At 65.2% G+C, this 114,202-nt stretch carries 96 protein-coding genes and 3 pseudogenes (2 of these 99 only partly in view); 57 read left to right on the plus strand and 42 right to left on the minus strand.

The genetic code is table 11. The features are described 5' to 3' along the window. The 5 genes in view from QA642_RS17790 to QA642_RS17810 are tightly spaced (at most 20 nt apart) and all read left to right on the plus strand, a layout consistent with a single transcriptional unit that may run on beyond the window. A protein-coding gene (locus tag QA642_RS17790; protein ID WP_027564908.1) for a branched-chain amino acid ABC transporter permease crosses the window boundary here: on the plus strand, positions 1 to 637 show its 3' portion. Its footprint begins 233 nt before the window's first position; 637 of the gene's 870 nt are visible here — the last part of the coding sequence; the start codon falls outside the window, past its left edge; it ends in the stop codon at positions 635 to 637. An 8-nt stretch (positions 638 to 645) separates the two neighbouring features. Beyond that, complete coding sequence (locus QA642_RS17795; protein ID WP_283085785.1) at positions 646 to 1,674, plus strand: branched-chain amino acid ABC transporter permease; 1,029 nt, start codon at positions 646 to 648, stop codon at positions 1,672 to 1,674. Beyond that, entirely contained in the window at positions 1,671 to 2,426 is a 756-nt protein-coding gene (locus QA642_RS17800) for an ABC transporter ATP-binding protein (RefSeq protein ID WP_283085786.1), read from the plus strand. Before QA642_RS17795 ends, QA642_RS17800 begins: the two co-directional genes overlap by 4 nt. Further along, positions 2,419 to 3,135: an ABC transporter ATP-binding protein gene (locus tag QA642_RS17805; RefSeq protein WP_283085787.1), complete on the plus strand. Its 717-nt coding sequence runs from the start codon at positions 2,419 to 2,421 to the stop codon at positions 3,133 to 3,135. Before QA642_RS17800 ends, QA642_RS17805 begins: the two co-directional genes overlap by 8 nt. A gap of 20 nt (positions 3,136 to 3,155) precedes the next feature. Continuing rightward, positions 3,156 to 4,274, plus strand: coding sequence for a cobalamin-independent methionine synthase II family protein (locus QA642_RS17810; protein WP_283085788.1), 1,119 nt, complete (start codon positions 3,156 to 3,158; stop codon positions 4,272 to 4,274). A 183-nt stretch (positions 4,275 to 4,457) separates the two neighbouring features. Here the strand turns inward: QA642_RS17810 and QA642_RS17815 are convergent, their stop codons facing one another. Both QA642_RS17815 and QA642_RS17820 read right to left on the minus strand, forming a co-directional pair. Then, positions 4,458 to 5,408 carry a transposase gene (locus QA642_RS17815; protein ID WP_283085789.1) on the minus strand — a complete coding sequence of 317 codons (951 nt, stop codon included), beginning with the start codon at positions 5,406 to 5,408 and terminating at the stop codon, positions 4,458 to 4,460. A gap of 322 nt (positions 5,409 to 5,730) precedes the next feature. Next, positions 5,731 to 7,449, minus strand: coding sequence for a caspase family protein (locus QA642_RS17820; protein ID WP_283085790.1), 1,719 nt, complete (start codon positions 7,447 to 7,449; stop codon positions 5,731 to 5,733). A gap of 166 nt (positions 7,450 to 7,615) precedes the next feature. Here QA642_RS17820 and QA642_RS17825 point away from each other — a divergent pair, with 166 nt between their 5' ends. From QA642_RS17825 to QA642_RS17840, 4 genes are all read left to right on the plus strand, one after another. Next, a complete protein-coding gene (locus QA642_RS17825) occupies positions 7,616 to 8,971 on the plus strand; it encodes a hypothetical protein (protein ID WP_283085791.1) in 1,356 nt (451 codons plus the stop codon). Positions 8,972 to 9,036: 65 nt separating this feature from the next. Beyond that, on the plus strand, positions 9,037 to 10,233 hold the full coding sequence (gene metK, locus QA642_RS17830; RefSeq protein WP_283085792.1) for a methionine adenosyltransferase: 1,197 nt from the start codon (positions 9,037 to 9,039) through the stop codon (positions 10,231 to 10,233). 124 nt (positions 10,234 to 10,357) lie between these two features. Next, positions 10,358 to 11,779: an adenosylhomocysteinase gene (ahcY, locus tag QA642_RS17835; protein WP_283085793.1), complete on the plus strand. Its 1,422-nt coding sequence runs from the start codon at positions 10,358 to 10,360 to the stop codon at positions 11,777 to 11,779. Between the two features lie 160 nt (positions 11,780 to 11,939). Next, a complete protein-coding gene (locus tag QA642_RS17840) occupies positions 11,940 to 13,400 on the plus strand; it encodes an NAD(P)/FAD-dependent oxidoreductase (protein ID WP_283085794.1) in 1,461 nt (486 codons plus the stop codon). Between the two features lie 18 nt (positions 13,401 to 13,418). On the opposite strand, the gene QA642_RS17845 is transcribed toward QA642_RS17840, so the two are convergent. From QA642_RS17845 to QA642_RS17855, 3 genes are read right to left on the minus strand one after another with little or no spacing between them, the layout of a single operon-like run. Next, on the minus strand, positions 13,419 to 14,642 hold the full coding sequence (locus QA642_RS17845) for an MFS transporter (protein WP_283085795.1): 1,224 nt from the start codon (positions 14,640 to 14,642) through the stop codon (positions 13,419 to 13,421). A 30-nt stretch (positions 14,643 to 14,672) separates the two neighbouring features. Further along, entirely contained in the window at positions 14,673 to 14,909 is a 237-nt protein-coding gene (locus QA642_RS17850) for a 4-oxalocrotonate tautomerase family protein (protein ID WP_283085796.1), read from the minus strand. A gap of 16 nt (positions 14,910 to 14,925) precedes the next feature. Then, positions 14,926 to 15,636: an SDR family NAD(P)-dependent oxidoreductase gene (locus tag QA642_RS17855; protein ID WP_283085797.1), complete on the minus strand. Its 711-nt coding sequence runs from the start codon at positions 15,634 to 15,636 to the stop codon at positions 14,926 to 14,928. A 207-nt stretch (positions 15,637 to 15,843) separates the two neighbouring features. Between QA642_RS17855 and QA642_RS17860 the strand changes: the two genes are divergently transcribed. The 3 genes from QA642_RS17860 to QA642_RS17870 all read left to right on the plus strand — a co-directional run bounded on the left by QA642_RS17860 (position 15,844) and on the right by QA642_RS17870 (position 18,142). After that, positions 15,844 to 16,767: a LysR family transcriptional regulator gene (locus QA642_RS17860; RefSeq protein ID WP_283085798.1), complete on the plus strand. Its 924-nt coding sequence runs from the start codon at positions 15,844 to 15,846 to the stop codon at positions 16,765 to 16,767. A gap of 146 nt (positions 16,768 to 16,913) precedes the next feature. Further along, positions 16,914 to 17,069 (plus strand): hypothetical protein, encoded by a 156-nt coding sequence (locus tag QA642_RS17865; RefSeq protein ID WP_014493894.1) that lies wholly within the window; start codon positions 16,914 to 16,916, stop codon positions 17,067 to 17,069. 143 nt (positions 17,070 to 17,212) lie between these two features. Continuing rightward, positions 17,213 to 18,142, plus strand: coding sequence for an aspartyl/asparaginyl beta-hydroxylase domain-containing protein (locus QA642_RS17870; protein ID WP_283085799.1), 930 nt, complete (start codon positions 17,213 to 17,215; stop codon positions 18,140 to 18,142). Between the two features lie 170 nt (positions 18,143 to 18,312). Here QA642_RS17870 and QA642_RS17875 read toward each other — a convergent pair whose 3' ends face one another. Both QA642_RS17875 and QA642_RS17880 read right to left on the minus strand, forming a co-directional pair. Further along, on the minus strand, positions 18,313 to 19,140 hold the full coding sequence (locus QA642_RS17875) for a molybdenum storage protein subunit alpha (protein WP_283085800.1): 828 nt from the start codon (positions 19,138 to 19,140) through the stop codon (positions 18,313 to 18,315). Positions 19,141 to 19,153: 13 nt separating this feature from the next. Beyond that, the gene (locus tag QA642_RS17880; RefSeq protein ID WP_283085801.1) at positions 19,154 to 19,966 is read right to left on the minus strand and encodes a uridine kinase; all 813 of its coding nucleotides are present in this window, start codon (positions 19,964 to 19,966) and stop codon (positions 19,154 to 19,156) included. Positions 19,967 to 20,101: 135 nt separating this feature from the next. Here QA642_RS17880 and QA642_RS17885 point away from each other — a divergent pair, with 135 nt between their 5' ends. Together QA642_RS17885 and QA642_RS17890 are read left to right on the plus strand one after the other, a co-directional pair. Then, complete coding sequence (locus tag QA642_RS17885) at positions 20,102 to 20,560, plus strand: nuclear transport factor 2 family protein (protein ID WP_283085802.1); 459 nt, start codon at positions 20,102 to 20,104, stop codon at positions 20,558 to 20,560. Between the two features lie 150 nt (positions 20,561 to 20,710). After that, on the plus strand, positions 20,711 to 22,051 hold the full coding sequence (locus QA642_RS17890; RefSeq protein ID WP_283085803.1) for an MFS transporter: 1,341 nt from the start codon (positions 20,711 to 20,713) through the stop codon (positions 22,049 to 22,051). Between the two features lie 72 nt (positions 22,052 to 22,123). Here the strand turns inward: QA642_RS17890 and QA642_RS17895 are convergent, their stop codons facing one another. From QA642_RS17895 to galE, 3 genes are all read right to left on the minus strand, one after another. Beyond that, entirely contained in the window at positions 22,124 to 22,825 is a 702-nt protein-coding gene (locus QA642_RS17895) for a fumarylacetoacetate hydrolase family protein (protein ID WP_071912070.1), read from the minus strand. Positions 22,826 to 22,862: 37 nt separating this feature from the next. Continuing rightward, positions 22,863 to 24,665: an ABC transporter ATP-binding protein gene (locus QA642_RS17900; RefSeq protein WP_283085804.1), complete on the minus strand. Its 1,803-nt coding sequence runs from the start codon at positions 24,663 to 24,665 to the stop codon at positions 22,863 to 22,865. A 118-nt stretch (positions 24,666 to 24,783) separates the two neighbouring features. Continuing rightward, positions 24,784 to 25,797 carry a UDP-glucose 4-epimerase GalE gene (galE, locus tag QA642_RS17905; protein WP_283085805.1) on the minus strand — a complete coding sequence of 338 codons (1,014 nt, stop codon included), beginning with the start codon at positions 25,795 to 25,797 and terminating at the stop codon, positions 24,784 to 24,786. Positions 25,798 to 25,923: 126 nt separating this feature from the next. On the opposite strand from galE, the gene QA642_RS17910 reads away from it, so the two are divergent. Next, on the plus strand, positions 25,924 to 26,961 hold the full coding sequence (locus QA642_RS17910; protein WP_283085806.1) for a glycosyltransferase family 4 protein: 1,038 nt from the start codon (positions 25,924 to 25,926) through the stop codon (positions 26,959 to 26,961). 189 nt (positions 26,962 to 27,150) lie between these two features. Here QA642_RS17910 and QA642_RS17915 read toward each other — a convergent pair whose 3' ends face one another. Beyond that, on the minus strand, positions 27,151 to 27,549 hold the full coding sequence (locus QA642_RS17915; RefSeq protein ID WP_283085807.1) for a hypothetical protein: 399 nt from the start codon (positions 27,547 to 27,549) through the stop codon (positions 27,151 to 27,153). 273 nt (positions 27,550 to 27,822) lie between these two features. On the opposite strand from QA642_RS17915, the pseudogene QA642_RS17920 reads away from it, so the two are divergent. Then, a pseudogene (locus QA642_RS17920) lies at positions 27,823 to 28,017 on the plus strand (arylsulfatase); the annotation flags it as partial. A gap of 154 nt (positions 28,018 to 28,171) precedes the next feature. Here QA642_RS17920 and waaF read toward each other — a convergent pair. Further along, entirely contained in the window at positions 28,172 to 29,239 is a 1,068-nt protein-coding gene (gene waaF, locus QA642_RS17925) for a lipopolysaccharide heptosyltransferase II (RefSeq protein ID WP_283085808.1), read from the minus strand. Positions 29,240 to 29,394: 155 nt separating this feature from the next. On the opposite strand from waaF, the gene rfaD reads away from it, so the two are divergent. From rfaD to QA642_RS17955, 6 genes are all read left to right on the plus strand, one after another. Continuing rightward, entirely contained in the window at positions 29,395 to 30,375 is a 981-nt protein-coding gene (gene rfaD / locus QA642_RS17930; RefSeq protein ID WP_283085809.1) for an ADP-glyceromanno-heptose 6-epimerase, read from the plus strand. Positions 30,376 to 30,388: 13 nt separating this feature from the next. Next, positions 30,389 to 31,873, plus strand: coding sequence for a D-glycero-beta-D-manno-heptose-7-phosphate kinase (rfaE1, locus tag QA642_RS17935; RefSeq protein WP_283085810.1), 1,485 nt, complete (start codon positions 30,389 to 30,391; stop codon positions 31,871 to 31,873). 8 nt (positions 31,874 to 31,881) lie between these two features. Further along, the gene (locus tag QA642_RS17940; protein ID WP_283086920.1) at positions 31,882 to 33,180 is read left to right on the plus strand and encodes an O-antigen ligase family protein; all 1,299 of its coding nucleotides are present in this window, start codon (positions 31,882 to 31,884) and stop codon (positions 33,178 to 33,180) included. 84 nt (positions 33,181 to 33,264) lie between these two features. Then, positions 33,265 to 35,178 (plus strand): SDR family NAD(P)-dependent oxidoreductase, encoded by a 1,914-nt coding sequence (locus QA642_RS17945; RefSeq protein ID WP_283085811.1) that lies wholly within the window; start codon positions 33,265 to 33,267, stop codon positions 35,176 to 35,178. A gap of 2 nt (positions 35,179 to 35,180) precedes the next feature. After that, entirely contained in the window at positions 35,181 to 36,401 is a 1,221-nt protein-coding gene (locus QA642_RS17950; RefSeq protein WP_283085812.1) for a glycosyltransferase family 4 protein, read from the plus strand. After that, complete coding sequence (locus QA642_RS17955) at positions 36,398 to 37,345, plus strand: NAD-dependent epimerase/dehydratase family protein (RefSeq protein WP_283085813.1); 948 nt, start codon at positions 36,398 to 36,400, stop codon at positions 37,343 to 37,345. Before QA642_RS17950 ends, QA642_RS17955 begins: the two co-directional genes overlap by 4 nt. Here QA642_RS17955 and QA642_RS17960 read toward each other — a convergent pair. Next, positions 37,333 to 38,352 (minus strand): glycosyltransferase family 4 protein, encoded by a 1,020-nt coding sequence (locus tag QA642_RS17960; RefSeq protein ID WP_283085814.1) that lies wholly within the window; start codon positions 38,350 to 38,352, stop codon positions 37,333 to 37,335. The two genes, QA642_RS17955 and QA642_RS17960, sit on opposite strands and share 13 nt — an antisense overlap. Beyond that, the gene (locus QA642_RS17965) at positions 38,349 to 39,308 is read right to left on the minus strand and encodes a lysylphosphatidylglycerol synthase transmembrane domain-containing protein (protein ID WP_283085815.1); all 960 of its coding nucleotides are present in this window, start codon (positions 39,306 to 39,308) and stop codon (positions 38,349 to 38,351) included. Before QA642_RS17965 ends, QA642_RS17960 begins: the two co-directional genes overlap by 4 nt. Before the next feature lie 190 nt (positions 39,309 to 39,498). On the opposite strand from QA642_RS17965, the gene QA642_RS17970 reads away from it, so the two are divergent. The 5 genes from QA642_RS17970 to murJ all read left to right on the plus strand — a co-directional run bounded on the left by QA642_RS17970 (position 39,499) and on the right by murJ (position 46,093). Continuing rightward, positions 39,499 to 40,488 carry an SDR family NAD(P)-dependent oxidoreductase gene (locus QA642_RS17970; protein ID WP_283085816.1) on the plus strand — a complete coding sequence of 330 codons (990 nt, stop codon included), beginning with the start codon at positions 39,499 to 39,501 and terminating at the stop codon, positions 40,486 to 40,488. Positions 40,489 to 40,495: 7 nt separating this feature from the next. Beyond that, positions 40,496 to 41,908, plus strand: coding sequence for a mannose-1-phosphate guanylyltransferase/mannose-6-phosphate isomerase (locus QA642_RS17975; protein ID WP_283085817.1), 1,413 nt, complete (start codon positions 40,496 to 40,498; stop codon positions 41,906 to 41,908). Between the two features lie 182 nt (positions 41,909 to 42,090). Beyond that, positions 42,091 to 43,095 (plus strand): Gfo/Idh/MocA family oxidoreductase, encoded by a 1,005-nt coding sequence (locus QA642_RS17980; protein ID WP_283085818.1) that lies wholly within the window; start codon positions 42,091 to 42,093, stop codon positions 43,093 to 43,095. A 10-nt stretch (positions 43,096 to 43,105) separates the two neighbouring features. Beyond that, positions 43,106 to 44,293, plus strand: a complete 1,188-nt coding sequence (locus QA642_RS17985) for a DegT/DnrJ/EryC1/StrS family aminotransferase (protein WP_283085819.1) — start codon at positions 43,106 to 43,108, stop codon at positions 44,291 to 44,293. A 273-nt stretch (positions 44,294 to 44,566) separates the two neighbouring features. Continuing rightward, complete coding sequence (murJ, locus tag QA642_RS17990; RefSeq protein ID WP_283085820.1) at positions 44,567 to 46,093, plus strand: murein biosynthesis integral membrane protein MurJ; 1,527 nt, start codon at positions 44,567 to 44,569, stop codon at positions 46,091 to 46,093. Between the two features lie 13 nt (positions 46,094 to 46,106). Here murJ and QA642_RS17995 read toward each other — a convergent pair whose 3' ends face one another. Further along, positions 46,107 to 46,574 carry a hypothetical protein gene (locus tag QA642_RS17995; RefSeq protein WP_283085821.1) on the minus strand — a complete coding sequence of 156 codons (468 nt, stop codon included), beginning with the start codon at positions 46,572 to 46,574 and terminating at the stop codon, positions 46,107 to 46,109. A 594-nt stretch (positions 46,575 to 47,168) separates the two neighbouring features. On the opposite strand from QA642_RS17995, the gene QA642_RS18000 reads away from it, so the two are divergent. Beyond that, positions 47,169 to 47,444, plus strand: coding sequence for a DUF1127 domain-containing protein (locus QA642_RS18000; protein WP_283085822.1), 276 nt, complete (start codon positions 47,169 to 47,171; stop codon positions 47,442 to 47,444). A 222-nt stretch (positions 47,445 to 47,666) separates the two neighbouring features. On the opposite strand, the gene QA642_RS18005 is transcribed toward QA642_RS18000, so the two are convergent. Continuing rightward, positions 47,667 to 48,362, minus strand: coding sequence for a class I SAM-dependent methyltransferase (locus QA642_RS18005; RefSeq protein ID WP_283085823.1), 696 nt, complete (start codon positions 48,360 to 48,362; stop codon positions 47,667 to 47,669). A 197-nt stretch (positions 48,363 to 48,559) separates the two neighbouring features. Between QA642_RS18005 and QA642_RS18010 the strand changes: the two genes are divergently transcribed. From QA642_RS18010 to QA642_RS18030, 5 genes are all read left to right on the plus strand, one after another. Beyond that, on the plus strand, positions 48,560 to 49,600 hold the full coding sequence (locus QA642_RS18010) for a glycosyltransferase family 2 protein (protein ID WP_283085824.1): 1,041 nt from the start codon (positions 48,560 to 48,562) through the stop codon (positions 49,598 to 49,600). 373 nt (positions 49,601 to 49,973) lie between these two features. Beyond that, on the plus strand, positions 49,974 to 52,283 hold the full coding sequence (locus QA642_RS18015; RefSeq protein ID WP_283085825.1) for a xanthine dehydrogenase family protein molybdopterin-binding subunit: 2,310 nt from the start codon (positions 49,974 to 49,976) through the stop codon (positions 52,281 to 52,283). Positions 52,284 to 52,415: 132 nt separating this feature from the next. Then, positions 52,416 to 52,862 (plus strand): cytochrome c, encoded by a 447-nt coding sequence (locus tag QA642_RS18020; protein WP_283085826.1) that lies wholly within the window; start codon positions 52,416 to 52,418, stop codon positions 52,860 to 52,862. A gap of 130 nt (positions 52,863 to 52,992) precedes the next feature. Next, positions 52,993 to 53,781 (plus strand): substrate-binding domain-containing protein, encoded by a 789-nt coding sequence (locus QA642_RS18025; RefSeq protein WP_283085827.1) that lies wholly within the window; start codon positions 52,993 to 52,995, stop codon positions 53,779 to 53,781. 187 nt (positions 53,782 to 53,968) lie between these two features. Further along, the gene (locus tag QA642_RS18030; RefSeq protein ID WP_283085828.1) at positions 53,969 to 55,252 is read left to right on the plus strand and encodes a cystathionine gamma-synthase family protein; all 1,284 of its coding nucleotides are present in this window, start codon (positions 53,969 to 53,971) and stop codon (positions 55,250 to 55,252) included. Between the two features lie 184 nt (positions 55,253 to 55,436). Here the strand turns inward: QA642_RS18030 and QA642_RS18035 are convergent, their stop codons facing one another. After that, positions 55,437 to 55,853, minus strand: coding sequence for a CHRD domain-containing protein (locus tag QA642_RS18035; protein ID WP_283085829.1), 417 nt, complete (start codon positions 55,851 to 55,853; stop codon positions 55,437 to 55,439). A gap of 154 nt (positions 55,854 to 56,007) precedes the next feature. On the opposite strand from QA642_RS18035, the gene QA642_RS18040 reads away from it, so the two are divergent. Next, a complete protein-coding gene (locus QA642_RS18040; RefSeq protein WP_283085830.1) occupies positions 56,008 to 56,934 on the plus strand; it encodes a cytochrome c in 927 nt (308 codons plus the stop codon). 11 nt (positions 56,935 to 56,945) lie between these two features. Here QA642_RS18040 and QA642_RS18045 read toward each other — a convergent pair whose 3' ends face one another. Then, entirely contained in the window at positions 56,946 to 57,191 is a 246-nt protein-coding gene (locus QA642_RS18045) for an Lrp/AsnC family transcriptional regulator (RefSeq protein WP_283085831.1), read from the minus strand. 188 nt (positions 57,192 to 57,379) lie between these two features. Next, positions 57,380 to 59,359, minus strand: a complete 1,980-nt coding sequence (locus QA642_RS18050) for a PAS domain-containing sensor histidine kinase (protein ID WP_283085832.1) — start codon at positions 59,357 to 59,359, stop codon at positions 57,380 to 57,382. A gap of 320 nt (positions 59,360 to 59,679) precedes the next feature. Between QA642_RS18050 and thiD the strand changes: the two genes are divergently transcribed. The 4 genes and pseudogenes from thiD (at position 59,680) to QA642_RS18070 (ending at position 63,612) form a co-directional block, all read left to right on the plus strand. After that, positions 59,680 to 60,480 carry a bifunctional hydroxymethylpyrimidine kinase/phosphomethylpyrimidine kinase gene (gene thiD / locus QA642_RS18055; protein ID WP_283085833.1) on the plus strand — a complete coding sequence of 267 codons (801 nt, stop codon included), beginning with the start codon at positions 59,680 to 59,682 and terminating at the stop codon, positions 60,478 to 60,480. Between the two features lie 216 nt (positions 60,481 to 60,696). Continuing rightward, the gene (locus QA642_RS18060; RefSeq protein ID WP_235545052.1) at positions 60,697 to 61,509 is read left to right on the plus strand and encodes a UDP-2,3-diacylglucosamine diphosphatase; all 813 of its coding nucleotides are present in this window, start codon (positions 60,697 to 60,699) and stop codon (positions 61,507 to 61,509) included. 13 nt (positions 61,510 to 61,522) lie between these two features. Then, positions 61,523 to 62,564 (plus strand): annotated as a pseudogene (locus QA642_RS18065) (glycosyltransferase family 1 protein). A 64-nt stretch (positions 62,565 to 62,628) separates the two neighbouring features. After that, positions 62,629 to 63,612, plus strand: coding sequence for a threonine/serine dehydratase (locus tag QA642_RS18070; RefSeq protein ID WP_283085834.1), 984 nt, complete (start codon positions 62,629 to 62,631; stop codon positions 63,610 to 63,612). Positions 63,613 to 63,895: 283 nt separating this feature from the next. On the opposite strand, the gene QA642_RS18075 is transcribed toward QA642_RS18070, so the two are convergent. Continuing rightward, positions 63,896 to 65,704, minus strand: a complete 1,809-nt coding sequence (locus QA642_RS18075) for a caspase family protein (protein ID WP_283085835.1) — start codon at positions 65,702 to 65,704, stop codon at positions 63,896 to 63,898. A 176-nt stretch (positions 65,705 to 65,880) separates the two neighbouring features. On the opposite strand from QA642_RS18075, the gene QA642_RS18080 reads away from it, so the two are divergent. Then, entirely contained in the window at positions 65,881 to 66,321 is a 441-nt protein-coding gene (locus tag QA642_RS18080) for an RbsD/FucU domain-containing protein (protein WP_283085836.1), read from the plus strand. Here the strand turns inward: QA642_RS18080 and QA642_RS18085 are convergent. Continuing rightward, complete coding sequence (locus QA642_RS18085) at positions 66,318 to 68,006, minus strand: Na/Pi symporter (protein ID WP_283085837.1); 1,689 nt, start codon at positions 68,004 to 68,006, stop codon at positions 66,318 to 66,320. The genes QA642_RS18080 and QA642_RS18085 overlap by 4 nt on opposite strands. Positions 68,007 to 68,274: 268 nt before the next feature. Here QA642_RS18085 and QA642_RS18090 point away from each other — a divergent pair, with 268 nt between their 5' ends. Both QA642_RS18090 and QA642_RS18095 read left to right on the plus strand, forming a co-directional pair. Continuing rightward, a complete protein-coding gene (locus QA642_RS18090) occupies positions 68,275 to 68,634 on the plus strand; it encodes a hypothetical protein (RefSeq protein ID WP_283085838.1) in 360 nt (119 codons plus the stop codon). A 166-nt stretch (positions 68,635 to 68,800) separates the two neighbouring features. After that, positions 68,801 to 69,571 (plus strand): SDR family oxidoreductase, encoded by a 771-nt coding sequence (locus QA642_RS18095; RefSeq protein WP_283086921.1) that lies wholly within the window; start codon positions 68,801 to 68,803, stop codon positions 69,569 to 69,571. A 291-nt stretch (positions 69,572 to 69,862) separates the two neighbouring features. On the opposite strand, the gene QA642_RS18100 is transcribed toward QA642_RS18095, so the two are convergent. From QA642_RS18100 to QA642_RS18115, 4 genes are all read right to left on the minus strand, one after another. Continuing rightward, complete coding sequence (locus tag QA642_RS18100) at positions 69,863 to 70,672, minus strand: Hint domain-containing protein (protein WP_283085839.1); 810 nt, start codon at positions 70,670 to 70,672, stop codon at positions 69,863 to 69,865. 170 nt (positions 70,673 to 70,842) lie between these two features. Beyond that, complete coding sequence (locus QA642_RS18105) at positions 70,843 to 71,598, minus strand: outer membrane beta-barrel protein (protein ID WP_283085840.1); 756 nt, start codon at positions 71,596 to 71,598, stop codon at positions 70,843 to 70,845. Between the two features lie 217 nt (positions 71,599 to 71,815). Then, positions 71,816 to 72,169, minus strand: a complete 354-nt coding sequence (locus QA642_RS18110; RefSeq protein WP_283085841.1) for an ADP-ribosylation/crystallin J1 — start codon at positions 72,167 to 72,169, stop codon at positions 71,816 to 71,818. Between the two features lie 113 nt (positions 72,170 to 72,282). Further along, positions 72,283 to 73,695 carry a hypothetical protein gene (locus QA642_RS18115; protein ID WP_283085842.1) on the minus strand — a complete coding sequence of 471 codons (1,413 nt, stop codon included), beginning with the start codon at positions 73,693 to 73,695 and terminating at the stop codon, positions 72,283 to 72,285. Between the two features lie 75 nt (positions 73,696 to 73,770). On the opposite strand from QA642_RS18115, the gene QA642_RS18120 reads away from it, so the two are divergent. Next, complete coding sequence (locus QA642_RS18120; RefSeq protein WP_283085843.1) at positions 73,771 to 74,967, plus strand: MFS transporter; 1,197 nt, start codon at positions 73,771 to 73,773, stop codon at positions 74,965 to 74,967. Here QA642_RS18120 and dgcA read toward each other — a convergent pair. After that, positions 74,937 to 75,932, minus strand: a complete 996-nt coding sequence (dgcA, locus tag QA642_RS18125; protein ID WP_283085844.1) for an N-acetyl-D-Glu racemase DgcA — start codon at positions 75,930 to 75,932, stop codon at positions 74,937 to 74,939. The genes QA642_RS18120 and dgcA overlap by 31 nt on opposite strands. 134 nt (positions 75,933 to 76,066) lie before the next feature. Here dgcA and QA642_RS18130 point away from each other — a divergent pair, with 134 nt between their 5' ends. The 3 genes from QA642_RS18130 to QA642_RS18140 are packed head-to-tail and all read left to right on the plus strand — an operon-like array spanning position 76,067 to position 78,884. Next, positions 76,067 to 77,200 (plus strand): ABC transporter permease, encoded by a 1,134-nt coding sequence (locus tag QA642_RS18130; RefSeq protein WP_283085845.1) that lies wholly within the window; start codon positions 76,067 to 76,069, stop codon positions 77,198 to 77,200. 2 nt (positions 77,201 to 77,202) lie between these two features. Then, positions 77,203 to 77,985: an ABC transporter ATP-binding protein gene (locus QA642_RS18135; protein ID WP_283085846.1), complete on the plus strand. Its 783-nt coding sequence runs from the start codon at positions 77,203 to 77,205 to the stop codon at positions 77,983 to 77,985. 29 nt (positions 77,986 to 78,014) lie between these two features. Beyond that, complete coding sequence (locus QA642_RS18140; protein ID WP_283085847.1) at positions 78,015 to 78,884, plus strand: MlaD family protein; 870 nt, start codon at positions 78,015 to 78,017, stop codon at positions 78,882 to 78,884. Positions 78,885 to 79,188: 304 nt separating this feature from the next. On the opposite strand, the gene QA642_RS18145 is transcribed toward QA642_RS18140, so the two are convergent. Beyond that, the gene (locus tag QA642_RS18145; protein WP_283085848.1) at positions 79,189 to 84,969 is read right to left on the minus strand and encodes a negative regulator of septation ring formation; all 5,781 of its coding nucleotides are present in this window, start codon (positions 84,967 to 84,969) and stop codon (positions 79,189 to 79,191) included. A 397-nt stretch (positions 84,970 to 85,366) separates the two neighbouring features. Here QA642_RS18145 and QA642_RS18150 point away from each other — a divergent pair, with 397 nt between their 5' ends. Beyond that, a complete protein-coding gene (locus tag QA642_RS18150; protein WP_283085849.1) occupies positions 85,367 to 85,741 on the plus strand; it encodes an Hpt domain-containing protein in 375 nt (124 codons plus the stop codon). A 177-nt stretch (positions 85,742 to 85,918) separates the two neighbouring features. Next, entirely contained in the window at positions 85,919 to 86,239 is a 321-nt protein-coding gene (locus QA642_RS18155; RefSeq protein ID WP_008143731.1) for a 2Fe-2S iron-sulfur cluster-binding protein, read from the plus strand. A gap of 25 nt (positions 86,240 to 86,264) precedes the next feature. Here QA642_RS18155 and QA642_RS18160 read toward each other — a convergent pair. Continuing rightward, positions 86,265 to 86,720, minus strand: a pseudogene (locus QA642_RS18160) (thioesterase family protein); the annotation flags it as partial. 182 nt (positions 86,721 to 86,902) lie between these two features. Between QA642_RS18160 and QA642_RS18165 the strand changes: the two are divergent. From QA642_RS18165 to QA642_RS18175, 3 genes are all read left to right on the plus strand, one after another. Continuing rightward, positions 86,903 to 87,931, plus strand: coding sequence for an NAD(P)/FAD-dependent oxidoreductase (locus QA642_RS18165; protein WP_283085850.1), 1,029 nt, complete (start codon positions 86,903 to 86,905; stop codon positions 87,929 to 87,931). A gap of 107 nt (positions 87,932 to 88,038) precedes the next feature. Beyond that, positions 88,039 to 88,638 (plus strand): DUF2147 domain-containing protein, encoded by a 600-nt coding sequence (locus tag QA642_RS18170; protein ID WP_283085851.1) that lies wholly within the window; start codon positions 88,039 to 88,041, stop codon positions 88,636 to 88,638. Positions 88,639 to 88,885: 247 nt separating this feature from the next. Then, on the plus strand, positions 88,886 to 89,233 hold the full coding sequence (locus QA642_RS18175) for a hypothetical protein (protein ID WP_283085852.1): 348 nt from the start codon (positions 88,886 to 88,888) through the stop codon (positions 89,231 to 89,233). A 61-nt stretch (positions 89,234 to 89,294) separates the two neighbouring features. Here QA642_RS18175 and QA642_RS18180 read toward each other — a convergent pair whose 3' ends face one another. The 3 genes from QA642_RS18180 to QA642_RS18190 form a co-directional block, all read right to left on the minus strand. Further along, positions 89,295 to 89,564 carry a hypothetical protein gene (locus QA642_RS18180; RefSeq protein WP_283085853.1) on the minus strand — a complete coding sequence of 90 codons (270 nt, stop codon included), beginning with the start codon at positions 89,562 to 89,564 and terminating at the stop codon, positions 89,295 to 89,297. Between the two features lie 184 nt (positions 89,565 to 89,748). Further along, complete coding sequence (locus QA642_RS18185) at positions 89,749 to 91,113, minus strand: HAMP domain-containing sensor histidine kinase (RefSeq protein ID WP_283085854.1); 1,365 nt, start codon at positions 91,111 to 91,113, stop codon at positions 89,749 to 89,751. Continuing rightward, complete coding sequence (locus tag QA642_RS18190) at positions 91,110 to 91,790, minus strand: response regulator transcription factor (protein ID WP_283085855.1); 681 nt, start codon at positions 91,788 to 91,790, stop codon at positions 91,110 to 91,112. Before QA642_RS18190 ends, QA642_RS18185 begins: the two co-directional genes overlap by 4 nt. 337 nt (positions 91,791 to 92,127) lie before the next feature. Between QA642_RS18190 and QA642_RS18195 the strand changes: the two genes are divergently transcribed. Both QA642_RS18195 and QA642_RS18200 read left to right on the plus strand, forming a co-directional pair. Beyond that, positions 92,128 to 93,015: a MipA/OmpV family protein gene (locus tag QA642_RS18195; protein WP_283085856.1), complete on the plus strand. Its 888-nt coding sequence runs from the start codon at positions 92,128 to 92,130 to the stop codon at positions 93,013 to 93,015. Between the two features lie 54 nt (positions 93,016 to 93,069). After that, positions 93,070 to 93,762 carry a hypothetical protein gene (locus tag QA642_RS18200; protein ID WP_283085857.1) on the plus strand — a complete coding sequence of 231 codons (693 nt, stop codon included), beginning with the start codon at positions 93,070 to 93,072 and terminating at the stop codon, positions 93,760 to 93,762. Positions 93,763 to 93,765: 3 nt separating this feature from the next. Here QA642_RS18200 and garD read toward each other — a convergent pair whose 3' ends face one another. The 8 genes from garD to QA642_RS18240 all read right to left on the minus strand — a co-directional run bounded on the left by garD (position 93,766) and on the right by QA642_RS18240 (position 105,121). Further along, positions 93,766 to 95,307, minus strand: coding sequence for a galactarate dehydratase (gene garD, locus QA642_RS18205; RefSeq protein WP_283085858.1), 1,542 nt, complete (start codon positions 95,305 to 95,307; stop codon positions 93,766 to 93,768). A 114-nt stretch (positions 95,308 to 95,421) separates the two neighbouring features. Further along, complete coding sequence (locus QA642_RS18210; protein ID WP_283085859.1) at positions 95,422 to 96,870, minus strand: aldehyde dehydrogenase family protein; 1,449 nt, start codon at positions 96,868 to 96,870, stop codon at positions 95,422 to 95,424. Positions 96,871 to 96,890: 20 nt separating this feature from the next. After that, positions 96,891 to 98,234 (minus strand): glucarate dehydratase, encoded by a 1,344-nt coding sequence (gene gudD, locus QA642_RS18215; protein WP_283085860.1) that lies wholly within the window; start codon positions 98,232 to 98,234, stop codon positions 96,891 to 96,893. A gap of 26 nt (positions 98,235 to 98,260) precedes the next feature. Beyond that, entirely contained in the window at positions 98,261 to 99,205 is a 945-nt protein-coding gene (kdgD, locus tag QA642_RS18220) for a 5-dehydro-4-deoxyglucarate dehydratase (RefSeq protein WP_283085861.1), read from the minus strand. A gap of 129 nt (positions 99,206 to 99,334) precedes the next feature. Continuing rightward, the gene (locus QA642_RS18225) at positions 99,335 to 100,240 is read right to left on the minus strand and encodes a LysR substrate-binding domain-containing protein (protein ID WP_283085862.1); all 906 of its coding nucleotides are present in this window, start codon (positions 100,238 to 100,240) and stop codon (positions 99,335 to 99,337) included. Positions 100,241 to 100,365: 125 nt separating this feature from the next. Beyond that, the gene (locus QA642_RS18230) at positions 100,366 to 101,718 is read right to left on the minus strand and encodes an MFS transporter (protein ID WP_283085863.1); all 1,353 of its coding nucleotides are present in this window, start codon (positions 101,716 to 101,718) and stop codon (positions 100,366 to 100,368) included. A 271-nt stretch (positions 101,719 to 101,989) separates the two neighbouring features. Next, entirely contained in the window at positions 101,990 to 103,942 is a 1,953-nt protein-coding gene (locus QA642_RS18235) for a hypothetical protein (RefSeq protein WP_283085864.1), read from the minus strand. A gap of 96 nt (positions 103,943 to 104,038) precedes the next feature. Then, positions 104,039 to 105,121 carry a YbhN family protein gene (locus QA642_RS18240; RefSeq protein WP_283085865.1) on the minus strand — a complete coding sequence of 361 codons (1,083 nt, stop codon included), beginning with the start codon at positions 105,119 to 105,121 and terminating at the stop codon, positions 104,039 to 104,041. Between the two features lie 428 nt (positions 105,122 to 105,549). Between QA642_RS18240 and QA642_RS18245 the strand changes: the two genes are divergently transcribed. Continuing rightward, the gene (locus QA642_RS18245; protein ID WP_283085866.1) at positions 105,550 to 106,056 is read left to right on the plus strand and encodes a ferritin-like domain-containing protein; all 507 of its coding nucleotides are present in this window, start codon (positions 105,550 to 105,552) and stop codon (positions 106,054 to 106,056) included. A gap of 51 nt (positions 106,057 to 106,107) precedes the next feature. Here QA642_RS18245 and QA642_RS18250 read toward each other — a convergent pair whose 3' ends face one another. Next, positions 106,108 to 107,352: an MFS transporter gene (locus QA642_RS18250; protein WP_283085867.1), complete on the minus strand. Its 1,245-nt coding sequence runs from the start codon at positions 107,350 to 107,352 to the stop codon at positions 106,108 to 106,110. Between the two features lie 222 nt (positions 107,353 to 107,574). Here QA642_RS18250 and QA642_RS18255 point away from each other — a divergent pair, with 222 nt between their 5' ends. After that, positions 107,575 to 108,984 (plus strand): MFS transporter, encoded by a 1,410-nt coding sequence (locus tag QA642_RS18255; protein WP_283085868.1) that lies wholly within the window; start codon positions 107,575 to 107,577, stop codon positions 108,982 to 108,984. A 112-nt stretch (positions 108,985 to 109,096) separates the two neighbouring features. Then, the gene (locus tag QA642_RS18260; protein WP_283085869.1) at positions 109,097 to 111,496 is read left to right on the plus strand and encodes an EAL domain-containing protein; all 2,400 of its coding nucleotides are present in this window, start codon (positions 109,097 to 109,099) and stop codon (positions 111,494 to 111,496) included. A 4-nt stretch (positions 111,497 to 111,500) separates the two neighbouring features. Here QA642_RS18260 and QA642_RS18265 read toward each other — a convergent pair whose 3' ends face one another. After that, on the minus strand, positions 111,501 to 111,935 hold the full coding sequence (locus tag QA642_RS18265; RefSeq protein WP_027560358.1) for a hypothetical protein: 435 nt from the start codon (positions 111,933 to 111,935) through the stop codon (positions 111,501 to 111,503). Positions 111,936 to 111,999: 64 nt separating this feature from the next. On the opposite strand from QA642_RS18265, the gene QA642_RS18270 reads away from it, so the two are divergent. Then, the gene (locus QA642_RS18270; protein WP_283085870.1) at positions 112,000 to 112,587 is read left to right on the plus strand and encodes a hypothetical protein; all 588 of its coding nucleotides are present in this window, start codon (positions 112,000 to 112,002) and stop codon (positions 112,585 to 112,587) included. A 12-nt stretch (positions 112,588 to 112,599) separates the two neighbouring features. Here the strand turns inward: QA642_RS18270 and QA642_RS18275 are convergent, their stop codons facing one another. Continuing rightward, the gene (locus tag QA642_RS18275; protein ID WP_283085871.1) at positions 112,600 to 113,943 is read right to left on the minus strand and encodes a PLP-dependent aminotransferase family protein; all 1,344 of its coding nucleotides are present in this window, start codon (positions 113,941 to 113,943) and stop codon (positions 112,600 to 112,602) included. Positions 113,944 to 114,129: 186 nt separating this feature from the next. Here QA642_RS18275 and QA642_RS18280 point away from each other — a divergent pair, with 186 nt between their 5' ends. Further along, positions 114,130 to 114,202 carry the start of a DUF1127 domain-containing protein gene (locus QA642_RS18280; protein WP_283085872.1) on the plus strand. 164 nt of this gene lie beyond the right edge of the window, so 73 of the gene's 237 nt are visible here — the first part of the coding sequence; its start codon is at positions 114,130 to 114,132; its stop codon lies off the right edge, out of view.

Here is a 114,202-nt window from a genome sequence, read left to right on the forward strand (position 1 = left end):
GCTCGAGCGCACGCTCTACCGTCATCTCTATACGCGCAGCCATCTCGACCAGGTACTGTTCACCATCGGCCTGACCTTCATGTCGGTGGCAGCGGTCGACTACATCCAGGGCTCCTCGCGCGTCTTCATCAACCTGCCGGCCGCGCTGCAGGGCCAGTTCGACGTGTTCGGCGTCGGCATCGGCCGCTACCGGCTGATGATCATCGTGATCTGTGGGCTGCTCACCATCGGCCTGCAGATGGTGCTGGCCAAGACGCGTTTCGGCAGTCGCCTGCGCGCCGCGGTCGACGATCCCCGCGCCGCGAGCGGCCTCGGCATCAACGTGCCGCAGGTGTTCGCCTTCACCTTCGCATTTGGATGCGGCCTCGCCGGCCTCGGCGGCGCGCTCAGCGCCGAGATCCTTGGCCTCGATCCGTATTTCCCGCTGAAGTTCATGATCTACTTCCTGATCGTGGTCACCGTCGGCGGCTCGTCCTCGATCACCGGCCCGTTCCTGGCCTCGCTCCTGCTCGGCATCGGCGACGTCGCCGGCAAATATTACGTGCCGAAGATGGGCCCCTTCGTGATCTACACCATGATGATCGTGATCCTGATCTGGCGCCCGAACGGCCTGTTCGGCCGCACGGCCGCGCGTTGAGTTTGCCGATGAGCGCTTCTTCCGACGTCGGTTATCACGCCCAGCGCCAGGCGCGCTGGCACTATGGCGAAGTCGCCTTCTGGCTGATCGTGCTGGCCTGCGGCTTTCTGTTCCCCACGCGCTACCTGATCATGACCGACATCCTGCGCCTGGCGCTGTTCACGATGTCGCTCGATCTGATCCTCGGCTATGCCGGCATCGTCTCGCTCGGCCATGCCGCCTTCTTCGGCGTCGGCGCCTATGCCGCGGGACTGCTTGCGCTGCACGGCATCGTCAAGGAGCCTGTGCTGGCCCTGATCGTTGCCGGGCTGGCTGCGATGGTGCTCGGCTTTGCCACCAGCTTCCTGGTGATCCGCGGCGTCGACCTCACCCGGTTGATGGTCACGCTCGGCATCGCGCTGCTGCTGGAGGCGCTCGCCGAGCGCTTCTCCAACATCACCGGCGGCACCGACGGCCTGCAGGGGATCGAGATGCAGCCGATCTTGGGCGAAATCCCGTTCGACATGTTCGGCAAGGCCGGCTTCTTCTATTCATTGGCCGTGCTGTTCCTGCTGTTTCTGTTCGCCCGCCGCGTCGTGCATTCCCCGTTCGGCCTGTCGCTGCGCGCGATCAAGAACAATCCGCTGCGGGCCGCCGCGATCGGCATCCCCGTCAACCGCCGCCTGATCGCGATCTACACGTTAGCTGCGTTCTATGCCGGCATCGCCGGTGCGCTGTTCACCCAGACCACCGCGATCGCCTCGCTCGACGTGTTCGCCTTCGAGCGCTCCGCCGACCTGATGCTGGTGCTGGTCATCGGCGGCACCGGCTATCTCTATGGCGGACTGATCGGCGCGGTGATCTTCCGCATGCTCCAAGAGGTGTTCTCCACCATCACCCCGCAATACTGGCAGTTCTGGATCGGCCTCGTGCTGGTCGTGATCGTGCTGGTCGGCCGCCAGCGCCTGCATCGCTGGGTGCTGTATGTGCCGAATCTCGTCATCAAGCAGGTGGCCGGGCGCAAGGCCGTCGTCGCCGTGCCGGAGAGCGACGCATGACCATCGCGCTCGAGACCCAGAACCTCGAAAAGACTTTTGGCGGCCTGCGCGTGACGCGCGACCTGTCGCTCAAGGTCAAGCAGGGTGCCCGTCACGCGTTGATCGGCCCGAACGGCGCCGGCAAGACCACGGTCATCAACCAGCTCACCGGCGTGCTGAAGCCGAACTCCGGCCGCATCCTGCTCGAAGGCCAGGACATCACCGACCTGCCGGTGCACAAGCGCGTGCTGCGCGGCCTGTCGCGCACCTTCCAGATCAACCAGCTCTATCCCGACCTGACGCCACTGGAGACCATCGGCCTTGCCGTCTCCGAGCGCCTTGGTCATGGCGGCGACTGGTGGCGGCGGATGGGCACCCGCAATGATGTCAACGACGAGATCGCCGATCTGCTGACGCGCTTCCATTTGCTCGACGTCATGAACGAGCAGACGGTCACGCTACCTTACGGCAAGCAGCGCCTGCTCGAGATCGCGGTCGCGATCGCCGCCAAGCCGCGCGTGCTGCTGCTCGACGAGCCCGCCGCCGGCGTGCCCGAGAGCGAGCGCCACGACATTCTCGCCGTCGTAGGCAGCCTGCCGCGCGACGTTACGGTGCTGCTGATCGAGCACGACATGGACCTCGTCTTCTCCTTTGCCGACCGCATCTCGGTGCTGGTTTCGGGCGCACTGCTGACCGAAGGCCCGCCTGAGCAGGTCGCGCGCGATCCGCAAGTGAAGGCGGTCTATCTCGGCGAGGAGGCGGTCAATGTCTGACCTGCTCGCGATTGACTCGCTGCGTGCCGGTTACGGCGAGGCGGTGGTGCTGCCCAACATGTCCCTGCGCCTCGCCGAGGGACAGGTGCTGGCGCTCCTGGGCCGCAACGGCACCGGCAAGACCACGCTGATCAACTCCATCGTCGGGGTCACCCGCCGCTTCTCCGGCACTGTCGGGCTCGCCGGCACCGATGTCACGTCCCTGCGGCCCGATCAGCGGGCGCGCGCCGGCATCGGCTGGGTGCCGCAGGAGCGCAACATCTTCCGCTCGCTGACGGTCGAGGAGAACATGACCGCGGTGGCCCAGCCCGGCCCTTGGACGGTCGAGAAGGTCTACGAGATGTTTCCGCGGCTGAAGGAGCGGCGGAGCAACTTTGGCAACCAGCTCTCCGGCGGCGAGCAGCAGATGCTGGCGATCGGCCGTGCGCTGACCCTCAACCCGAAGGTCCTGCTGCTGGACGAGCCGACCGAGGGCCTTGCGCCCATCATCGTCGAGGAGCTGCTGAAGGCAATCGGGACCATCACCCGGGCCGGCGGCATCTGCTCGATCATCGTCGAGCAGAATGCCCAAAAGATTCTGGGGCTTGCCGACCGCGTTGTGATATTGGAGCGCGGAACGATCGTCCACGACGCCCCGAGCGCCGCGCTGAAGGCCGACCCTTCGGTCCTGGAGCGCCACCTCGGGGTCGCAGGGGCGGCGGCCCACTAGAAAATACCCGGGAGTACCAAATGCAGCGAATCAAAGCCCCCTTCCGCGCCGACGAAGTCGGCAGCCTTCTGCGTCCCGCCAAGATCAAGGACGCCCGAGCCAAGCTCGAGAAGGGCGAGATCTCGGTCGACGATCTGCGCAAGATCGAGGACATGGAGATCGAGAAGGTCGTGCACAAGCAGGCCTCGATCGGCCTGAAGCTTGCGACCGACGGCGAATTCCGCCGTTCCTGGTGGCATTTCGACTTCCTCGCCAAGCTCACCGGTTGCGAGCTGTTCCATCCCGACACCGGCATCCAGTTCACGGGCGTGCAGACCCGTCATGACGCGGTGCGCGTGATCGACAAGCTCGATTTCCCCGACAGCCACCCGATGCTGGACCACTTCCGCTTCCTGAAGAAGGTCGCCGACCAGGCCCACGTCACCGCCAAGATGACGATCCCGTCGCCGGCGGTGCTGCACTTCCGCGGCGGCCGCAAGTCGATCTCCAAGGACGTCTATCCCGATCTCGACGCCTTCTACGAGGACCTCGGCAAGACCTACCGCAAGGCGGTCAAGGCGTTCTACGACGCCGGCTGCCGCTATCTCCAGTTCGACGACACCGTGTGGGCCTATCTCTGCTCGCAGGACGAATTGCAGAAGGCGCGCGAGCGCGGCGACAATCCGGACGGTCTCCAACAGATCTATGCCCGCATCATCAACTACGCGCTGGCCGAGAAGCCGGCCGACATGGTGGTGACGACGCATGTCTGCCGCGGCAATTTCCGCTCGACCTGGATCTCCTCGGGCGGCTACGAGCCGGTGGCGGAGACCATGCTTGCCGGCACCAATTACGACGGCTACTTCCTCGAATACGACTCTGACCGCGCCGGCGGCTTCGAGCCGCTGCGCTTCCTGCCCAAGGGCAACAAGGTCGTCGTGGTCGGCGTCATCACCTCGAAGTTCGGCGAGCTCGAGAAGAAGGACGACATCAAGCGCCGTCTGGAAGAGGCCGCCAAGTTCGCCCCGCTGGAGCAGCTCGCGCTGTCGCCGCAATGCGGCTTCGCCTCGACCGAAGAGGGCAACATCCTCTCCGAGGAGGAGCAGTGGGCCAAGCTCGGTCTCGCGGTCGAGATCGCCAAGGAAGTGTGGGGCCAGTAAGCCTCCGCATGCTCGCCGTCATTCCCCGCGAAAGCGGGGAATCTACCGTGATGTTCGTCAAGGGGGCGATCACGGGCGAGAGTGCGGCATCGTGCTCGCCGGTCAAGGCGACCGCTGCGCGGCGGCGATGCCGGCCTTGACCGGTTCCGCGCGTTGCCGCGTGAGCTTGGCGTGATCGACGGCTCATGCCGCAGGCTTGGCTGCGCGTCTCCAATCTGATCCGTCCCGGATCATGGCGTTGAGCGTCACGAGCATTTTGCGCATCACGGCGCTGAGCGCGACCTTGCCCGGACGGTGATTGTCGTCGACCAGGCGCTGGTAGAAGGCCTTCATGACCGGATTGTGCTGGATGGCGCTGCGGGCGCCGTTGAAGAGTACTTTGCGCACGCCTGGGCGACCATGACCGGTGGACGCATGGCCGCGCCGCTTGCCACTGTCGCGGGCGTGTGGGGCAAGGCCGCAAAGCGCGGCAATTTTCTTGCCTGACAGATGTCCGAGCTCCGGCAGCTCGGCAATCAGGGTCTCCGCGATGGCGGGGCCGGCTCCGCAGAAGGTCTGCAGCCGTTGGCTGGTCTGGGCATGCGCCGAGCTTGCGATGTACTCGGCAATGGCCTTATCGACGGCAGCCAGCGAACGCTCAAGGATGGCAATGACCGCCTGCAGACTCTTGCGGACAATGGCGCTGTCCACCACGTCACAGCGGCAGGTCTCGGCATGCAGCAGAGCCTGCAATTGCCGGCGCCGCGCCGTGAGTTCACGTAAGACCTCATCGGCCTCCGGAACCGGCTCGAGTTCGCGGCGAGTGAGCTCCTCGGCGGCAAAGCCGGCCAGTAATCTGGCGTCGATGGGGTCCGTCTTGGCCTTGATGCCACGCCGCCTGCGATAGGCGACGACTTCGTTCGGATGCACTTGCTTAAAGGCAACCTTCGCCCGGCTGAGACACCGGCGCAGATGCCGCTCATAGCCGCCTGTTGGTTCGAAAGCGACCAGCCCGATCGTGTCAGGGCCAATCTTGGCCAGCCAAGCGTCAATCGCGCGCTCATTGTTCGCGATCCGCTTCACCCGGCCATCGCCCGCGATGCCAATGTCGATCCATTCCTTGGCGACATCCATCCCGATCATCATCTTGCCCATGCTGCTGATCTCCGACAGAATATGGATCTGGTCGGCACGCCGGATTGCAATGCGGGCTCAGGCCCTCTCTACCGTGCGCGTGTCAGACCGTAACGCCGGCGGTCCCAAGATTCCCACGGTCTCACAGGACCCATCCAGTAACTCGAGGGTCCGCCGGCGCCCCATCCTGAGAGGATGGCCGCACATCATGCAATCCAGTACGCTGCGGCTTCTCGGTGAAGCACTGGCGTCTCGGAACTGGATCGCCCGGTCAAGCCGGGCGATGACACTGAGTATGTAGCCGATGGCAGCGCCATCCTGACGTGGCGGCGCATCCGCGCCCTCACTTCTCCGCCAGGTAAACCTCGCCCAGCAGCGACGAGTTCGACCACGGCACCTGCTTGTTCCTGGTGCTCGACACCACCTCGGCCCGCACCCGTGTCAGCATCTGCTGCACCTCCAGGCCTGCCGTGCCGATGTGGCGCGACAGCGCGGCGGAGAACGGCGAGTTGGCGCCTTCGCCGTCGAGCGCGACCTGGCCCGGTGCGGTGGCGAAGGCGATCAGCGTGCCGGCGCCCAGCGTCGCACCGGCACCCAGGCTCGTCGGCGCTGCGAGGCCCGAGGCGCCCTCGATGGCACGATTGGTGCCGGCGCTCGCCACCTGCTGAGCCATCGGATTGTTGCGACAGGCGTCGAAGATCAGGATGTTGGTGCGGACCTGGTCGTCGAGGCCGGCCATGATCGTGTCCATATCGATCATCGCCTCCGTCATGTTCGTGCCCGGCTTGAGTTCGACGTCGACGGGAATGAGGTAGTTGCGGCCATCGACCTGCACGCCGTGGCCGGCATAGTAGACCAATGCGACCTGCGCCCGTGCCGCGTCACGCAAGAAGTCGCGCGTCATCTTCTGCATCGCGGCGCGGTCGAGGTCGACGCCCTCCGATACCGTGAAGCCGATGTCGCGCAAGCTCTTGGCGACGGCGCGCGCGTCGTTGGGCGGGTTGGGCAGCGCCTTGACATGCGCATAGGCGCCGTTGCCGATGATCAGCGCCATGCGCGTGCCGCGAACCGCCGGAGCAGGCGAAGGGGCGGGTGCGGCAACGGTTTGCTGCGGAGCAGGGGCCGCCGCCGCCTGCGTTGCGGGTGAGGGCGCATCGCGCGGGATCGGCGCCGCTGCGTCCGTCACCAGCGACAGCCGCACCTTTGCGGTGGCCTGATTGGCCTTGCTGACGGCATCGGAAGCCACGATCGCCAGCGTCGCGTTGTAGTCCTCGCGTGCGCGGGCGTAGTCGCCTTTCGCCTCATAGGCCAGCGCGCGATGGGTGTAGCCGGAGATCAGCACGCTGTTCGGCGGCGTCATGATGTTGACCGGCGGCTTCTCCTTGGCAAGCCGGATCGCCTCGCTGCCGTCGGCGATGGCTCGATCGAGCTCGCCCTTGGCGCGCCAGATCGAGGTGCGGTTGATCAGCGGCTGCGGCAGCGTCGGATCGAGCCGGATCGCCTGGTTGATGTCGGCGAGCGCGCCGTCGAGATCGCCGAGCGCCTCTTTCGAGATGCCGCGGTTCTGGAACGAGAACGCCGATTTCGGATCGGCCTTGATGGCGGCATCGTAGTCGACGATCGCCTTGGCATAATCGCGCTTGCCGCGCCAGGCATTGCCGCGATTGTGGAAGATGATTCCGCTTGGTGCGCCGAGCTTCAGCGCGTCGTCGAAATCGGCGATCGCGATGTCGTAGTCGCCCTTGTCGTAATAGGCCGATCCCCGCAAATTATAGACGGCCTGGCTCGGCTTCAGCCGGATCGCTTCGGTGGCGTCCGCGATGACCTTGGCGTAGTCGCCCTTCTTGTTCCAGCCCACCGCGCGCCAGAAATAGACGGTCGCGAGCTGCTCGCCCTTGAACACCTTCAGGGCGATGATCTTGGTGCAGGCGTCGACCATCTGGTCCGCCGGCGTGGTCTCGGTGGTGCAGAGCGGGCCAAGCTGGCTGCGCGCCTGCGCCAGCGCGGGTGCGGTCCAATGCGCGGCGGTGAGCAGGCAGAGTGCGGCGAGCAGGCGACGCATGGCGGTGGTCCCATGAGAGGAGAGGCGCTGGTTTGTTGCCCGGCGGTGCCCCGGGGTTCACGCGCTCGTCATTGGACGTGGAGTAAAGCAGGGCGGGCTATTCCCTCAGTGGGCAGAATTTGCTACGAGGTGGGGCCCAACGCCGCTGCCCACCGACTTCCCACCGATGAAAAACGACGAAATCCTGAGCCAGATCACCGAGTTCTGCCGCAAGGCGGACATGGCGGAATCGACCTTTGGCCGCCGCGCGGTGAACGATGGGAAGCTCGTGCATCGCCTGCGCGAGGGCAAACGCATCACCATCGACACACTGGAGCGGATCCAGGCCTATATCGCGGCATCGACGACCGGCGGCCTGCCGCCGCCGCGGGGCCTCCAGGTGCCGCCGGAAAAGCGCGATCCGCGCGGCAATTTCCGCTTCTTCGAGAACCGGCAGAAATATTTGCTGTTCGTCCATACCTGCAGCGAGAAGCGGGTGATCGCCGACCGCGTGGCGCTGGAGCTCTCCACCATCCATCCGCGTCCGCCGGCGCTGCGCATCTTCGATGCAGGCGTCGGCGACGGCACGGTGCTGGCGCGGGTGCTGCGCGCGACGCATCAGCGCTACCCGCACATGCCGTTCTATGTCGCCGGCAAGGAGCTGAGCCTCGAGGATCTGCGCCTGACGCTGGAGAAGGTGCCGGACCGCATTTTCGAGCATCCGGCGTCGGTGTTTGTCTTCACCAACATGTTCTACTCGGAGGCGCCCTGGCTGACGCCGGCGTCGCCCGCGGCGGCCGCCGCCACCGTCTGGCACGAGGTCCCGCTGAGGGGCGCTTCATCGGGCGAGTTCGAGCAGCAGATCGCCGAGCTCAGGCCGTTCCTGGAGCAGAACTGGCGCGCCGCGATCAGCCCCCGCACGGCCATGCCGCTCTATGAGCGGCCCGTCGTCCTCGTGCTCTATCGCGAGGATCACCGGTTCCTGCTGGATTCGGCCATTCCACGCCCGGGCCAGACCGAGGCTAATTTCGACCTCGTCATCGCCTCCCAGCCCTACCGCGCCCTGTCCTCGGTCAATTTCCGGGCAAAACGGATCATTGCGCCCCTGGCGCGGGCACTTCGCCCGGGTGGGAGGCTGATCGGAATCCACTCTCACGGTCAAGATCCGGGCATGGAAATGATCCAGGCGATCTGGCCCGGAGAAAACCCTTTCGCGGTCAGCCGCCATGAGATATTGCGCGCGGTTAAGTATGAGCTCGGATCGTTGGGCCGCGACCTAAATTTTAATGCTTATGCGGACAACCGCTCGATCTTCAGGTATGATATGGAAGCGCTGCCCAACGAGGTAACGGGCTCCATCGGAACCTCGACGGCCTTTGCAGCGTGGAACGCGGCGGTGTATGTGGCGCAGATCGAGGACGACCGATTGACAGAAATGACTCAAAACGGCCGCACTCTGGATGCCGCCCGGGACGTGCTGCGCAAGTACAACGGGCTCTGGTTTCTCGACGAATCCTACGTCATCTCGCGACGGCGTGATTGACATAATCCAAGTCTAAACATCGCAAACACCCGCTAGCTTAGCGGCGGCGGAACAAGGGGTTACTGATGCGCGCGTCCTATCTCTTCACCAGCGAATCCGTGTCCGAGGGCCATCCCGACAAGGTCTGCGACCGGATCTCCGATGAAATCGTCGATCTGTTCTACCGCGAGGGGCCGAAGGCCGGCATCGATCCGTGGCAGATCCGCGCCGCCTGCGAGACACTCGCGACCACCAACAAGGTCGTGATCGCCGGCGAGACCCGCGGTCCGAAGTCGGTGACCAACGAGCAGATCGAGGGCGTCGTCCGCAACGCGATCAAGGACATCGGCTATGAGCAGGACGGCTTCCACTGGAAGACCTGCGACATCGAGATCCTCTTGCATCCGCAGTCGGCCGACATCGCGCAGGGCGTCGATGCGCTGCAGCCGGGCGAGGTCAAGGAAGAGGGCGCTGGCGACCAGGGCATCATGTTCGGCTACGCCACCAACGAGACGCCCGATCTGATGCCGGCGCCGATCTTCTACGCCCACAAGATCCTGCGTCTCATCTCCGAAGCCCGTCACTCCGGCAAGGAGAAGGTGCTTGGCCCGGACTCCAAGAGCCAGGTCACCGTGCAGTACGAGAACGGCAAGCCGGTCGGCGTGCGCGAGATCGTGGTCTCGCACCAGCATCTGGTCGAGGACCTCTCGTCCAAGCAGATCCGCGACATCGTCGAGCCCTATGTGCGCGAGGCGCTGCCGGCGGACTGGATCACGCCGAAGACCATCTGGCACATCAACCCGACCGGCAAGTTCTACATCGGCGGTCCCGACGGCGACTCCGGCCTGACCGGCCGCAAGATCATCGTCGACACCTATGGCGGCGCGGCCCCGCATGGCGGCGGCGCGTTCTCGGGCAAGGATCCGACCAAGGTCGACCGCTCGGCGGCTTACGCGGCGCGCTATGTCGCCAAGAACATCGTTGCCGCCGGTCTTGCCGACCGCTGCACGCTGCAGCTCGCCTACGCCATCGGCGTTGCGCGTCCGCTGTCGATCTACATCGACACCCACGGCACCGGTAAGGTGTCGGAGGACCAGCTCGAGAAGGCTGCCGCCAAGGCGATGGACCTCACCCCGCGCGGCATCCGCTCCCATCTCGATCTCAACCGCCCGATCTACGCGCGCACCTCGGCCTACGGCCATTTCGGCCGCACGCCGGACAACGAAGGCGGCTTCTCCTGGGAGAAGACCGACCTCGTCGAGCAGCTCAAGCGCGCGCTCTAAGTCACTTGCGTCATTCCGGGGCGCCGCGACAGCGGCGAACCCGGAATCTCGAACCTTACGGATTCCGGGTTCGCTCGTTTCAAGAGCGCCCCGGAATGACGAGCCAAACAAACAGGAACCCCCTATGAACGCGAAGCCCGGCTTCACTGATTACATCGTCAAGGACATCTCTCTCGCCGATTTCGGCCGCAAGGAGCTCTCGCTGGCCGAGACAGAGATGCCCGGCCTGATGGCCACCCGCGAGGAGTTCGGCCCGAAGCAGCCGCTGAAGGGCGCGCGCATCGCCGGCTCGCTGCACATGACGATCCAGACCGGCGTGCTGATCGAAACGCTGGCAGCACTCGGCGCCGACATCCGCTGGGTCTCCTGCAACATCTATTCGACGCAGGATCACGCCGCCGCCGCGATCGCCGCTGCCGGCATTCCCGTCTTCGCCGTCAAGGGCGAGACGCTGAAGGATTACTGGGACTACACCGCAAAGCTGTTCGACTGGCACGGCGGCGGTCATCCGAACATGATCCTCGATGACGGCGGCGACGCCACCATGTACGTCCATCTCGGTCTGCGCGCCGAGAACGGCGACACCGCCTTCCTCGACAAGCCCGGCTCAGAGGAAGAGGAAGTCTTCTTCGCGCTGCTGAAGAAGCAGCTCAAGGAAAAGCCGAAGGGCTACTTCGCCGCCATCGCCAACAGCATCAAGGGCGTGTCCGAAGAGACCACCACGGGCGTGCATCGTCTCTATGACATGCAGAAGGCCGGCACGCTGCTGTGGCCCGCCATCAACGTCAACGACAGCGTCACCAAGTCCAAGTTCGACAACCTCTATGGCTGCCGTGAATCGCTGGTCGACGGCATCCGCCGCGGCACCGACGTGATGATGTCGGGCAAGGTCGCGATGGTCGCGGGCTTCGGCGACGTCGGCAAGGGTTCGGCCGCCTCGCTGCGTCAGGCCGGCTGCCGCGTGATGGTCTCGGAAGTCGATCCGATCTGCGCGCTGCAGGCCGCGATGGAAGGCTACGAGGTTGTGACCATGGAAGACGCCGCGCCCCGCGCCGACATCTTCGTCACCGCCACCGGCAACAAGGACATCATCACCATCGAGCACATGCGCGCGATGAAGGATCGCGCCATCGTCTGCAACATTGGCCACTTCGACAACGAGATCCAGATCGCGGGTCTGCGTAACCTGAAGTGGACCAACATCAAGCCGCAGGTCGACGAGATCGAGTTCCCCGACAAGCACCGCATCATCCTGCTGTCGGAAGGCCGGCTCGTGAACCTCGGCAACGCGATGGGCCATCCGTCCTTCGTGATGTCGGCGTCCTTCACCAACCAGACGCTGGCGCAGATCGAGCTGTTCGCCAACAACAAGGACGGCAAATACAAGAAGGAAGTCTACGTGCTGCCGAAGTCGCTCGACGAGAAGGTCGCGCGCCTGCACCTCGCCAAGATCGGCGTCAAGCTCACCGAGCTGCGCAAGGATCAGGCCGACTATATCGGTGTGAAGCAGGAAGGCCCGTACAAGTCGGACCACTACCGCTACTGAGCCACAGGTTCAGCCGACCATCGACGCGAAGCCCCGGAGCGATCCGGGGCTTCGTTGTTTCGGCGCACGGAATTCAACTCGCTTTGCAGTTGCAGCACGGCTGATTGCCAATTGACGGTCCGCAGCCGCAGGCGGACAATCCTCCTCGGCGGAGGAAACCATGCAACCAGAACATTTCGACGTGCTCATCGTCGGCGCCGGGCTATCAGGCATCGGCGCGGGCTATCATCTGCAAACGAAATGCCCGACCAAGAGCTACGTCATCCTGGAGGGCCGCGACTGCATCGGCGGTACCTGGGATCTGTTTCGCTATCCCGGCATCCGATCCGACAGTGACATGTTCACGCTCGGCTATTCCTTCAAGCCGTGGACCGATCCGAAGGCGATCGCGGACGGGCCGCAGATCCTGAACTATGTGCGCGAGGCCGCAGCCGAGAACGGTATCGAGAAGCACATCCGCTTCCGCCATCGCGTCAAGCGCGCGGCGTGGTCGACGCCGGATGCACGCTGGACCATCGAGGCCGAGCGCATCACGGGTGAGGGCGCGACCGAGCTGGTGCGCTTCACCTGCAATTTCCTGTTCATGTGCTCGGGCTATTACAAGTACGAGGCGGGCTACACCCCCGAATTCAAAGGCGTTGCGGATTTCGCCGGACGCATCGTCCATCCGCAGAAATGGACCGAGGACATCGATTACGCGGGCAAGCGCGTCGTCGTGATCGGCTCGGGCGCGACCGCGGTGACGCTGGTGCCGGAGCTTACCAAGAAGGCGGCGCAGGTCACCATGCTCCAGCGCTCGCCGACCTATGTGGTGTCGCGTCCGGCGCAGGACCCCGTCGCGAACAAGCTGCGGCGCAATCTGCCGACGCGGCTGGCCTATCATGTCATCCGCTGGCGCAACGTGATGTGGGGGATGTTCTTCTTCCAGCTCAGCCGGCGCCGGCCTGCGAAGGTGAAGGACCTCATCCTCAAGGGCGTGCAAATGGCACTTGGGCCCGACTACGACGTCGCGACCCATTTCACGCCGCGCTACAATCCCTGGGACCAGCGGCTGTGCCTCGTGCCCGACGGCGACCTCTTCAAGGCGATCCGCGAAAAACGCGCCGCCGTCGTCACCAATGAGATCGACACCTTCACCCGCGACGGCATCCGCCTCAGGGACGGCAGCGAGCTCGCCGCGGACATCATCGTGACGGCGACGGGGCTGGTGCTCCAGGCCGTCGGCGGCCTCGAGGTCAGCGTCGACGGCCGCGTGGTCGATTTCGCCAACACACTGACCTACAAGGGCATGATGTATGCCGACGTGCCGAACATGGCCTCGGCCTTCGGCTACACCAATGCGTCGTGGACGCTGAAATGCGATCTCACCTGCGAATATGTCTGCCGTCTCATCAACTACATGGACCGGCACAATTTCCGCCAGTGCATGCCGCACAATGACGACCCTGATATCACCGCGCAGCCCTCGCTCGATTTCACCTCGGGCTATGTCCAGCGCTCGATCGCAAAAATGCCGAAGCAGGGTTCGAAGCGGCCATGGCGGCTGTATCAGAACTACGCGCTCGACATCGTCTCCCTGCGCTTTGGCCGGATCGACGACGGCGTGATGCAGTATTCCTGATCGCGCCGCCGCCTGCTTCTATGCTTTGCGCGTGATGAGCGCGAGGCCAAGGTCGATCGCGAGCGCTACCATCACGGCGCCGCCGCCGAGACCGAACAGCACGAGATAGTCGCCGCCGGTCTGCGCGTAGATCCAGGAGAAGCCGTAGGCTGCTGCTGCCTGGAACAGTGCAAAGCTGGTGGTAGCATGGCTCCACGTCGCGCGCTGCTGCTCGGTGGAGTGCGGCACGAGCTCATGGATGCGACCGAGCACGAGGGGCACAATGCCGGGCGTGAAGCCGCCGACCACCACACTCGACACGATCAGCGAGAGCGGCGCGGTGCTGACGGTCGGCAGCAGCACAGCGGCCGCTTCGATCAGGAATGCCGCGCGCAAGGCCGGACCAAAACCCGAACGATCGCCGAGATGGCCGGTGACGAGCGGGCCGACGATGGCGCCGAGGCCGTACAGCACCCAATAGCGAGAGCCCGCGGCAATGCCCTGGCCGAGGCCGCGCGCAACGAAATCGACGATGAAGACCATGTGCGGCACCAAGGCCACCGCATTGAGGCCGTATTGGGCCAGCAGGGCGCGGGCCGCGGGCGAGGCGCGATGGTGCCTTGCTTGATGCGAAGGTGCAGCATCGGCCTTGGCTTCCGCAGGCCAGTTCCACCAGCTCGCGAGGGTGAGGAGCGCCGAAAGCACGCCGAGACCATACCAGCTCTGCTGCAAACCCTGTTGCAGCAACAGCGGCACCAGCGTGCCAGATGCGGCGACGCCGAGGCCAACCCCCGCGAAGATCACGCCGCCGACAATTCCGCGCCGCGCAGCTGAGGTGTGGGGCAGAATGACAGAGGCGGCCAGCACCATGATGATGCCGCCGGTCAGGCCAGACAGGAAGCGCCAGGCGAAGAACCAGGTGAACGATACCGGCGTTGCGCTGGCGAAAAAGGAGAGGGTCGCGAGCAGCATCATCGCCCGCAGCGCGCGGACTGCGCCGATGCGTGCAGCCACAGCTCGCGCCGTGAGCGCGCCGGCGAGATAGCCTGCGAGGTTCGCTGCACCGAGATAGACGACGTCGGAGGCGCTGAACCACTTTGCCGCGATCAGGGCCGGGATGAGGGGCGTGTAGGAAAAGCGGGCGAGACCAAGCCCGACCAGCGATGCGGACAAGCCCGCCACCGCGTATCGCCACGTCGCTTGCGACGCTGATCCCGGCTGCTGATGCAGCCGGGTCTCCATGTGTTGCTTCGTATGTGTCATGTCATCCTCTTGCGCAAAACGGCGCGCGCATCATCCGGTCCGGGCAGCGCGGCGGCGCCGGAATTCCAGCGCGGGCAGGCCGCCCCACCCCCAATTGTCGGTGTCGACTTCCTCGATCACGACGAAAGTGGACTCGAGCTGTTTGCCGAGCACGTCGCGCAGGAGCTCGCTCGAACCCTTGATCAGCGCCGCCTTCTCCTCCGCCGTGAGCGATGCCGCTCCCGGCGTCGTTCCTTCGCGGGTCACTTGAATGGTCACGATGGGCATCGCGCCTCTCCTCCGCTCAATGGCCGGCGCTCTGGCCGCCGTCGACATGCAGGATCTCGCCGGTGACGAAGGAGGCACGTTCGAGATAGAGCACGGCATCGACGATGTCGGACATCTCGCCCATGTGACCCAGGGGATGCATCGCGCCGTACTGCGCATGCGTCGCGACGGCGTGCATCGGCGACTTGATGATGCCGGGCGCCACCGCATTCACGCGGATTCCGCGCCTGGCGTATTCGATCGCAAGCGATTTGGTCGCGGCGTTTAGCCCACCCTTGCTCAGCGAGGCCAGCACCGAGGGCACGTTCGAATTGGCGTGATCGACCAGCGTGGTCGTGATCTGGACGATGTGACCCGACTCCTGCTTCTCCATCTCGGCGATCGCCAGCTGCGTGATGTTGAAGAAGCCGGCGACATTGGTGCCCATCACCGCCGCATAGTCCTCGGCCGTGTACTGCGTGAACGGCTTTGCGACGAAGATGCCGGCATTGTTGACCAGCGTGTCGATGCGGCCGAAGCGGGCAATTGCCTGGGAGACGACCCGCTCGGCGGTGCTCCGATCGGCGATGTCGCCGGCAACGGCGAGGACATCGTCATCGCCCGACGGCTTGATCGACCGCGCCGTTGCGATGACGCGATAGTTGCGATCGCGAAAACCCTGGACCAGGGCGGCGCCGATGCCCTGCGATGCACCGGTGATGATGGCGACTTTCTGCTCGATACCCATGACGGGCTCCTGTTGTTGAAAACCTGCGCCGGCAGCGGCTGGCTTGCCCGTTGACGTACGCCGCAGCGCCCCGGCTGCGAATACACGTCGTCCGGCAGACACTGTTACGCGGCGCGAACGAATGCCGGATCGGCGCCCGGCGGAGGTTGTCGCGGCGGGGACGAACGCCTAGCCTGTCACCGGAATGTGATGGGGCGGCAGGAAGGCATGGATCGTCTGGATGCGATGAAGGTGTTCGTCGTTGCGGTCGATGAGGGCAGCTTGGCTGCCGCAGGCCGCAAGCTCGGCCGCTCGCCGGCGGCCGTGAGCCGCGCCATCGCCTTCCTGGAGGAGCGGGTCGGCGCCGAGCTGCTGCACCGGACCACGCGGTCGATCAAGCTGAGCGAGGAGGGCGAGCGCTATGTCGCGGTCTGCCGCCGCGTGCTCACCGAGTTGGAGGAGGCCGACGACATCGCCGCCGGACCGCGCACGGCGCCGCGCGGCCTGCTCACCATCACCGCGCCCATCGTATCGGGCGAGATGGTGCTGCGGCCGATCCTCGATGCGTTTCTCGACGCTTATCCAACCGTGTCGGCAAAGCTCCTGCTGTTCGATCGCGCGGTCAACCTGATCGAGGAGGGGGTCGATATCGCGCTTCGCATCGGGCCTCTCGCGGATTCATCGATGGTCGCGATGCGGGTCGGCGGAATCAGCCGCGTCGTGGTGGCGGCGCCGCGCTATCTGAAGCAGCATCCGCGCATCACCGAGCCCGGCGATCTCGCAAAGCATCAGATCGTGGCGATGGCGCACCTGCCGAATTCCTGGACCTTCGCGCCGCAGGCCGGCTCATCAGTGGCGCGGACGGTGCAGTTCACGCCGCGCCTCGTCGTCAACAGCACCTATGCGGCCGTAGCCTCCGCCGTCGCCGGGCGCGGCGTGGCGCGGATGTATTCGTACCAGGTGGCCGAGCAGATCGCGCGCGGCGAGCTCGAGATCGTGCTGGCCGGCGACGAGGATCCGGAGATGCCGGCGCATCTGATCTGCCCGCAGGGCCGGCTTTCGGTGCCCAAGGTGCGGGCGTTCACCGACTTTGCCGTGCCGCGGCTGAAGAAACAGTTTGCGCTGCTGACACAGAGCATCAAGGCGCGCTGAGCCGCTTCGCGCGCCCGCAATGCGTTGTTTTGCGTATACGGCGGGCCGGCTGAATCGGCGATGGTTCCCAAACAGTTAACGCCGATTTAACGGATGAGTCCTAGGCTGTCTCGGCCGGGGTTACTCGCAAGGCCGAGGTGAGCCCAATGGAAGCCCAGAAGATCGCGGTCGACGCCGTCGTCGCGCTGACCGATTGCGACCGCGACGCCGTCATCGCCTTCATCCGCCGGCTCTATCTCGCTGGCGTCACCGACCCCAAGCGCCTGACATTCAAGGGCCTCCAGGCGCTGTCGCGGGCTTGATTCGGCCGGTTTCGGGCCTTCCAGCTCCAGGTTCCGTGCGAGCGCTCTCCCCAGCGTGATTGCAACCCACCGGCGAATATCTTGCCGCTCGGGCCGCGTCGGGCTACACGACAACCCGGCTGGGTCACTTGGGATTTGGGGAAATGCTGAGACAGCTTTTTGCGCCGCAGCTTGTCATTTTGTATGTGCTTGCGGCATCGACGATCTACGTTCACTTCCGCGGCAAGCAGCGGCTGCGCTTCGCGCGCCAGCTCGGCGATCACTCGACCTATCTCGCGCCCTACAATGTGTTGATGTATGCGGGCTCCGCCGTGCCGAACAAGCCGGTGATCTCGGTCGATCAGTTTCCGGAGCTGAAGCCGCTCAGTGAGAATTGGGAGACCATCCGCGACGAGGCGGTGCGCCTGTTCGACGAAGGCTTCATCCGCGCGGCGGCGAAGAACAATGACTGGGGCTTCTACTCGTTCTTCAAGAGCGGCTGGAAGCGCTTTTACCTGAAATGGTACGACGACTTCCTGCCGTCGGCGAACACGCTGTGCCCGAAGACCGTGGAGCTGCTCAAGTCGATCCCGAGCGTGCACGGCGCGATGTTCGCGATGCTGCCCCCGGGCGGCAAGTTAGGGGCGCACCGCGATCCCTTTGCCGGCTCGCTGCGCTACCACCTCGGCCTCGTCACGCCGAACTCGAACAAGTGCCGCATCCTCGTCGACGGTGTCGAATGCGTGTGGCGCGACGGCGAGGCCTTCATGTTCGACGAGACCTTCATCCACAGCGCCGAGAATGCGACCGACGTCAACCGCATCATCTTGTTCTGCGACGTCGAACGCCCGATGAAGTATGGCTTCATGACCTCGATCAATCGCTGGGTCAGCCATCACATCGTCAAGGCCTCGGCGACGCAGAACGTCGAGGGCGAGAATGTCGGCGTGCTCAACAAGGTGTTCGGCAAGCTCTACGAGATCCATCTCGGCAGCCGCAAGGTCAAGGAGTGGAACCGCAACGTCTACTACACGCTGAAGTACTCGCTGACGGCGCTGATCCTCGGCTTGATCGTGCTGTCGGCATTGCGATAGGCCGAGGTGCGAAGTACGTAGCCCGGATGGAGCGAAGCGAAATCCGGGACCTTTGCCGCGGCGAGAGAGCCCCGGATTGCGCTTCGCTCCATCCGGGCTACGGTGCCTGAATCATAAAGCCCCGGAGCGATTTCCGGGGCTTCCTTATTATGGATGAGCTCTGGTCGTGATCACACCGGCTTGACGCCGGTGTGAATGATCGAACCCACATGCTGCCCGCGCAGCGCCGCGCTGATGCGGCCCGGCACGAGGCCGTTGACGACCTGCACGCGCGCGATGTGGCGTGCATTCGCCATCACCTCGAGCAGCGCGGGATCGAACGGCAGCGTGCCCTTGAGCTTCGCAAGCTCGATGAAGCTGGTCTCTTTCAACAGCTCAGCCTTCTTGCCATCGGCGCCATTGGGATCGTCGGTGTAGACGCCGTCGACATCTTCCACGATCGTGAGGCCAGCGGCCCCGAGCGCATCGGCGAGCAGGAAGGCGCCGGTGTCGGCCCGATGCAGCGGGATGCGGGAGGTCGGGAATTCGTGATGGTGGTAGGGCGGGAACGCGCTGCCGACGACGGCGCGGGCCGCCTGGAGGTGGATTGCGAGCTGGCTCGCGATTGTCGGATGCTCGACATAGGAGACGCCTTCCGGCGCAAGCAGGCTTGCGAGGATGTGGCCGTTCTGGCCGGCCTCGCTGGCCGCGAGCGGGGCGAGCGAGCCCACGGGAAGGCCGAGGTCGAGACCGACGCTGTAGAGGTGGCGGGCGCGGATGCCGGCGCCGGTCAGGATCAGCAGGCGATGCTCCGGCAGCAGCGCGCGCAGCTCGTCGACGAGCGGCAGGATCGCCTCATGGCCGCGGTCCATGATGCGGCCGCCGATCTTGATGACCTGCAGCCAGGGCAGCAGCTTGATCGGGCGGTTGCCGGCGACGGGGCGGGTGAGATCGCTATCCAGAAGCGTCTGGCGCGCGAGCGGCGAGGCGACGTGCTTGATCTGGTTGGTGTTAGCCATGACGGGGTGTTCTTCAGCTCGCGGTGATGATGGTGCCGACATGCTCGCCCGCGAGCGCGCGGGTGAGATTGCCGGGGACGAGGCCGTTGATGATCTGCACCTCGCGGACATGGCGCGAGGCGTTGAGCAGATCGAGCACCGGGAATTCCAGGATCGAATCCTGCAGGCCCTTGGCCTTCATCTCGGCGACCGAGATCTTGGGGATGAAGGTGGCGTTCTTCGACGTCTTGGGGTTCGCGGTGTAGAGGCCGTTCTCGTCCTTCACATAGATCATCGCCTTGCAGCCGAACTGCTCGGCGACGAGGAAGCAACCGGCGTCGGTGCGATAGGGCGGGATGACGCCTTCGGCCGCCGGCCGCATCCACAAACTATAGGGCGGCATGCCGCTGAAGATCACCGCGTTCACCTCGGCGAGGAACAGCGGCACGGACGAGAGGCCCGCGCTGGAGACGGCGGAGACGCCGTGCCTGGCAAGCAACTGCCCGAGCATCGCAGCGTTCTGGTCGGCGACGGAAGCGCCAAGCTGCGACAGCACGCCGGCTGGCAAGCGCAGGCCCGCGGCGATCGAATAGAGATGCCGCGCGCGGGTGCCGGCGCCGGTGCCGATCAGCAGCTTGTGCGCCTTGCGGGCGGCGATAATCTCCTCGACGATCGGATAGACTGCGGCGCGGCCGCGATCGATCATGCTCTGGCCGCCGATCTTGATGACGGTCGCATCCGGGAGGATGCGGAAGTCCGAAGCCTTCTCCGCTGCGGCGACAAGCTGTGGATCGGTGAGCGAGCGCTGCATCAGCAGTGCTTCGAGCTCGCTGGTCGTCGTCGACATCAGAGACACCTCTCGTTGTCAATGCATTCTCTACGGTGGCCTCGTCGGCCCTGACCGCTGCCGCAACTCTTGCTGGATAGTTCGGCCCATGGCAACAAGATTGCCAGCATTCAACGGCTGAATTTGGAGCAGGCGATGGCCTCCTTGCCAACCGCGACCCCCGAGATCACGCAGTTCTTCCGCGTGTGGCTGGACACCTTCGCAGGCCACGTCCGCGAGGTCGATTATGCTTCGGCGCGGCCGCTCTTTCATCCGGATGTGCTGGCCTTCGGCACGCATAACGACGTCATCCCCGGCCTCGACCAATGGGTCAAAACGCAATGGGACAACGTCTGGCCGAAGACGACCGACTTTCGATTCATCCTCGAGCAGGTCTCGATCCTGGCATCCGCCGACGGCACGATGGCGACGGTGATCGCGCCGTGGACGAGCACGGGCTATCATCCCGACGGTAGCGCGTTTTCGCGCCCCGGCCGTGCAACAATGGTGTTCGCGAAGGACGGCGATGGCTGGCTATGCGTGCACTCGCACATGTCGCTCAATCGCGGAGTGCCGCAGGCGAGCCATGCGAATCGGCCGGTAAAGGCCTGGTAGTAGAGCGGTCAACGCCGGCTCTATCGGCCGACTAAAGTTTTAGCCTCTCGTTCCAGTTCGGCTGGAACCCTTGGAACCCAATATCGTTTGTTTGGCAACGAACAACCGATGAAAACGCGCAAGCGGGGGCCTGCCCGAGGGAGCATTCCCATGGCAACACTTGGCCTCGACGTCACCCGACTTACCGCATCCGAGCATCAACGTCAGCTTCGTCGCGCCGTGATCGCCTCCACGATCGGGACTGCGATCGAATGGTATGACTTCTTTCTCTACAGCACCGTTACGGGTCTGGTTTTCGCAAAGCTGTTCTTTCCACATTCCGATCCCTGGGTCGGCACGTTGGAGGCCTTTGCGATATACGCGGTGGGCTTCGTCGCGCGCCCGATTGGCGCGGCAATCTTTGGGCACTATGGCGACCGCATCGGACGCAAATCCACACTGATCGCGACGCTGCTCTTGATGGGACTGGCAACCGCCGCAGTGGCCGTGGTGCCGACCTATGCGAGCATCGGCATCTGGGGAGCCGCGATTCTGACCGTGCTGCGATTCATTCAGGGCGTCGGCGTCGGTGGCGAGTGGGGCGGCTCGGTGCTGATGTCGATGGAATGGGCCCGCGACGACCACTCCCGAGGATTGATCGCATCATGGCCGCAGTTCGGCGTGCCTTGCGGGCTGTTCCTTGCCAATCTCGCCGTGCTGGCGTTCAGCCAGATGGCGGGCGATCAGTTCCTCGCGTGGGGCTGGCGTATTCCGTTCGCGCTCAGCATCATCCTGGTTGGTGTCGGCCTCTACATCCGGCTCGGCATTCTCGAAACGCCGGTGTTCTCAAAGCTCGTGGCTGAACGTCAGGTCGACCGCACGCCGATGCTGACCGTGATCCGGGAATACCCGAAGGAGATTCTGCTGTCCGCCTTCGCGCGCATGTCCGAGCAGGCGCCGTTCTACATCTTCACCGCCTTCGTGTTCTCCTATGGCATCGGCACGCTGCACGTTTCGCGCGACTTCCTGCTGACCGCGGTGCTCTCGGCCTCGGTGCTGTCGTTTGTCTCGATCCCGTTGTGCGGGCACATCTCCGATCGGATCGGCCGCAAGAACATGTACATGCTCGGCGCTGCCGCGACGGGCATCTTCGGCTTCATCTATTTCGCGATGCTCAATACCGGATCGCTAGCCATCATCTTCCTGGCGATCGTTCTGTCGCTGATTCCGCACGACATGCAGTATGGCCCGCAAGCGGCCTTGATCGCCGAGAGCTTTACCGGACGCCTGCGCTACAGCGGCTCCTCGCTCGGATACCAGCTCGCATCCGTGATCGCCGGCGGTCCCGCGCCGTTGATCGCCACCTGGCTGTACGGCACGTTCCACTCGGCGACGGCGATTGCGGCCTATATCGCGGCGTGCGCCGTCATCACGCTGGCCGCGACCGCGCTGATGACCGATTACACCGGCAAGGATATCAACGGCGCAGATGCGCACGCTTCGCGGGCCTGAGGTCAGGAGGCCCTTCGCAAAAAAGCCCCGGACGTCCTGTCCGGGGCTTTGATGTTCGAGATGTCGCGCAGCCTACTCCGGCTGGCCGATGCTGACCTTGAGCGTGCCGACGCCGTCGACGCCGCATTCGAGCTTGTCGCCGGGCTGGAGCTGCGACACGCCAGCCGGCGTGCCCGTCATGATGATGTCGCCGGCGGCGAGCTTCACCTGCTGGGAGAGCTGCCAGATGATCTCCGGCACATTCCAGATCAGCTCGGTGAGATCGCCCTTCTGCGCCTCCTTGCCGTTGACGGTGAGCCAGATCTTGCCCTTGGCGGGATGGCCGATCTTGGAGGCCGGCTGCACCGCGGAGCACGGCGCGGAGCCGTCGAACGACTTGCCGATCTCCCACGGGCGCTCCTTCTTGCGCGAGGCGATCTGAAGGTCGCGGCGGGTGAGGTCGATGCCGACGGCATAGCCGTAGACGTGGTCGAGCGCCTTGTCGGCGGGAATGTTGAGGCCGCCGCTCTTCATCGCGACGATCAACTCGACCTCGTGATGCAGGTCCTTGGTCAGCGGCGGATACGGAATGGTCGCGCCATCCGGGACCAGCATGTCGGCATGCTTGGCGAAGAAGAAGGGCGGGGCGCGCTCGTCATTGCCCATCTCGCGGATGTGCTCGAGATAGTTGCGTCCGACGCACCAGATGCGGCGCACCGGATAACGGCCACTCTCCCCGACGACGGGAAGGGAAGCCTGGGGCGGAAGCGGGATGACATAGGAGGCGGCGTTCATGGAGCGATCTCGCTGCTCTTGAGGTTGATGAGGAACTCTATGCGGTTGCGCTGATCGGCGCCAGAGCGCCGGCGTGGTGATGTTGCAGCCGGAAGAACGAGGCATAGCGTCCGCCACGGCGCAGCAGCTCGTCGTGCCGGCCCCGCTCGACGATCTCGCCGCCCTCGACCACCAGGATGCTGTCGGCGTGCATGATGGTGTGCAGGCGATGCGCGATCACGATGGTGGTGCGGTTCTGGCAGAGATGCTCGATCGCCTCCTGCACCTGCCGCTCGGACTCCGAATCGAGCGCGGCGGTGGCTTCGTCCAGGAGGATGACCGGCGCGTTCTTGAGCAGCGCGCGCGCGACCGCGATGCGCTGGCGCTGGCCGCCGGAGAGCTGGGTGCCGTGCTCGCCGACCGGCGTGTCGTAGCCGAGCGGGAAGCCCATGATGAAATCATGCGCACAGGCCGCTTTCGCGGCCTCGATGATCTCATCTTCGCTCGCGCCCGGCTTGCCGAAGGCGATGTTGCTCCGGATGGTGTCGCGGAACAGATAGACGTCCTGGCCGACATAGGCGGTCTGCGCCCGCAGCGACTTGCGTGAGACCGCGCCGATCGACTGGCCATCGATCACGATGTCGCCTTGCGTCACCTCGTAGAAGCGCAGCAGCAATGCCAGCACGGTCGACTTGCCGCCGCCGGAGGGGCCGACCAGCGCGGTGACCTTGCCGGGCTCGGCTGTGAAGCTCATGCGGTTGAGCACGGTCTCGCCGTTGCGATACGAGAAGCTGACATCACGCAACTCGATGCGGGCATCGGTGAGCTTGAGCGCCGGCTTGTCATCGTCGGAATGCTCGCTGGCCGGTCTGTCGACGACCTCGAGCAGCATGCGCGCGCCGACGAGCTGGCTGTTGAGGTCGATGTTGAGCCGCGCCAGCCGCTTGGCCGGCTCGGTCGCCATCAGGAACGCGGTCATGAAGGAGAAGAACGCGCCGGGCGTGGCGTTGAGCGCGACCACGGCATAGCCGCCGTACATCAGGCAGCCGGCGACCGCGAAGCCGCCGAGCATCTCCATCAGCGGATTGGAGCGGTTGGCAACGCGGGCCATCTTGTTGGCGTTGCGCTCGACGATCGCGATGTTCTCGTCGATCCGGCTCTGCATGGTCTCTTCGAGCGTGAACGCCTTGACGGTGCGGATGCCCTGCAGCGATTCCTGCATCGTCTCCATGATGTCGGCGGTGCCGGTGAACTGGTTGTAGGCGAGGCCCTTGATGCGCTTGACCAGCTTGCGCAGCACCAGCATCGCCGGCGGCACCGCGACGAGGCCGATGAACGACATCAACGGATCCTGCCACACCATCACACCGATCATGGCGAGCAGCATCAAGAGGTCGCGCCCGACGGCGTTGACCAGCATGTTGAGCACGTCGGTGATCGACTTGGCGCCGGCCGTCAGCCGCGCCAGGAATTCGGACGAATGCCGCTCGGAGAAGAAGCCGACGCTCTCGCGCATCAATTTTGCGAACAGCTGGCGCTGGTTGGTGGCGAGGATGGCGTTGCTGATCTTGGTCAGGATCACCATGTGGCCGTAGGTCGCCACGCCTTTGATGAAGAGCAGGATCACCGTGATGCCGGCGAACATCGCGATGCCCGGGACGTTCTTGTCGACATAGGCCTGGTTGATGACCTGGCCGAGGACGTAGGTCGCAGCAGCGGTGGCGCCGGCGGCGAGCGCCATCAGCGAAAAGGCAACCAGGTAGCGCCGCCAGTAGACGACCCCCTGTTCCATGACCAGGCGGCGGACCAGGACCGCTGCCGCATAGGGATCGTCGGTGATTTTCTTTGGAAACTGGGCCATCCGGTGTCCATTGACGGCGCAGGGAAAAGCCTGCCCGCGCGTCAGGGATCGAAGGGCCTCTGTGCCCGCTAAAGCTCAGCTTTTCAAGCCCAATTAAGGACTTGCGCGGGGATGGATTTTAGGCCGAGGCGGCGTGGCGGAGCTCGCCATGGCGCTCGCGGAACAGCTTGTCCTCCCAGGCCAGCGCATGGGCCGCGATGGTCTCGAGGCCGTCATATTGCGGCCTCCAGTCGAGCAGGCAGCGGATGCGGCTGGTGTCGGCGACCATGGTCATGATGTCGCCGGGCCGACGCGGAGCGTATTGCACGGCGAAGCTGCGGCCCGAGACCCGGCGCACCGCGTCGATGGTCTCCAGCACCGAATAGCCGCGGCCATAGCCGCAATTCAGCGTGGTCGAGGCGCCGCCGTTGCGAAGATAGGCCAGCGCGGAGCGATGGGCCTGCGAGAGGTCCGTGACGTGGATGAAGTCGCGGATGCAGCTGCCGTCGGGGGTCGGATAGTCAGTGCCGAACACGTCGATCTTGGCGCGCTGGCCGGTCGCGGCTTCCACCGCGATCTTGAGCAGATGGGTGGCGCCGACGGTGGCAAGCCCGATGCGCGCCTGCGGATCGGCGCCGGCGACGTTGAAATAGCGCAAGGTCACGTACTGCATGCCGTAGGCGGCGGCGACGTCGTGCAGCATGATCTCGGTCATCAGCTTCGAGGACCCGTAAGGCGACAGCGGCCGCGTCGGCGCGTGCTCGGGCACCGGCACCTGGTCCGGATCGCCGTAGACGGCGGCGGTCGAGGAGAAGATGAAGCGCCCGATGCCGCGCTTGACCGCGACGTTGAGCAGATTGCGCGCGGTCGTGAAATTGTTGCGGTAATAGCCGAGCGGATCGCGCATCGAATCCGGCACCACGACGGAGCCGGCGAAATGGATGATGCTCTCGATGTCGTGCTGGGCGATCACGCCTTCGAGCAGGTTCTCGTCGCCGGCATCGCCAATGAACAGCGGCACGCCTTCGGGGAGGTAAGCGGAGAAACCGGTAGAGAGATCGTCGACCACGACGACATCCTCGCCGGCTTCCGCCAGCGTCAGGACCGTGTGACTTCCGATATAGCCGGCACCGCCGGTGACTAGCACAGTCATGATCTCACCCGTCTTCGATCAACGCGGGATGCTAGCGTTTGCGTGGTGAAGAGGGGGTATCGGCGCGGCCGAACTGGTCACTATGCTTAATGTTGCGTATAGGGGCTTTGCGAAACGGAGTGTGACGTGGCGAATTCCCCCGGCGACCTCGAACTGATCGTGCCAAATCTGCACAGGCGCTATTCCGGGGTCACCGCGACCAACCGGATGGTTGCGCCCCGGCTGGCGAAGCTGTTTCGCGCGGCCTGGTTGGGCACCGACGCGCCGGAGGGGATCGCAACGATGAGCGGTGCCGATCTCCTGAAATTGTGGCGACGCAGGACGCCGCTGATCTGGCACGCGCGGCGCAACAACGAGATGATCGCGGGCGTCGTGCTGCGCGCGCTCGGCTGGCCGCTCAAGCTCGTCTTCACCTCGGCGGCGCAGCGGCATCACACCTGGATCACGCGCTGGCTGATCCGCCGCATGGACGCGATCATCGCGACGAGCGAGATCTCGGCCTCGTTCCTGAAGGTGAAGTCCACCGTGATCCCGCATGGCGTCGACACCGACGTCTACGCGCCGCCGATCGATCGCGCTGCTGCCTTCGCGGAAGCCGCGCTGCCGGGCCGCTACGCCATCGGCTGCTTCGGCCGCGTCCGCGCGCAGAAGGGCACCGACCTGTTCGTCGATGCGATGTGCCGCCTGCTGCCGCGCTATCCGGATTTCGCTGCGGTCATCGTCGGCCAGATCACGCCGGAGCAAACGCCTTTCGCAAATGACCTGAAGAAGCGCATCGAGGCCGCCGGCCTGCAATCGCGTATCGTCATCACCGGCGAATTGCCGATCGAGGACGTGCAGCGCTGGTATCAGCGGCTGACGATCTACGCCTTCACCTCGCGCAACGAAGGTTTTGGCCTGACCCTGATCGAGGCGATGGCGACAGGCAGCGCACTGGTCGCCGCCCGCGCCGGCGCCGCCGGGCTGGTGGTCGAGGATGGCGTGACCGGCGTGCTGATCCCGACGGGCGACGCTGATGCGTTGGCCGCGGCCGTGGAGCCGTTGATGCGCGACGTGGCTGCAGCGACCGCCATGGGCGAGCGCGGGCGAGCACGGGTGCTCGACCAATTCAGCCTCGATGCTGAAGCAAAGCGGATCGGCGAGGTCTATCGGCCGCTGCTCTGAAACGTCGTTTCCAGGGCCGCAGAGCAAAAATCGCGAAAACAACCCCATGCACAGTAGCCGGTGCCAGCAGATGGCTTGACGGCCGGCGATGCTCTTATTCTGATTTTACGAAAATATTTTGACTCGTCGGGCAAAACACCGGCAGGATGTCATCATCGGCACCGCCTCGACGGCCGTGCGCGGTCAGCTTCACATTGGGCAGCGCACATACGGCATTTGCACCGGCACTGGATCCTTTGAGCTGAGCGTGATGTTGTTTTCGCCGGAGAATGTCAGATCGAATGTCACGTCTGAAATCGAGACGCCGTCCGAGCACGACGCGATCAGCCGCATGTTTGGCCCATCTTCGTGCAATGATCTGACGGTGCATTTTTCAAATGTGCCGGTGATTTGCTTGCCCTGGACGATCAAGCCGCCGGCGTGGAGATCAGCATCTTTCTTGAAGGCGAGCTTGTCGTTCTCTTTGGTGAACATTTGGCCACAGGCCGAGGCGTCGATCGACCAGGCTCCGTTCAAATCCGCAGCCTGTATCGAGGCCGATTGCGTCACGAGAAGTAGTACCGTCACCAGGGGATTGAAGGTCCTCATGAAACTCTCCGACTAGAGGGGTAAGGTCGCTCAATCAGCTTCTTCGATGCAGGCGCAGTAAGACGTGGTCCTTCATATCGGGCGTGATCGGTGTGACCCCGGTTCAGCCCCGGCAAGTGACAGCTGCGCTGCCCTTTCTCCGCCATGCGCTCGAATGTCTTTGCGCTTCGGTGTCTTCCGAACTGACGGGCGTTCGATCATCATGGCAAGGACTATGCGCCGCAGCCTGTGTTCTCTTGATCTGGATCAATCCTGAAGTTGCCTCTCTGCTACGGCACCAAATATGGCGCGCAGCAATACTTCGACTGGTTCAAATACGAGTTCTGGCGCTTCGTGTTCGTCCAGCAGGAGGTCGAGAAGTTGGCAATGACCGCGATTGCATTTCCGCCGATGCAGAAGGGCGCGAGCTTCAACCTCGATGCCGTCAAGTCCAAAATCGAGGCTGCAAGAACGGCGATGGCAAAATGAGCTGTGTTGACGATAGTCATGAATGGGGCGGCCCGGATACGGGCCGGCCAGCGCCCTGAGGCGACGTGCAGCAATGTTGGCTCAATGGTCGCCTTTGGGAGCCAGGCGGTCCCGACTCAAGCGCGATGAGATCAGGGTGGAGCGTCATCGCGCTTCAGTTTGCTGTTTGAGCACGATCCCCGAGCACCCGCTCCGCAATCCCCACCACCTCGCTCGCTGCGATATCCCGCATGCAGCGGTGGTCGTTCACCTTGCAGATCGTGCGTTGACAGGGCTGGCAGGACAGCACGCTCTTGTCCTGGACCACGGTTGCGGCAAGGCCGTTGAGGGGGGCCCAGAGATAGGGGCTGGTCGGGCCGAAAATGCCCATGGTGGGGGTGCCCAAGGCGGCGGCGATATGCATCAGGCCGGAATCGTTGGTGATGGCGACGCCGGCGGCGGCCATGGCGAGGACGCCGTTGCGCAGATCGTTGCCCGTGAGGTCGCGGACATGAGGACCGCCCGCTGCGACGATCTCCTGGGCGAGGCCCTTTTCAGCGGGGCCGCCGACCACCCAGACCTCGAGCCCGCGCTCAGCCAGCAGCCGGGCAGCCTCCGGATAGTAGGTCCAGCGTTTTGAGACGCCGACCGAGCCGGGGGCCAGCGCTACGGCGGCCCCGGCGCTCAGCCCATTGGCCTCGCGCCAGCGGGCAATCTCCTCGGCCGGAACCCGCAATTGCGGCACCGGCCATTCCGGGGGCAGGGGCGCGCCGTCGGGCTGGGCCAGGGCGGCATTCTCGTCGATGAAGCGGGGGAGCTTTCTTTCACCCCAGCGCCAATGGTTGATCAGGCCGAACCGGAACTCGCCGACCCAGCCGACTCGTTCGGGGATGCCGGCCAGCGTCGGCGCAATGGCTGCCTTCCAGGTTCGGGGCAGCACCAGGGCCGTGCCGTAGTTTTCCGCCCGCAGCAGCCTTGCCAGGCCGAACTGGCGGCGCACCGCGAGCCGGCTGCGCGGCAGGTCCCAGACGATGCCTCGGCGGACCCCGGGCATGTAATCCACAAGGGGGGCGCACAGGGTGGTGGTCAGGAGATCGACCGGCCGGTTCGGCCAGCGTTCCCTTAGAACCCGGACTACGGTGTGATTCCGGACGAAATCGCCGATCCACATGTAGGGAATGATCAGGATCGGGCGCGTGTCGTCCCGATCTGCATCTCCACTAAGTTGCGAATCAATGTTCATTCGTTAATAGGACCGGACGAGCTTGGTATGGCAGTTCGGTTAGCCGCTCCGGGTCGACAGGTAAAGCCGGGACAGCGTCGATCCAAAACCGCTTACACTTTGGCGGATCATGCGCTAGGGCAGGACCGGGCCGCAAAAATCGGGCAGGTATTGGAATGTTGCTGGTGACCGGCGGGGCCGGTTTTATCGGATCGAATGTCGTGGCCGCGCTCAATGACGCCGGCCGCAGCGACGTCGTGGTCTGCGATCTGCTCGGCAATGACGGCAAGTGGCGGAATCTCGCCAAGCGCCAGCTTGTGGATATCGTCCCTCCGGCCGAGCTGCTCGACTGGCTGAAGGGCCGCAAGCTCGACGCCATGATCCATCTCGGGGCCATTTCCGCGACCACCGCGACCGACGGTGATCTCGTGTTCGAGACCAACTTCCGCATGTCGATGCGTCTTCTGGACTGGTGCACGGCCGGCGCCGTGCCGTTCATCTATGCGTCCTCGGCGGCGACTTATGGTGATGGCGAGGCCGGCTTTGACGACGACGCCTCGTTGCCGGCACTGAAAAAGCTACGGCCGATGAATCTCTACGGCTGGAGCAAGCACATGTTCGATCTCGCGGTCGCCGAGCGCATCGCGCGCGGCGAGAAGCTGCCGCCGCAATGGGCGGGGCTGAAATTCTTCAACGTGTTCGGACCGAACGAGTACCACAAGGGTACGATGATGAGCGTGCTGGCGCGCCGCTTCGACGACGTCAAAGCGGGGCGCAACGTGCAGCTGTTCAAGTCGCACCGCGAGGGCATCGCCGACGGCGACCAGCGCCGCGATTTCATCTATGTCGACGACGTCGTGCGCGTCGTCATGTGGCTGCTGGCGACGCCATCGGTGTCGGGCCTCTTCAACGTCGGAACCGGCAAGGCGCGCAGCTTCAGGGATCTGATGCTGGCCGCCTATGCCGCGCTCGGCACCAGGCCCAACATCGAATATGTCGAGATGCCCGAGAGCATCCGCAACGCTTACCAGTACTTCACCCAGAGCAAGGTCGATCGCCTGCACCGCGCCGGCTATAACGGCGGCTTCACGCCGCTCGAGGACGCGGTGAAGGCCTATGTCGGCGATTATCTCGACCGGCCCGACCGTTTCCGCTGAGACTTCAGGACCCATGGTGACGCCCATTCTCGATTTCGATGCCCTCGCGCAAGCCATCTCAGGCCGCACGGTGCTGTGCATCGGCGACATCATGCTGGACGAGTTCGTCTATGGCGAGGTGTCGCGGATTTCGCCGGAAGCACCGGCGCCCGTCATCGCGGCACAGCGCAGCGAGATCCATATCGGTGGCGCCGGCAACGTCGCGCGCAATGTCGCCTCGCTCGGCGCGCGCTGCGTCTTCGTCGGCCTCGTCGGCGAGGACGATGCGGGCAAGCGGCTCGCCTCCGCGCTCGCGGACCATGCCGGCATCGAAAGTGTGCTGGTGTGCGACCCCTCGCGGCCGACGACGCGAAAAGTCCGCTTCGTCTCCGAGCATTTCTCCACCCACATGCTGCGTGCGGACTGGGAGCAGGCGGTCGCAGCCTCGGGCGACATCGAGACCAGGCTGATCGAAACGATCCTGACGCTGATTGCGCGCGCCGACATCGTGCTGCTCTCGGACTACGCCAAGGGCGTGCTGACCGCGCGGGTGATCCGCCACACCATCGATGCGGCGCGAGAAGCCGGCAAGCCGGTGATCGTCGATCCCAAGAGCCTGAACTGGGCGATCTATCGCGGCGCCACGCTGCTCACGCCCAACCGCAAGGAATTTGCCGAGGCGACGCGCAGCCGCGCCGACACGCCGCAAGCCATCGTCGATGCCAGCGAGGACGTGATGCGGCTCGCCGATTGCGAGGCGATCCTGGTCACGCAAGGCGAGCACGGCATGACACTAGTGCCGCGCAATGGCGAGTCCGTTCATGTTCCGGCTTTCCCCGTGAAGGTGCGCGATGTCTCCGGCGCCGGCGACACCGTCGCCGCGGCGCTTGCCGTGTCGCTTGCCGCAGACGCGGACTGGGATACGGCGCTGCGCATGGCCAGTGCGGCTGCGGCCGTTGCCGTCGGCAAGCAGGGCACCGCCAGCGTTAGCGTGGCCGAGTTGCGGCGGAAGATCCTGCCGCATGCTTATCTTGCGGCCGAGGAGAAGATCGTGCTCGAGCCGGGCGCGCTCGATGCGCAGCTCGCCGAATGGCGGCGGCAAGGTCAGCGCATCGGCTTCACCAATGGCTGCTTCGACATCCTGCATCCCGGCCACGTCAAGGTGCTGACCGCGGCACGTGCCGCCTGCGACCGCCTGATCGTTGGTCTCAACAGCGATGCCTCGGTGCGGCGGCTGAAGGGCGCCGAACGTCCGGTGCAGGACGAACGCGCGCGCGCGGAAGTGCTGGCTGCGCTCGAAGCCGTCGATCTCGTCGTCATCTTCGAGGAGGACACGCCGATCGACCTGATCACCCGCATCAAGCCGAGCGCGCTGGTGAAAGGCGGCGACTACACCCGTGAGCAGGTGGTCGGTCATGAGGTCGTCGAGGCCGCGGGCGGGGTGGTGGTGCTGGTCGACATCCTCCAGGGTTTCAGTACGACGGCGCTGGTCCACCGCGCGCGGGGAGGGGCCAAGTGACAGCTCAAATGACCGACCGGGCGGCGGTGCCGCCCGGGGAGACGACCACCCAGATGCTGTCGCGGCGCTTGCGCAGCCCGGCGGCCTGGTGCGAGGCGGCCGACCTGTTCGCGATCCTGACCGTGGTCGCGTTGCCCTGGTCGACCTCGCTGACGGCGATCTTCAACGTCGCGTTCCTCATCTGCATGGTGCCGTTCCTCGACCTCAGGGCATTCCTGCAATCGCTGAAGCGACCGATTTGCGCGGCGCCGATCGCGCTGGTGCTGCTCGCGCTGGCGGGCACGCTGTGGTCGGAAGCGGACTGGGGCGCGCGCCTCTATGCGCTCAGTCCGACCGCCAAGCTGCTGGTGCTGCCGGCGATGCTCTATCATTTCGAGCGCTCGCCGCGCGGACACTGGATGTTCGTCGCCTTCCTGGTGTCCTGCGCGCTGCTGTCGGTGATGTCCTGGCTGGTCGCGTTCTATCCCGACCTGACGCTCAAGCCCGACCACTCCGAACGCGGCATCTTCGTCAAGAACTACATCAACCAGAGCCAGGAATTCGCGCTGTGCGCGGTCGGTCTGGCTTTTCCGATCGTGACGCTGCTGCGCCAGAAGCGCTATTGGTTCGCAGGCTTGCTGATCGCGCTGGCGCTGAGCTTCTTCGTCAACATGGCTTTCGTGGTGGTGTCGCGCACCGCGCTCGTCACCGTTCCGATCATGTTCGGCGTGTTCGCGCTACTGCACCTACGATGGCGCAGCATCGCGATCATCTGCGCGGCGCTGCTCGTCGGCGCCGTTCTCGCCTGGCAGGCCTCGCCGCAATTGCGCAAGACCGTCGATACCTTTGCCAGCGACTACACGCGCTATAAGGAAAAGGGCGAGCCGACTTCGGCGGGCCTGCGGCTCGAATTCTGGCGGAAATCCCTCGGCTTCTTCGCGGAAGCGCCGATCAAGGGGCACGGCACCGGCTCGACGCGCCGGCTGTTCGAGCAGGTTGCCACGCCGGGTGGCCAGTACCTCGCGTCCGCCGAGGTGATCGGCAATCCACATAACCAGACGCTGAACGTCGCCGTGCAATGGGGCGTCACCGGTATCGTCATTCTCTTCGCGATCTGGATCCTGCATCTGCGCCTGTTCCGCGGCGACGGGCTCGCCACCTGGGTTGGCCTTCTGGTCGTGGTCCAGAACGTCTTCACCTCGCTGTTCAACTCCCACCTGTTCGACTATCACGAGGGCTGGATGTACGTGATCGGCGTCGGCGTTGCCGGCGGCATGGTGATCCGGGAGCAACAGGCCGAGGCGAAGCTGGGGGAAGCCGGTTCCTGAACGGCCGCGCGGCTGGCAACTCCTGCGGAGATGGGTTATCAGCGCGGTCAGGTTGCACCTAGCTGGATTTTCATCGGTCGTCGGATGACGCGTCTTTCGCATCTCACCTTGCGCAATTTCCTGATCGCGCTCCACGACTTGCTGGCGACGACAGCGGCGCTGTTCGCCGCCTTCTATCTGCGTTTCGAGGGGGGCGACTTTTTCTACGATCGCCTGCCGCTGCTGTTCCAGATACTGCCCTATTTTCTCGCCTTCAGCGTGGTCGTATTCTTCCTGTCCAACCTGACCACGACGAAATGGCGCTTCATCTCGCTGCCTGATGCGCTGAACATCATCCGCGTCGCGACCGTGCTGACGGTCGCCCTGCTTGCGCTCGACTACATCTTCGTCGCGCCCAACGTCCGAGGCGCCTTCTTCCTCGGCAAGGTGACGATCGTCCTGTACTGGTTCCTGGAGATCGCTTTCCTTAGCGCGCCGCGCATGGCCTACCGGTACTTCCGCTATACGCGGGTGCGGCGTCACGCGCGCGAGGAGGATGCCGCGCCGACCCTGCTGATCGGCCGTACCGCGGATGCCGAGGTGCTGCTCCGCGGCATCGAGAGCGGGGCGATCAAGCGTATCTGGCCGGTCGGCGTCCTGTCGCCGTCGAGGTCCGACCTCGGTCAGCTCATCCGCAACGTTCCCGTGCTGGGTGGCATCGACGACATCGAGGACGTCTTCGCCGATTTCGCCAAGCGCAACAAGGCGATTGCGCGCGTGGTCATGACGCCGTCGGCGTTCGAGCCCGAGGCGCATCCGGAATCGAGCCTGATGCGTGCGCGCAAGTTGGGTGTGATCGTCAACCGCATGCCTTCGCTGGAGAGCGGCGACGCGCCGCGCCTCACTGCGGTCGCGGTCGAGGACCTCCTGCTGCGGCCGAGCGAGAAGATCGACTATGCGCGCCTGGAAGCGCTGATCAGGGGCAAGGCTGTCATCGTCACCGGCGGCGGCGGCTCGATCGGTTCGGAGATCTGCGAGCGCGTCGTGGCCTTCGGGGCCGCGCGGCTGCTGATCGTAGAAAATTCCGAGCCGGCGCTGTACGCGGTGACGGAGGCGCTCGCCGCGCGCGGCGCTGTGGCCGCGATCGAAGGGCGGATCGCCGACATCCGCGACCGGGAGCGCATCATGCGTCTGATGGTCGAGTTCAAGCCTGACATCGTGTTCCACGCCGCAGCGCTCAAGCACGTGCCGATCCTCGAACGCGATTGGAGCGAGGGCGTCAAGACCAACATCTTTGGCTCGATCAACGTGGCGGACGCAGCCCTTGCCGCCGGCGCCGAGGCCATGGTGATGATCTCGACTGACAAGGCGATCGAGCCGGTGTCGATGCTCGGCCTCACCAAGCGCTTCGCCGAGATGTATTGCCAGGCGCTCGATCATGATCTTGCCGCGGCGAGCAGCGGTGCCAAGCCGCCGATGCGGCTGATCTCGGTCCGGTTCGGTAATGTGCTCGCCTCGAACGGCTCGGTGGTGCCGAAGTTCAAGGCCCAGATCGAAGCCGGCGGCCCGGTGACGGTGACGCATCCCGATATGGTGCGCTACTTCATGACCATCCGCGAGGCCTGCGATCTCGTCATCACGGCGGCGACGCATGCGCTCGGAACGCAGCGTTCGGACGTCTCGGTCTACGTGCTCAACATGGGCCAGCCGGTAAAGATCGTCGATCTCGCCGAGCGCATGATCCGTCTGTCCGGTCTCCAGCCGGGCCACGACATCGAGATCGTGTTCAGCGGCATGCGGCCGGGCGAACGGCTGCACGAGATCCTGTTCGCCTCCGAGGAGCCGACCCGCGAGATCGGCGTTGCCGGCATCATGGCCGCGCAGCCGAACGAGCCGCCGATGCAGACGCTGCGCAAATGGATCGCGACGCTGGAACAGGCGATCGCGCGCGATGATCGGGCCACCATCAGGACCATCCTGAAGGACGCGGTTCCGGAGTTCGGGTCGACTGCGGCCTGACCATGCAGTCTCAAGGCAAAATCGTCGTCGCGAGCCAGCATTATCCACCCGATCCGAGCACGACCGCGGCGATCATGGCGGAGATCGCCTGTCGCATCGCCGGGGATCACGAAGTCGTCGTTCTATCGGGCTCGCCCGGCGCATTGCCGGCTTCGCAGACCGGCCCGGGCAAGCCGCGCGTCGTCGCCCTCAAGAACCGGATCGCGGGCAAGACGGCGCTGGTGCGGCGCGGGGCGTCCGAGCTGCTGTTCGCGGCGCGCATCTTCTTCGCGCTGATCCGGGAACTGAGGCGAGGTGACGTCGTGCTCACCGTCACGGCACCGTTCATGTTACCCTATGCCGTTGTCGCGGCAGCAAGGCTCAAGGGCGCGCGCTCGGCGCTGATCATGCACGATCTCTTTCCAGACGTGCTGGTGATGGCGGGCCTGCTCAAGCCCGGCGCGATCGTCACTCGGCTCATGCGCGCAGCCAACAGCCTGATGTTTCGCACGCTCAATGCGGTCATCACGATCGGCCGCGATGCGGAGCGGCCACTGCTCAGCTATTCCGGCATGACGCCGAACAAGATCCGCTTCATCCCGAACTGGGCGACGCTCACGCCTGCGCCGCGTCCGATCACGTCGGACAATCCGTTCCGCAAGGCAATTTCGGCGCGCTTTATCGTCGGTCTTTCAGGCAATCTCGGCTTCACCCATGATCCTGAGATCATGTTCGAAGCGGCGCGGCTGCTGCGGGGCGAGCCGGACATTCACTTCCTGCTCTCCGGCTGGGGTATCGGCTTCGAGCGGCTGAAGCAGTTGCAGGCTGAGGCGAGGCTAGCCAATGTCTCCTTCGTTGCGCGGGTCGAGGATGCCGAGCTCGAGGCGTTTCTGGCATCCGCCAATCTTTGGATCATTCCGTATCGGAAGGACGTCGCGGGCGTGTCGGTTCCGAGTCGATTCTACAATCTGCTGGCGGTCGGCCGTCCCGTGGTGCTGGTCTCCGAGCCGGAGGCCGAGGCCGCATTGACGGTAGTGGAGAACGAGCTCGGCTGGGTTGTGCCGCCGGGCAGCGTCGAGCGGCTTGCCGAAGCGATCCGCGCGGCCTCCCGTGCCGACAACGGCGACATGGCAGCGCGTGCGGTGAAGGCGGCTGCGAGGTTCGACCGCACGAATGCGATGAACGACTATGCCGCACTGATTGAAGAATTGTTGCGCAACCCGGACCTATCGGAGCAGCGATGAGCGAGCGTAAAGCTGTCGTATTGGTGACCGGAGCGGATGGCTTCATCGGCCGTCACGTCGCGCCCGCACTCTCGCGCGCGGGATGGCTGGTGCGCCGAGCGGCCCGCAGCCCTCTTGGCACCGACGACGAGGTCGTGGTCGAATCGATCGGGCCCGAGACCGATTGGAAGCCTGCGCTCGAGGGCGTCGACGCCGTCGTCCATCTCGCCGCGCGCGTGCATCACAAGCACGAGGAGCACGCGATCCAGCTCTACCGCAACGTCAACATTGCCGGCACGCTGCACCTGGCGCGCTCGGCGGCGAGCGCGGGCGTGCGCCAGTTCATCTTCGTCAGCACCGTTCTCGTGCACGGCCGCAGCAATGACGGTCGGGCGCCGTTCAGCGAGGACGACATCCTCACGCCGCGCGGTCTCTATGGCATGTCCAAGGCTGCGGCCGAGACCGGCTTACGGACACTGGCGCGCGACTGCGACATGAAAATATCGGTGATCCGGCCGCCGCTGGTCTATGGCTCGGGCGCCAAGGGCAATTTTGCGCTGCTGACGCGTGCGGTGAATCTAGGGCTGCCGCTGCCATTCGCCGCGATCCACAATCAGCGTGCCTTCCTCGCCGTGCAGAATCTCTCGTCGTTCATCCTACGCCGGTTGTCCTATCTGGATGCCGCGAGCAATTTCGAGATATTCCTGGTGGCGGACAGGGAGCAGGTCTCAACGCCAGAGTTCATCGAGCGGCTCGCGAAGGCGTCAGGCAAGAGCCCGCGGCTCTTCGGCGTGCCCCCGGACCTGCTCTCAACGCTGCTCCGCGTGATCGGCCGGCAGGATACGCATGACAGCCTGATCGGCTCGCTCGAACTCGACGTCTCTAAGGCGATGGCAACCGGCTGGCAGCCGCAGGTCTCCCTCGACGAGGGACTGCGGCTCGCGCTGTTGGCTCAGGATGCCTGAGAACGAGCGAACCGACGGAGCACGAACGCGATCGCGGCCGCGCCCGCGATCAGCGCGATCGCGGTGACAGCCATCGAGCCGGCGCGAGCGGTGAGGATGGCGAGCCCCGCAAGGAGGAGGTTGAGCGTGGAGACCTCGCCGGTCACCCGCGAGACGGTAAAGCCGTTGTCGGTGGCGCGCTGGTAGAAGTGCGAGCGGTGGGCCGACCAGAACTGCTCGCGGCGCGCGATGCGGCGAAACAGCGTGATGGTGGAATCCGTAAGATAATAGGCCGGCAGCAGCAGTGCCGCGGCGGCGTGTCCGTGCCAGGCAAGCTCCAGCAGGCACCAGCCGAGCAGGAGACCGATCGGCAGGCTGCCGACATCGCCCAGGAAAACCTTTGCGACCGGCCGGTTGAAAGGCGCGAAGCCGAGCATGGCGCCGCATAGCGTTGTCGCAATCATTGCGGCCGGCCAGGTCAGTTCACCGAGCCATCCAAGCAGCAGCAGCGCCGCGGTGACCGGCACCACCTCCGCCACCGTCATCAGGTCGAGCCCGTCCATGAAATTGACGAGGTTCACGAACCAGACGCCGGCGAACAGGATGAGTCCTCGTTCCAGCGCGAGCGGCAGCGCCGGCACGATGCGCGCGGTCTCGGGCGCGGTGAACACGACTGCGCCGACGCAGGCGGCCTGCAGCGCGAGCCGCACCAGCACCGGCAGCGACTTGATGTCGTCGGCGAACCCGACGATTGCGATCACGACCGTCGCAATGACGAGCGCCGGCGGAATCGCCAGGTTGGCCCAGGCGGCCCACGCCAACGCGACCAGCAGCGTCGCGGCGATGACTGCGATGCCCGCGCCCTGCGGCGTCGGAATGCGATGCGAGGAGCGTGCGTTCGGCCGCGCCAATGCGTAGCGCTGCAGCAGCGGACGGCTGATCCGGGTGATGACGGCCGATAGCAGCGCGGCTATCGCTAGAGCGAGCAGCGCGGGCACGGCGGCAACGGCATCGGCTGAAGGGTTCACTCGGGCACCCCGAGCGGCGCCGATCCCTGCGCGGCCTTCTCGGCGCTGAAAATCCAGACGAGGCCGCCGATCGCGCCGACGATGAACGAGACAGCGCCGAACAGCAGCGAGACGTTGACGCCTTCGTTGGCGGCGAGGCCGGCGAAGCCGAAGGCGAGGCCCATGGTCGCCTCGCGCACGCCCCAGCCGGCGATCGAGATCGGCATCAAGGTGATCAGCATGACCGGCGGGATGAGCAGGAAGATCTGGCCGAAGCTGACGGGTGCGGCGATCGACTGCACCACGCACCAGGCGATGACGACGGCGAGCACGTGAATGAACAGCGACAGGACCGCGACGATCGGTCCGCGCTTGGCATTGAAGATCACGCGGTTGGCGATCACGGCGCAGGCGTGGATGTGATGGGTGGCCCACCAGGTCTTCAGCCAGCGCCATTTCAGCGCGCCGAAGACCAGGAAGCCGAGCCCGCCCGCGAGCGCCGCGAGGTCGAGGAGCAGCAGCGCCGAGCGCCCGTGCGGATCGGTGATGAGGCTGTAGCTCCAGGGCAGGCTCGCGACGATGAGGATCGCGAGCGCGACGAGGCCGATCGCGCGGTCGACGAAAATCGAGTAGGTGGCCGCGCGCCATCCGGCGCCGGCGCGCGCCACCAGCCACAGCCGGACCGCATCGCCGCCGATCGCCGAGGGCAGGGTCTGGTTGAAGAACGCGCCGATCACGTTGTAGCGCATGGCCCGGCCGAGCTCGAGCGGCGCGCCGCATTCGGCGCTGATCTCGCGCCAGCGCAGCACGCCGACGAAGATTTGCAGGAACGTGACCGCGATCGCCGCGGCGATCCAGAGCAGGCTGCTCGCGTTGAAGCGCGACAACAGTTCGGTCAGGTCGACCTTGCGCAGCGCCAGGTAGAGCAGCGCTGCGGAAATCAGGATCTTGGCCGCAGAAAGCAGGATTCGGCGCATCTCGCCCGCATGGAACAGGGTTTGCGAAGGTTACCCGACGCCAGGCGCCGAATTCGGCCGCTTTGGTATGGTCTTGGCGCCGATCTTGCAATAGCGGTGATTTGGAACGGCCATGAACGGCTGGCTATTGCGACCCCCTCGCGACCGCGGCTAAAGAGGCGGCGAGAGCTGGGAATGCCGCGGGAACAGGATGACGGATCAGGCGATTTTGGTCACGGGAGCCGCCGGCTTCATCGGTTTTCACGTCGCCCGGCAGCTGCTGGGCGAGGGCCGGCCCGTCATCGGGCTCGACAATCTCAACAGCTATTACGATCCGGCGCTGAAACAGGCGCGCCTCGCGCGGTTGCGGAACGAGGCCGGCTTCTCCTTCGTCGAGGCCGATCTTGCCGATAGCGACGCCATCGCGGCGCTGTTTGCGCGGCACGGATTTGCGCAGGTCGTGCATCTCGCGGCCCAGGCCGGCGTGCGCTACTCGATCGAGCAGCCGCAGGCTTACGCCGATTCCAATCTGGCGGGTTTTCTCAACGTGCTCGAGGGCTGCCGCCAGAGCGGCTGTCGTCATCTCGTCTACGCCTCGTCATCCTCCGTTTATGGCGCCAACACTAAACTGCCGTTCTCCGTGCAGGACCGGACCGATCATCCCGTGAGCTTTTATGCGGCCACCAAGAAGGCGAACGAGGTGATGGCGCAGTCCTACAGCCACCTTTACCGGCTGCCGGTCACGGGGCTGCGCTTCTTCACCATTTACGGGCCGTGGGGCCGGCCCGACATGGCCATGTTTCTGTTTGTAAACGCCATCATGCAGGGCCGGCCGATCCGGCTCTTTAACCATGGCCGGATGCGTCGCGACTTCACCTATATCGACGACGTCACCCGCGTAGTATCCAAGCTGGTCGATTTGGTGCCTGCGGATGACCCGGCTGCCGCAAATGCGCCGTCCAAGGTCTACAATGTCGGAAATCACCACCCGGAGGAGCTGATGCATGTCGTCGCGCTTCTGGAGCGGGAGCTGGGCCGGACGGCGATCAAAGAATTGCTGCCGATGCAGCCGGGAGATGTTTTGGAAACGTTCGCGGATGTCGAGGACCTGATGCGAGACACCGGCTTTGCGCCGTCAACGCCGATCGAGCAGGGGGTCCGTAATTTTGTCGCCTGGTACCGGGACTACCACAAGGTTTGAGATGACGATGGACAAACGCATTATCCCCCTGATCATGTGCGGCGGCGCCGGCACGCGGCTGTGGCCCGCCTCGCGCGAGGTGCGGCCAAAACAGTTCCTGCCGCTGTTCGGCACGCGCTCGACCTTCCAGGACACGCTGCTGCGTGTGTCCGATGCTTCGCTGTTCGATCGTCCGATCGTCATCACCAACGCCTCCTACCGCTTCATGGTGCTGGAGCAGCTCGCCGAGATCGGCATCGAGGCCGACGTCATCCTCGAGCCGATGCGGCGCGACTCCGGTCCCGCCATCGCCGCGGGCGCGGTGTTCGCGCAGAACCGTGCCAAGGAGGCGATCGTGCTCGCGCTCGCCGCCGATCACGTGGTGCAGGACAATGCCGCCTTCGTCGCCGCCTGCCGCGAGGGCTTGGCTGCCGCGAGCACCGGGCGCATCGTCACCTTCGGCGTCAAGCCGGAGCGGCCGGCGACCGAATACGGCTATATCAGCCCGGGCGAGGTGATCTCCGGCACGGTGCACGCGGTCGCGCGCTTCGTCGAGAAGCCGGACGCGGTGAAGGCGGCCGACTACGTCAATTCGGGCTATCTCTGGAACAGCGGCAACTTCATGTTCCCGGCCAGCGTGCTGCTCGACGAATACCGCAAGGTCGACGCGGCAAGCGTCGAGGCGGTGTCCAGTGCGGTCACCAAGGCCGGCCGCGATCTCGGCTTCGTGACGCTCGAGCCGAAGGCGTTCGGCGCGGCCAAGGCGATCTCGATCGACTATGCGGTGATGGAGAAGACCTCGCGCGCCGCCGTGGTGCCGGTGTCCTGCGGCTGGTCCGACGTCGGCTCCTGGCGCGCGGTGTGGGAATTGTCCGACAAGGACGCGCAAGGCAACGCCGCCCATGGCACCGTGGTGTTCGAGGATTCCCGCAACTGCAACGTCACCAGCGATCACGCGCTGGTCGCGCTCGAAGGCGTCGACGATCTCGTCGTGGTCGCGACGGCGGATGCGGTGCTGGTCTCGCGCCAGCAGGATGCCAACGGCCTCAAGCGGCTCGTGACCAAGCTCAAGACGGTCGCGCCGAAGGTCACCGAGGAGCATCTCAAGGTGCATCGGCCCTGGGGCAGCTACCAGTCCGTCGACAATGGCGAGCGTCATCAGGTCAAGCGCATCGTGGTGAAGCCGGGCGGGCGTTTGTCGCTGCAGAAGCATCACCATCGTGCCGAGCACTGGATCGTGGTTCGCGGCGCGGCCCGCGTCACCGTGAATGAGACCGTGAAGACGGTGCACGAGAACGAGTCGATCTACATCCCGATGGGCGCGGTCCACCGAATGGAGAATCCCGGTAAAATCATGCTGGAACTGATCGAGGTCCAGACCGGCTCCTATCTCGGGGAAGACGACATCATCCGAATTGAAGACGACTATCAAAGGTCGTAACCAGCAAACTCCGAATCACGCGACCCGGGCCGAAACCGGCCTCTTTTGGCGGCCTAAGGCCCGGGAAACGTGTAATTTTTTGAATCAAATCGTGTCCGGGTGACTTACCCGGCATTCGCCACAAATGTGACGTCCGTGCTAGAAGCGGCCCGGGGATTTGCGTTGAATCGGGGTTCGATCAGATGAGTTCCAAAGTGTCTCAACCGGCGAAGGCCGGCTTGCGCGTCGGCGTGATTGGGGCCGGCGTGATGGGAAGCAACCACGCGCGCGTGCTGAGCGGTCTTCCTGGCGTCAGCCTCGTCGGTGTGGTCGATCCGTCGCCGACGCACCTGACCCGCACCACCGAGCTTGCGGGCTGCCAGGGTTTTGAGACGCTCGACCAGCTCCTCGCGGCAGGCGTCGATGCCGTCACCATCGCTGCTCCAACGCATCTGCATCACGAGATCGCGCTCGCCTGCATCGCCAAGAACATCCACGTGCTGGTCGAGAAGCCGATCGCCTCCACGGTGGAAGAAGGCCACGAGATCGTGGCCGCCGCGCAGAAGGCCGGCGTCACGCTGATGATCGGCCATGTCGAGCGCTTCAATCCGGCGGTCGCCGCCGTCAAGCAGGCGATCGCGGGCGAGGACATTCTCTCCATCGCGATCACCCGCGTCGGTCCGTTCCCGCCGCGCATGTCCAATGTCGGCGTCGTCATCGATCTTGCCGTGCACGACATCGACCTGATCCGCTGGTTCACCGAATCCGACATCGTCGAGGTGCAGCCGCAACTCTCGAGCGCGGTCGCCGAGCGCGAGGACATCGCGCTCCTGCAGTTCCGCACCGCCAACGGCGTGCTCGCGCACATCAACACCAACTGGCTGACGCCGTTCAAGGCGCGCAGCGTCACGGTCGCGACCCGCGACAAATACGTGATGGGCGATCTGCTGACGCGCCAGGTCACCGAATGCTTCGGCTTCAAGCCTGACGGCAGCTATTCGATGCGGCATCTGCCGGTCGGCCATGACGAGCCGCTCCGCGCCGAACTGATCGCATTCCTCAAGGCCGTCCGCCACGGCGAGACGCCGGCGGTCACCGGCGACGAGGGCGTCGCCAGCCTCGAGATCGCGACGCGCTGCCTCGAAACGCCATCGCGGCCGGCGGCCTCATCGGCTGCCCGCAAGGGCCCGCGCCGCGTCGCCGGCTAAAACCCTTTCCATGTCGACCGCGCAAGAAGGCGCCAAGAACCAGGCCATGAACCAGCACCTACGTTCCGAACCCATTCCCTTCATCGACGTCACCTCGCAGCGCCGCCGGCTGGGCGCCTCGCTCGATGCGGCCGTCAAGCGCGTCATGGACCATTGCCAGTTCGTCAATGGCCCCGAAGTCGCCGAGCTCGAGAAGCAGCTCGCGGCCTACTCGGGCGCCAAGCATGTGATCGGCTGCGCCAGCGGGACCGACGCGATCCTGATGGTGATGATGGCGAAGAATGTCGGGCCCGGCGATGCCGTGCTGTGTCCGTCCTTCACCTTCATCGCGACCGCTTCGCCCGCGGCACGGATGGGCGCGACCCCAGTCTACGTCGACGTCGACGAGACGACCTTCAACATGAGTCCGGAATCGCTGAAGCGCGGCATCGCGAGCGCGCGCAAGGCAGGCCTGAAGCCCGTTGCGGTCATCCCGGTCGACCTGTTCGGCCAGCCCGCCGACCACGATGCCATCGCGGAAATCGCCAAGGCCGAGGGCCTGTTCGTGATCGACGACGCCGCGCAGGGGTTTGGCGCGAGCTACAAGGGCCGCAAGCTCGGCACCTTCGGGCTCGCCACCACGACCAGCTTCTTCCCGGCAAAGCCGCTCGGCTGCTTCGGCGATGGCGGTGCGATCTTCACCGATGACGACGACCTCGCCGCCACCCTGCGCAGCATCCGCGTGCACGGGCAGGGCGTCGACAAATACGACAACGTCCGCCTTGGGGTCACCGGCCGGATCGACACCATGCAGGCCGCGGTGCTGATCGAGAAGCTGAAGATCTTCGACGACGAGATCGCCGCCCGTAACAGGGTTGCGGAGCGCTACGCGCGCGGCCTGTCCAACGTTGTCACCGTGCCGCGTCTGGCGCCGGGCAATACCTCGGTCTGGGCCCAGTACACGATCCGACTCCCTGAGGGTACCGACCGCGACGGCTTTGCCGCCGCGCTGAAGGCGCAGGGCGTGCCGACCGCGATCTATTACGGCAAGTCGATGCACCAGCAGACCGCCTACAAGCAGTATCCGGTCGCCGAGGGCGGCCTGCCGGGTTGCGAGAGCCTGTCGCAGGACGTCATCAGCCTGCCGATGCATGCCTATTTGACCGAAGCCGACCAGGAGCGAATCATCGCCGCCGTGCAAGGCGCGCTCGCGGGCTGATTGGGCCGCTTGCCGCGCTGGTCGTCATGCCCGGGCTTGTCCCGCCTGCGCGGCCCAAGCCGCTTCGGCGCGGCGAAGGCCCGGCCATCCACGTTCTTCGAGTGCGTGGCAAGGCGTGGATGGCCGGGACAAGCCCGGCCATGACGCTGTGGAGATTGTCGGTGCCCTAGCGTACACCCCAAGTGCGATTTCGCTGCGCAAGCGGGGGGAGGGGGCATACTGCCGCCGCAGCTGGCACCTAGACCTAATCGCGCCATGCTCTAAAACAGACGCATGCTCGGACGTATCTTCACTGTCGGTGGTTACACGCTGCTCTCGCGGCTGACGGGGTTTGCCCGCGACATCATGCTCGCGGCGATCCTCGGCGCCGGCCCGGTGGCCGACGCCTTCTTCGTGGCGCTTCGACTGCCCAATCATTTCCGCGCGATCTTCGCCGAGGGCGCCTTCAACGCCGCCTGGGTGCCGGCCTATGCCCATGTCCATGGCGAGAAGGGGGAGGCAGCGGCAAAACTGTTCGCCGACCGCATCTTCACGCTGCTGCTGGCCTCGCAAATCGTGCTGCTGATCCTGGCCTGGCTGTTCATGCCGCAGGCCATGAGCTTACTGGCGCCGGGCTTCAGTGAGGATGCCGAGCAGCGCAAGCTCGCGATCGAGCTGACCCGCATCACCTTTCCCTATCTCCTGCTGATCACGCTGGTGACGCTCTATGGCGGCATGCTCAACGTGATGCAGCGCTTTGCCAGCGCCGCCGCTGCATCGATCTTCCTCAATGTCGCGATGATGATGACGCTGGCTCTGGCCGCCTGGTTTCCGACCGCCGGCCACGCCGCAGCCTGGGGCGTCCTCATCTCCGGATTCCTGCAATATTTCCTGCTCGCGGGCGATCTCGCCCGCCATGGCGGCCTGCCGCGCTTTGCGCCGCTCAAGCTCGACGAAGATGTCCGCGGCTTCTTCAGGGCGCTCGGACCTGCAACGCTGGGCTCGATGGGCACGCAAGTGGCATTGTTTGCCGACACCATCATCGCGACCTTCCTGCCCGCCGGCGCGCTCTCGGCGCTCTATTATGCCGACCGTCTCAACCAGCTCCCGATCGGCGTGATCGGCATCGCCATCGGCACGGTGCTGCTGCCCGAGATGTCGCGGCGGATCACCGCCAACGACCATGACGGCGCGATGAAGGCGCAGCGCCGCGCCTTCGATTTCACGCTGCTGTTCTCAATCCCGTTCGTCGCGGCCTTCATCACCGTGCCGGACGCGATCATGCGCGCGCTGTTCGCCCACGGCGCGTTCTCCAAGGCCGATGCGGTCGCGGCAGGCAGCACGCTTGCGGCCTATGCCATCGGCCTCATTCCTTTTGTGCTGATCCGCAGCGCGGTCGCGACCTTCTATGCGCGCAAGGACACGGCGACGCCGGTGCGCGCCTCGCTCACCGGCATTGCCGTCAATGTCGCGCTGAAGATTGCCCTGATGGGATCGCTCGCCCAGATTGGCCTGGCGCTGGCCACCGCCGTCGGCGTCTGGACCAATCTCTTGCTGGTGCTGTTCTTCGCCGTGCGGCGCGGCTTTCTCGTGCTCGACCGTGCCTGGCTACTGTCGCTCGCCAAATTCCTGCTGACAGGAGTCATCCTGGCCGCCGCGTTCTGGCTGATCGCACGCTTCAGCGGCTCTTGGCTGGGCTCGATGCACTTCCACGATGAATTGACGCTGGTCCTGCTCGCCGTCGGCGGCACGATCGTCTACGCACTCGCGATCCTCGTGCTGTTCGGTCGTCGCTGGCTGGTCTCGCTGGTGCGCGGTTAGAGTGCCTGATCGTTCATTTCGACGTCTTGCTCACGCCCCAACGACCGTCGGGCCCCTGGATCAAGAACACCGGCTTTTGCCCGGGATTCGCAAGCTCAATCGTTTTGTCATCAGTCCATGCCACGAACTTGGACTTTGCGGGCAAGCGTGTCTTGCTCGCTTTGGACGTCCATACTGCGAGCGGCTTTTTTCCTCTGGCGTCCAGGATCGTAAAATTCGATGCCGTCAGACCATCCTCGTCATATTCCACGGTGAGTGCCCAATCTCCGTCGGGCGAGAATTGCGGCAATGCATATCCGAAATCCTGCTCGCGGCCGGTTCTTCCGTCGATGGCTTTGCATTGGCCTGCGTCCACTCCATAGTCGCAAACGACAAAGAGATGCCTCGACGGGTAGAAGTCTGCGAGCCCGTAGCCGAACCCTCCTTCAGAAGCGCCGCTTTCGCTGTTGTTAGCGAATATTTTCCGGCTGCCATCGTCCATGCGAAGAACGAGGCTCTCCCCTCGCATGGCAGCAAGGGGACCGGCCAACGCGACGCACTTCTTGTTGAATTCCGCCGTCGAGTTTGCTGAAAACGACTCGCGGCAGGTTTTGGCCCTCGCCGTGGGCGAAGACGTATCCGTTGGATTGGGAGGTTGTTCTGCACCAGACGGCAGAGTCGCAGCGATTGAGACGGTGCTTACAAATAAGAAAACCGAATGCGCATATAGCGTCTATTATTGCGGTGACAGAGCACTCGATCTCTCGTAGCAGAAGTTAGCTGCACTGTCACAGTAATCTGGCAGCAACTAGCTGCTCTCGCCGGTGCACAACCAAGGCGAAGCGACGGCTCGCCTCCAGGATGCAACAAACCTCCGCACATCTCTTGATTTTGCGCGATTCCCGTGCTAATGGCACCTCATGATCAAATCCGTGCGCAAAGTGAACTCGATGCACATGACCCGCTTCGGCTGGGCCGTGGGAGGAGTCGCGCGCTAGGAATTCGACGACGACATCTTTCCACAAGGCCCCGCCGGCATCGGACGGGGCCTTTTCATTGGCCACGCTCCCTGCCGGCACAACAGCAGGAGCGTGCGATGCCACCTCAACTGACGGACAGCACATGCGAGACGGAGGACGATGCCGCGAGGCGCGGCCTCGACTTCTCCATGGTCTTAAGCTTGCTTAGGCGATACTGGCGTGTGTTTCAGCAGCAGCGCTGGGGTCAGCGAGTCACCTTGCAGGACCTGAGTGACAGGGAGCTGATGGATGTCGGCTTGACGCGCGGCGAGATCGACTACCTCACACCTCAGCGAGCGATCGATACGCTGAGGGATCGCGCAACGGATCTCTGGAGCCGTGGTGGGTTGTAGAGGACACTGCCGAACACGGATGTGCTTGAGGGCAAGCGGTCGTCGGCGCGGCTGCTTGTTCTCACATGCGGCGGTTCGTCGTCTAAAGCGCGATGAGATTAGGATGAATCGTCATCGCGCTTTAGGTTGTTGTTTGAGCATGATCTCCGCGCAAACGCGTTCCGCGTTTGTCGCGAGGGAAAACCGCTGCGCACTTTTCCGGATCATGCTTTAGCCGCAGCATCAAAGCTTGCGTGCGCTGGCGACGTATTGCGCCCCCAAGGGCAACCAGCCGAGCTTGTTCTCAAACGGCCGCAACCCAGCGAGGACGCGAGGGAAAAAAAGATTGTACTGGATGCGCGATGAAGTCCAGCCGACGGCTTGCAGCCGCTTCGCAAGATCGCGAGCGTAAATCAGCCTGGCGTTCTCGTCGAACGGACAAGTGTTCACCGCATGCACCGTCAGCGGGTTCAGCGGATTATGCTCGAAGATGGCAATCAGTCCGCCCGGCCGCGTGATGCGATGTAATTCCTGCAACCACGTCAGATGCTCGCCGTGCGGGATGTGGTGGAACACGCAGGCTGAAAACACCACGTCGAAGCTGTCGGCCTCGACCGGAATCCGGTCGTTCTCGATCAGCACGCAGTTGCTGGCTTCGGGGTATCGCTGCCGGCCCAATGCGAGGCTGCGTTCGCTAACGTCGGACGAGGTCAGCGTCGTTTCAGGAAAATAGCGCCGGAAATACGGAATCGAATTGCCGATCCCGGAACCAAAATCGCAAATCCGCTTCACTTCGATGCCGGCGCGATTGACGATCTCCCGGAGCGCCCGGATCTTGTATTCCGCGAAATATTCCGGGCCCTCGCCGGTAACGGCGATGTTCTCGCGGTGCTGGTCCTCATAGGCGTCGGCGACGCGATCGAATTCGGCCTTGTCCATACGGCGATCCAGCTATCGAGAGTTTGATTAGAATCGGCATTCGTCCGCGCGAATCATGCATCAGGGGGTCTAAAAATTGATGAACAATTAACCGGACTTCGCCGAAGATAGGGGGCGGGAATTCGACCGACTTACCCTCTGAGAAACAGGTTTGCCGATAGATGGACCTTCAGGACGAGATGCCACGCCCTGGAAAGATGTTTTTGTCGATCGTTGTGCCCTGCTACAACGAGGAAGAGGGTTTGCGCGAATTCTATCGCCAGATGGTTTCGGCGGCGCGCGCTCTGTGCGGCGCAAAGTTCGAACTGATTCTGGTCGATGACGGATCGACCGACAGCACCTGGAAGATCATCAACGAACTTCTGGCGGAGGACCGCAACGTCGTCGCGGTCCAGCTCGCACGCAATCACGGCCATCAACTGGCGCTCACGGCCGGACTTTCGACGGTGCGCGGCGATCTCGTGCTTGTCATCGATGCAGACCTGCAGGACCCGCCGGAACTACTGACGCCGATGTACGAGATGATGGTGCGCGAGGGGGCCGACGTCGTCTATGGCATGCGACGCAGTCGCGCCGGCGAAACCCGCTTCAAGAAAAAATCGGCGGAAGCGTTCTACCGCCTGCTCGCCAAAGTTACGCGCGTCCATATTCCCGTCGACACCGGCGATTTTCGCCTGATGAGCCGGCGAATCTCCGACCAGCTCGTGCAGATGCCGGAGCATGACCGCTTCATCCGCGGCATGGTGGCATGGCTCGGCTACAAGCAGGTCGCCTATGAATACGACCGCCATCCACGATTTGCCGGTACGACCAAATATCCGCTGATGAAGATGATCGGTTTTGCTGCCGACGCGCTGATCAGTTTTTCGATGGTGCCGTTGCGGATCGCGACCTATGTCGGCGCGCTGTTGACGACCCTGCTGACCTTTGTCGGCATCGTGGCGGTGATAGGCTGGGTGTTCTCCGGCACGGTGCCCGGCTGGACCAGCTTGACGCTCCTGGTCGTCATGATTTCCTCTGTTCAGCTCCTCGTGCTCGGCCTGATGGGCGAATATATCGGCCGCATCTATATTCAGTCGAAGAACCGCCCACTGTTCCTGATCTCACATATCCACCGCCGCGGCCGGTTGCCGCACGGTGCGGAAACGGCAACCCATCTGGAGCGGGCGCCGTTCAGGACATTGCTCGCGCAATCCGGACCGGACGCGCGCGGCCAGCTTCACGACCGGGTACCCTGACGAGGCGCTTATCATCCGCTCTAGGCCCACCAGAACGCCGGCCGATTTTTCCGGTGCTCGGGTCAAGGAGTTCGCGGATATCTCACGCTGCTGCCAGGCGTGCGGGTGATCGATATCGGCTGCGGGATTGGCTGCATCCTGCCATCTGCCCGATGGCAATATCCGGCGCTGCGCAATGCAACACAACTACGGCGCTGATCAGCAGCCAACGCATCGCGGCCCACCATGTACGGGCATGGGGCTGCCCTGCACCTGACGGGAAACGTCTCCGGTCTCGGCGTTCATGAGGCTATCCCGAGAGGAAACCCATTTGCCTTGCCACTTTTTCCACGGCAATATGCCCGCAAAACAACCATGAGAACGGGAAAAGACAATGGCGGCTCCCATCAAGTTCGGCGTTGGCCAAAGCGTGCTGCGCAAGGAGGATGACGCGCTCATCCGCGGCAAGGGCCGCTATACCGACGATTACGCGCCGCAAGCCGCGCTGCGCTGCCTGATGCTGCGCTCGCCGCATGCCCATGCCAAATACACCATCGATGTCAGCCGCGCCCGTACGCTGCCGGGCGTCGCGCTGATCCTGACCGCCGATGACGTCAAGGATCTCGGCAATCTGCCGTGCCTGTTCAATCTCGAGACCGATCCCTTCACCGGCCCGCCTTACCCGATCCTCGCCAAGGACGAGGTGCGCCATGTCGGCGATTCCATCGCCTTCGTGGTCGCCGAGACCATCGACCAGGCGCGCGACGCGATCGAGGCCATCGACGTCAAATGGTCGCCGCTGTCGGCGGTGACCGGCGTCGTCAATGCCGTCAAGAAGGGCGCGCCGCAGGTCTGGCCGGACAAATCAGGCAACGTGCTGTTCGACGTCTCGATCGGCGACAAGGCCGTGACCGAGGCCGCGTTTGCCAAGGCGCATGCGGTGGCCGAGATCTCCATCGTGAACCCGCGCGTGGTCGCAAGCTTCATGGAGACGCGCGCGGCGGTGTGCGAATACGATTCCAAGCGCGACCACCTGACGCTAACGGTCGGCAGCCAGGGCAGCCATCGCCTGCGCGACATCCTCTGCCAGAACGTGCTCAACATCCCCACCGACAAGATGCGGGTGATCTGCCCCGACGTCGGCGGCGGCTTCGGCACAAAGCTGTTTCCATACCGGGAATATGCCCTGATGGCGGTCGCTGCGCGCAAGCTGAAGAAGGCGGTGAAATGGGCGGCCGACCGCTCCGAGCATTTCATGGGCGATGCGCAGGGCCGCGACAACGTCACCACCGCAAAAATGGCGCTGGCCGAGGACGGCAAATTCCTCGCCATGGATTGCGACCTGATGGGCGACATGGGCGCGTATCTCTCCACCTTCGGGCCCTACATCCCGCATGGCGGCGCCGGCATGCTGCCGGGCCTTTACGACATCCAGGCCTTCCACTGCCGGGTGCGCACCATCTTCACCCACAGCGTGCCGGTTGACGCCTATCGCGGCGCGGGCCGGCCCGAGGCGGCCTATGTGATCGAGCGCCTCGTCGACGCTTGCGCGCGAAAACTCGACATGACGCCGGACGCCATCCGCCGCAAGAATTTCATCCCGCCGAAGGCGCTGCCCTACAAGACGGCCACTGGCAAGGTCTACGATTCCGGCGACTTCGCCGCGCATCTCAAGCGCGCGATGGAGATCGCCGACTGGAAGGAATTTCCAAAGCGCGCCAAGGCGGCCAAGAAGGGCGGCCTGATCCGCGGCATCGGGCTTGCGAGCTATGTCGAGATCTGCGGCGTGATGGGTGAGGAGACGGCCAATGTCCGCCTCGATCCCAATGGAGACGTCACCGTCCTGATCGGCACGCAGTCGAGCGGGCAGGGCCACCAGACCGCCTATGCGCAGATCGTCGCCGAGCAGTTCGGCGTCGCGCCAGAGCGGGTCCACGTCCGTCAAGGCGATACCGACGAGATCGCGACCGGCCTCGGCACCGGCGGCTCGGCATCGATCCCGTCAGGCGGCGTCAGCGTCGAGCGTGCCACGCGCGAGCTCGGCTCGAGGCTGAAGGAGATCGCGGCGCAGGCGCTGGAGGCGAGCGCCGGAGACCTCGAGATTTCGGAAGGCGTGGTGCGCATCGCCGGCACCGACCGCTCGATCTCCTTCGCCGACCTTGCCAAGCGGCCCGGCGTCGATCCGTCGAAGCTCAACGGCAGCGCGACGTTTGCCAGCGCGGACGGTACCTATCCGAACGGCACCCATGTTGCGGAGGTCGAGATCGATCCGGCGACCGGCATCATCAAGATCGTCAACTACGTGATTGTCGACGATTTTGGCAAGACGCTCAATCCGCTGCTGCTGGCGGGGCAGGTGCATGGCGGCGCCATGCAGGGCATCGGCCAGGCCTTGATGGAGCAGGTGGTCTATGGCGCGGGCGATGGCCAGCTCATCACCGCGACCTTCATGGACTACGCGCTGCCGCGCGCGGCGGATGGTCCGGCCTTCGTGTTCGAGACCAACAACGTCCCCTGCAAGACCAATCCGATGGGGGTGAAGGGTGCGGGCGAGGCCGGCGCGATCGGCTCCTGTCCGGCCGTGGTCAACGCCATCGTCGATGCGCTATGGCGCGAATACAAGATCGACCACATCGACATGCCGGCGACCCCGGAGCGGGTGTGGATCGCCATCAGCGAGCACCACCGCCGTCACAGCCTTTGAGTTCAAGCCGAACCAAATCATCCCAAATGCGACGATTGATCGCCGCGCTTGGGATGGAATGAAATCTGCCATGCGGTGTTGGCCCCATTGTGGGGTCAGCACGATCCTGTCTCAGCGAAAGGGATTTTGCGAATGAAGCGAGTGTTGGTTGTTGCGGGCGCGCTGCTGCTCGGCATGGGCGCCGTCTGGGCGGAGCAGGAGACCGTCAAGGAGGTCCAGACGCTCATGAAGGGCAATGGCAAGAATGCCGGCGCGGTTGCGGCGATGGTCAAGGGCGAGAAGCCCTACGATCAGGCCACGGTCGACGCGGCGCTGGCGCAGTTCGCGGACACCGCCAAGAAGCTGCCGAACCTGTTTCCGGCCAGCGCCAAGGGCGTGAAGCTCGACGGCGATTACTCGGCCTCGCCGAAGGTGTGGGAGGACAAGGCCGGCTTCGACGCCAAGGCCGCAAGCTTCGCCAAGGTCGTCAGCGAGGCCAAGGGCAAGATCAAGGATTTGGATTCTCTGAAGGCGAATTTCCCCGCGGTCGGCAAGGAATGCGGCGGCTGCCACGAGACGTTCCGCGTGAAGAACGGCTGAGGCTTTCGTAGCCCGGAATCGCAAGGGCGGCTGTAAAGCAGCCGCCCTTTTTCGTTGCCTTGCGTGTCGCGGCTGGACGCAGGCCGACTTTCGTAGGACACTGCGAACGAAATGCTTCGAGGTCCGTATCGTGCCGCGCCATGTCGTATGCCTGTTTGCCGTTCTGATCGCTGTCCTGTTCGCGCCCGAGGTGAGAGCGGCCGATCTCAAGGTGATGATCTCGGCCGGCTTCTTCAACGTGTACAAGGAGCTCGTGCCCGCGTTCGAGGCATCGACGGGACACAAGCTCGTCACCACGCGCGGACCTTCGATCGGCGATTCGCCGGAGGCGATCCCGACGCGCCTGGCGCGCGGTGAGGATGCCGATGTCGTGATCATGGACGGCGTCGGGGTCGATCTCCTCGACAAGCGCGAGCTGACGCGCTCCGGCAGCCGCATTCAGCTCGCGCAATCGTTCATCGGCATGGTGGTTCGCGCGGGTCAGCCCAAGCCCGACATCAGCACGATGGACGCGCTGCGCAAAACACTGCTTGCGGCCAAATCCATCGCCTATTCGGATAGTTCGAGCGGCACCTATCTGTCGACGGTCGGCTTCAGAAAGCTCGGCGTTGCCGACGAGATCGCCGGCAAGACGCGCAAGGTACCCGGTCCGCCCTCGGGCGAGCCGGTGGCGGCCGTCGTTGCCCGCGGCGAGGCGGAGATCGGATTCCAGCAGGTCGCCGAACTCATGCATGTTCCGGGCGTCGATCTCGCGGGCACGGTGCCATCAGAGATCCAACCGCCGACTTACTACGTCGGCGCGTTGCCGAAGAATTCGCAGCATCGCGAGGCCGCAATCGCCCTGCTGAATTTTTTGTCTTCAGCGGACGCAGCAGCGGCCATCACCAAGGCCGGGTTGAAGCCGCTGCCGGCGCACTGAAAACCGGCCGGCGCGTCCGGCACGTCGTCGTTGCGTGATCTGGAGGCCGTACATTGCGTGCGATGAGTAGCGGCTTCCGCTTGGTTTGATGCGAGCCGTCGGAACCGGCGTACCCGATTCCGATTGCTTCAGCATCGCGAAAGCTCAGGCGCGGCGCGCATCTCGATCAGGACCAGCGAGGCAAGCCATGGCAAAACCGTTCCCGTCGAAGACCCACATCGGCAACCATATGCTGCATCCGGAAACGCTGATGCTGACCTATGGCTATGATCCGCAGCTCTCCGAAGGCGCCATCAAGCCGCCGGTGTTCCTGACCTCGACCTTCGTGTTCAGGACGGCCGAGGACGGGCAGGACTTCTTCGATTTCGTCTCCGGCCGGCGCGAGCCGCCGGAGGGGATGGGCGCGGGCCTCGTCTATTCGCGCTTCAACCATCCCAACAGTGAGATCGTCGAGGACAAGCTCGCGGTCTACGAGCGCACCGAGAGCTGCGCGCTGTTCTCGTCCGGCATGGCGGCGATCGCAACCACGATCCTCGCTTTCGTCCGGCCGGGCGACGTCATCCTGCACTCCCAGCCGCTCTATGGCGGGACCGAAACGCTGCTGACGAACACGCTTGCACGGCTGTCGATCGGCGCCGTCGGCTTCGCCGACGGTGTCGACGAAGCGGCTGTCAGCCAGGCCTCCGGGGAAGCCATGGGCAAGGGCCGCGTCACGATGATCCTGATCGAGACGCCGGCCAACCCGACCAACGGTCTCGTCGACATCGCGATGATCCGGCGCGTCGCCGAGGCGATCGGAAAGGCGCAAGGGCACACGCCTGTCATCGCCTGCGACAACACGCTGCTCGGGCCGGTGTTTCAGCGGCCGATCGAGCATGGCGCGGATATTTCGCTGTACTCGCTGACCAAATATGTCGGCGGTCATTCCGACCTGATCGCGGGCGCCGCGCTCGGCAGCAAGGCGACCATGAAGGGCATCAAGGCGCTGCGCGGCGCCATCGGCACCCAGCTCGACCCGCATTCCTGCTGGATGATCAACCGCTCGCTGGAGACGCTGAGCCTCCGCATGGAGAAAGCCGATGCGAATGCCCGCCTCGTCGCGGACTTCTTGCGCGACCATGCCAAGGTGGCGAAGGTGCATTACCTCGGTCATCACGAGGAGGCCTCGCCCGCGGGGCGCGTGTTCGCAAAGCAGTGCCTGGGGGCCGGATCGACGTTCTCGTTCGACATCGTCGGCGGCAAGGACGCGGCGGTGAAATTCCTCAACGCGCTACAGATCTTCAAGCTCGCGGTGAGTCTCGGCGGAACGGAGTCGCTCGCCAGCCTGCCGGCGACGATGACTCATTCCGGCGTTCCCGCCGACATCCGGCAGAAAATCGGTGTGCTCGATTGCACGATCCGGCTGTCGATCGGCATCGAGAATCCCTCGGACCTGATCGCCGATCTCGGCCAGGCGCTGAACGCCGCCTGATCATGCTTAAAGCGGATAGGACGCGCGGCACGCCGACATGATCGCGGCGGCGGCCTCGTTGCTCTGCGCACCGAGCGCCGGCAAGGCACCGGTCCTGGAATTGCCGGACTGCGACATCTTCGCTCAAATTGAAAAGGCCGGATGCGCCGCCGCGCGCCCGGCCTTTGCCGATGAAGCAGTCTTCTTACTTCGTCACCTGTCCCCGGATCTCGCCGCCCGGATTGGCCGCGGTGTGGATGTTGACGTAGAGCTTGCCGGCGAGGAGATCGGCGGCCTGCGCGTCGGTCAGCGTCGCCGAGCCCTCGACCGGGCTGTTGGCGGCGCCGGGGATCGGGACCATGACGCCGGCGTTCTTGCCGGCCTCGGCCGGGCCGTGGAAATGCGCGGCGGTGGCGGGGCCGGACAGGCCGGAATAGGTGACCTTCCAGGACAGCTTCTTGCTGGCGGCGTCATAGTCCAGATCGGCCGTCCCCGTGCCGCTGCTGGTCGTCGCCGGCACCTCGGCCTTGCCGTCGAGCGTTGCTTTCAGCTTTTCGGCGCTGGCCGAGCCTGTAAAAGCCAAAGTGCCGAGTGCGAACACGGCGATCACGGTCTTGTTCATGACATTCTCCCTGGTGACCTCGTTGGATTGCCAAACTTTCAACAGCCACCGTTTCAGTTTATTCCCGTTGCCGCCGGGGACGGACTAAATTCTTCGTGGCTGGAGCCGCGCGGAGAGAGGTCATAGGCTTACCGCAACCGCGTGGATGGACTTGATGTTGCAACGAACAATGATCGCGGCGCTGCTCGCAGCAATCGCAGCCGGTGGTGTCTATTGGTGGCTCAGCGCGCCGGTGATAGCCGCCGCGAGCGCCGCGCCGGCCCATGTCCCGAACCTTGCCAATGGCGAGGTGATGTTCAACGCCGGGGGCTGCGCGTCCTGCCATGCCGTTCCCGGCCAGGACGATCGTCTCAAGCTCGGCGGCGGTGTCGCGATCAAGTCGCCGTTCGGAACGTTCTACGCGCCGAACATCTCGCCCGATCCGGGCGATGGCATCGGCAAATGGGGAGAGGCCGATTTCGTCAACGCGGTGATGCACGGGGTCTCACCCAGCGGTCAGCATTACTTTCCGGCGTTTCCCTACACCTCCTATCAGCACGCCAGGCGCGAGGACGTGCTCGACCTCTTCGCCTATCTGAAAACGCTGCAGCCAGTTGCAGGCAAGGTGCGCGACCATGACGTGCGCTTTCCCTTCGACATCCGCCGCAACATCGGCATCTGGAAATTCCTGTTCATGGACGGCAAGCCGTTCGTCGCGGACGGCAGCAAATCACCGCAGTGGAATCGCGGCGCCTATCTCGTCAACAGCTTTGGCCATTGCGCCGAGTGCCACAGCCCGCGCAACGCGCTCGGCGGCATCATTTCCGGCGAGCGCTTTGCCGGCGGCCCCAATCCGGAAGGCGAGGGCTGGGTGCCCAACATCACGCAGAAGCGCCTCGGCGAATGGAGCGCCAAGGACATCGCCTATTTCCTCAAGACCGGCGAATTGCCCGACGGCGACAGCGTCGGCGGCGCGATGACGCGCGTGATCAAGAACACCTCGCAATTGCCGGACGAGGATATCGCGGCGATGGCCGAGTACATCAAGTCGCTGCCGCCGGTGGACGGCCCGACGCCGCCCAAGCGCAAGGCAGCAAGCTAGCGAACGCCGCGCTAGCCGGCGCCGAACGCCTTGAAGGTGATGATGGTGAGGGTGTCCTGGATACCCGGCAGCACCTGCACCTTCTCGTTGATGAAGTGGCCGATGTCGGTGTCCTTGTCGACGTAGAACTTCACCAGCAAATCGTAATGGCCGGCGGTGGAGTAGATCTCGGAGGCGATCTCGGCTTCGGCAAGCGCATTGGCGACCGTATAGGACTGGCCGAGCTTGCATTTGATCTGGACGAAGAAAGGAACCATTGCAGTCACTCCGAAGGCATATTGTTCCCGCTAATAGGCCAAAAGCGGCCGGGATTGGCAAGCGAACTTGCCGGCGGCGGGGATAAGCCGCCTGCGGCCATCCTTCGAGACGCCCGCCTGCGGCGGGCCCTCAGGATGAGGTCCCGTTTCGCGGCGAGATTATCCTCGTGGAAGAGGAGCCCACCGCCCTAGGAAGTGACGGCGGCCGCGGCAAACGCCTCCCTGAGCCGCTGCGCGAGCTCGGCCTTGCGATAGGGCTTGGTCAGCAGGATCGCCTGGGCATGCGCACGGCCCTGCTCGACCAGGGTCTCCAGCGCGTAGCCGGAGGTGAACAGGACCGGCAGGCCGGGGCGAATCCGCCGCGCCTGCTCGGCGAGCTCCCAGCCGCTCATGCCGCCGGGCATCACGATATCGGTGAACAGCATGTCGATGCCGGGATCGGACCGCAGCCGCTGCAAGGCCTCCTTGCCGTTGACCGCGGCAACGACGCTATAGCCGAGCGCTTCCAGCCTGCGAATCGCGGAGGAGCGGACGAACGGATCGTCCTCCGCGATCAGGATCGTCTCATATCCGCGCGGCGCCGCCTCCTCGCCGTCGGCAAGGTCGCCCGCAGATGGTCCCGCGTCGGCGCGCGGCAAATAGATCCGGACCGTCGTGCCCAGGCCCTGCTCGCTGTAGATCGAGACATGGCCGTCGGATTGCTTAGCGAAGCCATAGACCATGCTCAGCCCGAGGCCAGAACCCTTGCCGACCTCCTTGGTGGTGAAGAACGGCTCGAAGGCGCGCTCGATGACACCAGGCGTCATGCCTTCGCCGTCGTCGGTGACCGCGATCATGGCGTAGCTGCCGGATGCGACTTCAGGGTGAAGGGCGCGATAGTCCTCGTCGATCGCGGCCAGTTCCGTGCTCAGCGTCAGATGTCCTCCTGACGGCATCGCATCCTGCGCGTTGAGCGCAAGGTTCAGCACGGCGGATTCGAGCTGGGCGCGGTCGGCAAAGGCCAGGATCGTGCCGGGGCCGGAGCCCGTCCTGATCTCGATGTCCTCGCGCAAGGTGCGCTTGAGCAGCTTGAACATGGACTCGAGCAGATTGCGGCAATCGATGGTCTGCGGCTGGAGCAGCTGGCGGCGGCTGAAGGCGAGCAGCCGCTGCGTTAGCTCGGCGCCCCGTTCGCCCGACAGGCAGATGTCGTCGGCAAACCGCCGCAAGTCGGGCCTTGCCTTGAGCTGCTCGCTTAGATGCTCGGCGTTGCCGATGATGACGGTGAGGAGATTGTTGAAGTCGTGCGCGATGCCGCCGGAGAGCTGGCCGACCGTCTCCATCTTCTGCGCCTGCTGGAGCTGCTGCTCGGTGAACTTGCGCGCGGTCAGGTCGTGGACGATGCCGACGTAGATCAGTTCGCCTTCCTGCCACGCCTGGCCCACTGACAAATCCATCGGAAAGCTCGATCCGTCCTTGCGCAGACCGACGGCTTCCCCGGTCGCGAAACGCCGCACATGCCCTGTGGAGGAGGGGCTCTCCCGGCCGGACATCAGCATGCCGATGTCGAGATTCATGACCTCGTCGGTGCGGTAGCCGAACAGCCGTTCGCAAGCGGGATTGAACAGGAGAATGCGGGCTTGCGCGTCGAACAGGATGACCCCGTCGACCGCGGTCTCGACGATTGCGCTGAGGCGCACCATGCTTTCGCGCATCGCGCGCTGGGCCTCGCCGACCTGCTTGAGCAGCTGTGTCGCGTCCCGGCGCTTGATCTCCTCCTCCTCGAGCGCAGCCTGGACCTGCCGCAGCTCGAACGGAGAGGGGATCGTCAGGATCTTCGGCAGCAGCGGCCAGAGCGCGCCGGCGGTGAAGATGGAGGCCGCGGCCGTGTCCGCCTTGACGAGGCCCTCGATGCCGTAGATCGGGACCCAGAGCGTGTAGATCGACAGCACATGAGTGAGGCCGCAGGCCATGATGAAGATCGCGAACGCCCAATACACCCAACCGAATTTGAGATCGCGCCGCTTGGTGACGAAAATGGCGAGGGCGAACGGAATCGAGAAATAGGCGGCGGCGATGATCGCGTCGGAGACGACATGGAGCCAGATCAGTTCGGGTTCCCACAATAGGCAGATGCCGTGCGGCGAGAACATCGAGGAGTCGAGGATACGTTCGAGAAAGGCCCACATGGTTCCACCCCAGGCTGGCATTCGAGGTTTCGCGGGCCAGGGCGGCCCGCTGGTGCCGTTGGACGGGTCCCGCCGCCCAACGTCTCACGCATGGACACACACGCCGAACGCGAGACCATACCAAGGGGACGGCGCGGTTGCATTTTGCAAGCCCGCACGATTGCTAGACGCCGGTGCCGCGCCGGATCGGCTCCACCTGATTCGCGGGGCCGTCAGCACAGCGAATCACGGCTGCCCGCCGCCCGCAACGCTTGCTGGCGTTCGACGGCCGCGCTAGGACAGGTCATGGCGCTGTCCGTATCAAGCAGAAGTATCCCGCGATGACGACGCCGGTCGCGCTCACCATCGCCGGCTCGGATTCGAGTGGCGGCGCCGGCATCCAGGCGGACCTGAAGACCTTTGCCGCGCTCGGCGTCTACGGCGCCTCCGCCATTACGGCGCTGACGGCGCAGAACACGCGCGGCGTCACCGGCATCCATGCGGTGCCGGCCGATTTCGTCACCGCGCAGATCGACGCGGTGTTCTCCGATCTCGAAGTCGGCGCGGTGAAGATCGGCATGGTGGCCCAGGCCGCCAGCATCGATGCGATCGCGGCCGCGCTGACGCGGTGGAAGCCCGGCCATATCGTGCTCGATCCCGTGATGGTCGCGACCTCCGGCGACCGCCTGCTGGCATCCGAAGCCGTGGACGCGCTGCGCGCGAAACTGATGCCGCTGGCTTCCGTGATCACGCCCAATCTGCCGGAGGCCGCCGCGCTGCTCGACGAGCCGGTTGCGGCCGGTGAGGCCGAGATCGAGCGTCAGGGCCGCCGCCTGCTTGCGCTCGGCTGCCGCGCGGTGCTGATCAAGGGCGGCCACGGCGAGGGGGCAGAGAGCATCGACTATCTCGTCGATTCCAAGAAAACGATCGCACTTGCCGCCCCGCGCGTTGCCACACGCAACACCCATGGCACCGGCTGCTCGCTGTCCTCGGCCGTCGCGGCCGGGCTGGCCAAGGGCGAGGATCTCGAGCGCGCCGTGCAGGGCGCCAAGGCCTGGATCAGCGCGGCGATCGCCGCCGCCGACCGCTTCAGCGTCGGCCACGGCCACGGACCGATCCATCATTTCCACAAGTTCTATTGACCCCGGTCTCGCGCGGCGCGGCGGCTCCCGGCGTTAACCAATAACGCCTTGGGGTTCCGTAGCTTTGCGGGCGGTCAGCGCCGGTTCATGTCGCCTGATTGTCGCATGCGACTGATATTCGCGGGGAGGGTGAGGCAAGGTTTGATTCGTATCTGAGGGTGCCTCAAAGGTTCAATCGTCATCCCCCTGTCACGGGAAATTGTTACGGGCGGTCGCATGGGAAGTTACGATGTGAGTGACGAGAGCCCGGAGCGGCGCTTTCGCACGTTGTTCATCTCCGACGTTCATCTCGGAGCCCGCGGTTCGCAAGCCGACCTTCTGCTCGACTTCCTGCGCTACCACGATGCCGATACGATCTATCTCGTGGGCGACATCGTCGACGGCTGGGCGCTGAAATCGAGCTGGCACTGGCCGCAATCGCATAACGACCTCGTGCAGAAGCTGCTGCGCAAGGCGCGCAAGGGCGCCAAGATCATCTACGTGCCCGGCAATCACGACGAGTTCCTGCGCAACTATTACGGCACGCATTTCGGCGGCATCGACGTCGTCGAGAACACCGTCCACACCGGCGTGGACGGCAAGCGTTACCTCGTCATCCACGGCGACATCTTCGACCTCGTGGTGCAGAACGCGCGCTGGCTCGCTCATCTCGGCGACAAGGCCTACGACTTCGCGATCCAGATGAATCGCTTCGTCAACTTCTTCCGCCGCATGTTCGGCGTGCCCTATTGGTCGCTGTCGCAATGGGCCAAGCAGAAGGTCAAGAACGCGGTGAACTATATCGGCGCGTTCGAGCAGGCGCTCTCCGCCGAAGCGCGGCGCCATGACGCCGACGGCGTGATCTGCGGCCACATCCACTACGCCGTGATCCGCGACGAGAACGGCATCCGCTACATGAACTGCGGCGACTGGGTCGAGAGCTGCACCGCGCTGGTCGAGCACGACGACGGCCATTTCGAGATCATCACCTGGGCCGACCAGCTGCGGAAGCCGGCACAAGTTCCGCAGGTGGCAGCCAGAGCTGCGTAACAGAGGCGGCTTGATGCGCATCCTGGTCGCGACCGACGCCTGGCACCCGCAAGTCAACGGTGTGGTTCGGACGCTGACCAAGCTCGCTGAGGCCGCCAAAGGGCTCGGTGTCGAGTTCACATTCCTGACGCCGCAATCGTTCCGCACCTTCGCGATGCCGAGCTATCGCGACGTGCGGCTTTCGATGCCGCGTCCGGCGCGGATTGCGAAGCTGATCGAGGAAGCGCGCCCCGACAGCATCCATATCGCGACCGAAGGGCCGATCGGCCTGATGGTCCGCCGCTATTGCCGTCAGCGCAAGCTGCCGTTCACGACCAGCTTCCACACCCGTTTCCCCGAATATGTCCGCGCCCGCGTGCCGGTGCCGGGCTCGCTGATCTGGCGGGCGCTGCGCCGCTTTCATGCGCCGAGCCGCGCCGTGATGGCGGCAACGCCGGCACTCGCCTGCGAATTGACCGAGCGCGGTTTCGACAACGTCGTGCTGTGGCCGCGCGGCGTCGATACTCACTTGTTCCATCCCCGCGCCATCGACCTGTGCCTGCCGGCACCGGTGTTCCTCTCGGTCGGTCGCGTCGCGGTGGAGAAGAATCTCGAAGCCTTCCTGGAGCTCGACCTGCCCGGCACCAAGGTCGTCGTCGGCGACGGCCCGGCGCGTGCCTCGCTGGAAGACGCCTATCCCGATGCGATCTTCTTGGGGGAGAAGCACGGCGAGGCGCTGGCGGAGATCTATGCCGCGGCCGACGTGTTCGTGTTTCCCAGCAAGACCGACACGTTCGGCCTGGTGCTGCTGGAGGCGCTCGCAAGCGGCCTGCCGGTTGCGGCGTTCCCGGTAAAGGGCCCCCGCGACGTGATCGGCGATGCGCCGGTCGGCGCGCTCGATCACGACCTGCAGCGCCTGTTTTGCGGCGCTTGGCATCTCCCGGCAGGACTGCGTCGAGTTCGCCGCCAACTACACCTGGGAGGCCTCGGCCCGGGTCTTCGTCGACAGCATCCAGGCGGTCGGCGCGGTGCTATCAGGCAGGAATGGGGCGGAGTCGGTTAGTTTCGTAGCCTGAAAACCAGGGTTCATCGCGCGGAGGTGTCTTGCCCGCGCTCAGACTGCCGCGATAAGTTCGGGTTATGACCGAACAGCTCCTCCCCATCGGCCCTGCCGATATCGATGCCGCAGCGCGCGTGATCGCGCCCTACGCCATCCGCACCCCGCTGTTGTCCTTTCCCGTGCTCAACGAGCGCGTCGGTGCCAAAGTGTTCCTGAAGCCGGAAATGCTCCAGCGCACCGGCTCCTTCAAGTTCCGCGGCGCCTTTAACAAGGTGTTCTCGATCCCGCAGCACAAGCGCGCCGGCGGCGTGGTCGCGTTCTCCTCCGGCAACCACGCCCAGGGCGTGGCGGCGGCGGCAAAAATCCTCGACATGCAGGCGACCATCGTGATGCCGGCGGACGCCCCGCTGTCGAAGCGCGAGCGCACCAAGTCCTACGGCGCCGAGGTCGTGCTGTATGATCGCGACAAGGACGACCGCGAGGCGATCTCGCGCGGCATCGCCGAGAAGCGCGGCGCGACCTTGGTCAGGCCTTATGACGATCCGTTCGTGATTGCGGGGCAGGGCACCGCCGGCCGCGAGATCGCGGAGGACATGGCGGGGCTCGGCGTTGCCCCCGACATCGTGGTCGCGCCGGCCTCCGGCGGCGGCCTCATCGCGGGCGTCGCGACCGCTGTGAAGGCGCGTTATCCGCAGGCCGAGATCGTGGTGGCCGAGCCCGAGGCGTTCGACGATCACGGCATCTCGCTCACGGCTGGCCACCGCGAGCCGCATCCGCCCGCGGCCCGCACCATCTGCGATGCGCTGATGGCACTGATGCCCGGCGAGATGACCTTCGCGATCAACAGCAAGCTGCTGGCGCGCGGCGTCACGGCATCGGACAAGGAAGTCGGCGCGGCCGTGGCGTTTGCCTATCGCGAGCTGAAGCTCGTGGTCGAGCCGGGCGGCGCGGTGGGCCTTGCCGCGCTGCTGGCGGGCCGCCTCGATGTCGCCGGCAAAAACGTCGTCATCGTGCTTTCCGGCGGCAATGTCGATGCGGATCTGTTTGCCGAGCTGGTGGCTTGATCCTCCATTCGACGTGATCCACCTCTTCCCGTCGGGAAGCAATCGCATATGAGATGAGTGTTGAGCGCGCGATGCGTCCACGGCGTCATGGCCGGGCTTGACCCGGCCATCCACGTCTTTTCCTGACGGCACGAAGAACGTGGATGCCCGGGACAAGCCCGGGCATGACGACCTCTTCTAAGTCTGCAAGTGCTGCGAGAACTCGTGCCGCACTCTGGTTCTCCGACACGAAGAAAGGGCAGAGCGTCGCCGCTCTGCCCTTTTGTCGTTGCGCTGATCGCGATCAGTGCATGAAGCCGCGGTGGTTGTTGCCGCCGCTGTTCATGCTCGGCGCCTGGTTCATCGACTGGCGGAAGTTGTTGCCGCCGTTGTTGACCATGCGGTTGGTCGTGTTGAACTGCGGACGGTTGTTGTTCTGCGGGTTGTTCTGCACCTGCACCTTGTTCACCGGATTGTTGTTGAGCTTCACGATGCCGGTGTTGCCGTTGCTGACACGGATCGGATTGGTCTGTGTCTGGACGACAGGCTTGGCCTCGATCGTGGCGCCGCCTTTGCCGACATTCACCGGCATGCTGACGATCTCGCCCGGGTTGCCGTTGCCAGTGCCGTTGCCGGCGTTCGGCGCGTTGTTGGTCGCGGGCAGGGTGACGATCTTGCCGGTGCCGCCGCTATTGTTGGTCGGCGCAGGCAGGTTGACGATCTTGCCCGGATTCTGCGACGGCGTGCCGTTCGGCTGGTTGTTACCCGCCGGCAGGTTGACGATCTGGCCGCCATTGCCGAGCTTGCCGATCACGTTGCCGTCGATCGGCTTCTGCACGACCGGCAGGTTGGCGTTGATCTGGCCGCCACCATTACCCTGCTGCATCAGCGGCATGTATTTTGGCTGGCCGAGATTGCCGACCTTGAACGTCGGGGCAATGTTCTGCGGCGCCAGGAACTTGGTCGCCTGCATCAGGGGGATCAGCTTCGGCTGCGCTGCAAGCTTCAATGCGGACGAGCCATAGGGGCTGTTGCCGTAACTGTCGTAGAAGCTCTGGTAGCCGAGCGGCGAGTTCGCCAGCACCGCCTTGTGCCAGGCCTGCGTGAGCAGCAGGTTGTTGAGCAGCCAGCGGATGTGGTCGCACAGCGGGTCGTGCGGGTACATCTGGATGAACTCCTGATAGTACTCCGGCCGTCCCTCGGACACGACGTAGTCATAGGCCTGGCGCGTCGAGCGGCTCGGCAGGTTGGAGGCCATCTGCACCACAGGCGCATTCACCGGCGCGCGGTTGGCGGCAACGGCGGTGTCGCCGAAGAAGGTGAAGTCACTCGTCAGCGACGAGCTCTCCCACGGGATCTGCGCGCCGCTGGTGGTCTGGTTGACCGCGAGACGCACGCGCTTGAACAGCTGCTCGATCGGCACGTTGGGCTCGTGCGCGATGTTGAGGAAGGCCTGCGTATAGGGGCTGTGGCCATTGGTGCCGTCGAGCGCTTCGGCGCCCGGCGCGGTGGAGTAGCCGACGATCGAGCCGTTCGGAGCGTCGACGATGGCAAGGCCGCGGCCGGCGTCGTTGACGGTCGGGAAGGGATTGTTGCGGCAGGCATCGAGGATCACGATGCGCATGCGGCTCGGGATCGACTCCAGCGTCGACATCACGTCGACCAGGCGCACCGAATTGTTGACGAGCTCGGTGGGGCTGGAGACCTTGGCGTCGACGGGCACGAGATAGTTCTCGCCCGCGAGCTGCACGCCGTGACCGGCGTAATAGACCATCGCCACCGTGTTCGGACCCCGCGCGGACACTTTGGCGGAAAAGTCCTGGACCACGCGGAGCATGTCGTTCTGGGTCAGGTCGGTTGCGGCAACCACCTCGAAGCCGGCCGAGTTCAGGAACTGCGCCATCGACTGCGCGTCATTGTCGGGGTTTTGCAGCTGCGGCGCGTTCTGGTAGTTCGAATTGCCGATCACCAGGGCGACCCGCTGCTCCGGGCCCTGCAGCGCGCTGGGGGCGGGCTCCACGGAAGCGACTTGCGCGGAAACAGGGCCGCAGAGAAAGCCGAACAGGCTTCCCACGAGGCTAGCAGTCATCAGGAAAGGTCTTAGGCGGAACATGGCGTGCTCCTCTGGCACTGATCTCGATGCGAGATTGGTTGCGAGGCAGACTGGCCGCGTTCGAGTTCGAGGTCCGTGACCGCGGTCACCATGATAGCCTGCGTGATCTGAATCACGCTTGGAACCTGCTAGGGTGAATGGCCGGTTTCGCCGGGAAAGAGGGAGCAGTCCGCCACATGCTGAAATCAATCGATCCAATCCTGACGCCTGACCTGCTCTGGCTGCTGGCTTCGATGGGCCATGGCGACGACCTCGTCTTCGTCGATGCCAATCATCCGGCCACCCGCATCACGCAGAGCACCACGTCGCAGCGCCTGATCCAGCTGCCGGGCATGAGCATGGAGACCGCCATGCGCGCCATCATGTCGGTCTATCCGCTCGATGATTTCGATCCCGATCCGGTGCGCGTGATGATGCCGGTCGACGATCCCGATCGTGTCCCCGACGTGCAGCGCGCGGTGCTCGCCGAGATCGAGCGTGCCGCCGGCCGTGCTGTCGCGCCAGGCAAGCTCTCGCGTCCGGATTTTTACCGCGCGGCAGCTGCCGGCTTTGGCGTGGTGCAGGTCGGCGACAGCAGGGGCTATGGCTGCTTCCTGATCAGGAAGGGCGTGATCTAGCCGCGACCGACCAGATGAGCCGCCGAGCGCCAGGCGTGCTGCGACAGCGCTTGGAGATTGCGAACCGCCTCGACACGCAGCAGGGCAGCGTCGGCGGTCAGGTTTCCATTGGCGACTGCGCCGAGCGTCTCAGTCCGGTGGACCCGCAGCATTTCACCGAGCTGTGCCATGCAACGCTCGAGCTCGGCGATGGCCTCGTCGGGCGGATTCGCGCGCGGACCCGCCATCGCATCGCGGGCATGCGAGGCGGGCACGGACTGCGGCGCTCCATCGATGCCGGTCGACACTGCCACACCGCGTGCAATCGCGGCTGCACTTCGCATCACTTCTGCACATAGCTCTCGGGCGCGAATGTCCACAGGTCCGCCGGCCGCTGGGCCAGCATTGTCTCTTCCGTTGGCGAGGTCCGTCAGTCGAGATGCGTGGTCGAGTGCGTGCAGCGTGCTCGTGAGACGACGTTGCTCATCGTCGGTATCTGGAGGTCCGGCCACGTCCGACAGGAATATTTGCGCCCGGCTCACGGCATCGGCCGCTTCCTGCGTGGAGACGACGTCCTTCTCAAGGCGTATCGGTCCAGCGCGGCCAGACAGTTGCGCCTCGACCGAACCGCACACCGTCAGGAGCACGCGCGCGATCGCGCGTCGTACCGCCTCCACCGCCACGATAGGGGTCTCGAGCGCCATCGGATCGAGGCATCGTGTCAGCGGTGAGCCACGGTCGGGCAGAATCCGTTCGACCAATCGTGTGAACGGGTTGATCAACGGCAGCAGGACCGCGACGCCGACGACGTTGAACGCCGTGTGATATCCGGCCAGCAGCGTGACGCCGTCGATCGTGTCCGAGGCGCGCAGCAGCAAGGGCGTCACGACGGGGAACACTGCGAGCGCGATGAGCGCAGTGATCAGCTTGAACAGGACATAGGCGATGGCCAGACGTTTCGCGGTGGCGCTGGCGCCGATCGCGGCGAGCGCGGAGCTCGTCGCCGTTCCGATGTTCTGGCCGATGATCAGCGCGCAGGCCTGGTCCAACCCGATCGCGCCCGCGAAATAGCCGGACAAGGTCACCGCGATGGCGGCCGTTGACGATTGCATCAGCGCGGTCATGACCAATCCGATCACCACCAGCGCCAGTACGCCGAGCAACCCCGACCACCATGACACCCCCGGACTGCCGAGGACCGCGGGCAGGTCCGCCGGGTGCAATCGTTCTGCCAGCCCGCCCATGCCCTGTTGCAGGGTCGTCAACCCGAACAGCACAAGTCCAAAGCCGGCGAGCGCGGCGCCAACGCCGGAGACCCGCCCCTTGGCGAGAAGCCTGGTCAGAGCGCCGACGAAGATCATTGGCAGCGCGGCGGCCGTGAGCGAGACGCGGACGCCGATCAGTGCGACCAGCCAGCCGGTTCCCGTGGTGCCGATATTGGCGCCGAAGACGAGGCTCAACCCTTGCTGGAACGTCAGCAGGCCCGCGCTGACGAGGCCGATCGTGGTCATGGTCGTTGCGCTGGAGGACTGCACCAGCAGCGTGACAATCGCCCCCCAGAACGAGCCGAGCAGGGGCGTCGAGGCCGCCTTGCCGAGCACCACGCGCAACGCAGAACCGGCCAGCGTCTTCAGGCCCTCCGTCATCACGGTCATGCCGAGCAGGAAGAGACCTACCCCGCCGAGCGTCGAGATCGCCGTGGACATGCGCGCGCCTTCTGTCAGGGCACCATGACGAGCAACGCCGACAGTACAGCAACAAAGCCCCGATGAGTCGGATTATTGCCCGATAGCTGGGCTCGCCCCGTTCCGCCCGACCGGCGCTCTTGTCGTAAACGGTGTGCCTTGGAGATCGACAGGCGATGCGTAGGGCTCGATCGGCTTTGCGAGGTCGCCTTCGGCATCGACCATTTTGTTGCAGCTCCGCGCCCGGATTTGAATGGCCTTCCTGCAAGCGACTCTCTATGGTCGATCCATGTCGCGCCTCATGTGTCTATTCGTTGCTGCCATCCTGTCGCTGCTGCCCGCCGCTGCACCAGCAGAATCCATCAAGAAACAGCCGAAGCCGGTCTGGCATGGCTACGGCTTTCTGCCCGGCTATCGCCAGCCGCTGAGCAACAGCATTCCGCTCTACAAGCAGAAGGACGTGATGCGGCGCCTTGCGCGCAGCGAGCGGCGCCATTGGTACATCGACCCGGTGCCGCAGTATTACCGCTGGGACGGCGAGTGGCACTATTTCGGCCGGCCCGGTTTTGGCGGCGGCCGCTACAATGGCGGCAGTTTCGGCCCGTGCTGGACGCGGACGCCGATCGGCGCCGTCTGGAATTGCGGGTGATCAACCTCGTCCCGCTTTGCCGACATGTTTCGAAAGGCGCGTCCTCGCGGTCGGCTTCACTCGGCAGATTTCAATCGTAACCGAATCCGGTTCGGCTGAAGCCAAATCGTCGTCCCGGTATCCTAGCTGTCATCCCTACCTTGCGGTTTCGGGGGGAGTTGCCGGCATGCTTTCTCGGTTCAAGGATAAGGTCGTCATCGTGACGGGCGCCGGCAGCGGCATCGGCGCCGCCGCCGCAAGGCGCTTTCACGACGAAGGCGCTATTGTCGTGCTCAACGGACGGCGCGAGCTCAAATTGGCCGAAGTCGGCGCGGAGCTGGGAACCGATCGCTGCATGATCCGGCCCGCCGATGTCTCGATCGCCGCGGATGTCGAGCGCCTGGTCGCCGACGTAGTCCGGCAATTGGGCAGGATCGACGTCCTCGTCAACAATGCGGGGACGTGCGCACTGATCGATTTCCTGGGCTCGCCGGTGCAGTTGTGGCGAGATCTCTTCGCGGTCAATGTCGACGGCGTTTTCTACATGACGCGCGCCGCGCTTCCGCACCTGATCGAAAGCGGCGGCTCGATCGTCAACGTGTCGTCTCTCAGCGGGCTTGGCGGCGATCGGGGCTTGAGCTTCTACAACGCCACGAAGGGCGCCGTCAGTAATCTGACACGCAGCCTGGCGCTCGAATTTGGCCCGAGAGGCGTGCGCATCAATGCGGTGTGCCCATCATTGACTCTCACCGACCTGACGATGCCGATCATGGAGCAACATCCGGAATTGCTCGCGAAGCTGGTGGAATGTATCCCCCTGGGGCGCGCAGCCCAGTCCGAGGAAGTCGCGAGCGTCATCGCATTTCTCGCAAGCGCCGACGCCAGCTTCGTGAATGGAGTGAACCTGCCAGTCGACGGCGGCGTCGACGCATCGACCGGGCACACCTCCTTCTTGTAGGGCGGATTGCGCTTGCGATGACGGGACAGGCAGCGAGCGTCATACCACCACTGTCGCCCTGAGGTGCTCGCTGGGACGGCGAGTGGCACGATTTCGGCCGGCTCGGTTTTGGCGGCGGCCGCTACAATGGCGGCAGTTTTGGCCCGTGCTGGACGCGGATGCCGATCGGCGCGGTGTGGAATTGCGGCTAGTCGACAGGGCAGGACTTTTGCCGGTCGCGAGCGCTCATGCCGCGGCAGCCGGCGCCGGCTGCCTGATCGTCCTCGATGCCGTCGATCTCTGCGCGCTCGCTCAGATGATGCGAGCCGCGCGCGATCCGAGGCGGGCGCTGATGATGTCGATCTTTTGCGGGCCGAGGACGGGCGAGACCAGGCGCCGCGCGCTCGTCATCATCGCGCTGCGGCGGCCATGGCCGGTGATCGGCGCGCAATGGACGACGTCCCGCGCGTTCTGCTCGCCGTGCTTGCGCAGATAATCCGCAAAATTGCTCATGGTCTCGTCGACTCGCAGCAGCGTCTCGCAAGGCGCGCCTTCGGCGTAGATCACGTCGTGGGATTCGAGCTTGATGTGGAAGAATTCGAGCTCGTCATGCTCATCCGCGGCGTCGAGCGTGATCGTCGTGCCGTTGATGAGATTGCCGGCCGGGATGAGGAGGCCGTCGAGCAGCACGGCATGCCCCTGGGTCACGTAGAGGTCGGCGTGCGGCACGTTGGGCGCAAGCGCCGAGCGGGCGATGCGGACCGGCCGCGCTCTCTTCACCCACGGCTTGCTCGGATCGCTTCTGGTGCGGCTGAACCGGCCGATCCATTGCACCGCGCGCAATCCGCCGAACACCGTCGGCAACAGATCACCGGCGACGAGATCCTCGATCCTGCGCTCGCCTGCCGCCGTCGAAATCCGGGTGCCCTTCAGGAAGCAGTTGCCACCGCCGGCGGCGCCGCCTCGGACGAAACTGGCCGCTCCATTGCTCTTGCCGTCGGCCATTGCCGGACGCGTCGCCATCGCGCTTGCGGCAACGCCTGCTGCCGCAGCACCAAGGCCTCTCGATATGACGGCACGCCGCGTGGCGGCACCCGACGACGAGTTCGTGATCTCGGACATCGCGCAAAATTCCCTGTATCTACCGTCGGCTTATATGCAATCGGCTTCAACACGATCAGGATCGTTGCAGCCGAGCTTCGCCTGTTGGTCGCGGCATATAGCAGAAAGTTCGCGCGCCGATGAGTCAAAACTTCATGCAGTGACGAAGAGTCACTCGAGAGATTTTCAGACTAGTAGTGGCGGATCGGAAGGCCGCTGAAATAGTAGTTCACGCCGATCCGAACAATGTGATCGTCGAATGACACGTGACTGCGATCGAACGCCGCGCCAAGGTTGGGCGTGGTGAAACCGCCATCTTCCAGTTTCACATAAAGATATTCGACTTTTGCCGACCATGCCGGCGCGAATGCCCATTCGGCACCTGCGCCTGCGGTCCATCCGGATCGCCACGACGACGCGCTGTCGAAGACCGCGCCGGTTGCGGACGATTTGATGCCCGCTTCGACGCCTGCGGCTGCATAACCCGCCGTCGCATAGAGCAGCACTTTGCCGGGCGTGTATCCAATGCGCCCGCGAAGCGTGCCGAGCCATTGCAGTTTTGTGAAGCTCGAGAAATCCACATTGCCGGCAGGACCACTGTCGAGCGAGCTGCCTTTTTGACCGGCCCATGACAAGTCGCCCTCGGCGCCGAAGACCCAGCTCATCAGCTGCCAATTGTAGCCCGCCGTCGCGCCGAACACGCCGCCATTAACGTTGAACACCGGTGTGTCGTCGAGGCCTGTCACACGATCGACATGCTTGCTGCGTCCCCACGATCCGCCGCCGGCGACGCCGACATACGCGCCCTGCCAGCCATAGACCGGCGCGCCGCGAACGACCGGCGCATCGTGCGGAAAAGGCGGCAGGTCGGCGGCCGAGGCGTTCGCAGCAAAGACGATGGCTGTGACGCCGAGGATTGCCGTCGAGATCGGGAGCGAAGATGTCATCGGACAGAGTCTCTGGCTTGCTGCCGTCGCAGAACCGCTGCACGGGACCAATTGCGTCTCACGCACGCGTTCGCGGACAGCGGCACGCGAATGACCGCATGCCCTCGTGATGTAGACGTTTGCCGAGGTCTTTCTCCGCGCAAATACTTCCACGCATTTTTCAGCGCGCGTCATGGGAACGACGTGTGAGCGTCACAATCGCACGGAGTGCGGTCGATCAGGGGAAGCTGCGGACGATTTCGATCAAGCCGACGATCGCGGCATTGAAGGCTTCGAGGTCTTCGGCGGGAATCCAGTACTCCAGATGTGAGCGCCCGCCGGCCTCCTGCACATCGTAGTTCGCGATGAAGCTGCGCCTGACCTCAAAGCGTGTCACAAAACCCGCGCCGCTCGCCGGCACATTCCAGTCGCGGGCGATCTTGATGGCATAGTCCTCGCTCAGCACTGGATAGAAGATCGGTTGGTCCGGCAGGCGCGGCGGAAACGCGCGCATGCCGGAGAGCTGGATCAGCTCCAGCTCTTTTAGCCCAACGGGGCGCCAGAGGGTGAGGGTGCCTTCGGTCGAGGACATGGTTGCGCTGATCGGGCTCAAACGGCGTCGTTGTTAGCGAAGCAATCCAGACTACCACAGTGGAAAGATTCTGGATTGCTTCGCTGCGCCCGGTGGCGTGAGCGCTCGCCCTATTACGAGAAGAACGCGATCTTCTCGGCCTGGGTCATACGGCGGATCGGGGCGAGGGGATCGTTGGCGGCTGCGCGGGGCTTTTGCAGCATGCCGCTGGCGAGGATGGTGGCGCCGAGCGACGGCTCGGGCAAGGACGCGGACATGGACGCAGACAAGGGCGAGGGCATCGGCAGCGTCGCGTTCGGCGCGGCGCCGAAGCTTGCAGCGGCGGCCATGGCTGGGGCCGGCTGCTCCATCACCTCGGCGGCGGCTTCGGCGATCGCGTTGGTGAGGCGCGCGAGCGACTCCATCGCGATCGGTGCGTCTTCTGCGGCCTCCTCCGCGACCGGTGCGGCCGGCACAGCGGCAGCCGGCACGTCGACCGCAACGGGCGCTGCGGCCTCCGCGGCCACCGGCTCCGGAGCGGCCGCTGCGATCTCGACCGGCTCGATGATTTCGTCGAACTCCGGATCGGGCGCGGCCATCTCGAGCGCGATGGCTTCGAGTATGGCTTCGTCCGCGGCTTCCGCAGCGGCGTCGAGCGAAAACGCGTCAGTCACCTCCGCGACAGCGGCAAGCTCGGCGACCGGCTCTTCAAAGGCGATGTCCGCAACCGCGACATTGTCGGGCGCGCTTTCGGTCTCGGCTGCGATCTCCGGCGCGACGGCAGCGTCGATGACCTGCTCGGCGATTGCGGACGCCGCAGGCGTGCCGGCCGTCTCCACGACTGCTTCGGGCTCGGGAGCTGCCGCGATGTCCGGCTGCGTCTCCGCAAAAGCCACGGGGGCTTCGCTCGCCATCGCGGCGGGCGCGGGCTCGACAGCCGCAGTCTCTGCGACCGGCGGCGGTGTGTCCTGCGCAGGCGCCGGCGAGGGATGCGCGGCCTGCGGCATCGCGCCGCCCTCGGTCTGCTCGATCCGTTCCCTGAGCAGATCGAATGCGGCCTTGAGCTCGACGCGGGGGTCGACGGTAGAAATCTGCCCGCAGGCGGCCTCGATCGAGGCGAGCTGCGAATCAATGAGGTCGCAGATTCGCCCGTCGGCGCCGATCTCGCGCCAGCGCCAGGAGATCTCCTTGATGATGCGCACCCCGCGCGGGATCGGGGCGAGGCTGGCCTCGATCGCCGCGGGATCGAACGCCGCGATCGCGATCGTCTCGGCCTCGCGGATGGCACGGCGGATCTCCACCAGCGCTTCGGGCAGGCGGTCCTCGACGACAGGTTGTCGCTGTGCGGCAAGGGTTTCTTCGATTTTCGCGACCGCATCCAGCACCATGCGGGTGTCGGCATTGCGGTTGCGCTTGGCATATTCGCCGAGGAACCAGCGGCCGCGCGCGGTCTCCATGAAGGCTTCGCGGATCGCGTCGTAATCCTGCTCGTTCGGCTCGGCCGCGCGGGCAGACATGGGCGAAAGGGCGAATGCTTCGTTGGCCATGACAATCTCGTCGCGCAAATCAGTGCGCGTTACACTAACGATCACCACGATATCGACCGAATCGCAATTGGTTTGATGCAGTCCGAATCACAAATCCCCACGCCAGCAGCCGTGAAGCGGCGATTCGCCGTCAGTCTTGCGCTGTTCTACTCGGCGGTGTTCGCGGTATCGGGAACGCATCTGCCGTTCTTTCCGGTCTGGCTGAAGGCGATCGGCATCGACGCCGGCTGGATCGGCCTCATCAACGCGCTGCCGGCGATCACGCGCTTCACCACGCTGCCGCAAGTGACCGCCTTTGCCGAAAAGCGGCGCGCCATTCGCGCCGGCATGATGGTGTCGGTGCTGGCAACCGCGATCGGCTTTGCGGCCGTGGGCTTGCAGCAGCAGCCGCTGGCGCTGTTCCTGATCTATGCGCTGACCTGCATGATGTGGACACCGACGATGCCGCTGACCGATGCCTATGCGCTGCGCGGTGTCGCCCGCTACGGGCTCGACTATGGGCCCTTACGGCTGTGGGGCTCGGCGGCGTTTGCCGCGGGCTCGCTCGCGTGCGGCTATCTCGTCGACGTCATCGCGGCGCGCGACCTGATCTGGGTCATCGTTGCCTGGGCCGTCGTCGCGGTGCTCGCCAGCCTTTTGTTGCAGCCGCTCGACGATGTCAGGCGCAAGAGCGCCGAGGCGCGTGCCGACACGGCGCTGCTGCGCGATCTCGGCTTCTGGGCCGTGATCGCCTCGGCCGCGCTGATCCAGGGCAGCCACGTCGCCTATTACACCTTCTCAGCCATCAACTGGCAGCTCCATGGCCTTGGTGGCCTGACGATCGCGGGGCTGTGGACGCTGGGCGTGATTGCCGAGATCGTCGTGTTCGCGCTGTCGCCGCGGTTCTCGCTGCATCCCTCCACGATGATCGCGATCGGGGGCTTAAGCGCCGTCCTGCGCTGGATCGTCACCGCCAACGAGCCGCCGCTCGCGCTGCTCGCGCTCGCGCAGCTCGGTCATGGATTCACCTTCGGCATGACCATCCTCGGCACCATGAGCCTGCTTGTGCAACGCGTGCCCTCGCATCAGATCGCGCGCGGGCAGGGCTATTATGCCGCCTGCAACGGGTTGCTGGGCGCCGCAACCTCGATCGTGTCAGGCGCGATCTACGCGCGGATCGGCGACGGTCTCTATTATGTGATGGCTGCGATGGCCGCGGCCGGCGCGCTCGTGATCTGGTCGGCGCGGCATCGGCTGATCGCTCATCCCCAGAGCGAGGACTCCGGCGGATAAACCAGGCTGCCGTCGTAACGAAGCCCGTGGTTGCGGTCGTGTGCCAGCAGCAGCGGGCCGTCGAGATCGACGAAGCGGGCCTGTGGCGTCACCAGCGTGGCGGGGGCCATCGACAGCGAGGTCGCGACCATGCAGCCGATCATGATCTCGAAGCCGAGCGCCTGCGCGGCGTCCGCCATCGCCAGCGCCTCGGTGAGGCCGCCGGTCTTGTCGAGCTTGATGTTCACGGCGTCGTAGCGATCGCGTAAGGGTGCGAGCGAACCACGGTCATGCACGCTTTCGTCGGCGCAGACCGCGAGCGGCCGCTTGATCCGCGCCAGCGCGTGGTCCCGGCCTGCCGGCAAGGGCTGCTCCACGAGCGTGACGCCGGCGGCGGCACAGGCCGCGAGGTTGGCTTCCAGATTGGCCTCGGCCCAGGCCTCGTTGGCATCGACGATCAGCTCAGACTCCGGGGCGGCCTTGCGGACGGCCGCGATCCGCGCGGCATCGCCCTCGCCGCCGAGCTTGATCTTGAGCAGGGGCCGGTGCGCGGCCTTGGCGGCTGCCGCCGCCATCGTCTCGGGCGCACCCAACGAAATCGTGAAGGCGGTGGTGCGCTCGCCCGGCGAGGGGCGGCCGAGCAGGCTCCAGGCCCGCAATCCGGCCTGTTTGGCTTCCAGATCGATGAAGGCGCAGTCCAGGGCGTTGCGGGCTGCGCCAGGCTTCATGGCGGCCTGGAGGGCCTCCCGGTCGAGGCCGCCCCGGACCGCGTCCTCCATGGCCTGGATCGCGGCCAGCGTCGCCTCGGGGGTCTCGCCATAGCGGGGATAGGGCACGCACTCGCCGCGGCCGGTCAGGCCGTCCCGGCTCACCTCGGCCACGACGGTGACGGCCTCGGTCTTGGCGCCCCGGCTGATGGTGAAACTGCCGGCAATCGGAAAGCGCTCGATTTGCGACCTAAGTGCCGGAACTTTGCTGGAAGTCATTTTGAACTCTGGCGAAATCTGAACCTGCTAGTTACCTCTAGCAACTAACAATGGCCAGTTGGGGATACCTTCTCTAGGTAAGGGCGCGTGCGCAACCATCTGATTTTCTCCGCCCCGGCACGGGAGCGGACATCTTGAACGGCGATCCCAAGCTGGAGCGGATTGCCAAAGGCAACGCGCTGGCCCTCTGCGCCACCGGAACCTGGACCGCGAGCTTCGCGCCGGTCCTGGAGCGGATGGTGGCCGACGCCGAGAAGCTCGCCGGCGGCCCGCAAAGCATCTTCATCGACGTCTCCGAGGTCGCCAAGCTCGACACCTTCGGCGCCTGGCTGATCGAGCGGCTGCGCCGCAGCCTGACCCAAGGCGCGGTCGAGGCGCAGATCGCAGGGCTCTCGGCCAATTATTCCAGCCTCGTCGACGAGGTCCGGCGGGTCAGGGCAACGCCCGTGATCGAGACCTCAACGATCACCATCACCGGCATGCTGGAGCAGATCGGCCGCGCCGTGTCCGGCCTTGGCGGCACGGTGTCCGGCCTCATCGACATGCTCGGCGCTGTGCTCGCCGCAGGCTTCCGCGTGCTGATCCATCCGCGCTCGTTCCGTCTGACCTCGACCGTGCACCACATGGAGCAGGTGTGCTGGCGCGCGGTGCCGATCATCGTGCTGATCACCTTCCTGATCGGCTGCATCATCGCCCAGCAGGGCATCTTCCATTTCCGCCGCTTCGGCGCCGACATCTTCGTCGTCGACATGCTCGGCGTGCTGGTGCTGCGCGAGATCGGCGTGCTGCTGGTCGCGATCATGGTCGCGGGCCGCTCGGGCAGCGCCTACACCGCCGAGCTCGGCTCGATGAAGATGCGCGAGGAGATCGACGCGTTGCGCACCATGGGCTTCGACCCGATCGAGGTGCTGGTGCTGCCGCGCATGCTGGCGCTGGTGCTGGCGCTGCCGATCCTCGCCTTCCTCGGCGCGATGGCCGCGCTCTATGGCGGCGGACTCGTTGCCTGGCTGTATGGCGGCGTCGATCCCGAGGCTTTCCTGCTGCGGTTGCGCGATGCCATCTCGATCGATCATTTCATCGTCGGCATCGTCAAAGCACCTGTCATGGCCGCGGTGATCGGCATCGTCGCCTGCGTCGAAGGGCTCGCCGTGCAGGGCAGCGCGGAATCGCTCGGACAGCACACCACGGCCTCGGTGGTGAAGGGCATCTTCTTCGTCATCGTCATGGACGGCGTGTTCGCCATCTTCTTCGCCTCGATCGGGATGTGACGATGGCGCAAGAAATCCAAAACGCTGTTCAAAATCCCATCATCCGCGTCCGCGACATCACCGTGCAATTCGGATCGACGCGCGTGCTCGACGGCCTCAACCTCGACGTCAAGCGCGGCGAGATTTTGGGCTTCGTCGGCCCCTCGGGCGCGGGTAAGTCCGTGCTGACGCGCACCATCATTGGCCTCGTGCCGAAGGTCGCGGGCTCCATCGAGGTGTTCGGCGTCGACCTCGATTCCTCCAGCACCTCGCAGCGGCGCAATGTCGAGCGGCGCTGGGGCGTGCTGTTCCAGCAGGGCGCGCTGTTCTCCTCGCTCACCGTGCGGCAGAACATCCAGTTCCCGATGCGCGAATATCTTCGCGTCTCGCAGCGGTTGATGGACGAGATCACCATGGCCAAGCTCACCATGGTCGGCCTCAAGCCTGAGGTCGCCGAGCGCTTCCCGTCGGAACTCTCGGGCGGCATGATCAAGCGCGTGGCGCTGGCCCGGGCGCTGTCGCTCGACCCGGACCTCGTGTTCCTGGACGAGCCGACCTCGGGCCTCGACCCGATCGGCGCCGGCGATTTTGACGAGCTGGTGAGGACGCTCCAGCGCACTTTGGGGCTCACGGTTTTCATGGTAACGCACGACCTCGATAGCCTTTACACAGCATGTGACCGCATCGCCGTTTTAGGGAACGGTAAGATCATTGCTGCAGGGTCGATGGCCGACATGCAGGCCTCGCAGCATCCCTGGCTGAGGCAGTATTTCCATGGCAAGCGCGCCCGCGCGGTCATGGGTTGAGTAGCTGGGTTGAGTAGCCGGAGCACCTGATGGAAACGCGGGCGAATTACGTATTGATCGGGTCGTTCACGCTGGCGGTGATCGCCGCGGCGATCGGCTTTGTGCTGTGGTTCCAGTCGCTGCACACCACCAAGCAGCGCAGCCCGCTGCGTGTCGTGTTCGAGGGCCCCGCCGCGGGCCTGCGCAACGGCGGCAGCGTCAACTTCAACGGTATCCGGGTGGGTGAGGTGGTCTCGGTGAAGCTGGACAATCCGCGGCGGGTTGTCGCACTCGCCATGGTCGAGAACAACGCCCCGATCCGCAAGGACACGCTCGTCGGCCTCGAATTCCAGGGCCTGACGGGTGTGGCCGCAATCTCGCTCAAGGGCGGCGAGGAGGCGGCACCGCCGCCGCCGCTCGACGAGGACGGCATCCCCACGCTGACGGCCGACCCCAACAAGCTCCAGGACGTCACCGAGGCGATCCGCGCCACGCTGCAGAACATCAACAAGATCGTCGCCGACAATCAGGAGTCGGTGAAGAACTCGCTGAAGAATCTGGAGACCTTCACCAATTCGCTCGCGCGCAACTCCGAGAAGATCGACAGCGTGATGGCCAAGGTCGACGGCGTGATGCTCAAAGCCGACAATCTCATGCTCGGCCTCAACACGCTGGCCGGCGGCAAGGACGGCGGCGAGCTGTTCCTGGCGGTGAAGTCGATCCGCGAGCTCGCCGAGGATTTCGACAAGCGCTCCGGCGCGCTGATGACGGACGGCCGCCGCACGCTCGGCGACATCAGCCGCGCCGTGAACAATTTCGACCGCAACCCGACCCGCGTGCTGTTCGGCGCCAGCAACTCATCGCAAGCCGCCCCGCCGCCCGAGCCGCCGAAGCCGGTAGCGGCGCCGAGGCGCCAGTAGGCGTGTAGTCCGCCGAGTTCTCCTCGTCATTGCGAGCGAAGCGAAGCAATCCAGACTGTCTCAGCGGAAGCAGTCTGGATTGCTTCGTCGCTTCGCTCCTCGCAATGACGAGTTTGTGGAGATCGCGCAATTTCCCAATGCGCAGCCCGTAGCCCGGATGGAGCGCAAGCGTAATCCGGGGTTCTTCGCTTGGCCCCCGAATTCCGCCGCGCTCCATGCGGGCTACGAGCGCAATGACGCGCTTAAACAAAAACGGAGGCCGAGAGGCCTCCGTTGTCATTCGCTATTCGTTGCTTCCCGCCGCTTACCCGAGCCGGCCCGCCGCGTGCGCCAGCAGCGTGTACACCAGACCCGTCTCCGAGGTCAGGTGGCTGCGCAGCTCCTGCGGGCCGCGGCCGTCGCGGGCGACTTCGTCGAGCAGGCGTTCGAACTCGGCGACGTAGCGGTCGACCGTGCCCTTGAAGTTGCGGTCGGCGCGATACTTGCGGGCGACCTCGTCAAAGGCCTTCTGGCCGGCGGGCGTGTACAGGCGCTTGGTGAAGGCCTTGTTCTCGCCGCGCTGGTAGCGGTCCCACATCTCGGCGGCGAGGTTCCGGTCCATCAGCCGGCCGATGTCGAGCGAAAGCGATTCCAGCGGATTGCTGCTGCTCTGTGACGCCTGCGGCTGCTGCGCAGGTGCAGCGCGGCCACGGGGAGCCTCTCGGCCGTTCGGTGCGCCCTGGTTGGCGTCGGTGCGGTTGAGCAGGTCCGACAGCCAGCCGTCACGGCCCTGGTCGTTGCTGGAAGGCGCGACCGACGGCGCTTCGGTGCGGCGCGAGGGGGCGGGCATGCCGAGGTCCGGCGGCGGCAGCGTCGAGGCGCTGCCGGTGTCGCGCATGCGCGTCTCGGTGCCGCGACCGCCCGCGCTTGCCATGATCGGCTCTTCCTGGCGCTGGACGGCGACGGAGGCGCGGCCCGTCGTCGAGACGTCGAGACCACGGCCGTGCTGGGCCACGATGCGGTTGAGCTCGGCGAGCGCCTCGATCTGGTCGACGATCACCTTGCGCATCTGCGCAGTGCTCTCGGCGGCCTCCTGCGGCATCTCGAGCACGCCACGGCGCAGCTCGTTGCGGGTGGCTTCGAGTTCGTTGTGCATCTCGAACGCCATCTGCTTCATGCTGGACACGAGGTTGGTGAACTTCTCGGTCGACTGCTTGAACATCGCATCCGCCTCGTCGGTGGTCTGGCGGTAGATGTCGTGCATGGCCTCGATGGTCTGCCGATGCTCCTCTTCGGAGGCCACGCGCACCGCCTCGAACTGACGGGTGATCGCAGCCGAGCCTGCGCCGGCGGTCTCGGCGACGACGCGGGCGATGTCGCGGGCACGCTCCTCGGCGGCGGCCAGCGATTCGTCGAGCAGGCCGGTGAAGCGCGACAGCCGCTGGTCGAGATCGGCCGTGCGCAGGTCGATCGTGGTGACGAGCGATTCCAGCGCCTGCTTGCGTTCGGCGAGCGAGGCGGTGGTGTTCTTGTTGCTCTGCTCGACGACCTGGGCGGCGTCGACGAGCGCCTTGCCGTGCGCGTCGAACTGGGTCGACAGCTCGCCGAGGTCCTGCAGCGCCTTCGTGGTCTTGCTGTTGAAGACGTTGAGCTGGTCTTCCAGGTTCTGCGTCGCCGCGCCGTTGCGCGAGGTGACGTCGTTCATCGCCGAGACGAAGTCGGCGACACGCGTCACCAGCGCCCGCTCGAGCGAGTTGAGGTTGTCGTGCGCACCGGTCAGCACCTCCTGGAGCAGGATGTTGCCTTCGCGCAGGCGCTCGAACAGGGCGACCGTGTCGGTGCGCAGGATCTTGCTGGTCTCCTGCATCTCGGTGACGGCCGCGATCGAGACCTGGCGCGACTGGTCGATCGCCGCGCGCGAGGCCTGCTCGAGGTCCTTGAGCGACTTGCCGACCGCGCCGGTGGCGATCTCGCTCGCCGCGTTGATGGTGCGGGCGACCTCCGAGCCGTTGCCCATCATGGTCTGCGAGAAGGCGTGGCCGCGCGTCTCGATCGACTTCAGCGCGTCGGAGGTGACGCGGTCGATGTCGAGCGTGAGCTGGCTGGTCTTCGAGCCGATCGCGTCGACCAGCGCACCGCGCTTGGCGTCGATCATGTTCGACAGACGGTCGGCCTGCTGCTGCACGTAGGTGACGATCTCATCGGTCTTGCCGGTCATGGCCTGGCCGAAGCTGCTCGAGGCGGCGAGCACCGAGCGCTCGACGTCGGCCGAGCTCGACTTGACCCGCGAGCTCGCCTCGTTGGAGGCGGAGATCAGCGCGTTCTGGGCGTTGAGCGCGCTGCTCTGGATGTCGCTGGTCGCATTCGCGGTGGCCGCGCTCAGCGCGCGCTCGATCTCGGTCGAGATCGTGCGGATCTGGCTCGCGGCATCCGCCGAGGTCGAGGTCAGCGAGGTCTGCGCCTCACGCGCGCTGTTGAGGATGGTCGAGGCGGTGTCGGCGCCGACCGCGGTCAGCGTGCGCTCGATGTCCGTGGTCAGCGACTTGATCTGGCTCGCCGCATCGGTCGATGCGGAGATCAGCGTGCCCTGGGCCTCGCGCACGCCGCTGGTCAGCGCTTCGATGGTGGCGCCGCCGGCGGTCGCCAGCGCGCGCTGCATCTCGGCCGCGAGCGAGCGGACCTGGCTGGTCTGCTCGGCGGAGACCGAGAGCAGGGTGCTCTGGGCGTCGCGGGCGCTCGTGGTGATCGTCTCGGCGGTGGTCTGGCCGACCTGCGAGAGCGAGCGATGCACTTCGGCCGCGAGCGACTTGACCTGGCTCGCCGCGTCCGACGACGCGGTGACCAGCATGTTCTGCGCTTCGCGAGCGCCTGCAGTGATGGTTTCGGCGGTGGTCGTGCCGGCCATCGAGAGCGAGCGCTGTACTTCGGCCGTGAGCGATTTGACCTGATTTGCCGCGTCCGCCGATCCGGCAATGAGCGTGTTCTGGGCCTCGCGAGCGCCGGTCGTGAGGATCTCGGCCGTCGAGGTGCCGGCCATCGTAAGCGAACGCTGCACGTCGGAGGACAGCGCCTTGATCTGGTTGGCAGTCTCGGTGGAGGCCGCAATCAGCGCGCTCTGCGCATCGCGGGCCCCGGCTGTGATCGATTCGGCGGTGGTGGTGCCCGCCAGCGACAGCGAGCGCTGCACGTCGGCAGTGAGCGTCTTGACGTGGTTGGCCGCGTCCGAAGACGCCGTGACGAGCGTGGTCTGCACTTCGCGGGCGCCGGCCAGGATCGAGGCTGCGGTGGCGGAACCGGCCGCCGACAGCGTGCGCTCGACATCGGCTGCGAGCCCCTTGATCTGGTTCGACGCATCCCCAGATGCCGCGACCAGGCTCGATTGCGCTTCGCGGGCGCTGGTCAGGATTGAGTTCGCTGCTCCCGTGCCGACCGCGGTCAGGGCGCGCTCGACCTCGGTGGAGGTCATCTTGAGCTGGGCGTTGACGTCGGAGGAGACCGTCATCAGCGACTGCTGGGCGGTGCGAGCCCCGGTCTGGATCGTCTCGCTGGTGTTGACGACGAGGTTGGTGAGCGAGCGCTCGGCGTCCTCGACATGCGAGCGGATCGCGGTCGAGATCATCTCGGCGCGGGAGATCATGTCCTCGCTGGCCTGGCGGCCGCTGCTCTCGATGCGGCCGGCGACGGCCTCGACGCGCGAGCCGAGCAGGTCCTCGAACTGCGCCACGCGCACGTCGATGTCGTTGGCGACCGACCCGACCTTGGTCTCGATGGCCTGCTGGATGTCCTGGAAGCGCGCGGTGACCGTGTCGGTCAGATGCGTGCTGCGGCCGTCGATGATCTCGGCGACGCCGGTAATGCGGCGGTCGACCGCCTCGATCGCCTGCGCGGTGCCGTCGGTGAGCGTCGAGGTCAACAGGCCGAGGCGCGTGTCGATCGACTGCATGGCCTGCGAGGCGCCGTTGGTCAGCGCCGTCGTCAAGTAGGTGAGGCGGGTGTCGATGGACTCGAGCGCCTGCGAGGCGCCGCCGGTGAGGGTGGTCGTCAGATGCGTCAGGCGCGTATCGATGGTGTGGATGGTCTGCGATGCGCCGTCGGTCAGCGACGTCGTGAGGTGGGTGAGGCGGGAGTCGATCGACTGGATCGCCTGCGCGGCACCGTCGGTCAGCGAGGTCGCGAGCGTGTTGAGACGGCCGTCGATAGTCTCGGTGACGGACCGCGCGCGGGTATCGAACGACTCCTCGAGCGCGCTGACGCGGAAGCCGAGCTGCTCGTCGAAGGTCTTGATGTGGCCTTCAATCGTGCCGTCGAGGCTGGCGATCTTGCCGTGCAGCGAGGCGTCGAAGTTGGAAACGCGTTCGCCGATCGTGGTCTCGAACTGCACCAGCCGCTGGTCCAGCACGGCCGTGATCTCGCCGCCGTTGGAGGTGAAGCGGGTGTCGAAATTGTCGACATAGGTCTTCAGCGACTCGTGGATGTCCTGCGTGCGCTGGCCCATGCGCTCGACGATCTCGCCGCCGAACGTCTTCACGGTGCGGTCGAATTCGGAGATGTGGCGGGTGATCAGCGCGCCCAGCGTGCCGGAGTCGCGGGCGAACTTCTCGACCAGCTCGGAGCCCTGATTCTTCACCAGCTCGTCGAAGGCGCTCATCTGCAGCGAGAGGGAATCGTGCGCGGTCTCGGTCTGGCTGACGACCTTGGCGACGAGGGCGTTGACGGTGGCGTCGAGCGCCTCGCTCGCCTTGTCGCCGCTGGTCATGATGTGGCCGGCGAGGCGGTTGCCGGCGTCGTCGATCTTGGCGGAGAGGTCGTTGGAGCGCAGCTCGAGCTCGAGCAGCAGCGAGTCCGACGAGTTCTTCAGGGAATCGTGCACCTGCTCGGTGCGCTCGGAGATGCCGTCGACGATCGCGGCGGAGCGCTGCTCGAACTCGCCGGTGATGCGGTCGATGCGCTCGTTCAGCATCTCGTGGACGCGGTCGGCGAGGTCGACGAACTCGTCGTGGACGTGGCCGGTCTTGAAGTTGAGGCTGGTGGTCAGCCGCTCGCTGGCATCGAGCACGGCGCGCGTGGTCTCGTTGCTGGCTTCCTCGAGGCGGTCGAGCAGGTCGCCGCCGCGCTCGCCGAGCGCCAGGATCATGTTGTCGCCGGCATTGCTCAAGGCGCTGGTGATGTGGGCGCCGCGCTCTTCCAGCGCGCCGGTGATGGATTTTGCGACCTCGTCGACGCGCGAGGCGATCGCGTCCGAGATCAGCGCGATGTCGTGGCGCAGATCGATCTGCACGCCGGAGATGGCGCTGCGGACCTGCTCGGCCTGGCCGACCAGGTTGTCGCGCTGATGGGCGATGTCCTGGAGCAGGGCGCGGATGCGCACTTCGTTGTCGCTGTAGGCGCGCTCGAGCGCGGCGACCTCGTTGGCGACCAGCGTCTCGAGCTCGCCGGCGCGTGCGATCGCGCGCTCGATGCCGTCGCCCATCGCCGCGACCTCGCGGCGGATGGCCTGGCCGACGGTGACCATGGAATCGGAGGCCGAGCCTTCCGGCTCGGAGAAGCGGATCGCGACCTGCGCCATCGCTTGCGCGATCATGCGCATTTCCTGGCCGCGCCAAACGAGGCTCGCCAGGAAATAGAACAGCATGATCGGGGCGAAGAACATCGCGATGAGGCCGGCGATGACCAGCACGCCGCCGCTCTGGCCCATGGCGGCCTGGATCGAGGGCAGGAAGCCGACGGTCAGCGCAGCGCAAGCCGCGAGCCAGACGCCGGCGAAGATGGTGGCGAAGGTGTAGACGCTGCGGGCAGGGCGGCCCTTCTGAAGCGCCTGGAGCAGCTGGCCAATGGTCTCGCGGTCGTCATTGGCGGCGCGGCGCGCGGTGCGCGGCTCCTCGATCGGATCGAACACGGTGGCGCGTTCGTTGGCGGCCGGACGCGGCTCGAAGGCCGGCTCGTCGAAGGACGGGGGCGGCGGCGGTGTTACCGCAGGTGCGGTCTCGTTGCGCATCGCGGCGTTGCGGCTGGTGTCCGCGGCCGTATCGCTGATGTTCAGGGCTTCCTGGATCGCAGAAAGTGCAACTTCTGTCGGGTCTTTGACCTTCTTGGGAGTGTTCGCCATGTTCAGTCCGAGCCCTCGTTACTAGTACACGCCCCCCGCGAGCCCTGCGCGCGACGCAAGCCCACAGACCGGATCATGCCGCTTGTGCGGATCTCCAAGCCGTCCCCACCCGGACGGCTTGTCCGCTAATTTCCGCAACATCCTATTGGCAGAGCGTCGCGAATGAAATGCCCACGATTAAGACAATCTTAATCATCGTTAACAGGATCGCGCCGTAACGCCTTAGCAATAAATACAATTCCCCATGGAACTTGGCCGATTGCGGCAACTTTTCGTCAATAAACGGGCAGAATTACGTAAAGCGGCCCAAACATTTCGTTAACCATTTCCATGCTTGGGTGGAGGTGAACTCACCGCCGGACCGGCGGAACAGTCGCGCGATGCCGGGGCCTGCGCCATGACGCCTGAACTGCAACGGATGGACTGGATGCCCTCGCCCCCGCTTGCGCCCGTCGACAGCCCGCTCGACCTCGACCATCTCTCCCAGATGACGCTCGGCGACGCCGAGCTGGAACAGGAAGTGCTTGCGATGTTCGCCGAGCAGGCGGTCCGCCTGCTCGCCGCGATGACCGCGTTGCCGGCCGAGACCGGCGCGCTCGCGCACAAGCTCAAGGGCTCGGCGAGGGGGATCGGCGCCTTTGCGGTCGCCGACGCGGCCGCCAGCCTCGAGATGGCGATCCGGACCGGCCATGACCGGCCGCATGCCTTCGCGGCGTTGAAAGAGGCCGTGGCCGAGGTGCGCGCCGCGATCGCGGCGATCCTCAAGCACTAGGCTGGCAAGCCCCATTCACGCGGGCGCCTTGCGCGTCGACCTTCTGTTTGGACGCATTTTCCCTTGCGCGAAACGGGGTCCACTTCGCTTGAAAACACTATAGCGCGGCCCTGACCGACCCGTTATAGGACAGCCCCGATACTCCTTTTCCCCAACATCGCGGCAGCACGAGCACACATGGCCAAGATTCACTTTGTCGACCACAAGGGCGAAACCCGCACGGTGGAAATCGAGAACGGCGCAACCGTGATGGAAGCCGCCATCCGCAACAGCATTCCCGGCATCGAAGCCGAATGCGGCGGCGCCTGTGCCTGCGCGACTTGCCATGTCTATGTCGACGAAGCCTGGCGCGAGAAGGTCGGCAGCCCGACGCCGATGGAAGAAGACATGCTCGACTTCGGCTTCGACGTGCGCCCGAACTCGCGCCTGTCCTGCCAGATCAAGGTTTCCGACGAGCTCGACGGGCTCGTCGTGGCAACGCCGGAACGTCAGGCCTGATCGTTCCGAATGAATCAGGTGCAAGCGGCGCGACCTCGATGCCGCACTTGTGCCAGGGCCTGAACTTCTCGACGATCTCTGCTGTCAGCGGCGCCGGCCGCCGCGTCGTCTCGTCGAGCAGGACGCCGACGGACGTCGCCGAGGCGATGCACTTCCCGTTCGAGAACACGACCTGTTCGAAGGTCACCGACGTCCGTCCGAGTTTCACGACGCCGAGGCCGAGCTCGATCGTGTTCGGCCAGTGCAGCTCGGCGCGGAAATGGATGTCGAGCCGCACCATGATCCAGGCGAGGCCCGGCGGGGTCAGCCCGTATTCGGGAAGCTTCATCAGCGTGACACGGCCGGTCTCGAAATAGGTGGCGTAGACCGCGTTGTTGACGTGCTGGTTGGGATCGAGATCGCCGAACCGGACATTGTCGCTGAGGCGGTAGGGGTAGTCCTCGAGGCGCGGCGTCGTATCGAGGCGGCTTGGTGCGTTCACCGATTGATCTCCGTCATATCCATGCCCGTTACAGCCCAGTTATCCTGACCCGGCAAGTGGGCGCGGCTGCGGGGCGCTCCCGCTTTTATGCCTTCCCTGATCCATCCCCGTTGGCTAGACAGGCAGGGTCACCTCTGCCCGACGGGCGCCGTCCAACCGATAACGACCGATAAAGAGACGACATGAGCGACGTGATCAAAACCGATGTGCTGATTATTGGCGCCGGCCCGTGCGGCCTGTTTGCCGCCTTCGAGCTCGGCCTTCTCGACATGAAGGCGCATTTCGTCGACATCCTGGACAAGGTCGGCGGCCAGTGCGCCGAGCTCTATCCGGAAAAACCGATCTACGACATTCCCGGCATTCCGCAGGTCTCCGGCCAGGGCCTCACCGATGCGCTGATGGAGCAGATCAAGCCGTTCCACCCGACCTTCCATCTCGGCGAGATGGTCGAGACGGTGGAGAAGATCGGCGATCCCATGTTTCGCTGCACCACCGATGCCGGCAAGGTGTTCGAATGCAAGGTGTTGGTGATCGCGGCCGGCGGCGGCTCGTTCCAGCCGAAGCGCCCGCCGGTGCCCGGCATCGAGGCCTATGAAGGCACCTCGGTGCATTACGCCGTGCGCAAGATGGAGACGTTCCGCGACAAGAACGTGCTGATCGTCGGCGGCGGCGATTCCGCGCTGGACTGGACGCTCAATCTGCATCCGCTGGCCAAGCGCGTCACGCTTCTCCATCGTCGTGACGATTTTCGCGCCGCGCCCCACAGCGTCGAGCAGATGCGCGCGCTGGTCGCCGGCGGCAAGATGGATCTGCGGCTCGGCCAGGTCACCGCGCTGTCAGGTGCCGATGGTCAACTGACCGGCGCCACCGTCAAGGGCAACGACAACAACGTCAGCGAAATCGTCTGCGACACCATGCTGCCGTTCTTCGGCCTGACCATGAAGCTCGGTCCGGTCGCGAACTGGGGCATTGCACTGGAGAACAATCTGGTGCCGGTCGAGACATCGGCGTTCGAGACCAACGTATCAGGCATCTTCGCCATCGGCGACATCAATACCTATCCCGGCAAGATCAAGCTGATCCTGTGCGGCTTCCATGAGGGCGCACTGATGTCGCAAAAAGCCCATCGCTACGTCTATCCGGAGAAGCGGCTCGTGTTCCAGTACACGACCTCGTCCTCCAGCCTGCAAAAGAAGCTGGGTGTCAACTGACCGCGAGGGTGCGCACGGGCGATGCCCCATGTTTCTGGTGCTGGAATCGTTCGCGAAATCGCCGTAGTCTGCAGCCATTCCAGTTGCCGCTTAGCAAGGTGATCATAATGCGGAATCTCTTTTCCAGCTGTCGGCTGCTCCCGCTGCTCGCGCTCGCGCTGTCGATCGGCGCGGTGAGCCCGGCTGCGGCACAGGCGCAGCAGCCGACCGCCGCGGGCCTGTGGCAGAAGGTCGAAGACGGCAAGACGGTGGGATGGTTCCTCTTCATCGACCATAACGGCATCTTCGAAGGCGTGATCGCAAAAACCTTTCCGCGGCCCGGCGACAATCCGAACGAGGTCTGCGCGAAGTGCACCGACGATCGCAAGAACCAGCCGGTGCTCGGGCTCTCCTTCATCCGCGACATGAAGCGCGACGGCTTGAAGTACGAGGGCGGCAACGTCGTCAATCCGCGCGACGGCAACATCTGGAAGGCCAAGATGACGGTGAGCCCCGATGGCCAGACCCTGACCATGCGCGGCTTCCTCGGCATTTCCCTGTTCGGCAAGGACGAGACCTGGCAGCGTCTGCCGGACGCCAACCTCGCCCAGGTCGATCCCGCCATCGTTGCGAAGTATCTGCCCGCGCAGGCCGCCGCGACCAAGCCGGCGCCCACGCCTGCGGCGAAGAAGGGCGGAGCCATGAATGCGCCCGCGCCAAGGCAGTAGGCTGTCCTTGCATTCCTGAGAGTCGTCGCCGCGGCGATTTCGCCCGACGGACGCTTCCGTCGAAAGGCGCATGCCGTTGCGCGTTTCTGCCGTAGTTCCCCGGAATGCGCGTTGGCGCCGGATTTGCATAGCTGTCGCAAAGCTGCTGGGGGAACGAGTCGCCATGTCCATGCCTGCCTGACGGCGTGGCCGGCGGGCGACACCGCCTGTCCCCTCGCGGCGTCATTGTGATCCGCGGGAAGACGACATGCGATTTGCAAGACTATGTGCCGCGACGCTGCTGGCGCTATTGGCGACGTCGGCGCTGGCGCGCGATGACGGGCGCTACGCCAACTCGCCGCTCAAGCCCTGGTTCGAGAGCCTGCACAGCGAATACGGACAGTGCTGCTCGGATGCCGACGGCTACGTCGTCGCCGATGTCGATTGGGAATCCGACAAAGGACGTTATCGCGTGCATCTCGACGACGAATGGGTCGTGGTGCCCGACGGCGCCGTGATCACCGTGCCGAACAAGATCGGCCGCACCATGGTGTGGAAGCACTACGTCGACGGTCATCCGCGCGTGCGCTGCTTCATGCCGGGCAGCATGACGTGAGGGTTCGCTGCTACAATTTGTAGGTCGCGCTGCCCCGCGCGGTGTGTCCCGGCGCGAGCCGTCAGCGCGCCTCGCTCTCCGAGCCCGCGCTCGCCAGCCGCTTGACGCGCGGCGACAGCACCGAGACTTGCGCGGGGGAGGCGGGCATGCCGGCGACGATCATCGTGGGCGCGGCCGACTGCTCCTCGACACCGGCACCGCCGAGCACCTGCACCTGGGTCGTCGAGATCGGAAACGACTTGACTTCGTAAGACGGAAGCTCGCCGGCGAACGCGCCGCTGGAGCTCGCAATCATCGCACCGGCGACGGCAATCATCGAAAGAAAACGCATTGGAAAATCTCCGTTGAAGATGTCAATCGGAGGTTTGGTCGCCGCGATGCCGCGACAGGTTCGCTCGTGTGCGAACATTCGGAGGCCGCCGGCGATCTATTTGGTTGCGTTGGACGAAAGGATGAAACGCGGAAGATGTTTTTCGCGCAAATGTTTCCGGACGGTTTCGCCGAGGGGCGCCTTGCTAGCGTGCTTCCAGATCGAGCTGCCGAGAAGTCGTCGCCGCCGTCGGTTCGGGAAAACGCAGGCTCATCGTCGTGCCGCGGCCGGGTGCGGAGGAGATGACGAGCTCGCCGCCATGGGCGGCCATGATCTCGCGGACGATCGACAGGCCGAGGCCGGCGCCGCCGCCTGCGGTGTTGCCGGTCTGAAACGGCTCCAGCAGCTTTTGTTCGGCGCCGTCGGGCAGGCCTGCGCCGTCGTCTTCAACCGAGATGCTGCGGCGGTCGAGCGTGACGACGATGCGTCGCGCGCCGTGGGCGTGGATCAGCGCGTTGCCGACGAGATTGGCGAGCGCACTGCGAATGGCGGCATCGACGCCCTGCACCAGCACTGGGCCTTCCTCGGCGCGCTCCAGCGCAAGCTCGATGCCGGCGTCGAGCGCCGAGGGACCGAAATCGGCCAGCACGTCCAGCGTGATCTCGGCAAGATCGATCGGCCGCTTTTCGATCGCGTGATTTTGCAGGCGCGCCAGGTCGAGCATGGCGGACACCAGCGACGTCAGGCGGCGGACGTCGCGCACCAGCTCTGTCCTCAGGACCGGATCGGACACGTCGTCGATCTTCGCGCGCAGCAGCGTGAGCGGCGTTCGGAGCTGATGGGCGGCATTGCCGAGAAAGCGGCGCTGCATCCGGATATAGGCGTCGATCTCGCCGAACGCGCGGTTCAGCGCCTCGACCAGGGGCTTCAACTCGGAGGGGACTTGGGACAGCGATATCAAACCTCGCGGGGCCGAGGGATCGATCGCGAGCGCGCGGTGCGCGACCCGTTCGATGCCGCGCGAGACGAAACGCGCAGCAAGAGCTGAACCGATGGCGACGGTCGCCGCAAAGGCCAGCGCCACCAGCATGATCGAAAAAATCCTGCTGACGAGGAAGCTTCTTGCCATCCGGCCGAAGCGGACCTGAGGCTCGCCGACCATCGTCGTGAGCCGCAAGGAGCCCCGTTGCGCAACGGCGAGACAGAACGTGCTCTTTTGGTCGTGTGTGCTGAAGACGGACAGGCCGACCGGCCCGCGATAGGGAAAGGCGAAGGGGAGAGGCGGCCGGTGCTCGCCACCGTACTCGCTGACGAGATCGCCCACGGACACGACGTACCAGAGGTTTGGACTGTCCGCCTTCAATTCCTCGAGCGCGGGAGTCGGACGTATCGTCAGGTTTTGCCCGTCGAAATCAGTGGCTCGATCGAGAACGGCGGCCACGACCCGGCAGGCCCTGAACTCGCGTTCCTCCAACGGGTACCTCGAGACGAAGATCGCGACCATGGTCAGAAAGATCGCTGTGGCGGCGATACCGAGCGAGAACGCAAACGTTCGGGCGATCGACGTCATCGCGGCGTTGCCAGCCGCAGGATGTAACCGATGCCCCGCATGCTGCGGATCTCCACGTCGCCGCCGAAAGCGGCCAGCTTCTTCCTCAGGCGCGAGACCTGCGCTTCGAGCGTGTTGGATTCGATCTCGTCGTCGAAACCGTAGATCTCCTCGATCAGGGCGGCGCGGGTGATGACGCGGTCGCGGCGCATCAGCAGTGCGCCCAGGATCAGCGCCTCGCGCCGCCGCAGCAGGATCTTCCTGTCGGCGACCACGACTTCGTTGCTGCCGAGATGCAGCTCGACATTGCCGAGCGACAGCACCGAAGGCGCGAGCAGGCGCGGTCGGCGCAACACGGCGCGCACCCGCGCAAGCAGCTCCTGCGGCTCGAACGGCTTACCGAGATAATCGTCGGCACCGCCATTGAGACCATCGACGACATCCTCCTTGGTGTCCTTGGACGTCAGCATGATGATCGCCGGACGCTCCGGCGACTGGCTCAGCGCCGTGACCACCTCCAGCGCATCGCCGTCGGGCAGCATTCGGTCGACGATCGCAAGATCATATTTGAAATTGTCCAGTGCCTGGCGAGCATCGGCGATCGAGCCGACGAGGTCGACGATACCGTGCAATTGCCCGAGCAGGCGGCTGACATAGGCGCCGATCTGTGGTTCGTCTTCGATCACGAGGGAGCGCACGCGGGTCGTCCTTGACTCTGCCGGGGCCATAGGCCCCGACTTGACGCTTCCTGACCGAAGTCCGGCATTTCGGTTCGTGCGCGAGTTCCGTTTAAGGCAGCGAGCTTGGCGAATAAAAGGCGGCAGCGAGAGAGCTGACCGGACGCAGCGGCGAAAATTGGGGGGCTGAGTCCAGTCCTGCAATGTTCGGGCAATGTTGGTCCGGCGGCACCGTCGGCGCGGAATGTCGCAGGGGCGATTACTCGTTGCAATGTTGGGGCAATTTTGCCGGATCACATGCTGGGGCTCCAGACCACACCAGTCGACTCGGCCAGGACGGCCGGTCCGGGGCCCCGTAATGACGCATCTCGACGAAGCCGCTCACCGCCTCACGGCGAACGTGCGGCGGACGACCGCCTTGCTTGCCGCACTCGGCACGATCACCGCAATTCCTCAGTCCGCATCGGCGCAGACCGCATTCACCCTGCCGGCGCCGCCATTCGAGCTGCCGATGCTGCCGTCGCCCTCCGGCAACTGGACCGTCATGGTCGGCATCGGCGGCGAATACACGCCTGACTTCGTCGGGTCGAAGAACGGGAGGTTTCTCCCGATCCCGATCTTCACCATCCGTCGCGCCGGATCGATCGACCAGTTTCGCGGGCGTCGCGACAGCGCCAGCATCGCGCTGCTCGACGTCGGCAATTTCCGCGCGGGCCCTGCGTTCAAATACGTCTCCTCGCGCAAGAGCGACAAATATGCCGAGCTGACCGGCCTTGGCGACGTCAAGGCGGCCTACGAGCTCGGCGGTTTCGTCGAATATTATCCGGTCGACTGGCTGCGCCTGCGCAGCGAACTGCGCCAGGGTTTCGGTGGCCACACCGGCGCGGTGGCAGATGTCTCCGCCGACGTCATCGTGCCGCTGATCCAGAGGTTGACGATCTCGGCGGGCCCGCGCTTCACCTGGAAGAGCACCAAGGCGACCGCGCCGTATTTCGGCGTCGATGCGGTGCAGGCGCTGGCATCGGGGTTGCCGATGTATGACGCAAGGGGCGGTGCGCACTCGGTCGGCTTCGGCAGCCAGATCTCCTACCGCATCAATCCGCAGTGGGAGGTCCATGCCTATGTCGAGTACGAGAAGCTGCTGGGCGATGCCGCGGACAGCCCGCTGGTGAAGCAGCGGGGATCGTCGAACCAGACCACCGTCGGCCTGGGTGCGTCCTATTCGTTCGATTTCAGGATTCGATAGGCCGCCATGCGTAGCAAGGTCATCCTATGTGTTGCCGTCGCGATCGCTTCGGTCGTGCTCGGCGCCGCCGCAGCGTTCGAGACGCGCGCGAGCCGGCTGCAGGCGATCAAGACGGTCGGTATCATCTCGGCCATCGGCGAGGAGATGAGCCTGACACAGGCCGGCCTGACAGGGTTCGGCAAGACAGAGCAAAGCGCTTCGATCAGCGCGTGGGGGCTGGACGAGTTCATCGTGCAGCAGGCGACGAGGCTCCTGAGCGGCCGCTTTCGGGTGCAGGCAGTGAGCTATCGGCGCGTCGCGTTCGCCGCTGTCAGGGATTCGCCGGTTACGCCCGTCAATCTCCTGCGCAGCGATCCGTTCAAGGAGCTCGTTCGCAGCGATGTCTCTCCGCAGGGCCTGGACGCCTACATCGTGATCACGCGGGCGAAGTCGAAGCTCGGCAACGGCCGCAACGTCGAGGGCGTCGGGCTCGCCGAATACCGGACCCTGTTTGCGGATTACGGGCTGATCCACGCGCTGTACGAAGTCCGCGTCATCGACGGCAAGTCGTTCGACGTGATCGAGAAGCGGGCCGCCGCGCCGCTCGACAATACGGCGACGATGCGGATTGCCGGCCCGAGCGGCACGGTCGACGCGACGTTCGATGGTCCGGCTTCGAGCGAACGGCTGCGCGCGGCGATTGCGGACCTCATCACCCGCAGCCTACCCGTCACGCTCGGCGACATGCACCTGATCGACGGCCAGTGACCCTCAGGTCACCGGCGCCGGATTGAACAGCGTGAGATCGTTGTGGATGCCCCAGCGATCCGACCACGGCTTGGTGCGACCGGAGGCGACGTCGAGGATCAGGCGGAACAGGTCCCAGCCGCATTCCTCGATGGTCTTCTCGCCGGTGGCGATGCTGCCTGAATCGAAGTCGATCAGGTCCTTCCAGCGCCGCGCGAGCTCGCTGCGGGTCGCGACCTTGATCACGGGCGCTGCCGCAAGGCCGTAAGGCGTGCCGCGGCCGGTGGTGAACACCTGCAGCGTCATGCCGGAGGCGAGCTGGAGCGTGCCGCAGATGAAGTCGGAGGCGGGCGTTGCCGCGAACAGCATGCCCTTCTGCGTCGCCTTCTCGCCGGGCGAGAGCACGCCGGTGATCGCGCTCGAGCCGGATTTTACGATCGAGCCGAGCGACTTCTCGACGATGTTGGCGAGGCCGCCCTTCTTGTTGCCGGGCGTGGTGTTGGCGCTGCGGTCGGCGCCGCCGCGGGCAAGATAAGAGTCGTACCAGGCCATCTCGCGCACCAGTGCGCGGCCGACGTCCTCGTTGATGGCGCGGCGGGTCAGCAGCTGGATGGCGTCGCGCACTTCGGTCACTTCCGAGAACATCACGGTCGCGCCGGCGCGCACCAGCAGATCCGCGGCGAAGCCGACGGCGGGATTGGCGGTGACGCCGGAGAAGGCGTCGCTGCCGCCGCATTGCAGGCCGATGACGAGGTCCGAGGCCGGGCAGGTCTCGCGCTTGCGGCTGTTGAGCACCTTCAGCCGCGCTTCGGCCTGGGTCATGATCGCATCGACGATCGCGCCAAAGCCGTCGAAGGCTTCGTCCTGCATGCGCACGATGGCATCGCTGACACCTTCCGGCACCAGCCGCTCCGGCGCGAGCTTTTCGCAGCCGAGGCCGACGACCAGAATCTCGCCGCCGAAATTCGGGTTGAGCGCGAGGTTTTGCAGGGTGCGGATCGGTACGACCGCGTCGGGCGCGGTGATCGCGACGCCGCAGCCATAGGCGTGCGTCAATGGCACGACGTCGTCGACATTAGGATACTTCGGCAGCAGCTCGGCGCGGATGCGCTTCACCGCATATTCCATCGTGCCCTTGACGCATTGCACGGAGGAGGAGATGGCGAGGATGTTTTTCGTTCCGACCGAGCCGTCCGGATTGCGGAAGCCTTCGAAGGTGAAGCCTTCGAGCGGCGGCAGCGGCGCGGGAACGGCGGTCGAAATCTCCAGCTTGTCGAGGGCAGGGGCCTCCGGCATGCGGATGCGCGCCTCGTCCACCCATTCGCCCGCTGATATCGGGGAGAGCGCGTAGCCGATGATCTCGCCATAACGGACGATCGGGGCGCCTTCCGCGATGTCGACCAGTGCCGTCTTGTGCCCCTGCGGCACGAAGGCGCGCAGCGTCAGCCCGCAGGCGAAGCGGGAGCCGGCGGGAAGCCCGAAATCATTGACCACGATCGCCACATTGTCGCGCTCGTTGAGCTTGATGTAGCGGGGCTGCTCTTTCGCTGCGACATCCTGGTCCATCTGCGCTTGCCTCAGAAGCAGTAGGGTGGGCAAAGGCGCAAAGCGCCGTGCCCACCTTGTTTCACGTCGAACGTAGCTGGTGGGCACGCTTCGCTTTGCCCACCCTACGATGTCTCAGCCCGGGAAGGTATAAGCCGTCTTCACCGTCGTGTAGAACTCGCGAGCATAGGAGCCCTGCTCGCGGGCGCCGTAGCTCGAGCCCTTCCGGCCGCCGAACGGCACGTGATAGTCGACGCCGGCGGTCGGCAGGTTGACCATCACCATGCCGGACTCGCTGTTGCGCTTGTAGTGCGAGGCGTATTTCAGGCTGGTGGTGCAGATGCCGGAGGCGAGGCCGAACTCGGTGTCGTTGGAGATCGCCAGCGCCTCCTCGTAGTTCTTGGCGCGGATGACGGCGGCAACGGGCCCGAAGATTTCCTCACGCGCGATGCGCATGTTGTTGTTGGCCTCGGTGAACAGCGCCGGCTGCAGGTAATGGCCGGGATTCTCGCGCTTGAGCAGCTCGCCGCCGAAGGCGAGCTTGGCGCCCTCGTCCTGGCCGATCTTGATGTAGCGCAGGTCCTGGTCGAGCTGGCTCTGGTCGACCACGGGGCCGATATGCACGCCGGCCTTGAGCGCGTCGTCCACCGACAGGCTGTTCAGCCGCTCGGCCACCGCAGCGACGAAGCGGTCGTGGATGCCCTCGGTGACGATCAGGCGGGACGAGGCGGTGCAGCGCTGGCCGGTGGAGAAATAAGCGCCATTGACGGCGACCTCGACGGCAGTCTTCAGGTCGGCGTCGTCGAGCACGACCAGCGGATTCTTGCCGCCCATCTCGAGCTGGAATTTCTTCATGGGGTTCGAGAGCACGCAGGCCTGCGCGATCTTGCGGCCGGTCTGCACCGAGCCGGTGAAGGAGATCGCAGCGACGTCAGGATGCTCAAGCAGGGTCTGGCCGACCACCGAGCCGGAGCCGACGACGAGGTTGAACACGCCGGCCGGAATGCCGGAGCGGGTGATGATTTCGGCGAGCGCGTGGCCCGAGCCAGGCACCAGCTCGGCCGGCTTGAACACGACCGTGTTGCCGTAGCAGAGCGCGGGCGCGATCTTCCAGGCGGGGATCGCGATCGGGAAATTCCAGGGCGTGATCATGCCGATGACGCCGACCGGCTCACGGGTGAGCTCGACGTCGAGGCCGGGGCGCACGGAAGCACCCTTCTCGCCGATCAGCCGCAGCGCCTCGCCGGCGAAGAACGCGAAGATCTGGCCGGCGCGGGCGACTTCGCCGATGCCTTCCGGCAGAGTCTTGCCTTCCTCGCGCGCGAGCAGGCGGCCGAGCTCTTCCTTGCGGGCGAGGATTTCAGTCGAGATCTTGTTGAGGGCGTCGTAGCGTACCTGCGGGGTCGACTGCGCCCAGGCGGGGAAGGCGGCCTTGGCGGCGGCGATCGCTTTCTCGGTCTGTGCCTTGTCGGCCTTGGCGTATTCGCCGACGAGATCGTTGGTGTTGGAGGGGTTGATATTCTTGGTGACGCCGGAGCCGTCGACCCATTCGCCGCCGATGAAGTTCTTCAGGATCGCAGTCATGTTGTCCTCCGAGATAATTTCTAACGCACGAGGCACGGACGCTTGTCGTCGAAGGTCCAGCCGGGGATCAGGTCCTGCATGGCCATAGCGTCATCCCGGGCGCCAAGTCCATGCTTCTTGTAGAGCTCATGCGCGGCCTCGATGGCGGCGCGGTCGATCTCGATGCCGAGGCCCGGACGATCCGGGACCGCGATCTTGCCGCCGCGGATCAGCAGCGGCTCTTTCGTCAGCGCCTGGCCGTCCTGCCAGATCCAGTGGGTGTCGATCGCGGTCACCTTGCCGGGGGCGGCGGCGCCGACATGGGTGAACATGGCGAGCGAGATATCAAAGTGGTTGTTGGAGTGCGAGCCCCAGGTCAGGCCGTTGTCACGGCAGGTCTGGGCCACGCGCACCGAGCCTTGCATGGTCCAGAAATGGGGATCGGCCAGCGGGATGTCCACCGCGCCCAGGCGCAGCGCATGGGAGAGCTGCCGCCAGTCGGTGGCGATCATGTTGGTTGCGGTCGGCAGCCCCGTGGCGCGGCGGAACTCGGCCATGATCTCGCGGCCGGAGAAGCCGGCCTCGGCGCCGCAGGGGTCCTCGGCATAAGCGAGGGTGCCGTGCATGTCCTTGCAGAGGCTGATCGCCTCGTCGAGCGACCAGGCGCCGTTGGGGTCGAGCGTGACGCGCGCGTTCGGAAAGCGCTTGGCGATGGCCGTGACGGCCTCGATCTCCCGCTCGCCGCGGAGCACGCCGCCCTTGAGCTTGAAATCGGCGAAGCCGTAATGATCGTGGGTGGCCTCGGCGAGACGCACCACGGTCTCGGGGGTCATCGCCTCCTGGTGGCGGAGGTTGAACCATTCCGCCTTGCCGGCCTCGCCCTGGATGTAGTCGAGCTTGCTCTTGCGCCGGTCGCCGACGAAGAAGAGATAGCCGAGCGTCTCGACGCTCTTGCGCTGCTGGCCCTCGCCGAGCAAGGCTGCGACCGGCAGATTGAGATGCTGGCCGAGCAGATCGAGCAGCGCGGATTCGATCGCCGTGACCGCGTGGATCATGACGCGGAGATCAAAGGTCTGCTTGCCGCGGCCGCCGGCATCACGGTCGGCGAAGGCGGTGCGGATGTCGGCCAGGATGTTGTTCATCGCGCCGACGGTCTTGCCGATCACGAGATCGCGGGCGTCCTGTAGCGTCTGCCAGATCTTCTGCCCGCCAGGCACCTCGCCGACGCCGGTGTGACCGGCATTGTCGGTGAGGATGACGATGTTGCGGGTGAAGAACGGCGCATGCGCGCCGCTCAAATTGAGGAGCATGCTGTCGCGGCCGGCAACCGGGATCACCTGCATCGCCGTGACGATCGGTGCGCCGGAGATTTCCGTCTGGGCCATCGCACGCTCCTCCCTGTTGCCTGCTGTTATTCTGCAGCCTGTTGTGACGATCGTGCGGCGGGCAGCTTCTTCACCAGCGCGGCCAGTTCCGCGATCTCCTGCTCGGTGAGATCGGTCAGCGGCGGACGGACCGGGCCGGAGTCGCGGCCGATCACCTTCATGCCGGCCTTGATGATCGAGACCGCATAGCCCTTCTTGCGGTTGCGGATCGCGATCAGCGGCAGGATGAAATCCTTCAGCCCGGAATGGATCGCCGCATGGTCGCGCTTGCGCACCGCGGCATAGAAGTTGGTGGCGAATTCCGGCACGAAGTTGAACACGGCCGACGAGTAGGTCGTCACGCCCATGTCGAGATAGGGCAGCGCGAAGGTCTCGGCGGTCGGCAGGCCGCCGACATAGGTCAGGCGGTCGCCGAGCTTGGTGTAGACACGCGTCATCAGCTCGATGTCGCCGATGCCGTCCTTGTAGCCGACGAGGTTCGGGCAGCGCTCGGCGAGGCGGGCGAGCGTGTCGGGCTGCAGGATGGCGTTGTCGCGGTTGTAGACGATGACGCCGATCTTCACCGAGGCGCAGACCGCCTCGACATGGGCGGCAAGGCCTTCCTGCTCGGAATGGGTGAGGTAGGGCGGCAGCAGCAAGAGGCCATCGGCGCCGGCTTTCTCGGCGCCAATCGCGATCTCGCGGGCAATCGCGGTGCCGTAGCCGGTGCCGGCGAGCACGGGCACGCGGCCCTTGGTCTCGTCGACGGCGACCTTGACGACTTGCGGAACCTCGGTCGGGGTTAGCGAGAAGAACTCGCCGGTGCCGCCGGCGGCGAACAGGCCTGCGACGTCATAGCCGCACAGCCAGTCCATGTTGGCGCGGTAGGTCGCCTCGTCGAAGGAGTAGTCCGCCTTGAAGGGCGTAACGGGGAAGGACAGGAGGCCCGATCCGATCTTCTGGGCCATTTCCTGCGGAGTCATCTTGCTCATGGGCGCTGCTCCCTTGTCTCGTGTTGTGGAGGACGCAAGCAGGAGGCCGCGCGTCCATGCGCCGTGGTTTAGGAGACGGTTCGATGCGCGTCCAAGCCAAAGCCTATATCGACCGATGCGGATTGAGCATCAATCTTCCGCCACCACCGCGGAGGACAATTCGCCGGCGATCTTGACCAGGGCCGAGAGCAGAGGATTCTCGTCGTCGCGGCGCCAGACCATGAACAGCTCGACGGGGACGCGGGTGCGCAGCTTGAGCGGCCGCAGCCGTACGTCGGAGATTTTCAGGCTCGCGGCCGCGGCCGGCACGATGGCAAGGCCGAGGCCGGCGCGGACCATGGCGAGGATCGAATGGATCTGGCTGAGATGCTGGACGTAGCGCGGCAGCACGTCGGCCCGGGTGAACAGCGCCACCAGGAGATCGTGGAAGTAGCGGCTCTCATAGGGCGAATACATCACGAAGGGCTGGTCGTCGAAGTCCTTGATGGTGATGCTGTCGGCATTCGCGAGCGGATGCTTCTTCGGGATCGCGGCGAGCAGCGGCTCGGCGACGACGCGGCGGCTGGTGAGCTCGGGACGCGCGATCGGCGGCCGGAGCAGGCCGGCGTCGATCTGGCCCGAGGTCAGCGCCTCGAACTGGTCGCCCGACACCATCTCCTTCAGCGAGAAGTCCACCTCGGGCAGTTTCGCGCGGCAGGCCGCGACCAGCTCGGGCAGGAAACCGTAGGCGGCGGCTGCCGTGAAGCCGATCTTCAGCGAGCCGGTCTTGCCGAGCGCGATGCGGCGGGCGACCTGCGAGGCGCTTTCCGCAAGCTTCAGGATGCGGCGCGCCTCGGGCAGGAAGCTTCGTCCCGCCGGCGTCAGGCGGACCGAGCGGCTGGTGCGCTCCAGCAAGGGCGCATCGATGATGTGCTCGAGCACCTGGATCTGCCGGGACAGCGGCGGCTGGGTCATGTTCAGCCGAACGGCGGCGCGGCCGAAATGCAGTTCCTCCGCCACCGTAACGAAACAGCGGAGCTGGTTGAGGTCGAACATCGATACATGCCTTAGATGGATAAGGCGTTTCCCCGGCACTTCTAGCATCGATCACCCCCAAAACAAAGACGGCGGCTTTTTCGAGCCGCCGTTGAGTTGCCTGGTCAAGCTCCCACGGGGAGCCCTCAGGAGGAACGTTTGAGCACGACCCGCTCGATCTTGCCCACGATGACGAGATAGGCGAAGGCAGCCACCAGCGCGTTGAGACCTACGAACAGCAGCGCGCCGTTGAACGAGCCGGTCGCGGCCAGGATGTAGCCGATCACGATTGGCGTGGTGATCGAGGAGAGATTGCCGAAGGTGTTGAACAGGCCGCCGGAGACGCCGCCGGCTTCCTTCGGCGAGGTGTCGGAGACCACCGCCCAGCCCAGCGCGCCGATGCCCTTGCCGAAGAAGGCGAGCGCCATGAAGCCGACCACCAGCGCCTGTCCGTCGACATAGTTGCAGGCGATGATCGACATCGACAACAGCATGCCGCCGACGATCGGGATCTTGCGCGCCATGGTCAGCGAGCCGGTCCTGCGCAGGATCGCATCGGAGATGATGCCGCCGAGCACGCCGCCGATGAAGCCGCACAGCGCCGGCAGCGTCGCGACGAAACCGGCTTGCAGGATCGACAGGCCGCGCTCCTTGACGAGATAGACCGGAAACCAGGTCAGGAAGAAATAGGTCAGCGTGTTGATGCAGTACTGGCCGAGATAGACGCCGAGCATCATGCGGTTGGAGAGCAGCTGGCGGATGTGGTCCCAACCGGAGCCGGATTCCTGCGCACGCTCGCGCAGCAGATCGTCCTTGGGCGCGTCGAGATCGACCAGCGCGCCGCCGTCCCTGATGTAGTCGAATTCCGCCTCATTGATCGAAGGATGCTCTTTCGGGCCGTAGATGGTCTTGAGCCAGACGATGCCCATGATGACGCCAAGCGCACCCATCACGAAGAACACATAGCGCCAGCCGTAATCGTGCGCGATCCAGCCCATCAGCGGCGCGAAGATCACGGTGGCGAAATACTGCCCCGAATTGAAGAAGGCCGACGCGGTGCCGCGCTCGTTGCCGGGAAACCACGCCGCGACGATGCGGGCGTTGGCGGGGAAGGACGGCGCCTCGGCGATGCCGACCAGCAGGCGAAGCACGAACAGCACGGCGATGGCGACGCCGGCACTGAGGAAGCCGACCCAGCCCTGCATCAGCGTGAACAGCGACCAGACGATGATGCTGAAGGCATAGACGAGGCGCGAGCCGTAGCGGTCGAGCAGCCAGCCGCCCGGCACTTGGGCAACGACATAGGACCAGCCGAAGGCCGAGAAGATCCAGCCCATGGCGACGGGATCGAGATGCAGCTCCTTGGAAAGCGCGGGGCCGGCGATCGACAGCGTGGCGCGGTCGGCATAATTGACGGTGGTGACCAGGAACAACATGGTCACGATGAACAGCCTGACGCGAGACCTCCTCACGTCCGCTGTGGACACCACTGCGCTCATCACGCGCCTCCTTACAACTCGAAACGTTTCCTCAAGGCGACTCCTAGAGGCGCGCGCGGCAAAGTGTCCAAGTTGAAGGGAGTATCGATCGATGCCGTTTTTGGATTGATGGAACGGCGGGTCGAGGGGAACGATCGCGAGGGTGGCGAGATGCTGGCCCCAAGCTCGTCATTGCGAGCGCAGCGAAGCAATCCAGAATCTTTCCGCGGAGGGACTCTGGATTGCTTCGCTGCGCTCGCAATGACGGTGTAGGGAGAGTTGGTCTTCGCTGCTACTGCCGCGCGCTCGGCAGCAGCTGAGGCAGGAATCCGCGCGTCACACCCGGCGGCACGGCGTCGAGACCAAGTACTGCGCTTGCCGCCGGCAGCGCTGCGTCCGCCATCGCCGCATGGCCTTCCGCGCTCGGATGCACGGCGCCGCCATAGACTGCGGAGAGTACGCCCCAGGTGGCGTCGTGGATGTCGGTCGGCTGGCTCGCGGCCGGCAAGCCTTGCGGATAGGTCATCGCGGCAAAATAGCTGTCGTTGGCGTCGCGGATCCAGCGCGCGCGGGGCAGGTAGGCGCGGTACTCCGAGGCGCCGCGGCCGCACAGCATCGGCTGGCTAGCGGCGCTCACGATGTCAGGGTTAAAGCTCTGGCCGTTCTCGGCAAAGCAGCTGCGGTCGAATTCGGGATCGTTGCCCGAATGCGCGCAAAAGCCGTGGTCGGCGAACGTGGCCTGATGTGCATCGACGAAGGTCATGCGGTCGGCTTCGGGATCGCGGCACAGTGCGCCGCGGGTGCAGGTGGCGAGCCCCTTCAGCTGCGGCAGGAATTCCGTGTCGACGAAGGTCGAGACGCGCGCGAGGCGTTGCGCGTCGGCGTTGAAGGACGGATGGATGTCGAAGCCGGCGCGGCCGCCGCGGCAGGGCACGCCGCCATCGGCAAGCGCCGGATTGGCGTAGGAGACATAGACCACGTGCGAGAGGTCGCCGCCGACGAGCGGCTTCAAGGCCTCGCGCAGGCGAACGAAGTTCTGCGGCAGCTCGCGCGCCAGCGCGTCGCGGGAATCGTCGACGCTCGCCATCACGCCGGAGCGGCGGAACAGCGCGCGCTCGGTCGCGGTGTCGACGATGACGTCGGCGACGAGGCCGGAGAAATAGACGTCGTTGGCGCCGACCGAGAGCAGCACGAGGTCGAGCGTGCGATCTGGCTGGCGCTTCCTGGCGGCGGTGAGCGCTTCGCGCAGCTCGGCGACCTGAGCATTCACGCTGGTGTTGCAGACGCCGGTCTTGCCGGGCGGGCATTCGCGGGCGCGCTGCGAGCCGAGCAGCCCGTCGCCGATGCTGGCGCCGGTGCAGGCGAGCGGCAGATAGGTCACGGCGATGTGGGTGTAGCGCACCGCGAGCGCCAGCGCGGTGCGGGTCTGGTAGCTGTAGAGCGAGCGATGGCACGGCGAGTTGAACCAGAGCGCGCCGTAATGCTGCCAGTTGGCGAGCGTGTCCGGCGCCTCGCAGGCGCGCCCACCTTTGTAACCGGCGCGGCTCGGCCGGTAGTATTGCGCGCCGGCGGTGCCGAGGTAGGAGCGGAAGCAGAAGCCTTCGTCCGACAGCGCCAGCGGCCGGTCCGGATTGCCTTCGCCGGAGGCGATGCTGTCCCCGAGGCCGGCGATGAAGATATCGCGGACCTGGATCTCGGCCTGGACGCGCTGGGTCGGATCGGAGCCGGAGGAGACGTCGACGGTCGCGACCGTCTGCTTGCCGTAGCGGACGCGCAAATTGACCGGCTCGGCGCAGTCGAAGGTCGATTGTTGCGGCCCGTCGCCGTCGTCGAAGCTCCAGGCGCAGGTGGCGCCGACCGGCACTGCGCCGGTCAGGCGCACGGTGACGGGGTGGTCGATCGGGGTGATGTAGTTCTCTTTGAAGTTGTCACGGGTGCAGGGCTGGTTGACCCGGCCCTGCACGTCGATGCAGAGCCGGTTGACCATGTTGCGGGCCCAGCCGCGGCCCTCGCTCTGGAGCTCCAGCGATTGTTCGGCGGCGAGGATGCTGCGGTTACGCGCATTCTCGACATGGAGCAGGAAGTCGCGCTCCTCGCGGAACAGGCGGAAGCGGTTGCGCACCTCCCAATTGATCTGCATCGCGCCGGCATCCTGCGCGGCTGCGCGCCCAGACGGCCAAACGGTCAAAATCCCGGCAAGCAGCAGGGCGCAGGCAGAGAGGGTGCGAAGGGGAAGTCGGATCATGGCCCGCGTCTTCAACGGCAAAGTTGAGGCGGAAATAAGAGAGCATTGCTCCCCCGCGTGCAACCTTTGTCTGCCGCTTTTGCGGGCGGGCGCGGCTCAGCGCTTGCTGGCCTGCCGCACCAGACGCTCGCGCTCCATGGGCGTCACCTGCTTGGGCAGATTAGCCTGCGCGCAGGCCTCCGCCAGCCGCCGCCGCTCCTGCCAGGGCTGGACCACGTTCATCCAGAGCTCGCGCGCGCCCATGATGGAGATGGCGAGGCCGAACGGGATCACGAAGTAGAGGATGCGGAACACCAGCAGCGTCGCCAGAAGCTGCTCGCGGCCGAATTCGGGCAGCGCCACCAGCATCGCGGCATCGAACACGCCGATCGAGCCGGGGGCATGGCTGGCAAAGCCCAGCAGCGTCGCCAGGATGAATACGACGGCGAGCGAGAGGAAATCGATCTGCGGAGTGGCCGGCACCAGCAGGTACATCGCCAGCGCGCAGAAGCCGAGATCGACCACGCCGATCAGGATCTGCACCAAGGTCAGCGGCGCTGACGGCAGCACGACCTTCCAGCCCTTCTGTCCGAGCTCGCGGCGCTTCTCGCCCATGCAGAGCCAGACCAGGTAAGCGCCGATCGAGGCGAGGCCGCCGAACGCGATCAGCCGGTTGATCGAGGACGGCAGCTGATCCATGTACGAGGCGGCGTCGGGATGGATCGCCATGCCGATGGAGAGCACGAAGATGTTACCGAGCCAGAAGGTCAGCCCCGACAGGAAGCAGATCTTGGCGACATCGATCGCATTCAGCCCGTAATCCGAATAGATCCGGAAGCGGATCGCGCCGCCGGTAAAAACCGTGGCGCCGATGTTGTGGCCGATCGAATAGGACGTGAAGCTGGAAAGTGCTGCGATGCGATAGGGCACATGCTTCTTGCCGATCGTTCGCAATGCAAAAAAGTCGTAGAAGGTCAGCGTACAGAACGCGAAGACGACGCAGATCGCCGCGAGCCCGATATTTTCCCGGGGAATCTCGGTCAGCGCGGTCAGGATGACGCCGGTATCGATGCCTTTGAGGGTACGCACAAGCGTGGTGACCGCGAAGGCGATGATGAAGACGCTCGCGGCAATTCCGAGCCGTCGCCAGCCGATCCATCGTTTGAAGCCGCGTTTCAGCGCGGTCAGCAGTCCGTGCATTCATCCTCCCGGCAGGGGGCAAGATCGACAGGGCCAGGCATTGGCCAGTCGGCCGCGACCACGGCCCGTGGGCGTCGATCGCTAAGCATGTTGTAGCTCATTTAAGGCAAAAACGGCGACTTGTGCAGCCCTTGACAACGATAGGTTCTGCTTTGGACCTGCGACCTTTGTCATATGCGGTTCACATCCGAGGCGCGTTAAGCATATGAGTCGTAATGCGCGGCTTGGATCGCGTGTCGGTATTTTGACATCATTTCAAATCCTGGGGCCCGCTTCCTTGTTCCAGCGCAAGCGCAAGGCGGCTTTTTTGGAACGTCGATGCTGCGCGCCCGTTAGCGCCCCATCAGCAATCGAACATGGCGGAATAAGCGGCTTTTTCGTGGAAGCCGATGCCTGCGTGTTCCCGAAACCGAAAGAGGATCGGAACGATGGGACTGTTCACAAAAGACATCAAGACCATGAACGACCTGTTCGTGCACCAGCTCCAGGACATCTATTACGCTGAGCAGCAGCTCACCAAGGCGCTGCCGAAAATGGCACATAAGGCCACCGATCCGCAGTTGAAGCAGGGCTTTTTGACGCACCTCGAGGAAACCAAGCAGCACGTCGCGCGGCTCGAGGAAGTGTTCAAGATACACGGCGTCGCCGTCAAGGCGGTCGATTGCCCGGCGATCGACGGCATCATCGAGGAGGCCGACGAGACCGCCGGCGAAGTCGCCGACAAGGCGGTGCTGGACGCCGCGCTGATCAATGCGGCGCAGGCCGCGGAGCATTACGAGATCGTCCGCTACGGCAGCCTGATCGCCTGGGCCAAGCAGCTCGGCCGCAATGACTGCGCCAATGTGCTCGCCAAGACGCTGGAGGAGGAGAAGGCGACCGACAAGAAGCTGACGACGCTCGCCGAGAGCAAGATCAATCTGCGCGCCGCGAGCTAGCGACCCATCTCGTCTGGAGACGCCGTGCAGCCGTGCGGCGTCCCCTTCGGTCTATTCGTCTTGCGGCACCGCTTGACCGGCCTGGTATTTCAGTCCGAACATCAGGGCGATCACCGCGAAGGCTGCAATGGTCGCGGCAAACACCAGGCTCGCCACGGTCAAGCTGGTCAGGGTCGAGAGCACGCCGATCCCGATCACCGGAAGCGCGTTTCCGAGAAAGCAGCAGATGAAATAGGCCGAGACCACCTCGGCACGGCGATCATCCGGCGCGATCTGGTTCACCACCTGCAAGCTGCCGCGATAGCCGAGGCCCGCCGCCACGCCGCAGGTCGCGGTCGAGGCGATCATCACGCCGAGCGATCCCACGAATTGTGCCGTCACGAGCAGGGCAAGGCTCGGCAGCATCAGTCCGAGCGACCACAGCATGGCGGCGCGGCTGGAAAGGGAGCGCGTCAGCGCGATGACCAGCGCCACGGCAGCCGCCAGCTCGAGGAAGATCGCGCCGGCGACGGCGTGGCTGGTGACATGCAGCTCATTGGCGAGCACGCTCGGTGCCAGCGCGGCGAAAAAGGCGACGAGGGCCATGGCGCCAAAGCCTGTCACCGCGGGCGCGACGAAGCGGGGCCGGATCGACGACGGGACGCCGGCACGCGGTCGGATCGACAGCTGCGCGAACGCGGTCAGCGGCCGATCCACGGTCTCGCGCGCGAAGGCGAGGAGGGCCGCGACGACGACCAGCACCGCGAGGTAGGCGATGAAGGGCGTTTGCAGCGGAAGTGCGACATATTCGGCAAGCACGCCGGCGATCAACGCGCCGAGGCCGAGGCCGGTGAAATTCGCGATCGTCGCGATCACGGTGGCGCGGGAACGATCCTGCTCGGCGATCAGTTCGGCGAGCCACGCAGTGCCGGTTCCGGCGCCGATCCCGATGGCAAGGCCGCTCAGCACGCGTGCCACGTAAAGCGAAGCGACCCCGTGTGCGAGCAGGAAGACCAATGCGCCCGCGATGGCGATGCCAACGGCAATGACCGCCGTGCGTCGCCGCCCGACCTCGTCCGACATCCGGCCGAAGACCAGCAGTGCGGTCAAATTGCCGATGACGTAGACGGCATAGATCAGCGTCAGCGTGATCTGGGAGAAGCCGAACTGCTGCTTGTAGATGACGTAGAGCGGGGTTGCGATGGTGCTGCCGGCGAACAGGACGCCAATCAGGCATCCGACGGCAATGATGGTTGCGGTCTTGCCGAACTCCGATCTTGCGCCACTCGGAATCGAGGTGTTGCCAACTCTTGCCATGAGGTCACTGCCGAGAGGGGAACATGAAGGGGTCAACAGAGGCAATCTCGCCCTGTTCCCATGCTTCCGCGCGTACGGGAGTTGCATGGCGAGCAGGGCGCGAAGCTTCGTTGTTTGTTGCTGAAGGATACGATTCATCGCGCGATGATGTTTCGATCATAATCGAATCATGATGGCGCGGTGAAAGCGTATGTTTCGGGTGGGGCTGCAACGAGGTGCAGCATGCGAGCCAACACCATCAAGTATCAAAGCTTCGACGACAGAGCCGGCGCGCCGCGAGCCCGCTCGCCTCTTGCGACCTCGCTCACGCTGGCGGCGATGAGCCTCGGCTATGGCGTGGTGCAACTCGACGTCACCATCGTCAACACCGCGCTCGATGCGATGGGCAGGACGCTCGGCGGCGGCGTTGCCGAGCTGCAATGGGTGGTCAGCGCCTACACCATTGCGTTTGCCGCCTTCATCCTGACGGCCGGCGCGCTCGGCGACCGCATTGGTGCCAAGCGCATCTTCATGGCGGGGTTCGCGATCTTCACCGCGGCCTCGCTTGCCTGTGCGCTTTCGCCCAACGCCATCGTCCTGATCGCCGCACGGCTGGTCCAGGGACTGGCGGCGGCGATCCTGGTGCCGAATTCTCTCGCGCTGCTCAACCATGCCTATACTGACGACCGTGCGCGCGGCCGCGCCGTCGCGGTCTGGGCGGCCGGCGCGAGTCTCGCGCTCACCGCCGGCCCGTTCGTCGGCGGCGCGTTGATCACGCTGGTCGGCTGGCGCGCGATCTTCCTGGTCAACCTGCCGATCGGGCTCGCCGGCTTGTGGCTGAGCTGGCGCTACGCGACCGAGACCACGCGCGCGACCTCGCGCGAGATCGATCTGCCCGGCCAGCTTGCCGCGATCGGTGCGCTTGGGGCGCTTGCCGGCGCGATCATCGAAGGCGGCGCGCTCGGCTGGGATCATCTGGCGGTGATCGGAGCTTTCGTCGTGGCTGCCGTTCTCGCCGTGCTCTTCATCTGGCGCGAGAGCCGCGCGGCGCAGCCGATGCTGCCGCTGGCGTTGTTCGGTCATCGCCTGTTTACCCTGACCACGATCGTCGGCCTGCTCGTCAATGTCGCGATCTATGGCCTGATCTTCGTGCTCAGCCTGTACTTCCAGCGCATCAACGGGCTGTCGGCGTGGTGGACGGGTCTCGCCTTCGTGCCGATGATGGGGGCGGTGCTGCCGGTCAACCTGCTGGCGCCGCGCCTTGCCGAACGGATCGGCTCGTGCCCGACCATCGTCGTCGGCGCCTGCATCTCGGCGCTCGGCTGCCTCGGTCTGGTCTGGATCGAAGCCGGGACGAGCTATTCCGCGATCTTTGCCCAGATGATCGCGATCAGCGGCGGGCTCGGCCTGCTGGTGCCGCCGCTGACCTCGACCTTGCTCGGCAGCGTCGAGAAGGCGCGCTCCGGCATCGCCGCAGGAGTCCTGAATGCGACGCGGCAGACCGGCAGCGTGCTCGGCGTCGCCCTGTTCGGCTCGCTGGTCGCCGCTGAGGGGGCATTCATGACGGGGCTGCACCTCGCGCTGGTGATCTCCGCGGCCGTCCTGCTGCTGGCGGCCGCCGTGATCGGCGTAGGCGCGCCGGCGCGGGGATGAACAATGTGAGCGAACGCACACATCTTCCGTTCACCAACCCAGAAACAGGCACGCAGCGAGTTACCGATCGTCCACCTCTATCGGTTCAAGTGCGGCGCGATAGGGGCCGGCAATGTATCAAGTTCTTTACTGTCTCACCGACGAGCATGATTGGCGACTTGTTGCGCTTGGCGGTGCGGTGTGTCTGCTCGCGAGCGCTGCGGCGATCAGCCTGTTTCACCGGGCGCGAGCGACGCATGGCGGCGCCCGCGTGGCGTGGATCGCGCTCGATTCTGCCGTTGCCGGCTGCGGCATCTGGGCGACCCATTTCATCGCGATGCAGGCGTACGGGCCCGGCGCCGGCGGCGCCTACAACATCCCCGTGACGGTGCTGTCGCTGATCTTTGCGATCGCAGTCACCTTCATCGGGCTCAGCATCTCGGTGTCGACGACGCGCGGGCTCCTGATTGCGCTCGGCGGCGCCGTCGTCGGCAGCGGTGTGGCCGCCATGCATTACACCGGCATGATGGCGTTCGAGATTCCAGCTCATGTCGGCTGGGAGACCGGCACCGTAACCGTCTCGATCCTGCTCGGCATCCTCTTCGGCTCGCTCGCTCTGTTTGTCGCGGGACGGCGCGACGGCGTGTCCAGCGCCCTCGGCGCGACGGTCCTGCTGACAGTCGCCATCGTCTCGCATCATTTCACCGCGATGGGCGCGCTGGAGCTGACGCCCGATCCCACGCTCGTGGTCAGCGGTCTTTCGATCCCGCCGGCGTCGTTGTCGATCCTGACCGCCAGCGCGGCGGCTGCCATTATCGCGATCGCGCTCGCGGCCGCCTTGCTCGACCGTCGTGCCAAGGGCGAACTCGGACGCCAGCAGGTCGTGCTGGATACCGCGCTCGAGAACATGTCGCAGGGCCTGTGCATGTTCGATGCGGACGGCAAGATCCAGCTCTTCAACGAACGCTATGCCGCGATGCTCGGCCGCACTGGCATTCCGCTCGCCGGCCGTCTGCTCGTCGACGTGCTACGGGAGGAGCAGGCGAAAGGCCAGTGGCAGGGCGATGCGGGCGAGTTCTTCGCGCGTCTCATCGCCGATGCGCGCGAGGGCCGCACGACCAGCCAGGTTGTCAACCGGCTCGGCCGCTCCATCCGCGTCGTCAACCAGCCGATGCAGGGCGGCGGCTGGGTCGCGACCTTCGAGGACATCACCGAATGGCTGGAGGCGCAGGCCAAGATCTCGCACATGGCGCGGCATGACGCGCTGACCAGCCTGCCGAACCGCGTGCTGTTTCACGAGCAGCTCGAGCAGGGACTGCACCGCACCAGGTCAGGCGACCAGCTTGCGGTGCTCTGTCTCGATCTCGATCATTTCAAGGACATCAACGACTCGCTCGGCCATCCGATCGGCGATGCGCTGCTCAAGGAGGTCGGCCGCAGGCTGAAGGCCACCGTCGGCGAGAACGACACTGTGGCGCGGCTCGGCGGCGACGAGTTCGCCGTCGTCCAGATCGGGCGCTCCGAGGAAGCCGCGGCGAGATCCCTTGCGGGCCGCCTCGTCGAGGTGATCTCGGCGCCCTACGAGATCGACGACCACCAGATCGTGATCGGCGTCTCGATCGGCATCTCGTTGTCGCCGCAGGACGGCGACAATCCGGACGAGCTCTTGAAGAACGCCGACCTTGCGCTGTATCGCGCCAAGGCCGACGGTCGCGGCACCTATCGCTTCTTCGAGACCGGCATGGACGCGCGCGCGCAGGCGCGGCGCCTGCTGGAAATGGATCTGCGCGCGGCGCTGCAACGCGACGAATTCGAGGTGCACTACCAGCCGATCCGCGACGTCGCCGCCGATCGCGTCGTCGCCTTCGAGGCGCTGCTGCGCTGGAACCATCCGCAGCGCGGCCTGATCTCGCCCGTCAACTTCATTCCGCTGGCCGAGGAGACCGGCCTCATCATCCAGCTCGGCGAGTTCGTGCTGCGCGGCGCCTGCGCCGATGCGGCCGCCTGGCCCGACGATGTCGACGTCGCCGTCAACCTGTCGCCGGTGCAGTTCAAGAGCCCGAACCTGATCGCGTCGGTGACTGCGGCGCTCGCCGCCTCGGGACTGAGCGCGCGCCGTCTCGAGCTCGAGATCACCGAATCCGTGCTGCTCCAGAACAGCGAGGCGACGCTGACCACGCTGCACGAGCTGCGCGCCATGGGCGTGCGGATCTCGCTCGACGATTTCGGCACCGGCTATTCGTCGCTGAGCTACTTACGCAGCTTCCCGTTCGACAAGATCAAGATCGACCGCTCGTTCGTGTCGGAGCTGGCGACGCGCGAGGATTCCATGGCGATCATCCGCGCCGTGACCGGCCTTGGCCGCAGCCTCGGCATCGTCACCACCGCGGAAGGCGTCGAGAACGACGCGCAGCTCGAGCTCTTGCGGCGCGAAGGCTGCACCCAGGCGCAGGGCTATTTGTTCAGCAAGCCGCGGCCTGCCTCGGATGTGGCGTTGATGCTGGAGCGTCCGCGTTTGCGGGCGACCGCCTGAACGGTCAACCGCGGCGCAGGGCGAAATGCGCGCCGCAGAACGCCATCACGGCGCCGAGGCACAGGGCGGCAAGCCCGGCAAGCACGACCGAGACGGTCGGGATCGGGCTCGGCGCCGAGGCCGCCTGGCCCGCGCCTGCGAGCAGGAGCACGCCGACCGCGATCAGGAACTGCCGCATCCGCTGCGGGATCTGGCCGTCGACCGCGCTCTGCATCAGGCTCGCCGTGAAATAGCCGCCGGAGAAGCCGACGGTAGCGATCAGCCACCAAGCGATCGCGGCGCCCGCAGGCATGAACTCGTGGGTGTCCGAGCGCCAGAGGCCGCCGAGGTCGAGCCCGTAGCGCGCCCCGAGCATGTGCACGGCGAGCGCGAGCAGCACGCCGGAGATCACGGCGGCGCCGAGAATCAGGCGGCGCGGAAAAAAGGTCGTCTCAGCCATGGCTCGCTTGTAGGATGGGCGAGGGCGGTCGCGCAAGCATATCGCGGACGGGATTGATTTCGAGATGCAGGTTTCGGGAGCTGAGGCCGCTAGGGCCACGAGCTACGCCTACAAGGCGTCGCTGATCGGCTCGGCGCATCGCTTCGAGCTGACGGAGGAGGGGCTGTCCTGGCACATCGCCGGCCGCTCGGGCCTGTGGCGCTATGACGAGATCAGTGCTGTCAGGCTGTCGTTCCGCCCGGTGTCGATGCAGCAGCATCGCTTCCGCGCCGATGTCAGCCACAGCGGCGGCGGCCGCATCGCAATCCTCTCGACGAGCTGGCAGACCGCCGCGCTGATGGCGCCGCAGGACAACGGTTTTCGCGACTTCATCCTCGAATTGCATGCGCGGATGGCGAAGGCGGGCAGCCGCGCGGCGCTCACCGCGGGCCTCGGCGCCAAGACCTATGCCGCGGTGCTGGCGTTCCTGGCGCTGCTGACGGTTGCGATGGCGGGGCTTCTGATCCGCGCGCTCATGATCGGCGAGCTCGCGGGCGTGCTGTTCATCCTCGGCTTTGCCGCGCTGTTCGCCTGGCAGGTCGGCGGCTTCGTGCGGCGCAATCAGCCGCAGAGCTACAGTTTCGATCGCGTGCCGAAGGCGCTGCTACCTTAGTCCCCCGACGCGCTACTCCGTCGAATCAAAATCCTCTTCCTTGGTGCCGAGCAGCGACACGATCGTGCGCAGGCCCGAATCGAGCTGCTCGAAGCTGGGTGGGGCGAGCGCGAGGCGCACCGCATTCGGCGCGTGGCCGTGCGCGATCGCAAAGGTGGAGGACGGCGTCAGCGCGATGCCGCGCCGCGCAGCGGCAGCCACGAAAGTCTGCGAGCGCCAGTGCGGCGGCAGCGTTAGCCAGAGATGATAGGACCGCGGGTCGGCGGCGTGCTGGTAGCCGGCGAGCAGCCTTGCCGCGGTCTGCTGGCGGCGCGTGGCGTCGATGCGCTTCAGCCGCGTCAGCTCGGCGACGGTGCCGTCGGCCATTAGCCGCTGCCCGGCCGCCAGCGCATGGCCGGAGGCGGTCCAGCCGCCGGTGCGCACCGCGCTCATCACGCTCTCGCGCAAGTGCGGCGGCGCGACGAGGATGCCGAGCGCAAGGCCCGGCGCGACCTTCTTGGACAGGCTGTCGATGACGATGCAGCGGTCCGGCTCGAGGGCTGCGAGCGGCGTGTCGTCGGCGAGGAAGCCATAGACGGTGTCCTCGATGATGGTGAGGTCGAGCTTCTCGGCGACGCGCATGATGTCGGCGCGCCGCGTCGCATTCATGGTGACGCCGAGCGGGTTCTGGATGATGGGCTGCAGATACAGCGCCGACAGATGCGCCTCGCGATGCGCCTTCTGGATCGCATCGGGCCGCGCGCCGAATTCGTCCATCGGTATAGGCACCAGCGTGATGCCGAGTCGCGCGGCGATGCTCTTGACGTAAGGGTAGGTCAGCGCCTCGACGCCGCAGCGGCCACCGGTGGGCACGAGCGCGGCGAGCGCGGCCGCGAGCGATTGCTTGCCGTTGGCGGTGAACACGATCTGCTCGGCCTGCGGCGTAAAATCCTTGCGCGCGAGATAGGCGGCGGCGGCATTGCGCGCACTCTTGGTGCCGGTGCTGGTGGAGACGCGTAGCGCGGATTCGAGCGCATCGACGCGCTCCAGCCCTGCAAGGCTCTTGGCGATCATCGCCCATTGCTGCGGCAATAGCGGATAATTGACCTCGAAGTCGATCCGCGCATCGCGCGGCTCGCTGATGGTCTCGACCTCGCGCCTGACGTCGCCGGAGATGAAGGTGCCGCGGCCGACCTCGCCGACGACGAGGCCGCGGCGGAGCAATTCCGTATAAACCCGGCTCGCGGTCGAGACTGCGATGCCACGGTCATAGGCAAAATTGCGCTGCGGCGGCAGCCGGTCGCCGGGCCTTAACGTGCCGTTAGTGATATCGGCCGCAATGGCATCGGCAAGCTTCACGTACTCGAACTTGGACATTATTGCACCGAGAGCAATGTTTTACTTGCTCCGAGAAGTGTACTGGAGCATTTAAGTTCCATCAAGTTCCGCGATTGAGCCGAGGAGAGCGAGAGCAATCCGACGGCAAACGAGGTGCAGGCGCTGACCGCGTCTGCGCCAACGGCACCTGCTTCGCCGCGCGGGACAATACGCCGGAGAAGAAACATGACCACGATTTCGCAAACTGCCGGGCGGAATTTACGCCCATCCTCGTCGAGCGGATTTTTTGCAACGCTCG

This window comes from Bradyrhizobium sp. CB2312 (assembly GCF_029714425.1).
Taxonomy (GTDB): domain Bacteria; phylum Pseudomonadota; class Alphaproteobacteria; order Rhizobiales; family Xanthobacteraceae; genus Bradyrhizobium.

Excerpts from the sequence above, each read along its gene's own strand:
- QA642_RS17795 (WP_283085785.1), top strand. The coding sequence starts at position 646 with ATGAGCGCTTCTTCCGACGTCGGTTATCACGCCCAGCGCCAGGCGCGC.
- QA642_RS17800 (WP_283085786.1), top strand. The coding sequence starts at position 1,671 with ATGACCATCGCGCTCGAGACCCAGAACCTCGAAAAGACTTTTGGCGGC.
- QA642_RS17805 (WP_283085787.1), top strand. The coding sequence starts at position 2,419 with ATGTCTGACCTGCTCGCGATTGACTCGCTGCGTGCCGGTTACGGCGAG.
- QA642_RS17810 (WP_283085788.1), top strand. The coding sequence starts at position 3,156 with ATGCAGCGAATCAAAGCCCCCTTCCGCGCCGACGAAGTCGGCAGCCTT.
- QA642_RS17815 (WP_283085789.1), bottom strand. The coding sequence starts at position 5,408 with ATGGGCAAGATGATGATCGGGATGGATGTCGCCAAGGAATGGATCGAC.
- QA642_RS17820 (WP_283085790.1), bottom strand. The coding sequence starts at position 7,449 with ATGCGTCGCCTGCTCGCCGCACTCTGCCTGCTCACCGCCGCGCATTGG.
- QA642_RS17825 (WP_283085791.1), top strand. The coding sequence starts at position 7,616 with ATGAAAAACGACGAAATCCTGAGCCAGATCACCGAGTTCTGCCGCAAG.
- metK (WP_283085792.1), top strand. The coding sequence starts at position 9,037 with ATGCGCGCGTCCTATCTCTTCACCAGCGAATCCGTGTCCGAGGGCCAT.
- ahcY (WP_283085793.1), top strand. The coding sequence starts at position 10,358 with ATGAACGCGAAGCCCGGCTTCACTGATTACATCGTCAAGGACATCTCT.
- QA642_RS17840 (WP_283085794.1), top strand. The coding sequence starts at position 11,940 with ATGCAACCAGAACATTTCGACGTGCTCATCGTCGGCGCCGGGCTATCA.
- QA642_RS17845 (WP_283085795.1), bottom strand. The coding sequence starts at position 14,642 with ATGACACATACGAAGCAACACATGGAGACCCGGCTGCATCAGCAGCCG.
- QA642_RS17850 (WP_283085796.1), bottom strand. The coding sequence starts at position 14,909 with ATGCCCATCGTGACCATTCAAGTGACCCGCGAAGGAACGACGCCGGGA.
- QA642_RS17855 (WP_283085797.1), bottom strand. The coding sequence starts at position 15,636 with ATGGGTATCGAGCAGAAAGTCGCCATCATCACCGGTGCATCGCAGGGC.
- QA642_RS17860 (WP_283085798.1), top strand. The coding sequence starts at position 15,844 with ATGGATCGTCTGGATGCGATGAAGGTGTTCGTCGTTGCGGTCGATGAG.
- QA642_RS17865 (WP_014493894.1), top strand. The coding sequence starts at position 16,914 with ATGGAAGCCCAGAAGATCGCGGTCGACGCCGTCGTCGCGCTGACCGAT.
- QA642_RS17870 (WP_283085799.1), top strand. The coding sequence starts at position 17,213 with ATGCTGAGACAGCTTTTTGCGCCGCAGCTTGTCATTTTGTATGTGCTT.
- QA642_RS17875 (WP_283085800.1), bottom strand. The coding sequence starts at position 19,140 with ATGGCTAACACCAACCAGATCAAGCACGTCGCCTCGCCGCTCGCGCGC.
- QA642_RS17880 (WP_283085801.1), bottom strand. The coding sequence starts at position 19,966 with ATGTCGACGACGACCAGCGAGCTCGAAGCACTGCTGATGCAGCGCTCG.
- QA642_RS17885 (WP_283085802.1), top strand. The coding sequence starts at position 20,102 with ATGGCCTCCTTGCCAACCGCGACCCCCGAGATCACGCAGTTCTTCCGC.
- QA642_RS17890 (WP_283085803.1), top strand. The coding sequence starts at position 20,711 with ATGGCAACACTTGGCCTCGACGTCACCCGACTTACCGCATCCGAGCAT.
- QA642_RS17895 (WP_071912070.1), bottom strand. The coding sequence starts at position 22,825 with ATGAACGCCGCCTCCTATGTCATCCCGCTTCCGCCCCAGGCTTCCCTT.
- QA642_RS17900 (WP_283085804.1), bottom strand. The coding sequence starts at position 24,665 with ATGGCCCAGTTTCCAAAGAAAATCACCGACGATCCCTATGCGGCAGCG.
- galE (WP_283085805.1), bottom strand. The coding sequence starts at position 25,797 with ATGACTGTGCTAGTCACCGGCGGTGCCGGCTATATCGGAAGTCACACG.
- QA642_RS17915 (WP_283085807.1), bottom strand. The coding sequence starts at position 27,549 with ATGAGGACCTTCAATCCCCTGGTGACGGTACTACTTCTCGTGACGCAA.
- waaF (WP_283085808.1), bottom strand. The coding sequence starts at position 29,239 with ATGAACATTGATTCGCAACTTAGTGGAGATGCAGATCGGGACGACACG.
- rfaD (WP_283085809.1), top strand. The coding sequence starts at position 29,395 with ATGTTGCTGGTGACCGGCGGGGCCGGTTTTATCGGATCGAATGTCGTG.
- rfaE1 (WP_283085810.1), top strand. The coding sequence starts at position 30,389 with ATGGTGACGCCCATTCTCGATTTCGATGCCCTCGCGCAAGCCATCTCA.
- QA642_RS17940 (WP_283086920.1), top strand. The coding sequence starts at position 31,882 with ATGACCGACCGGGCGGCGGTGCCGCCCGGGGAGACGACCACCCAGATG.
- QA642_RS17945 (WP_283085811.1), top strand. The coding sequence starts at position 33,265 with ATGACGCGTCTTTCGCATCTCACCTTGCGCAATTTCCTGATCGCGCTC.
- QA642_RS17950 (WP_283085812.1), top strand. The coding sequence starts at position 35,181 with ATGCAGTCTCAAGGCAAAATCGTCGTCGCGAGCCAGCATTATCCACCC.
- QA642_RS17955 (WP_283085813.1), top strand. The coding sequence starts at position 36,398 with ATGAGCGAGCGTAAAGCTGTCGTATTGGTGACCGGAGCGGATGGCTTC.
- QA642_RS17965 (WP_283085815.1), bottom strand. The coding sequence starts at position 39,308 with ATGCGCCGAATCCTGCTTTCTGCGGCCAAGATCCTGATTTCCGCAGCG.
- QA642_RS17970 (WP_283085816.1), top strand. The coding sequence starts at position 39,499 with ATGACGGATCAGGCGATTTTGGTCACGGGAGCCGCCGGCTTCATCGGT.
- QA642_RS17975 (WP_283085817.1), top strand. The coding sequence starts at position 40,496 with ATGGACAAACGCATTATCCCCCTGATCATGTGCGGCGGCGCCGGCACG.
- QA642_RS17980 (WP_283085818.1), top strand. The coding sequence starts at position 42,091 with ATGAGTTCCAAAGTGTCTCAACCGGCGAAGGCCGGCTTGCGCGTCGGC.
- QA642_RS17985 (WP_283085819.1), top strand. The coding sequence starts at position 43,106 with ATGTCGACCGCGCAAGAAGGCGCCAAGAACCAGGCCATGAACCAGCAC.
- murJ (WP_283085820.1), top strand. The coding sequence starts at position 44,567 with ATGCTCGGACGTATCTTCACTGTCGGTGGTTACACGCTGCTCTCGCGG.
- QA642_RS17995 (WP_283085821.1), bottom strand. The coding sequence starts at position 46,574 with ATGGACGATGGCAGCCGGAAAATATTCGCTAACAACAGCGAAAGCGGC.
- QA642_RS18000 (WP_283085822.1), top strand. The coding sequence starts at position 47,169 with ATGCCACCTCAACTGACGGACAGCACATGCGAGACGGAGGACGATGCC.
- QA642_RS18005 (WP_283085823.1), bottom strand. The coding sequence starts at position 48,362 with ATGGACAAGGCCGAATTCGATCGCGTCGCCGACGCCTATGAGGACCAG.
- QA642_RS18010 (WP_283085824.1), top strand. The coding sequence starts at position 48,560 with ATGTTTTTGTCGATCGTTGTGCCCTGCTACAACGAGGAAGAGGGTTTG.
- QA642_RS18015 (WP_283085825.1), top strand. The coding sequence starts at position 49,974 with ATGGCGGCTCCCATCAAGTTCGGCGTTGGCCAAAGCGTGCTGCGCAAG.
- QA642_RS18020 (WP_283085826.1), top strand. The coding sequence starts at position 52,416 with ATGAAGCGAGTGTTGGTTGTTGCGGGCGCGCTGCTGCTCGGCATGGGC.
- QA642_RS18030 (WP_283085828.1), top strand. The coding sequence starts at position 53,969 with ATGGCAAAACCGTTCCCGTCGAAGACCCACATCGGCAACCATATGCTG.
- QA642_RS18035 (WP_283085829.1), bottom strand. The coding sequence starts at position 55,853 with ATGAACAAGACCGTGATCGCCGTGTTCGCACTCGGCACTTTGGCTTTT.
- QA642_RS18040 (WP_283085830.1), top strand. The coding sequence starts at position 56,008 with ATGTTGCAACGAACAATGATCGCGGCGCTGCTCGCAGCAATCGCAGCC.
- QA642_RS18045 (WP_283085831.1), bottom strand. The coding sequence starts at position 57,191 with ATGGTTCCTTTCTTCGTCCAGATCAAATGCAAGCTCGGCCAGTCCTAT.
- QA642_RS18050 (WP_283085832.1), bottom strand. The coding sequence starts at position 59,359 with ATGTGGGCCTTTCTCGAACGTATCCTCGACTCCTCGATGTTCTCGCCG.
- thiD (WP_283085833.1), top strand. The coding sequence starts at position 59,680 with ATGACGACGCCGGTCGCGCTCACCATCGCCGGCTCGGATTCGAGTGGC.
- QA642_RS18060 (WP_235545052.1), top strand. The coding sequence starts at position 60,697 with ATGGGAAGTTACGATGTGAGTGACGAGAGCCCGGAGCGGCGCTTTCGC.
- QA642_RS18070 (WP_283085834.1), top strand. The coding sequence starts at position 62,629 with ATGACCGAACAGCTCCTCCCCATCGGCCCTGCCGATATCGATGCCGCA.
- QA642_RS18075 (WP_283085835.1), bottom strand. The coding sequence starts at position 65,704 with ATGTTCCGCCTAAGACCTTTCCTGATGACTGCTAGCCTCGTGGGAAGC.
- QA642_RS18080 (WP_283085836.1), top strand. The coding sequence starts at position 65,881 with ATGCTGAAATCAATCGATCCAATCCTGACGCCTGACCTGCTCTGGCTG.
- QA642_RS18085 (WP_283085837.1), bottom strand. The coding sequence starts at position 68,006 with ATGTCCACGGCGATCTCGACGCTCGGCGGGGTAGGTCTCTTCCTGCTC.
- QA642_RS18090 (WP_283085838.1), top strand. The coding sequence starts at position 68,275 with ATGTCGCGCCTCATGTGTCTATTCGTTGCTGCCATCCTGTCGCTGCTG.
- QA642_RS18095 (WP_283086921.1), top strand. The coding sequence starts at position 68,801 with ATGCTTTCTCGGTTCAAGGATAAGGTCGTCATCGTGACGGGCGCCGGC.
- QA642_RS18100 (WP_283085839.1), bottom strand. The coding sequence starts at position 70,672 with ATGTCCGAGATCACGAACTCGTCGTCGGGTGCCGCCACGCGGCGTGCC.
- QA642_RS18105 (WP_283085840.1), bottom strand. The coding sequence starts at position 71,598 with ATGACATCTTCGCTCCCGATCTCGACGGCAATCCTCGGCGTCACAGCC.
- QA642_RS18110 (WP_283085841.1), bottom strand. The coding sequence starts at position 72,169 with ATGTCCTCGACCGAAGGCACCCTCACCCTCTGGCGCCCCGTTGGGCTA.
- QA642_RS18115 (WP_283085842.1), bottom strand. The coding sequence starts at position 73,695 with ATGGCCAACGAAGCATTCGCCCTTTCGCCCATGTCTGCCCGCGCGGCC.
- QA642_RS18120 (WP_283085843.1), top strand. The coding sequence starts at position 73,771 with ATGCAGTCCGAATCACAAATCCCCACGCCAGCAGCCGTGAAGCGGCGA.
- dgcA (WP_283085844.1), bottom strand. The coding sequence starts at position 75,932 with ATGACTTCCAGCAAAGTTCCGGCACTTAGGTCGCAAATCGAGCGCTTT.
- QA642_RS18135 (WP_283085846.1), top strand. The coding sequence starts at position 77,203 with ATGGCGCAAGAAATCCAAAACGCTGTTCAAAATCCCATCATCCGCGTC.
- QA642_RS18140 (WP_283085847.1), top strand. The coding sequence starts at position 78,015 with ATGGAAACGCGGGCGAATTACGTATTGATCGGGTCGTTCACGCTGGCG.
- QA642_RS18145 (WP_283085848.1), bottom strand. The coding sequence starts at position 84,969 with ATGGCGAACACTCCCAAGAAGGTCAAAGACCCGACAGAAGTTGCACTT.
- QA642_RS18150 (WP_283085849.1), top strand. The coding sequence starts at position 85,367 with ATGACGCCTGAACTGCAACGGATGGACTGGATGCCCTCGCCCCCGCTT.
- QA642_RS18155 (WP_008143731.1), top strand. The coding sequence starts at position 85,919 with ATGGCCAAGATTCACTTTGTCGACCACAAGGGCGAAACCCGCACGGTG.
- QA642_RS18165 (WP_283085850.1), top strand. The coding sequence starts at position 86,903 with ATGAGCGACGTGATCAAAACCGATGTGCTGATTATTGGCGCCGGCCCG.
- QA642_RS18170 (WP_283085851.1), top strand. The coding sequence starts at position 88,039 with ATGCGGAATCTCTTTTCCAGCTGTCGGCTGCTCCCGCTGCTCGCGCTC.
- QA642_RS18175 (WP_283085852.1), top strand. The coding sequence starts at position 88,886 with ATGCGATTTGCAAGACTATGTGCCGCGACGCTGCTGGCGCTATTGGCG.
- QA642_RS18180 (WP_283085853.1), bottom strand. The coding sequence starts at position 89,564 with ATGCGTTTTCTTTCGATGATTGCCGTCGCCGGTGCGATGATTGCGAGC.
- QA642_RS18185 (WP_283085854.1), bottom strand. The coding sequence starts at position 91,113 with ATGACGTCGATCGCCCGAACGTTTGCGTTCTCGCTCGGTATCGCCGCC.
- QA642_RS18195 (WP_283085856.1), top strand. The coding sequence starts at position 92,128 with ATGACGCATCTCGACGAAGCCGCTCACCGCCTCACGGCGAACGTGCGG.
- garD (WP_283085858.1), bottom strand. The coding sequence starts at position 95,307 with ATGGACCAGGATGTCGCAGCGAAAGAGCAGCCCCGCTACATCAAGCTC.
- QA642_RS18210 (WP_283085859.1), bottom strand. The coding sequence starts at position 96,870 with ATGACTGCGATCCTGAAGAACTTCATCGGCGGCGAATGGGTCGACGGC.
- gudD (WP_283085860.1), bottom strand. The coding sequence starts at position 98,234 with ATGGCCCAGACGGAAATCTCCGGCGCACCGATCGTCACGGCGATGCAG.
- kdgD (WP_283085861.1), bottom strand. The coding sequence starts at position 99,205 with ATGAGCAAGATGACTCCGCAGGAAATGGCCCAGAAGATCGGATCGGGC.
- QA642_RS18225 (WP_283085862.1), bottom strand. The coding sequence starts at position 100,240 with ATGTTCGACCTCAACCAGCTCCGCTGTTTCGTTACGGTGGCGGAGGAA.
- QA642_RS18230 (WP_283085863.1), bottom strand. The coding sequence starts at position 101,718 with ATGAGCGCAGTGGTGTCCACAGCGGACGTGAGGAGGTCTCGCGTCAGG.
- QA642_RS18235 (WP_283085864.1), bottom strand. The coding sequence starts at position 103,942 with ATGATCCGACTTCCCCTTCGCACCCTCTCTGCCTGCGCCCTGCTGCTT.
- QA642_RS18240 (WP_283085865.1), bottom strand. The coding sequence starts at position 105,121 with ATGCACGGACTGCTGACCGCGCTGAAACGCGGCTTCAAACGATGGATC.
- QA642_RS18245 (WP_283085866.1), top strand. The coding sequence starts at position 105,550 with ATGGGACTGTTCACAAAAGACATCAAGACCATGAACGACCTGTTCGTG.
- QA642_RS18250 (WP_283085867.1), bottom strand. The coding sequence starts at position 107,352 with ATGGCAAGAGTTGGCAACACCTCGATTCCGAGTGGCGCAAGATCGGAG.
- QA642_RS18255 (WP_283085868.1), top strand. The coding sequence starts at position 107,575 with ATGCGAGCCAACACCATCAAGTATCAAAGCTTCGACGACAGAGCCGGC.
- QA642_RS18260 (WP_283085869.1), top strand. The coding sequence starts at position 109,097 with ATGTATCAAGTTCTTTACTGTCTCACCGACGAGCATGATTGGCGACTT.
- QA642_RS18265 (WP_027560358.1), bottom strand. The coding sequence starts at position 111,935 with ATGGCTGAGACGACCTTTTTTCCGCGCCGCCTGATTCTCGGCGCCGCC.
- QA642_RS18270 (WP_283085870.1), top strand. The coding sequence starts at position 112,000 with ATGCAGGTTTCGGGAGCTGAGGCCGCTAGGGCCACGAGCTACGCCTAC.
- QA642_RS18275 (WP_283085871.1), bottom strand. The coding sequence starts at position 113,943 with ATGTCCAAGTTCGAGTACGTGAAGCTTGCCGATGCCATTGCGGCCGAT.